At 66.1% G+C, this 84,211-nt stretch carries 75 protein-coding genes, 1 tRNA gene and 2 pseudogenes (1 of these 78 only partly in view); 36 read left to right on the top strand and 42 right to left on the bottom strand.

From position 1 onward, the window contains the following. The 5 genes from CDN38_RS18955 to CDN38_RS18975 all read left to right on the top strand — a co-directional run. On the top strand, positions 1-836 hold the 3' portion of the coding sequence (locus CDN38_RS18955) for a cell division protein PerM (protein WP_075510741.1). The gene continues 505 nt to the left of window position 1, outside the view; 836 of the gene's 1,341 nt are visible here — the last part of the coding sequence; its start codon lies beyond the left edge, outside the window; its stop codon occupies positions 834-836. Positions 837-1,107: 271 nt separating this feature from the next. After that, the gene (gene purN / locus CDN38_RS18960) at positions 1,108-1,737 is read left to right on the top strand and encodes a phosphoribosylglycinamide formyltransferase (RefSeq protein ID WP_075510740.1); all 630 of its coding nucleotides are present in this window, start codon (positions 1,108-1,110) and stop codon (positions 1,735-1,737) included. A 7-nt stretch (positions 1,738-1,744) separates the two neighbouring features. Further along, entirely contained in the window at positions 1,745-3,337 is a 1,593-nt protein-coding gene (gene purH, locus CDN38_RS18965; RefSeq protein ID WP_075510739.1) for a bifunctional phosphoribosylaminoimidazolecarboxamide formyltransferase/IMP cyclohydrolase, read from the top strand. 86 nt (positions 3,338-3,423) lie between these two features. Continuing rightward, positions 3,424-4,809, top strand: coding sequence for a sigma 54-interacting transcriptional regulator (locus CDN38_RS18970; RefSeq protein WP_075510738.1), 1,386 nt, complete (start codon positions 3,424-3,426; stop codon positions 4,807-4,809). Next, complete coding sequence (locus CDN38_RS18975; RefSeq protein WP_075510737.1) at positions 4,802-6,790, top strand: VWA domain-containing protein; 1,989 nt, start codon at positions 4,802-4,804, stop codon at positions 6,788-6,790. Before CDN38_RS18970 ends, CDN38_RS18975 begins: the two co-directional genes overlap by 8 nt. Before the next feature lie 550 nt (positions 6,791-7,340). Here CDN38_RS18975 and CDN38_RS18980 read toward each other — a convergent pair. Further along, positions 7,341-9,182 carry a glycoside hydrolase family 15 protein gene (locus CDN38_RS18980; RefSeq protein WP_075510736.1) on the bottom strand — a complete coding sequence of 614 codons (1,842 nt, stop codon included), beginning with the start codon at positions 9,180-9,182 and terminating at the stop codon, positions 7,341-7,343. 306 nt (positions 9,183-9,488) lie between these two features. Between CDN38_RS18980 and CDN38_RS18985 the strand changes: the two genes are divergently transcribed. Next, positions 9,489-10,436 carry a DUF5996 family protein gene (locus tag CDN38_RS18985; RefSeq protein WP_075510735.1) on the top strand — a complete coding sequence of 316 codons (948 nt, stop codon included), beginning with the start codon at positions 9,489-9,491 and terminating at the stop codon, positions 10,434-10,436. Between the two features lie 101 nt (positions 10,437-10,537). On the opposite strand, the gene CDN38_RS18990 is transcribed toward CDN38_RS18985, so the two are convergent. The 11 genes from CDN38_RS18990 to CDN38_RS19040 form a co-directional block, all read right to left on the bottom strand. Further along, entirely contained in the window at positions 10,538-11,215 is a 678-nt protein-coding gene (locus CDN38_RS18990; RefSeq protein ID WP_075510734.1) for an LppA family lipoprotein, read from the bottom strand. A gap of 235 nt (positions 11,216-11,450) precedes the next feature. Next, positions 11,451-12,122 carry an LppA family lipoprotein gene (locus CDN38_RS18995; RefSeq protein WP_075510733.1) on the bottom strand — a complete coding sequence of 224 codons (672 nt, stop codon included), beginning with the start codon at positions 12,120-12,122 and terminating at the stop codon, positions 11,451-11,453. Then, the gene (locus CDN38_RS19000; protein ID WP_099319113.1) at positions 12,119-13,819 is read right to left on the bottom strand and encodes an alpha/beta hydrolase family protein; all 1,701 of its coding nucleotides are present in this window, start codon (positions 13,817-13,819) and stop codon (positions 12,119-12,121) included. Before CDN38_RS19000 ends, CDN38_RS18995 begins: the two co-directional genes overlap by 4 nt. Beyond that, entirely contained in the window at positions 13,800-14,144 is a 345-nt protein-coding gene (locus CDN38_RS19005; RefSeq protein WP_099319114.1) for a hypothetical protein, read from the bottom strand. Before CDN38_RS19005 ends, CDN38_RS19000 begins: the two co-directional genes overlap by 20 nt. A 91-nt stretch (positions 14,145-14,235) precedes the next feature. Beyond that, entirely contained in the window at positions 14,236-14,838 is a 603-nt protein-coding gene (locus CDN38_RS19010; RefSeq protein ID WP_075510650.1) for a DUF1707 SHOCT-like domain-containing protein, read from the bottom strand. 102 nt (positions 14,839-14,940) lie between these two features. Beyond that, complete coding sequence (locus tag CDN38_RS19015) at positions 14,941-15,780, bottom strand: enoyl-CoA hydratase family protein (protein WP_075510605.1); 840 nt, start codon at positions 15,778-15,780, stop codon at positions 14,941-14,943. 10 nt (positions 15,781-15,790) lie between these two features. Then, positions 15,791-16,957 (bottom strand): acyl-CoA dehydrogenase family protein, encoded by a 1,167-nt coding sequence (locus CDN38_RS19020; protein WP_075510606.1) that lies wholly within the window; start codon positions 16,955-16,957, stop codon positions 15,791-15,793. Beyond that, on the bottom strand, positions 16,954-18,939 hold the full coding sequence (locus tag CDN38_RS19025) for an ATP-binding protein (RefSeq protein WP_075510652.1): 1,986 nt from the start codon (positions 18,937-18,939) through the stop codon (positions 16,954-16,956). Before CDN38_RS19025 ends, CDN38_RS19020 begins: the two co-directional genes overlap by 4 nt. Positions 18,940-18,944: 5 nt before the next feature. After that, the gene (locus CDN38_RS19030; protein ID WP_075510651.1) at positions 18,945-20,540 is read right to left on the bottom strand and encodes an acyl-CoA carboxylase subunit beta; all 1,596 of its coding nucleotides are present in this window, start codon (positions 20,538-20,540) and stop codon (positions 18,945-18,947) included. A gap of 79 nt (positions 20,541-20,619) precedes the next feature. After that, positions 20,620-21,768, bottom strand: coding sequence for an acyl-CoA dehydrogenase family protein (locus CDN38_RS19035; protein WP_075510607.1), 1,149 nt, complete (start codon positions 21,766-21,768; stop codon positions 20,620-20,622). After that, positions 21,765-23,456: an acyclic terpene utilization AtuA family protein gene (locus CDN38_RS19040; protein ID WP_099319428.1), complete on the bottom strand. Its 1,692-nt coding sequence runs from the start codon at positions 23,454-23,456 to the stop codon at positions 21,765-21,767. Before CDN38_RS19040 ends, CDN38_RS19035 begins: the two co-directional genes overlap by 4 nt. A 294-nt stretch (positions 23,457-23,750) precedes the next feature. On the opposite strand from CDN38_RS19040, the gene rpmF reads away from it, so the two are divergent. From rpmF to CDN38_RS19070, 5 genes are all read left to right on the top strand, one after another. Then, entirely contained in the window at positions 23,751-23,924 is a 174-nt protein-coding gene (gene rpmF / locus CDN38_RS19045; protein ID WP_075510609.1) for a 50S ribosomal protein L32, read from the top strand. 113 nt (positions 23,925-24,037) lie between these two features. Continuing rightward, a complete protein-coding gene (mprA, locus tag CDN38_RS19050; RefSeq protein WP_036393573.1) occupies positions 24,038-24,724 on the top strand; it encodes a two-component system response regulator MprA in 687 nt (228 codons plus the stop codon). After that, positions 24,724-26,280, top strand: a complete 1,557-nt coding sequence (locus CDN38_RS19055) for a HAMP domain-containing sensor histidine kinase (protein ID WP_075510610.1) — start codon at positions 24,724-24,726, stop codon at positions 26,278-26,280. The genes mprA and CDN38_RS19055 overlap by 1 nt, the downstream gene beginning before the upstream one ends. Before the next feature lie 95 nt (positions 26,281-26,375). Next, positions 26,376-27,815, top strand: a complete 1,440-nt coding sequence (locus tag CDN38_RS19065; RefSeq protein ID WP_075510611.1) for a S1C family serine protease — start codon at positions 26,376-26,378, stop codon at positions 27,813-27,815. After that, positions 27,815-28,360: a MogA/MoaB family molybdenum cofactor biosynthesis protein gene (locus CDN38_RS19070; protein WP_036401978.1), complete on the top strand. Its 546-nt coding sequence runs from the start codon at positions 27,815-27,817 to the stop codon at positions 28,358-28,360. Before CDN38_RS19065 ends, CDN38_RS19070 begins: the two co-directional genes overlap by 1 nt. 6 nt (positions 28,361-28,366) lie before the next feature. Here the strand turns inward: CDN38_RS19070 and mscL are convergent, their stop codons facing one another. From mscL to CDN38_RS19090, 4 genes are all read right to left on the bottom strand, one after another. Further along, positions 28,367-28,819: a large-conductance mechanosensitive channel protein MscL gene (gene mscL / locus CDN38_RS19075; RefSeq protein WP_075510653.1), complete on the bottom strand. Its 453-nt coding sequence runs from the start codon at positions 28,817-28,819 to the stop codon at positions 28,367-28,369. A gap of 136 nt (positions 28,820-28,955) precedes the next feature. Beyond that, positions 28,956-29,621: an SAF domain-containing protein gene (locus tag CDN38_RS19080; protein WP_075510654.1), complete on the bottom strand. Its 666-nt coding sequence runs from the start codon at positions 29,619-29,621 to the stop codon at positions 28,956-28,958. A gap of 65 nt (positions 29,622-29,686) precedes the next feature. Beyond that, positions 29,687-29,998 (bottom strand): FmdB family zinc ribbon protein, encoded by a 312-nt coding sequence (locus CDN38_RS19085; protein WP_075510612.1) that lies wholly within the window; start codon positions 29,996-29,998, stop codon positions 29,687-29,689. A gap of 69 nt (positions 29,999-30,067) precedes the next feature. Beyond that, positions 30,068-30,664, bottom strand: a complete 597-nt coding sequence (locus tag CDN38_RS19090; RefSeq protein WP_075510655.1) for a 5-formyltetrahydrofolate cyclo-ligase — start codon at positions 30,662-30,664, stop codon at positions 30,068-30,070. Positions 30,665-30,740: 76 nt separating this feature from the next. Here CDN38_RS19090 and CDN38_RS19095 point away from each other — a divergent pair, with 76 nt between their 5' ends. From CDN38_RS19095 to CDN38_RS32235, 7 genes are all read left to right on the top strand, one after another. Then, positions 30,741-31,649 carry a UTP--glucose-1-phosphate uridylyltransferase gene (locus CDN38_RS19095; RefSeq protein WP_075510613.1) on the top strand — a complete coding sequence of 303 codons (909 nt, stop codon included), beginning with the start codon at positions 30,741-30,743 and terminating at the stop codon, positions 31,647-31,649. 85 nt (positions 31,650-31,734) lie between these two features. After that, positions 31,735-33,024 carry a molybdotransferase-like divisome protein Glp gene (gene glp / locus CDN38_RS19100; protein WP_075510614.1) on the top strand — a complete coding sequence of 430 codons (1,290 nt, stop codon included), beginning with the start codon at positions 31,735-31,737 and terminating at the stop codon, positions 33,022-33,024. Positions 33,025-33,045: 21 nt separating this feature from the next. Further along, positions 33,046-33,699: a GNAT family N-acetyltransferase gene (locus CDN38_RS19105; protein ID WP_082277113.1), complete on the top strand. Its 654-nt coding sequence runs from the start codon at positions 33,046-33,048 to the stop codon at positions 33,697-33,699. Positions 33,700-33,900: 201 nt separating this feature from the next. Continuing rightward, positions 33,901-35,046, top strand: a complete 1,146-nt coding sequence (gene sepX, locus CDN38_RS19110; protein ID WP_075510616.1) for a divisome protein SepX/GlpR — start codon at positions 33,901-33,903, stop codon at positions 35,044-35,046. 51 nt (positions 35,047-35,097) lie between these two features. Beyond that, a tRNA-Ala gene (locus CDN38_RS19115) sits at positions 35,098-35,173 on the top strand. Between the two features lie 176 nt (positions 35,174-35,349). Then, the gene (locus tag CDN38_RS32230; RefSeq protein ID WP_306316095.1) at positions 35,350-35,745 is read left to right on the top strand and encodes a tyrosine-type recombinase/integrase; all 396 of its coding nucleotides are present in this window, start codon (positions 35,350-35,352) and stop codon (positions 35,743-35,745) included. 129 nt (positions 35,746-35,874) lie between these two features. Further along, complete coding sequence (locus tag CDN38_RS32235) at positions 35,875-36,162, top strand: tyrosine-type recombinase/integrase (protein WP_306316107.1); 288 nt, start codon at positions 35,875-35,877, stop codon at positions 36,160-36,162. Here the strand turns inward: CDN38_RS32235 and CDN38_RS19125 are convergent. The 3 genes from CDN38_RS19125 to CDN38_RS19135 all read right to left on the bottom strand — a co-directional run bounded on the left by CDN38_RS19125 (position 36,146) and on the right by CDN38_RS19135 (position 37,341). Further along, on the bottom strand, positions 36,146-36,583 hold the full coding sequence (locus CDN38_RS19125) for a hypothetical protein (RefSeq protein ID WP_075510656.1): 438 nt from the start codon (positions 36,581-36,583) through the stop codon (positions 36,146-36,148). The two genes, CDN38_RS32235 and CDN38_RS19125, sit on opposite strands and share 17 nt — an antisense overlap. Further along, the gene (locus CDN38_RS19130; RefSeq protein WP_099319115.1) at positions 36,580-36,795 is read right to left on the bottom strand and encodes a hypothetical protein; all 216 of its coding nucleotides are present in this window, start codon (positions 36,793-36,795) and stop codon (positions 36,580-36,582) included. The genes CDN38_RS19125 and CDN38_RS19130 overlap by 4 nt, the downstream gene beginning before the upstream one ends. Before the next feature lie 63 nt (positions 36,796-36,858). Beyond that, positions 36,859-37,341 (bottom strand): hypothetical protein, encoded by a 483-nt coding sequence (locus CDN38_RS19135; RefSeq protein WP_075510618.1) that lies wholly within the window; start codon positions 37,339-37,341, stop codon positions 36,859-36,861. A gap of 388 nt (positions 37,342-37,729) precedes the next feature. Here CDN38_RS19135 and CDN38_RS19140 point away from each other — a divergent pair, with 388 nt between their 5' ends. Further along, positions 37,730-38,440, top strand: coding sequence for an alpha/beta fold hydrolase (locus tag CDN38_RS19140; RefSeq protein WP_233026937.1), 711 nt, complete (start codon positions 37,730-37,732; stop codon positions 38,438-38,440). On the opposite strand, the gene CDN38_RS19145 is transcribed toward CDN38_RS19140, so the two are convergent. Beyond that, positions 38,411-38,965, bottom strand: a complete 555-nt coding sequence (locus CDN38_RS19145) for an MmyB family transcriptional regulator (RefSeq protein ID WP_075510619.1) — start codon at positions 38,963-38,965, stop codon at positions 38,411-38,413. The genes CDN38_RS19140 and CDN38_RS19145 overlap by 30 nt on opposite strands. A gap of 14 nt (positions 38,966-38,979) precedes the next feature. Next, entirely contained in the window at positions 38,980-39,795 is an 816-nt protein-coding gene (locus CDN38_RS19150; protein ID WP_408633034.1) for an FkbM family methyltransferase, read from the bottom strand. 308 nt (positions 39,796-40,103) lie between these two features. Here CDN38_RS19150 and CDN38_RS19155 point away from each other — a divergent pair, with 308 nt between their 5' ends. The 5 genes from CDN38_RS19155 (at position 40,104) to CDN38_RS19175 (ending at position 45,763) form a co-directional block, all read left to right on the top strand. Continuing rightward, the gene (locus tag CDN38_RS19155) at positions 40,104-41,486 is read left to right on the top strand and encodes a tyrosine-protein kinase domain-containing protein (RefSeq protein WP_075510620.1); all 1,383 of its coding nucleotides are present in this window, start codon (positions 40,104-40,106) and stop codon (positions 41,484-41,486) included. A 32-nt stretch (positions 41,487-41,518) separates the two neighbouring features. Further along, positions 41,519-42,955, top strand: a complete 1,437-nt coding sequence (locus CDN38_RS19160; protein ID WP_180276351.1) for an O-antigen ligase family protein — start codon at positions 41,519-41,521, stop codon at positions 42,953-42,955. 107 nt (positions 42,956-43,062) lie between these two features. Next, complete coding sequence (locus tag CDN38_RS19165; protein ID WP_233026938.1) at positions 43,063-44,073, top strand: glycosyltransferase family 4 protein; 1,011 nt, start codon at positions 43,063-43,065, stop codon at positions 44,071-44,073. 76 nt (positions 44,074-44,149) lie between these two features. Beyond that, positions 44,150-44,908, top strand: a complete 759-nt coding sequence (locus tag CDN38_RS19170; protein ID WP_233026939.1) for a class I SAM-dependent methyltransferase — start codon at positions 44,150-44,152, stop codon at positions 44,906-44,908. Positions 44,909-45,076: 168 nt separating this feature from the next. After that, positions 45,077-45,763 (top strand): class I SAM-dependent methyltransferase, encoded by a 687-nt coding sequence (locus tag CDN38_RS19175; RefSeq protein ID WP_099319117.1) that lies wholly within the window; start codon positions 45,077-45,079, stop codon positions 45,761-45,763. Positions 45,764-45,792: 29 nt separating this feature from the next. Here the strand turns inward: CDN38_RS19175 and CDN38_RS19180 are convergent, their stop codons facing one another. Together CDN38_RS19180 and CDN38_RS19185 are read right to left on the bottom strand one after the other, a co-directional pair. Continuing rightward, entirely contained in the window at positions 45,793-46,539 is a 747-nt protein-coding gene (locus CDN38_RS19180) for a class I SAM-dependent methyltransferase (protein ID WP_180276352.1), read from the bottom strand. A gap of 93 nt (positions 46,540-46,632) precedes the next feature. Beyond that, complete coding sequence (locus CDN38_RS19185; protein WP_233026940.1) at positions 46,633-47,655, bottom strand: FkbM family methyltransferase; 1,023 nt, start codon at positions 47,653-47,655, stop codon at positions 46,633-46,635. Positions 47,656-47,955: 300 nt separating this feature from the next. Here CDN38_RS19185 and CDN38_RS19190 point away from each other — a divergent pair, with 300 nt between their 5' ends. Beyond that, positions 47,956-49,023, top strand: coding sequence for a polysaccharide deacetylase family protein (locus tag CDN38_RS19190; RefSeq protein WP_099319118.1), 1,068 nt, complete (start codon positions 47,956-47,958; stop codon positions 49,021-49,023). Here the strand turns inward: CDN38_RS19190 and CDN38_RS19195 are convergent. Next, entirely contained in the window at positions 48,959-50,236 is a 1,278-nt protein-coding gene (locus CDN38_RS19195; protein WP_233026941.1) for a glycosyltransferase family 4 protein, read from the bottom strand. The genes CDN38_RS19190 and CDN38_RS19195 overlap by 65 nt on opposite strands. Before the next feature lie 362 nt (positions 50,237-50,598). Between CDN38_RS19195 and CDN38_RS19200 the strand changes: the two genes are divergently transcribed. Both CDN38_RS19200 and CDN38_RS19205 read left to right on the top strand, forming a co-directional pair. Then, on the top strand, positions 50,599-52,599 hold the full coding sequence (locus tag CDN38_RS19200) for a hypothetical protein (protein WP_075510627.1): 2,001 nt from the start codon (positions 50,599-50,601) through the stop codon (positions 52,597-52,599). Beyond that, on the top strand, positions 52,592-53,569 hold the full coding sequence (locus tag CDN38_RS19205) for a class I SAM-dependent methyltransferase (RefSeq protein WP_233026942.1): 978 nt from the start codon (positions 52,592-52,594) through the stop codon (positions 53,567-53,569). The genes CDN38_RS19200 and CDN38_RS19205 overlap by 8 nt, the downstream gene beginning before the upstream one ends. 18 nt (positions 53,570-53,587) lie before the next feature. Here CDN38_RS19205 and CDN38_RS19210 read toward each other — a convergent pair whose 3' ends face one another. The 10 genes from CDN38_RS19210 to CDN38_RS19255 all read right to left on the bottom strand — a co-directional run bounded on the left by CDN38_RS19210 (position 53,588) and on the right by CDN38_RS19255 (position 65,117). Beyond that, positions 53,588-54,640, bottom strand: a complete 1,053-nt coding sequence (locus CDN38_RS19210; RefSeq protein WP_075510629.1) for a glycosyltransferase — start codon at positions 54,638-54,640, stop codon at positions 53,588-53,590. Then, complete coding sequence (locus CDN38_RS19215; protein WP_075510630.1) at positions 54,637-56,637, bottom strand: glycosyltransferase; 2,001 nt, start codon at positions 56,635-56,637, stop codon at positions 54,637-54,639. Before CDN38_RS19215 ends, CDN38_RS19210 begins: the two co-directional genes overlap by 4 nt. 67 nt (positions 56,638-56,704) lie before the next feature. Beyond that, entirely contained in the window at positions 56,705-57,262 is a 558-nt protein-coding gene (locus CDN38_RS19220; RefSeq protein ID WP_075510661.1) for a serine acetyltransferase, read from the bottom strand. Positions 57,263-57,386: 124 nt separating this feature from the next. Further along, entirely contained in the window at positions 57,387-58,850 is a 1,464-nt protein-coding gene (locus CDN38_RS19225; RefSeq protein WP_075510631.1) for a flippase, read from the bottom strand. 13 nt (positions 58,851-58,863) lie between these two features. Beyond that, complete coding sequence (locus tag CDN38_RS19230) at positions 58,864-60,417, bottom strand: sugar transferase (RefSeq protein WP_099319119.1); 1,554 nt, start codon at positions 60,415-60,417, stop codon at positions 58,864-58,866. Continuing rightward, the gene (locus tag CDN38_RS19235) at positions 60,386-61,252 is read right to left on the bottom strand and encodes a WecB/TagA/CpsF family glycosyltransferase (RefSeq protein WP_233026943.1); all 867 of its coding nucleotides are present in this window, start codon (positions 61,250-61,252) and stop codon (positions 60,386-60,388) included. Before CDN38_RS19235 ends, CDN38_RS19230 begins: the two co-directional genes overlap by 32 nt. Positions 61,253-61,360: 108 nt before the next feature. Beyond that, positions 61,361-62,515: a PPE family protein gene (locus CDN38_RS19240; RefSeq protein WP_099319120.1), complete on the bottom strand. Its 1,155-nt coding sequence runs from the start codon at positions 62,513-62,515 to the stop codon at positions 61,361-61,363. A 544-nt stretch (positions 62,516-63,059) separates the two neighbouring features. Beyond that, positions 63,060-63,884, bottom strand: a complete 825-nt coding sequence (locus tag CDN38_RS19245; RefSeq protein ID WP_075510634.1) for a hypothetical protein — start codon at positions 63,882-63,884, stop codon at positions 63,060-63,062. Continuing rightward, positions 63,881-64,507: a TetR/AcrR family transcriptional regulator gene (locus CDN38_RS19250; RefSeq protein ID WP_075510663.1), complete on the bottom strand. Its 627-nt coding sequence runs from the start codon at positions 64,505-64,507 to the stop codon at positions 63,881-63,883. Before CDN38_RS19250 ends, CDN38_RS19245 begins: the two co-directional genes overlap by 4 nt. Before the next feature lie 97 nt (positions 64,508-64,604). Further along, positions 64,605-65,117, bottom strand: a complete 513-nt coding sequence (locus CDN38_RS19255) for a hypothetical protein (protein ID WP_075510635.1) — start codon at positions 65,115-65,117, stop codon at positions 64,605-64,607. Positions 65,118-65,322: 205 nt separating this feature from the next. Between CDN38_RS19255 and CDN38_RS19260 the strand changes: the two genes are divergently transcribed. Beyond that, positions 65,323-65,574 carry a hypothetical protein gene (locus CDN38_RS19260; protein WP_075510636.1) on the top strand — a complete coding sequence of 84 codons (252 nt, stop codon included), beginning with the start codon at positions 65,323-65,325 and terminating at the stop codon, positions 65,572-65,574. 7 nt (positions 65,575-65,581) lie between these two features. Here CDN38_RS19260 and CDN38_RS19265 read toward each other — a convergent pair whose 3' ends face one another. After that, positions 65,582-67,147, bottom strand: a complete 1,566-nt coding sequence (locus CDN38_RS19265) for a phospholipase C (protein WP_075510664.1) — start codon at positions 67,145-67,147, stop codon at positions 65,582-65,584. 304 nt (positions 67,148-67,451) lie between these two features. Next, positions 67,452-68,198 (bottom strand): class I SAM-dependent methyltransferase, encoded by a 747-nt coding sequence (locus CDN38_RS19270; protein WP_075510637.1) that lies wholly within the window; start codon positions 68,196-68,198, stop codon positions 67,452-67,454. Positions 68,199-68,336: 138 nt separating this feature from the next. Here CDN38_RS19270 and pat point away from each other — a divergent pair, with 138 nt between their 5' ends. The 3 genes from pat to CDN38_RS19285 are packed head-to-tail and all read left to right on the top strand — an operon-like array spanning position 68,337 to position 70,697. Continuing rightward, the gene (gene pat, locus CDN38_RS19275; protein ID WP_099319121.1) at positions 68,337-69,338 is read left to right on the top strand and encodes an acetyltransferase Pat; all 1,002 of its coding nucleotides are present in this window, start codon (positions 68,337-68,339) and stop codon (positions 69,336-69,338) included. 12 nt (positions 69,339-69,350) lie between these two features. Beyond that, a complete protein-coding gene (locus CDN38_RS19280; protein ID WP_075510639.1) occupies positions 69,351-70,016 on the top strand; it encodes a DUF5642 family protein in 666 nt (221 codons plus the stop codon). Positions 70,017-70,043: 27 nt separating this feature from the next. Next, positions 70,044-70,697, top strand: coding sequence for a DUF5642 family protein (locus CDN38_RS19285; RefSeq protein WP_075510665.1), 654 nt, complete (start codon positions 70,044-70,046; stop codon positions 70,695-70,697). Positions 70,698-70,706: 9 nt separating this feature from the next. Here the strand turns inward: CDN38_RS19285 and CDN38_RS19290 are convergent, their stop codons facing one another. Further along, entirely contained in the window at positions 70,707-71,303 is a 597-nt protein-coding gene (locus CDN38_RS19290) for an alpha-ketoglutarate-dependent dioxygenase AlkB (RefSeq protein ID WP_180276353.1), read from the bottom strand. A gap of 79 nt (positions 71,304-71,382) precedes the next feature. Between CDN38_RS19290 and arcA the strand changes: the two genes are divergently transcribed. Then, positions 71,383-72,588, top strand: coding sequence for an arginine deiminase (gene arcA / locus CDN38_RS19295; RefSeq protein WP_075510641.1), 1,206 nt, complete (start codon positions 71,383-71,385; stop codon positions 72,586-72,588). 47 nt (positions 72,589-72,635) lie between these two features. Here the strand turns inward: arcA and CDN38_RS19300 are convergent. Together CDN38_RS19300 and CDN38_RS19305 are read right to left on the bottom strand one after the other, a co-directional pair. Beyond that, a pseudogene (locus tag CDN38_RS19300) lies at positions 72,636-73,502 on the bottom strand (type IV toxin-antitoxin system AbiEi family antitoxin). A 110-nt stretch (positions 73,503-73,612) separates the two neighbouring features. Next, positions 73,613-75,169 carry a dolichyl-phosphate-mannose--protein mannosyltransferase gene (locus CDN38_RS19305; RefSeq protein ID WP_099319122.1) on the bottom strand — a complete coding sequence of 519 codons (1,557 nt, stop codon included), beginning with the start codon at positions 75,167-75,169 and terminating at the stop codon, positions 73,613-73,615. Between the two features lie 24 nt (positions 75,170-75,193). On the opposite strand from CDN38_RS19305, the gene rsmI reads away from it, so the two are divergent. Next, complete coding sequence (gene rsmI / locus CDN38_RS19310; protein WP_099319123.1) at positions 75,194-76,051, top strand: 16S rRNA (cytidine(1402)-2'-O)-methyltransferase; 858 nt, start codon at positions 75,194-75,196, stop codon at positions 76,049-76,051. 32 nt (positions 76,052-76,083) lie between these two features. Here rsmI and CDN38_RS19315 read toward each other — a convergent pair whose 3' ends face one another. The 3 genes and pseudogenes from CDN38_RS19315 to CDN38_RS19325 form a co-directional block, all read right to left on the bottom strand. After that, positions 76,084-77,343 (bottom strand): hypothetical protein, encoded by a 1,260-nt coding sequence (locus CDN38_RS19315; RefSeq protein ID WP_099319124.1) that lies wholly within the window; start codon positions 77,341-77,343, stop codon positions 76,084-76,086. A 128-nt stretch (positions 77,344-77,471) separates the two neighbouring features. Further along, on the bottom strand, positions 77,472-78,755 hold the full coding sequence (locus CDN38_RS19320; RefSeq protein WP_180276355.1) for an aminodeoxychorismate synthase component I: 1,284 nt from the start codon (positions 78,753-78,755) through the stop codon (positions 77,472-77,474). A 48-nt stretch (positions 78,756-78,803) separates the two neighbouring features. Then, positions 78,804-79,013 (bottom strand): annotated as a pseudogene (locus tag CDN38_RS19325) (RNA polymerase subunit sigma-24); the annotation flags it as partial. A gap of 445 nt (positions 79,014-79,458) precedes the next feature. Between CDN38_RS19325 and CDN38_RS19330 the strand changes: the two are divergent. From CDN38_RS19330 to CDN38_RS19340, 3 genes are all read left to right on the top strand, one after another. Beyond that, the gene (locus CDN38_RS19330) at positions 79,459-81,324 is read left to right on the top strand and encodes a putative bifunctional diguanylate cyclase/phosphodiesterase (protein ID WP_075510646.1); all 1,866 of its coding nucleotides are present in this window, start codon (positions 79,459-79,461) and stop codon (positions 81,322-81,324) included. A 13-nt stretch (positions 81,325-81,337) separates the two neighbouring features. Further along, the gene (locus CDN38_RS19335) at positions 81,338-83,044 is read left to right on the top strand and encodes a hypothetical protein (RefSeq protein ID WP_075510647.1); all 1,707 of its coding nucleotides are present in this window, start codon (positions 81,338-81,340) and stop codon (positions 83,042-83,044) included. Positions 83,045-83,382: 338 nt separating this feature from the next. Beyond that, positions 83,383-84,078, top strand: coding sequence for a TetR family transcriptional regulator (locus CDN38_RS19340; protein ID WP_075510648.1), 696 nt, complete (start codon positions 83,383-83,385; stop codon positions 84,076-84,078). Positions 84,079-84,211 lie beyond the last annotated feature (133 nt).

Genomic DNA, 84,211 nt, shown 5'->3' on the forward strand with positions numbered 1-84,211 from the left:
GGGTGGGCAGACGGGCTTTGGCGGCTTCGCCGCTTCCGAATTGGCTGGGCGATTCGCTGCGCGCCGCTGCCGGCGGGGTCTTGGCATTGCTGGGGCTATCCGGCTTGGTGACGGCAGGGTCACTGGTTGTTCACTGGGCCACGATGCAAGAGCTCTACGGGATCACCGATTCGATCTGGGGGCAGTTCAATCTCACCGCGCTCTCGGTGCTGTATGCACCCAACGTCTTCGTCGGCGCCGCGGCGGTCGCGGTGGGGTCCAGTGCCCATATTGGCTTTGCGACGTTCAGCTCGTTCACCGTCTTCGGCGGCGACATTCCGGCCGTGCCGATCCTGGCCGCGGCACCCACACCGCCGCTCGGGCCGGCGTGGGTCGCTTTGCTGATCATCGGAGCAGCATCTGGGGTCGCGCTGGGGCAGCAGTGCGCCCGTCGGCCGCTGCCGTTGCTTCCGGCAATGGCCAAGGTGCTGGTGGCGGCGCTTATCGGGGCATTGGTGATGGCGCTGCTCGGTTACGCCGGCGGCGGCAAGCTGGGCAACTTCGGCGATGTCGGCGTCGACGAGGGGGCCCTGCTGATCGGTGTGTTCTTCTGGTTCACCGTGGTTGGCTGCCTCACGGTGGCGATGGCCGGCGGGATCACCAGGCGTCCACGGCCCGCCCCGCCAGCTGACCAGGACGAGACGCCTGCGGTCGCATTCGACGAGGGCGATCAGCCCCATGATGGCGTCGATGAGCCGCCCCAGCCGCAGGACGTCGGCGTCGACGTTTCCGAAGACGACGGCGTGCCCTTAACAAGTGAAGCCGAGTCGGACTCAGGCTCTCAGCGCGAGGATTAGGTCGTGCAGTGTGCGCCGCCTGCTGCGGCAGCAGGGTGTCCGAGCGCGAGCCTGTACTGACCCTGTACTGACCCTGTACTGACCCTGTACTGACATTGTCGAGTCTGCGTACAGCGCGCCGACACGCGCGTGGCAATAGCTGTGGATGCAGGTTCGTTCGACGCGCCTGCGCGGCCGGCATCGTCGCCAGACGGGGCCTGATTTGTCTGGCTCCTCAGCGGGTCGTGCCGACCCGCTCGGATATGGCGGGTCGCCAGACTAGGCTCGCCGTGTGCAGGAACCGCTCCGGGTACCCCCGAGTGCACCGGCGCGGCTGGTGGTCCTCGCATCGGGCACCGGATCGCTGCTGAACTCGCTGCTCGAAGCGGCGGCGGGCGACTATCCGGCGCGGGTCGTTGCCGTCGGGGTGGATCGCGAGTGCCGGGCCACCGAGATCGCCGCGCGGGCATCGGTGCCGAGCTTCACGGTCCGGGTCGCCGACTACCCCAGCCGCGACGCCTGGGACGCAGCCATCACCGATGCGACCGACGCACATTCCCCGGACCTGGTGGTATCGGCAGGATTTATGAGAATCCTTGGGCCGCAATTCCTTTCAAGATTCAGCGGACGTATCCTCAACACCCATCCAGCCCTGCTGCCGGCATTCCCGGGTGCCCACGGCGTGGCCGACGCGTTGTCCTACGGTGTGAAGGTCACCGGCTGTACGGTGCATCTGGTGGATGCCGGCGTGGACACCGGGCCGATACTGGCGCAGCAGGCCGTTCCGGTGCTCGACAGTGACGACGAAGAGACATTGCACGAGCGCATCAAGGTCATCGAACGGCGACTACTCGTCGACGTGGTGGCCGCGATTGCTACCGGCGGCCTGACCTGCATCGGACGAAAGGCGACCCTGGGATGAGCACAGTATGACCGGCGACAGCGTAAGGAAGCCGATCCGCCGCGCGTTGATCAGCGTGTACGACAAAACCGGGCTGGTGGAGCTGGCTCAGGGCCTGACGGCGGCCGGCGTCGAGATCGTCTCCACCGGATCGACGGCGAAGACCATTGCCAGCAAAGGCATTCCGGTAACCCGCATCGAGGAGCTCACCGGCTTTCCGGAGGTGCTCGACGGCCGGGTCAAGACCTTGCACCCACGGGTGCACGCCGGGCTGCTGGCCGACCTGCGCAAGCCCGAACACCAGGCCGCGCTGGACAAACTCGGGGTCGCGGCGTTCGAACTGCTGGTGGTCAACCTGTACCCGTTCAGCCAGACCGTCGAATCCGGCGCCGGCATCGACGAATGCGTCGAACAGATCGACATCGGCGGGCCCTCGATGGTGCGGGCGGCGGCCAAGAATTTTCCCAGCGTGGCCGTGGTCACCGACCCACTCGGGTACGACGGGGTGCTTGCCGCGCTGCGCAGCGGCGGATTTAGCCTCGGCGAGCGTAAAAAGCTGGCGTCGCTGGCATTTCAGCACACCGCCGACTACGACATCGCCGTCGCGAGCTGGATGCAGTCGACACTGGCGCCCGAGCGCCCCGATCAGTCCGAGCCCGGATTCCCGCATTGGTTCGCCAGGAACTGGCGCCGTCAGGCGATCCTGCGCTACGGCGAGAACCCGCACCAGCAGGCCGCCCTCTACACCGACCCGGGCGCGTGGCCAGGGCTGGCACAAGCCGAGCAGCTGCACGGAAAAGAGATGTCCTACAACAACTTCACCGACGCGGACGCGGCCTGGCGGGCGGCCTTCGATCACGAACAAGTCTGTGTGGCCATCATCAAGCACGCCAACCCCTGCGGCATCGCAATCTCGTCGGTGTCCGTCGCCGACGCACATCGCAAGGCCCATGCCTGCGACCCGCTGAGCGCCTACGGCGGCGTGATCGCGGCCAACACCGAGGTCAGCGTCGAGATGGCGGAGTACGTCAGCACCATCTTCACCGAAGTCATCGTCGCGCCGGCGTATGAGCCGGGTGCCCTAGAGCTTTTGGCGCGCAAGAAGAACGTCCGGGTGCTGCTGGCGCCCGAACCGCAGAACGGCGGCACCGAATTGCGTCCGATCAGCGGAGGGCTGCTGATGCAGCAGCGCGACCAGCTTGACACACCCGGCGATAACCCGGCCAACTGGACGCTGGCAACCGGATCACCGGCCGACCCGGCGACGTTGACCGACCTGGTGTTCGCCTGGCGCGCCTGCCGCGCGGTCAAGTCGAACGCGATCGTGATCGTCGCCGACGGGGCCACCGTGGGGGTCGGCATGGGTCAGGTCAATCGGGTCGACGCCGCGCGGCTGGCCGTTGAACGAGGTAATGCTCGCGGCGGCGAGCGAGTGCGCGGCGCCGTCGCGGCATCAGATGCCTTCTTCCCGTTCCCCGACGGACTGCAGACGCTGGCCGATGCCGGGGTCAAGGCGATCGTTCATCCCGGCGGGTCGGTGCGCGATGACGAGGTAACCGCCGCGGCGGGCGAAGCCGGGGTCGCCTTGTATCTGACCGGAGCGCGTCACTTCGCTCATTAAGGCCCACTGAGGGCAGGAAAGTGGCCGGAAAGTCAGCGTTGACATCCACTCTCGTCGCCAGAAGAAAGATGGCGTCGTAGCGTGGAGTGGTGACTTCACCGAGCAACCTGCCGCGCACCGTCGGCGAGCTACGTGCCTCCGGTCATCGTGAGCGGGGGGTCAAGCAAGAAATCCGGGAAAACCTGCTGACCGCGTTGGCCGAGGGTGACGAGGTCTGGCCGGGCATTCTGGGCTTCGAGGACACGGTGTTGCCGCAAGTGGAGCGGGCCCTGATCGCAGGTCATGACTTCGTCCTGCTCGGCGAACGCGGCCAGGGCAAGACCCGGCTGCTGCGCGCGTTGACCGGACTGCTCGACGAGTGGACGCCGGTGATCGCCGGAGCCGAACTGGGGGAGCACCCGTACCGGCCGATCACGCCGGAATCGATCCGGCGGGCCGCGCAACTGCGTGACGACCTGCCGGTGGCATGGAAGCATCGCAGCGAGCGCTACACGGAGAAGCTGGCTACCCCCGACACCAGCGTGGCCGACCTGGTCGGTGACATCGACCCGATCAAGGTCGCCGAGGGCCGCAGTCTCGGCGACCCCGAGACCATCGCCTACGGCCTGATCCCGCGGGCACATCGTGGCATCGTCGCGGTCAACGAATTGCCCGACCTGGCCGAGCGCATCCAGGTGTCGATGCTCAACGTCATGGAGGAGCGCGACATCCAGGTCCGCGGCTACACGCTGCGGCTGCCGTTGGACGTCCTGGTCGTCGCCAGCGCCAACCCCGAGGACTACACCAACCGCGGTCGGATCATCACGCCGCTCAAGGACCGCTTCGGCGCCGAAATCCGTACCCACTACCCGCAGGAGCTGGACGCGGAAGTGGGTGTGATCGTGCAGGAGGCGCACCTGAGCGCACAGGTGCCCGACTATCTGATGCAGGTGATCGCGCGGTTCGCCCGGTACCTGCGGGAGTCGCACTCGATCGACCAACGGTCCGGGGTGTCGGCCCGGTTCGCTATCGCGGCGGCGGAAACGGTCGCGGCGGCGGCGCGGCACCGCGGCGCGGTGCTGGGGGAGACCGATCCGGTGGCCCGGGTGGTCGATCTGGGCACGATCATCGACGTGTTGCGGGGCAAGCTGGAGTTCGAGTCCGGTGAGGAGGGCCGTGAACAGGCCGTACTCGAGCATCTGTTGCGCCGCTCGACCGCCGACACCGCGTCCCGCGTGCTCGGCGGCATCGACGTCGGGCAATTGGTGACGGCCGTCGAGCGGGGTTCGGCGGTGACGACAGGAGAGCGGGTGTCGGCCAAGGACGTGCTGGCCGCCGTTCCGGGTCTGCCCGTCGTCGACAGGATCGCCAGAAAGCTGGGCGCGGAATCCGAGGGTGAGCGCGCCGCCGCACTGGAACTCGCGTTGGAGGCGTTGTACCTTGCCAAACGCATCGACAAGGTGTCCGGGGAAGGCCAAACCGTCTATGGCTAAGCCTTTTGGGGCGCACTCTTCGCGCTACTCGGCCTACACCGGCGGACCCGACCCGCTGGCGCCGCCGGTCGACTTGCGTGAGGCGCTCGAACAGATCGGCCAGGACGTGATGGCCGGCACTTCGCCGCGCCGGGCATTGTCCGAGCTGCTGCGCCGCGGCACCAAGACGATGCCCGGCGCCGACCGGTTGGCCGCCGAGGCAAACCGGCGCCGACGGGAGCTGTTGCGCCGCAACAATTTAGACGGCACGTTGCAGGAGATCAAAAGACTGCTCGACGAAGCGGTGCTGGCCGAACGCAAGGCATTGGCCCGCGCGCTGGACGATGACGCCCGATTCTCGGAGCTGCAGTTGGATGCGTTACCGCCGTCGCCGGCCAAAGCTGTTCAGGAGCTTTCCGAGTACCGCTGGCGCAGCGGTGAGGCCCGCGAAAAATACGACCAGATCAAGGATTTGCTCGGCCGCGAGCTGCTGGACCAACGCTTTGCCGGGATGAAGCAGGCGCTAGAAGGTGCGACCGACGAGGATCGTCGCCGGGTCAACGAGATGCTGGACGATCTCAACGACCTGTTGGACAAGCACGCCCGCGGCGAGGATACCCCGCAGGACTTCCAAGACTTCATGGACAAGCACGGCGAGTTCTTTCCGGAGAACCCGCGCAATGTCGAGGAGCTGCTGGACTCGCTGGCCAAGCGGGCAGCCGCGGCGCAGCGGTTCCGCAATAGTCTTAGCCAGGAGCAGCGCGATGAGCTTGATGCGTTGGCGCAGCAGGCATTTGGGTCGCCGTCGCTGATGCAGGCGCTGAGCCGGCTCGATAGCCATCTGCAAGCCGCGCGCCCCGGCGAGGACTGGACCGGATCCGAGCAGTTCTCCGGTGACAACCCGTTCGGTATGGGCGAGGGCACCCAGGCGCTGGCCGATATCGCTGAGCTGGAGCAGCTGGCCGAGCAATTGTCGCAGAGCTACCCGGGCGCCACCATGGACGACGTCGACCTGGACGCGCTGGCCCGCCAGCTCGGCGACCAGGCCGCCGTCGACGCCAGGACGCTCGCCGAATTGGAACGCGCACTAGTCAATCAGGGTTTCTTGGATCGTGGTTCCGACGGCCAGTGGCGGCTGTCGCCCAAGGCGATGCGCAGGCTGGGCGAGACCGCGTTACGTGATGTGGTGCAACAGCTTTCCGGACGTCGTGGCGAACGGGACCACCGGCGCGCCGGAGCTGCCGGAGAGTTGACCGGTGCGACCAGGCCCTGGCAGTTCGGTGATACCGAGCCGTGGAACATCTCCCGGACGCTGACCAATGCCGTGCTGCGCCAGGCAGGGACGCACACCCTGGACGGGCCACTGCGGATCACCGTCGACGACGTTGAGGTGTCCGATACCGAAACCCGTACCCAGGCCGCGGTTGCGCTGCTGGTCGACACCTCGTTTTCAATGGTGATGGAAAATCGCTGGCTGCCGATGAAGCGAACGGCACTGGCGCTCAACCACCTGGTGTGTACGCGGTTCCGCTCAGATGCCCTGCAGATCATTGCGTTTGGCCGCTACGCCCGAACCGTGACGGCGGCGGAGCTGACGGGTTTGGAAGGTGTCTATGAGCAGGGCACCAACTTGCATCACGCGCTGGCGCTGGCCGGACGTCACCTGCGCAAACACCCCAACGCACAGCCGGTCGTGCTGGTGGTGACCGACGGTGAGCCGACCGCTCATTTGGAGGATTTCAGCGGGGAGGGGACGGGTTCTGCTGTCTTCTTTGATTATCCGCCGCATCCGCGGACGATTGCCCACACGGTACGGGGTTTCGACGACATGGCCCGGCTGGGTGCGCAGGTAACGATCTTCCGGCTGGGCAGCGACCCGGGTCTGGCCCGGTTCATCGATCAGGTTGCACGACGGGTGGAGGGTCGGGTCGTGGAACCCGATCTCGACGGGCTGGGGGCGGCGGTGGTCGGCGACTACCTCCGGTCGCGGCGACGCAGGTAGGCGGCAACACCGTGGCGCACCGAGGTGCTGACGGATTCCATTGGCATAGCTCGCCTTGGCGTTGCGTAGGTTGTCCTCCTGGTTGGCCGGGTCTAGCGGCTACTGCCACATCAGCCACATTGGTCTCTGTGGGTGAGGGTGTTAGTTGTGCCCACCTCATAGCGACAAAGCCTGTGCGACTTGGCTTGTCGCTGCGAGCGGTCGTGGGGCTGCACTCCGGTGTGCCGAGATGGAAATCGCGTGCTGGTGGGCTTGGGTCGGCGGCGATGGCGTCGAGTGCGCGCTGATGGTGTCGAGTGCGCGCTGATGGCGCCGAGTGTGCCGTCAGGGCCGCCGATGGTGGATGTTCCCGCCCCACATACACTCTCAAAGCCGTCACCGCACACTCGATGCGGCGGCATGACAGCCGACTCGGTGAGCACGTGAGACAACCGTGGCGCTGTGCCGATGTGATTGCGGGCCAATATGGATGGGGACGAGTCGACAACTCAAGACAACGCATCCCGGAGTCGCTGTGGCAGGCGGTTCGCCCCAGCATAAGCTGCTTTGGTCAGCCGCGAGCCTCGGCTTGGGCAATGGCCCAGGCCGCGTTGACCAGCCCGATGTGACTGAACGCCTGCGGGAAGTTGCCCAACAGCTCACCGGTGGCGGGGTCGACCTCTTCGGAGAGAAGTCCCACGTCGTTGCGGTAACCGATGGCGCGCTCGAACACCTCGCGCGCCCGGTCGAGCTGGCCGGAGGCTGCCAGGGCCTGCGCCAGCCAGAATGTGCACAGCAGGAACGTGCCCTCCTGTCCGGTCAGTCCGTCGGCGTTGGCGTCGACGCTGGTGCGATAGCGATAGACCAAGCCGCGCGAGTCGACGAGCTGATCGGCGATGGCGTCGATGGTGGCCAGCACGCGAGGGTCGTCGGCGGGCAAGAATCCGGCCAGCGGAATCATCAGCGCGGAGGCGTCCAGGTCGTCGCTTTCGAATGCCTGGGTAAACGCGTTGGCCGCGTCGCTCCACCCGCGAGTGAGGATCTGATGCCGGATTTCATCGGCAGCCGCCCGCCAGCCGTCGACCCTGTCCCCGGCGCCGAGTGCATCGACCATGGCGATGGCGCGGTCGAGCGCGACCCAGCACATCAGCTTGGAGTACAGGAAGTGCTGCGGCTCGCCACGCACTTCCCAGATGCCCGAATCACGTTGCTGCCAAAGACGTGCGGCGGCATCGGCGGAGCCGATGAGGAACTCGCGTCCCGCGGCGGCGCAGGAACGGTCCGGTTGCAGCTGTTTGGCCAGGCGGTGCGCCGCACCCAGCAGTTCGCCGTACACGTCGATCTGGCTTTGCCCCCACGCGCCGTTGCCGACCCGCACCGGGCGGCTGTCGCGCCAACCGCGGAGATGACCGAGCTCACGTTCGGACAGATCATGTTCGCCACCTATGCCGAACATGATCTGAAGAGGTTCGTTGGCCCGCAGTTGCCCGGCGGAGCTGACCGCGAGATAGTCGAAAAACTGCTCCGCCTCGTCTGGACATGCGGCTACCCAGAGGGCTTCCAGGGTGAGGCTAGCGTCCCGAACCCACGAATACCGGTAATCCCAGTTACGTTCTCCGCCAACCTCTTCCGGCAGGGACGTCGTCGGGGCGGCGACCACGGCCCACGTGGGTTGGTAGGTCAATGCCTGCAAAACTCTGCCGCTGTGATGCACCAGATCGCGCCACGGTCCGTCATAGCTCTGATGGACCTTCGACCACAATCGCCACGCGTCGATTGTCGCCGCGAGCGCTGCCTCGAGCTCGGCCGGTGACATGGATGCGGGACACACCTCCGAGGTGGTGCGATGTTGCAACCCGAGGGACAGCCGCTCACCCTCTCGCATCCGGAATCGGCCGCTGGCGTCGGAATCGGTAACCCCCAGCGGAATTGGGCAACACAGGAGCAGGACGTCGGCACCGCCGCGTACCAGGATGCAGCCGTCGGCAGTGGACACCAACGGTGTGACCACCCCGTACTCCGGGCGTGTCGAGAATTCGACGGTCACCTCCACCTCGCCCGCGGTACACGTTAGCGACCGCACCAGCAGCCGAGGGGCGGTCGCGCCCAACTGGTGTGGGTCATCCACGTACCCGGTGGCGAGGGCATCGCATAGCACCAGCGTGCCGGTGCCGGTGGTGAACGTCGTCTCGAGCACCATGGTCTGGTCGACGTAACGGCGTTTGACCTCCGCGCCGGGATCGGTGGGGTGCACCGAGAAAAACCCGGCGTCCGCGTCGAGCAGTCTGGCGAACACCGATGGCGAGTCGAACCGGGGCAAGCAAAGCCAGTCGACTGAACCGCTGCGGCTGACCAGCGCTGCAGTATGCCGGTCAGATAGCAGGGCGTAGTCGGCAATTGGTGTGGTGCTCACCGGGTGCCTCCTAGGTGCCGCGTAGTTCCCGCTTGCCTACCACACAGTTGGCCGTGTCGTCGCCATTCTCGCGGCGCGGCTTTCGAACTGGGGTACACCGCCGTTGTGTCGTCGTGGGGGCCGCGATTCGCGGCCCTTCCGCTGCCGCCGGTTTCAGCGCATCGGCCGGCCGGGAACCGTAACTTTGCCGTGCATATCGCGGATGTATACCGAAGAGGAGGGTATCCCGTTTGCAGCAATCAGCATGGCGGGTGCCTGCCGATTGCCGAGCCGATTCACCTGTAGTACTGGACCGAGGAGATCGATATGACTGCGCACCGAAGCACCGATGCCTGGCCCAGCTTGCGCGTCGACGAGTGGACGCCAACCCGGGAAACGCTGCATATGTGGACTCAGATCGTCGGCAAGATCCGGCTCGCTCATGCCCCGATGGTCAACCATTGGTGGCAGGTGACGTTGTACGTTACCCCCCGCGGGTTGACGACGTCCGCAATCCCTTATGGGAGCGAGGTCTTCGATATCGAATTCGACTTCATCGACCATCAGTTGGTGATCCGCAGCAGCACTGGTGCTACCCGTACCGTCCGACTGGAACCAAAATCCGTCGCTGAGTTCTACGCCGAAACCATGCAGGCATTAGTCGAATTGGGCTTCCCCACCCGCATCCAGTCACACCCGAATGAGGTCGACCCGGCTCCTGGGTTCGCTGAGGACGTCGAGCACGCCTCGTACGACCCGGACGCGGCGAATCTGTTCTGGCGCCAACTGATTCAGGCGCACCGTGTGTTGAGCCGGTTCCGGTCCCGGTTCGCCGGAAAGGTGAGTCCGGTACATTTCTTCTGGGGTGCAATGGATATCGCATGTACCAGATTTTCCGGGCGTGGCGCACCCCGCCATCCTGGCGGTGCCCTCAACTTGGGCGATTGGGTTATGGCGGAGGGATATTCGCGGGAACTGAGCAGCTGCGGGTTCTGGCCAGGCGGTGGTGACGAGGGCGCCTTCTATGCCTACGCCTACCCCGAACCCGACGGCTTCGCCGGTCACGCTGTCACTCCCGGGCAGGCCTACTACAGCAAAGACCACGGCGAGTATCTGCTGCCCTACGAGATCGTGCGACAGGCGGCCGACCCGGATCAGGTGCTTCTGGGATTCTTGCAGGACACCTACGAAGCAGTGGCCACCAGAGCTGAGTGGGATCGCGCGCTGCTGGAAGAAGATCCGGATCGTTGGAAGGAGCGTGAAACGCGCTCTTGAGGAAGTCTTTGAAGATCGGCGACATGATGACGGGCTGCGTTCTCGACGTGGTTCGCGACCACGGTGACTGGTGCCGGGCTTACCGGAGCGCCGACCGCGGATCAATACGCGTCGCGGCTTCGGCCCCCGGGCGACCCGTACAGGTATGGGTAGTGGACATCGGGGTCGTTGGGGGGCCGCATGTTTGGTGGTGGTGGGGCGGTGCGCCAGGCGGCCGGGAGATGGCAACCGGTGTCGTAGGAGTAGGCCAGTGGGCTGTGCGCGTCGCCGTTCACCAAATCGATCAACGTGCCGTCGTCGCGGATTTGGGAATCATTGGCCGATCCCAACGGCAGGGGTGGGTCGCCGGGGGCGGAGTTGTTGGGCCGAAAACCCGCCGCCTTGAACACCGGCGCCAGATCAGTGACAATCTGCAGCCACTGCTCCTGGGTCGCCGCCGGACGGCCGAGGAAGTGATCGCTTTCTTCCTGTCGGCCGATTGAGCGCGTGAACGGCTGCTTGCACCCGTTAGTTGGGTTATCGATCTTGAGGTGAGAGAACACAGTTTGTTGCGAATATTTAGCTTTAGCGATCACCGCCCGGATGGTGGCGTCGAGGTTGGCGAGCTGCTGCTGGACCGTCTCTAGGTCGGGGCGTTGGTTGACGATTTGTTGTAGGCGGTCCAACTCCTGGCGGCCGGGATTGGCATAGGGGTCGAAGGTATTGGGTTTGATGCAGCTGGTGAGCAGCAGCGTGATGCACACCAGCTCGGCTGTCAAGGGACGGCGTGCTCGATTCATGAGGTCCTCAGCGGGATTGGAGGCGGCATTTCGTGGGGGCCGGCGCCAGCCGGGAGCGCGTCTACCCGACCGCGCGGGGGCGTGATGAGGTCGTCGGTTTTCCGGCAAGCAGCCGTTGCCATGTTGTAGCCGCGCAGTTGCCCCCTGCGGTGCGGCGCGGAACGCACCGAACTCGGGAATCACTTGGGACACATCACTATTGATTCGGTAGGTATACCCTGGCTGCGATCGCTGGTCAAAAGGCGTCGCGGGTTCGGCCGCCGGGGGATCCGTACAGGTATGGGTAGTGGACGTCGGGATCGTTGGGGGGCCGCATGTTCGGTGGTGGTGGCGCGGTGCGCCACGCGGCCGGGAGGTGACACCCGGCGTCGTAGGAGTAGGACAGTGGGCTGTGCGCGTCGCCGTTCACCAAATCGATCAACACGCCGTCATCGCGGATTTGCGAGTCGTTTGCCGATCCCAAAGGAAGCGGGGGATCGCCCGGTGCGGCGTTGTTAGGCCGAAAACCCGCTGCCTTGAACACGGGCGCCAACTCGGTGACGATCTGCAGCCATTGCTCTGGGGTAGGTGCAGGTTCGCCGAAGAATATGTCGCTTTTGAATTGCCGTCCGATGGTCCGGACGAAAGGGTCGTTGCAACCGCCGGGTGGATGTCCGAGCTTGAGATTCGTGAATCTGGTCTGTGGCGAGTACTTCGTGATTGCTGACCTGATAGTTGCGTCGAGGTTGGCTAGTTGCTGCTGGACCGTCTCCAAGTCGGGGCGTTGGTTGACGATTGTTTGTAGGCGATCCAGCTCGTCGCGGCCGGGATTTGCATAAGGGTCGAAGGTATTGGGTTTGACGCAGCTGGTGAGCATCATAGTGATTGCGAGCAGCCCGGCGGCACCGAATCGATGTGCTCGGTTCATTCGTGGTGAAGGGGGATCGGAGGTGGTACTTCATAAGGGCCAGCACCGCCGGGAAGCCGGTCCACACCGACCGCGCGAGGTGTGATGAGGTCATCGGGGAGTCCGGCCAGCACAGCTGCCATGTTGTAGCCGCTCATCCGAAGTTCGCCGTTGCTTCCCATGCGGGCATACTCCGAATGGCCGTAGGCCCGCTCATGAAGGTTCCCGTCCCCATACTCACCCCCTAGGGCCAGTCCAGTACTGGTCGAAAGTTCAGTCATGCCGGGCACATCTTGCGGTGCGGCGCCAAAGGCACCGAATTCGGGGATTATCTGGGACACATCATCATTGACGCCAATCATGTAGTAGGCATGCCCTGGCTGCACACCCAATTGTGATGCGCTGGTGAGTTCGGTGCCAGGCGAACCGTACAGCACGACGTCGCTTACTGGTGACCCCTGCTGCAACGCCAGACTTGTCACCAGGGACCCGTAGGAGTGCCCGAATGCGGTGATGTGTTGATCCGAAACATTGCTGCCAGCCGCGATGCCCTTGTAGAAGCGGTTCAATGGCCCTGCGGCATCGCGAGCCGACCAGTCATGCGTCACGTCCTTTAGGCTGTCCGGCGCGTCGTAACCTAACCAGGCAATGGATGCCACGGCATCAGGGTTTGGGACGTGAGCGCGTCGACGCAAAAGGCTCGCCTCACGTCGCTGAGCCTGGGCTTCGCCAACCATATCCTTCACGCTGGAGCTGACCCGCGTGTTTAAACCGCCCACGGTCACCCCGACTCGTTCCGCATTGTCAACATCACCAACACCAACCGCCGCCAATACTTTGCGGGAATTGCTGGTGGTGTCCAGCAGGAGCAGGCTGGCCCCCTCATTTGCTGGGTCAGTAAGCGCGTCGCGCAGCGCCTGCAGATCCGCCAACTTCTCGGTGTCCGTATGCCACACGCCATTACCATCCAGCCAACCGCGCTGCAGCCGGTCGAGTTCGCGTTGCAGCACCGGCATATTGAGCTCGTAGCGCACACTGGCCGGGATGCCGTCGAGATTGCGAATGGCGTTGGGGAACCACTGTTTGACCCGATCCTGCTGTCCCGGTGTCAGCGAATGCCACCACTTGCTCACCTCCTTCGGATCGCTACCCGGTGGCGGCATCTGCGGCATCTTGGGTGGCTCATGGCTGAGTTGGGTGTTGACTTGCTGTGGTGACAAGTCCCCGGCGGCGCCCCGAATCGCCGCGGCCAGATCCTCATCGGCGGTCTCGGCGTCAGCCAGCAGACGCTTGATGCTTTCGGTCAGCCTGATCGCGGCACTGAGAATCGACTGCTGATCAGCAGGGGAGTACGACCACAAGTCAGCGGGCGGCAACGCCGTACCGGTCGCGTCGTCAATCGTCAGGTGGTAATCCCGGGCACTATCGCGAATAGCCTGCAGCCGCAACTTGATTGCGGCCACCTCGTCGGCCGATTTCTCCGCGGCCCGTGCGGCCGCCTCGCACGCGTCGGCATGGTCGTCGAGAAGCATTGTCGTGCGGTGCGTTGCCGCCAGCGCCGCATCGGCGGCATCACCACCGAAGTCCAGCAACCGCATGGTGTCAGTGAGCGCCGCCGATGTGGTGCGGGTGCCGTGTGCGCGGTCAATCGCCGCCTGAAACACCGTCCTGATCGCCCCAGGATCCCAGCGCTCAATATCAGCTAACGTCAACGCCATCGAATCGACCGTTGCTGCCAGCCTGCGCACGGACTGCGGCGAGCGCCGCGGCGTTGCTCTGGTCCATCTCAGCGAAGCCGACCGCCGCGAGATGCATGCCGCAGGAATGCTCACCGAATCGGTCGGCGTGGGTGGCGCTGACCGTCTCCCAGCTACCCAGCAACCCCGACAGCGCGCCAGCCGAGGAACCGACCCATCCCGACCGCGCGCCTTCGGCTGCACCGTGGCACGACTGGTGCAAAACCAGCAGTGACTCAACGTGATTGGCCAACGCATATCCCACCCGAGTCAGGACCTCAGGAACGACACGCAACGTCTCCATCATCGACCCTCCCGATCAGCCAGCAAGCAAACCTTCCGGGGAGTATGGCACACACCCGCCAACCGAGCTATTCACCTTCGGCGGCCGTACCGAGCTACTTTCGGGGTTTGCGCGCCTTACGCTTGATGCCCACGCCACCCCAGAACGAGAAGCCGCGGATCTTCACCCTGGGTGCACCCCGGCTGCCCTCGCCCACGACTTCGTGGTCGAAGTTGCCCATCACACCGCGGCCGTGGATTTCGACGTGGACTTCCGGGGGCAGCAGGATGGTCTGCACACCCATGATCGAGTATGCGCGGATCTCGACCTCGGTTGAGGTGAAGTCGGCGTAGCGCAAATCCAGCACGCCGGTTCCCCAGAGCGTGAAGGTGGTCAGCTTCTTCGGCACATTCCACCGGCCGCGCCGCTCGAACCCGCTCAGCAGGGCGAGCAGCAGGGTCGACGGTGCCGGGTTGCAGTTACCGCCGCGACGGGGGCTTACCGAGGCGCCGGGCAGGTCGGCCGCCAGCTGGTCCAGCTCTCGATAGGTGGTTGCCGCGTAAGCCCTGGTAAGCCGATCTTCGTACTCGTTGAGCTGCAGGCGACCCTGTTCCGCCGCGTACGCCAGCAACTGCGCGGTCTGAATGCGATCGGTGTCAGCCGCGAGCGACGAATCGTCACGCGTGTCCTTCGTGTCGCGCTGGGCCGGGTTGCTCATCACCCACGAGCGTACGACGTCCAGGATTTGCTGCAAGCTGGTTGGCTAAACTGCAACCTTCCCCCGGGTAAGTCCGACTCGCCTAGCCGGCAACGGTGCTGCTCAGCCACTCGGCGGATCGGATTTGACCCAACTCGGTGGACGTTTCTGCAGGAATGCCAGCATGCCCTCGCGAGCTTCCTCCGAAACGAACAGCCGCGCCGATTCCCCGGCGAGCCGTTGGGCGTCGCGGTCGAATCCTTCCAGTACCGCGGCGGTCGTCAGCGCCTTCGATGCCGCCAGGCCCTGCGGTGACCCGCGGCCCACCTCGGCGACCAACTTGGCCACCGCAGCATCCACGTCGTCGGCTGCCATGGTGACCAAGCCGATCTCGGCGGCTTCGCTGGCGCCGAACGTCTCGCCGGTCAGGTAGTACCGGGCCGCCGCACGCGGCGATAGCTTGGGCAGCAACGTCAGCGAAATGATCGCCGGGGCCACGCCGATCCGCGCCTCGGTCAGCGCAAAGGTACTGCGCGGGCCGGCGACCACCATGTCGCACGCCCCGACCAGACCGAACCCGCCGGCTCGGACATGCCCGTTGACCGCGCCGATGACCGGCCGTGGGGACTCGACGATGGCGCGCAGCACCGTCGTCATCTCCCGGGCCCGCGCCACCGCCATGTCGTATGCCGATGGTGGCGACCCGCTTGGCCCGGCTGCGCCGCGCTCGCGATCGCCACGCGGGTCACCACCGCCGGCCTCGCTCAAGTCCGCACCCGCGCAGAAGGTGCCGCCGGTGTGGGTGAGCACCACCACCCGTACCGCCGAATCCGCCGCCGCGTCTCGCAGTCCCTGATGCAGCTGGCTGACCAAGACGTTCGACAATGCGTTGCGGTTGTGCGGCGAGTTGAGCGTGAGCCGGGCAGCCACGCCCTCTCTAGTGTATTCGACGAGCCTGTCCATCAGTACGGCTTCAGTAGGATCTGGGCAGGCCCAGCGATGTCTGCGCGACGAAGTTCAGCACCATCTCGCGGCTGATCGGGGCGATCCGGGCCAGCCGGGCTGAGGTCATCATCGCTGCCACGCCGTATTCTTTGGTCAGCCCGTTGCCGCCCATGGACTGCACGGCCTGGTCGACCGCACGGGTCGAGGCTTCGGCCGCAGCGTATTTGGCCATGTTGGCCGCCTCGGCCGCGCCCACGTCGTCGCCGTGGTCGTAGAGCGTGGCGGCCTTCTGCATCATCAGCTTGGCCAGTTCAACCTCAATGTGGCACTGCGCCAACGGATGTGCCAACCCCTGATGAGCGCCGATCGGGGTGGACCACACCTGGCGGGTCTTGACGTAGTCGACGGCCTTGCCCAGCGCGAACCGGCCCATGCCGACCGCGCTGGCCGCGCCCATGATCCGCTCGGGGTTCAGGCCGGCGAAAAGCTGTGCGATAGCGGCGTCTTGGGCTCCGACCAATGCATCGGCGGGCAGCCGGACGTCGTCGAGGAACACCTGGAACTGGCGTTCCGGGCTGATCAGCTCCATCTCGATCGGCGTGTAGGTGAAGCCGGGCGCGTCGGTGGGCACCACGAACAACGCCGGGCGCAGCTTGCCGGTCTTGGCCTCTTCCGTACGACCCACCATCAGTACCGCCTGCGCCTGGTCGATGCCGGAGATAAAGACCTTCTGGCCCTTGAGAATCCAGTCGCTGCCATCGCGGCGGGCGGTGGTGGTGATCTTGTGCGAATTGGACCCGGCGTCCGGCTCGGTGATCGCGAACGCCATCGTCAACGACCCATCGGCGATGCCCGGCAGCCAGCGCTGCTTTTGCTCGTCGGTGCCGAACTTGGCGATGATGGTGCCGTTGATGGCCGGCGACACCACCATCAGCAGCAGTGCCGAGCCCGCTGCCGCCATCTCCTCCATCACCAGCGACAGCTCGTACATGCCGGCGCCGCCACCGCCGTATTCCTCGGGCAGGTTCACTCCAATGAACCCGAGTTTTCCTGCCTCAGCCCATAATTCGGTAGTGTGCTGATGCGCGCGGGCCTTCTTCAGGTAGTACTCGTGGCCGTAGTTGGACACCCATTCAGCCACCGCCTTGCGCAGCGCCTGGCGCTCTTCACTTTCGATGAAGCTGGTGTCTGTCATTGTGAATCTCCTTGTGATTCGGGTCCTTCCACGCGTGCCAGCACGGCACCGACGTCGACCTGCTGGCCGGTGTGGACGTTGAGCTGGGTGAGTACACCGTCAGTCGGCGCGCTGATGGTGTGTTCCATCTTCATCGCCTCCAGCCAAATCAATGGCTGACCCGCTGTGACGGTATCGCCGACCTCGGCGCCCAAGCGGATGACGTTGCCGGGCATCGGCGCCACCAACGATCCCTGCTCGACGGCCGAACCCGGCTCGGGAAAGCGGGGTAGTGCGACCAGATGCACCGGTCCGCTGGCGGAATCGACGTAGACGTCCTGGCCGTAGCGCGCCACTGTGAAGCTGCGGGCCACGCCGTTACCGTCGGCGAGCACCACCTGGTCCGGCGCGGCCGATACCAGTTGCACGGATTCGTCGCCGGGAAGCTCCAATCCCGTTCTGGTGAAGCGGTATTCGATGGGGTTGTCCTTGCCGCCGTCGTCGAGGTACGTCTTGACCTGATAGCCCGATGCCAGGTTGCGCCAGCCACTGGGGATGGAGCCGAACACCGCCGCAATCGCGCGATTGTGCGCGGCGTCGGAAAGGGCGGCGGCGATCACCGACAACCGGATCGTCGTCGCGTCGGCCAGCGGTGCCGACAGCTCCGCCAAGCCGTGGGTGTCGAAAAATGCGGTATCCGTGGCGCCGTCGAGAAATGCCGGGTGGCGCAGCACGTTGACCAACAGCTCGCGGTTGGTGCGCAGGCCGTGCAGGCGGGCGCGGGCCAGCGCGTCGGCGAGCACCAACGCCGACTGCCGGCGCGTCGGAGCGTAGGAGATGACCTTGGCCAGCATCGGGTCGTAGTGGATCGACACCGTGGAGCCGGCAACGATCCCCGAGTCCAGCCGGATCCCGACCCGGTTCCCCAGGGTGGCGAACTGCGCGCGGACCGACGGCACGTCGATGCTGTGCACCAGACCCGCCTGCGGCTGCCAGTCGCGCGCGGGATCCTCTGCGTAAAGGCGAGCTTCGATCGAATACCCTTGGGCCACAGGTGGTTCGGCATCAAGCCGGCCGCCTTCGGCGACCGCGAGCTGCAATTCGACCAGATCCAGGCCGGTGGTCTCCTCGGTGACCGGGTGCTCGACCTGCAGCCGGGTGTTCATTTCCAGGAAATAGAACTCGCCGTCATCATCAGCGAGGAACTCCACCGTCCCCGCACCGGTATAGCCGATGGCGGAGGCGGCCAGGCGGGCGGCGTCGAACAGCTTGGTACGCATGCCGGATATGCGCTCCACCAACGGCGAGGGCGCTTCTTCGATGATCTTCTGGTGTCGGCGCTGAATGGAGCATTCGCGTTCGCCGACGGCCCAGACGGTGCCGTGCATGTCGGCCAGGACCTGTACCTCGACGTGGTGTCCGGTGGGCAGATAACGCTCACAGAACACCGTCGGGTCGCCGAAAGCGGATTGCGCTTCGCGCCTGGCGGCCTCGACTTCGGCTGGCAGGGCGGACAATTCGCGAACGACCCGCATCCCGCGGCCACCACCGCCCGCGGACGCCTTCACCAGCACCGGCAGCTGGGATTGGGTGACGGTGTCGGGATCGAGCTCGTCGAGCACCGGCACTCCGGCAGCCGCCATCAGTTTCTTGGACTCGATCTTGGAGCCCATGGCCCGCACCGCGTCCACCGGTGGGCCGACCCAGGTCAGGCCGGCCTCCTGTACGGCCGCGGCGAAATCGGCGTTCTCCGAGAGGAACCCGTAGCCGGGGTGTACCGCATCGGCGCCCGCGGCCCGGGCGGCCGCGATGATGGCCTCGGTGTTGAGATAGTCGTTGGTCTTGGATAACCGAACCCGGGCGTCGGCCTCGGCGACATGCGGCGCCGCGGCGTCCGGCTCGGTGTAGATGGCGACGGTGCCCAAGCCCAGCCGGCGGCAGGTGGCGAACACCCGTCGCGCGATCTCGCCGCGATTGGCAACCAGTACTCGAGTGATCGGCATTTGCATCACATCCGGAAGACGCCGAAGTTCGACGTTCCCTTGATCGGACCATTAGCGATGGCGGACAAACACATTCCCAGCACGGTGCGGGTGTCGCGCGGGTCGATCACCCCGTCGTCGTAGAGCATTCCGGACAACACCAGCGGCAACGACTCGGCTTCGATCTGGCCTTCGACGGCGGCGCGCATCGCGCTGTCGGCCGCTTCATCGACCTGCTGGCCGCGGGCCTCGGCGGCGGCGCGGGCCACGATGGACAGCACCCCCGCCAGCTGGGCGCCGCCCATCACCGCGGACTTGGCGCTGGGCCAGGCGAACAGAAACCTCGGGTCGTAGGCGCGTCCGCACATCCCGTAGTGGCCCGCGCCGTACGACGCGCCGATCAACAACGAGATGTGCGGAACGGTCGAGTTGGACACGGCATTGATCATCATCGAGCCGTGTTTGATCATGCCGCCCTCTTCGTAGACCTTGCCGACCATGTAGCCGGTGGTGTTGTGCAAGAACAACAGTGGCGTGTCGTAGCGGTTGGCGAGCTCGATGAACTGGGTGACCTTTTGCGACTCTTCGCTGAAGAGTATGCCGCGCGCGTTGGCCAGGATGCCTAGCGGGTAGCCATGCAGCCGGGCCCACCCGGTCACCAGCGACGAGCCGTACAGCGGCTTGAACTCGTCGAATTCGGAGCCGTCGACAATGCGGGCGATAACCTCCCGCGGGTCGAACGGAATGCGCAGGTCCGCCGGGACGATGCCGATCAGCTCCTCGGCATCGAACAACGGCTCCGTGACCGGCCCGGGCGCGGGCCCCTGCTTGACCCAGTTCAGCCGGGCCACGATGCGACGTCCGATCCGGATGGCGTCGAGCTCGTCTTGCGCGAAGTAGTCGGCCAAACCCGAGATGCGGGCATGCATTTCGGCGCCACCCAGCGACTCGTCGTCGGACTCCTCGCCGGTGGCCATCTTCACCAGCGGCGGGCCCGCCAGGAACACCTTGGAGCGTTCCTTGATCATCACCACGTGATCGCACATGCCGGGAATGTAGGCGCCGCCCGCGGTGGAGTTGCCGAATACCAGTGCGATAGTCGGGATCCCGGCAGCGGACAGCCGGGTGAGGTCGCGGAACATCGCTCCGCCGGGAATGAAGATCTCCTTCTGCGTCGGCAGGTCCGCCCCGCCGGATTCCACCAAAGAGATCACCGGAAGCCGGTTCTGGAACGCGATCTGATTGGCCCGCAGGATTTTTCGCAATGTCCACGGGTTGCTGGTGCCGCCTTTGACCGTCGGGTCGTTGGCGACGATCAAGCATTCCACGCCGGACACCGCACCGATGCCGACGACCGTGCTGGCACCGACCGTGAAGGCGCTGCCGTATGCCGCCAGCGGGCTCAGCTCGAGGAACGGCGAGTCCGGGTCGACGAGCAATTCGATGCGTTCCCGGGCCGTGAGCTTGCCGCGGGCGTGATGACGATCGACGTATTTCGGCCCGCCGCCGGCCAGCGCCTTCGCCAGTTCGGCGGCGATTTCGTCGAGCTTTGCCGCCGTCGCCGTTGCCGCTTCGGCGTACCCGCCGGCGTGGGCGTCGAGGGTGGACTGCAAAACGGTCACGACCACCGCCGACGATCCAGTGGAGGTACTCCCCAGCTTCGCGGGGACCCCACCCGCGTGCGGGAGAGAGGCGGTGCAATCATGATTGATACCCCAGCAGTTTGGCGGCAAGTGCGGTCAGGATTTCGGTGGTTCCGCCGCCGATGCCCAGTATCCTCATGTCCCGATACTGGCGTTCGACTTCGGATTCGGCCATGTAGCCCATCCCGCCGAAGAGCTGGACGGCCTGGTTGGCCACCCATTCGCCGGCCTCGACGGCGGTGTTCTTGGCGAAGCACACCTGCGCAATCAGGTTCGTCTCCCCGGCCAGCTGACGCTCCACCACGTGACGGGAGTAGACCCGGGCGACGTCGATGCGCCGGGCCATCTCGGCCAGGGTGTTCTGCACCGCCTGACGCGAGATCAGCGGACGCCCGAACGTCTCCCGGTCGCGACACCACTGCGCGGTGATGTCCAGACATCGCTGCGCGCTCGAATACGCTTGTGCGGCAAGACCGATACGTTCGGAGACGAAGGCCTGGGCGATCTGGGCGAATCCGGTGTTCTCGCCGCCCACGAGATTGGCGGCCGGTACCCGCACGTCGGTGTAAGACAGCTCGGCGGTGTCCGAGGAGCGCCAGCCCATCTTGTCCAGCTTGCGGGTGACCTCGAAACCCGGTGTGCCCTTTTCGACCACCACCAGCGACACCCCGGCTGCCCCGGGTCCGCCGGTGCGCACCGCGGTGACGACGTAGTCGGCGCGCACCCCGGAGGTGATGTAGGTCTTGGCGCCGTTGATCACGTAGTGGTCGCCGTCGCGAACGGCGCTGGTGCGCAGGTGCCCGACGTCCGAACCGCCGCCGGGTTCGGTGATGGCCAGCGCGCCGATTTTTTCACCGGTCAGGGTGGGACGAACGTAGGTGTCGATCAACCGCGCGTCGCCGGAGGCGATCATGTGCGGCACCGCGATGCCGCAGGTGAACAGCGACGCGAAGACCCCGCCGGGCGCCCCGGATTGGTGCATCTCCTCGCAGATGATCACCGAGTCGGCGCCGTCGCCCCCGCCGCCGCCGACGGCTTCGGGAAAACCCGCTCCCAGCAGGCCGGCGGCCCCGGCTCGCCGGTGCAGGTCGCGCGGCAACTCGCCGATTCGCTCCCATTCGTCGATATGCGGCAGGACTTCTCGTTCGGCGAACGAGCGGACGGTCTTTCGTAGCTGCTCGCGCTCCGGTGTGGTCCAGATGTTCACAACAGCGTCTCCGGAATGTCGACGTGGCGGCTGCGCAGCCATTCGCCCAGCCCTTTGGCTTGCGGATCGAAACGCGCCTGGTAGGCGACGCCCTGACCCAGGATCCCCTCGATCACGAAATTCAGCGCCCGCAGATTGGGCAACACATGTCGGGTGACGTCGAGGTCTGCCGTCTCGGGCAACAGTTCCTTGAGAAACTCGACAGTCAGCGTGTTGGCCAGCCAGCGCCACTGCTCGTCGGTGCGCACCCACAGCCCGACGTTGGCGGAACCGCCCTTGTCGCCGCTGCGGGCACCGGCAATCAGGCCCAGCGGCGCACGCCGGGTCGGTCCCGCGGGTAACGGCTCGGGAAGCGGCGGGGGAGCCGCCGGTGCCAGCTCCAAAGTCTCCGAAGCGCAGTCGATTTCGCTGCGGGTGCCGTCGGGATGGACCGCGACGTGCGGCACCTGGGTGGCGTCGACGTAGCCCGGGGTGTAGACGCCGTACACCTGACCGTCGCCGGGCGGCGCGGTCACGGTGAAGCCTGGATAGCTGGCCAACGCCAATTCGACTGCCGCCGAAGAGAATTGCCGCCCGACATTGGCGGGATCGGGATCGCGCACCACACACCGCAGCAAGGCGCTGGCCGCCTCCTCGGTGTCGGCGTCGGGGTGGTCGGTACGCGCCAGGGTCCACTCGAGTTCGGCGGGCTTGACGGTGAGCGCGGCTTCGAGCTGGCGTCGCACCAGATCCGCCTTGGCCTCGATGTCGAGGCCGGTCAGCACGAATGTCATGGAGTTGCGGAAGCCGCCGATGCTGTTCAGCGACACCTTGAGGGTGGGCGGCGGCGGTTCGCCCACCACACCGCTGATGCGCACCCGGTCCGGGCCGTCCGCCGAGAGCGCGATGGTGTCCATCCGGGCCGTCACGTCCGGGTTGGCGTAGCGCGCGCCGGTGATCTCGTAGAGCAGCTGCGCGGTGACGGTGTCGGTGCTGACCAGACCGCCGGTGCCGGGGTGTTTGGTGATCATCGAGGAGCCGTCGGCGTGGACCTCGGCTAGCGGGAAGCCGGCGTGGATAAGGTCCGGCACGTCGGTGAAGAAGGAGTAGTTGCCGCCGGTGGCCTGCACCCCGCATTCGATGACGTGACCGGCGACCACCGCTCCGGCCAGCTGGTCGTAGTCGGTGCGGCCCCAGCCGAAGTGCGCGGCCGCCGACCCGACGACCACCGAGGCGTCGGTGACCCGGCCGGTGATGACGACGTCGGCTCCGGCATTGAGGCAGTCGACGATGCCCCACGCACCCAGATAGGCATTGGCCGTCAGCGGTGTGCCGAGGCCGAGCTCGGCTGCCCGGGACAGCAGGTCATCGCCTTCGACGTGGGCGACCCGGGCCGGCACGCCGAGGCGCTGGGCCAGGGCCCGGATCGCGTCGGCCAATCCGGCCGGGTTCAGGCCGCCGGCGTTGGCCACAATGCGCACCCCCCGGTCGCAGGCCAACCCCAGACATTCTTCGAGTTGGGTGAGGAAGGTCTTGGCGTAGCCGCGCTCGGGGTGCTTCATCTTGTCGCGACCCAGGATCAGCATGGTCAGTTCGGCCAGGTAGTCGCCGGTGACGTAATCGACTGGATCATCCAGGCCGCCGGTGACCATCTCGCGCATGGCCGAGAGGCGGTCGCCGTAGAAACCCGAGCAGTTGGCAATCCGCACGGCTCCGGACGCGCCACCAACAGAGGCCATGCGCGTCCTCCCTTCATTGGGATTACCGATCGGGCCGAACCCGGCCAACCAACCGGTAGGTCAGCATAGCCGTATGCCTCGAACGGTGTGATACCCGCCTCTCTCGCTGACGTCACGCTCCGTTTTGGCGAGCTGAAGCTCACCGACTACCCTTTTAAGGCACCCTTTAACAGGGTAGTGTCGCCGTCCGGCCGACCGGCAGGTTCACGGCCATGCAATGCGACACGCACCGACCCAACCCCGATCGAGGAGTAAGGCCCCACCATGGCGGTACCCAAGCGCAGGACGTCGCGCGCGAATACCCGAAGCCGGCGCTCGCAGTGGAAGGCCACCTCGACCGACCTGGTCGGCGTCACCGTCGCCGGCCGGAAGCACAAAGTGCCCCGTAGGCTGCTCAAGGCGGCGCGGCTGGGCCTCGTCGACCTCGACCGGCGCTAGCTGCTCCCGGCAGGGGCTACTGTGGCGCATGTGACGAGCCCGCCGGCCGAGCCCGTCGCCTCGACGGCGCGCCTCTCAGGCCAGTCTCAGGCGGTCGTACGAGACTAGTGTCCGTGCGAATTCTTGTCGTCGACGACGATCGTGCGGTACGCGAGTCACTGCGCCGGTCGCTTTCCTTCAACGGCTACTCGGTCGAACTGGCCCACGATGGGCTCGAGGCGCTCGACATGATTGCCAGCGATCGGCCCGACGCACTCGTGCTCGACGTCATGATGCCGCGGCTGGACGGCTTGGAGGTGTGCCGTCAGCTCCGCAGCACCGGCGACGACCTGCCGATCTTGGTGCTGACCGCCCGTGACTCGGTTTCGGAGCGGGTGGCCGGCCTCGACGCCGGCGCCGACGACTACCTGCCCAAGCCGTTCGCTCTCGAAGAATTGCTGGCGCGGATGCGGGCCTTGCTGCGCCGCACCAAGCCCGACGACACCGCCGAGTCGGTGGCCATGCGCTTCTCCGACCTCAGCCTGGACCCGGTAACCCGTGAGGTCACCCGCGGGCAGCGCCGCATCAGCCTCACCCGCACCGAGTTCGCCTTGCTGGAGATGCTGATCGCCAATCCGCGACGCGTGCTCACCCGCAGCCGCATCCTCGAAGAGGTGTGGGGCTTCGACTTTCCCACGTCCGGCAATGCGCTGGAGGTCTACGTGGGGTATCTGCGCCGCAAGACCGAGGCCGATGGCGAGCCGCGGCTGATCCACACCGTCCGGGGAGTGGGTTACGTGCTACGCGAAACGCCGCCCTGATGCTCGGGTTCCGCCGCCGAGCACGGGTACCGCTGCGAACGACCAGTTCGTTGTCCCTGCGGTGGCGGGTCATGCTGCTGGCTATGTCGATGGTGGCGATGGTCGTCGTGCTGATGTCGTTCGCGGTGTACGCGGTGATCTCGGCCGCCCTCTACAACGACATCGACAATCAGCTGCAGAGCCGCGCGCAGTTGCTGATCGCCAGCGGGTCGCTCGCCGCCGACCCGGGCAAAGCCATTGAGGGCACGGCGTATTCGGACGTCAACGCGATGCTGGTGAACCCGGGCCACTCGATCTATACCGCCAACCAGCCCGGACAGCACCTGCCCGTCGGAGCGCCGGAAAAGGCCGTCATCCGTGGCGAGTTGTTCATGTCGCGGCGGACGGCGGCCGATCAGCGGGTGCTTGCCATCCATTTGCCCAACGGCAGTTCCCTGCTGATCTCCAAGAGTTTGAAGCCGACCGAGGCGGTCATGACCAAACTGCGCGCGGTACTGCTGATCGTCGGTGGTGTCGGCGTGGCGGTCGCCGCGGTGGCCGGGGGAATGGTCACCAGGGCCGGGCTTCGTCCGGTGGGCCGCCTCACCGAGGCGGCCGAGCGGGTGGCGCGAACCGACGACCTGCGACCCATCCCAGTGTTCGGCAGCGACGAATTGGCCAGGCTTACCGAGGCGTTCAACCTGATGCTGCGGGCGCTGGCCGAATCCCGGGAACGACAGGCCAGGTTGGTCACCGATGCCGGGCACGAGTTGCGCACCCCGTTGACGTCGCTCCGCACCAACGTCGAACTGCTGATGGCGTCGATGGAGCCCGGAGCGCCGCGACTGCCGGAGCAGGAGATGGTCGGCCTGCGTGCCGATGTGCTGGCCCAGATCGAGGAATTGTCCACTCTGGTAGGCGATTTGGTGGACCTGACGCGCGGCGACGCCGGTGAGGTGGTGCACGAGCCGGTCGACATGGCCGACGTCATCGACCGCAGCCTGGAGCGGGTCAGGCGGCGCCGCAACGACATTCACTTCGACGTCGAGGTGATTCCCTGGCAGATCTACGGTGACGCCGCCGGGTTGTCACGCGCGGCGCTCAACCTGATGGACAACGCGGCCAAGTGGAGTCCGCCGGGGGGCCACGTGGGCGTCACGCTGAGACAACTCGACCCGTCACACGCCGAGCTGGTGGTATCCGACCGCGGGCCCGGCATTCCCGCGCAAGAGCGGCGCCTGGTGTTCGAGCGGTTCTACCGGTCCGCGTCGGCGCGGGCGATGCCCGGTTCGGGCCTGGGCCTGGCAATCGTCAAGCAGGTGGTGCTCAACCACGGTGGATCGCTGCGGGTTGATGACACCGTTGCGGGTGGCCAGCCCCCGGGAACGTCGATTCACGTGCTGCTGCCCGGCCGCCCGATGCCGGGTCCGACCTACCCGACGACCCCGACGGCCACGGTCGATACCCGCGGCAAGGCCGAGGCCGGCCGTTCGGATGAGGGCGCCGGAGACTCCGCGAACTCACGGAGTTCGACGAACGTTATCTCAGTGGATTCTCAGTCCGCGCGCGCAAGGTAGTGGTGCAGTTACTGTTGACAGCAAGCCCATGCCCGCAGCGCATGGCCAAGCACCGGGCGCATTAAGCCCCAGTAGAGGAAGAGCGACTTAGCGACATGACGAATCACCCGAGGTATTCGCCACCGCCGCAGCAGCCGGAATATCGTGCCGTGCCCAACCAGCCGGTGCCGCCGGCTTATGTGCAGGGGTCTGCGCAAACATACAATCAGCAGTTCGACTGGCGGCACCAGCGGTCGCAGCCGCAGTACGGTCGGCCCTATGACGCCTTCGCGGGTACCGGGCCGCGGCCGCTGCCGGGTGGTACCGGGGTGGGCCCCATACCCGGGGGTACCGGGCAGGGCCCTGCCGGTGGCGGCACCGGTCCCGGCCCGATCACCGGCATGCTTCCGCCGATGTCACCGCCTCCCGCGGTGATTCAGCAGCGACGTCCCCGCGCGGGCATGCTCGCGATCGGCGCACTCACCATCGCCGTGGTGTCGGCCGGTATCGGTGGCGCGGCCGCATCGGTCGTCGAATTGACCCGGTCACCCGCGAGCACCAACGGTGGCGGAGTGGTCGCCAGCGGCGCTCCCAGCATTCCGGCAGCAAACATGCCGGCGGGTTCGGTCGAGCAGGTGGCCGCCAAGGTGGTGCCCAGCGTCGTGATGCTGGAGACCGATCTCGGGCGCGCGTCGGAGGAGGGCTCGGGCGTCATCCTGTCCAGCGACGGGCTGATCCTGACCAACAACCACGTCGTCGCCGCTGCCGCGAAACCGCCCGCCGGTGCTCCGCCGCCGAAAACCACGGTGACTTTCTCCGACGGCCGGACGGCTCCGTTCACGGTGGTCGGGGCGGATCCGACTAGTGATATCGCCGTGATCAAGGTCCAAGGTGTCAGCGGTCTCACGCCGATATCGCTGGGGTCATCGTCGGATCTGCGGGTCGGTCAGCCGGTCCTGGCGATCGGGTCCCCGCTGGGTCTGGCCGGCACGGTGACCACCGGCATCGTCAGCGCTCTCAACCGGCCGGTGTCGACCACCGGCGAGTCCGGTAACCAGAACACCGTTTTGGACGCAATCCAGACCGACGCCGCCATCAACCCCGGCAACTCCGGTGGTGCGCTGGTCAACATGAACGGTCAACTGGTCGGCATCAATTCGGCGATTGCCACGTTGGGCGCGGATTCCGGCGATGCGCAGAGCGGTTCGATCGGCCTGGGCTTCGCGATCCCGGTCGACCAGGCCAAGCGGATTGCCGACGAGCTGATCAGCACCGGCAAGGCGACACACGCCTCACTGGGCGTGCAGGTGACTACTGACAAGGGCATTCCCGGCGCCAAGGTGGTCGAGGTGGTCCAAGGCGGCGCGGCCGCCACTGCCGGAGTGCCCAAGGGAGTCATCGTCACCAAGGTGGACGAGCGCCCCATCAACAGCGCCGACGCGCTGGTCGCCGCGGTGCGGTCCAAGGCGCCGGGCGACAAAGTGGCGCTGACCTTCCAAGACCCCTCGGGCGGCAGCCGTACCGTGCAGGTCACGCTAGGCAAGGCGGAACAGTGATGAAGGCAGGTCCTCCGTTGTCAGAGCTCGGATATACGGTTGCACCCATGGAACAGGGTGCGGAGTTGGTGGTGGGCCGGGCACTTGTCGTCGTCGTCGACGATCGCACTGCCCACGGCGACGAAGACCACAGCGGCCCGCTGGTCACCGAACTGCTCACCGAGGCGGGTTTCGTTGTCGACGGTGTGGTCGCGGTGTCGGCCGACGAAGTCGAGATCCGCAACGCGCTGAACACCGCGGTGATCGGCGGAGTGGACCTGGTGGTGTCGGTGGGTGGGACCGGGGTCACGCCCCGCGACGTCACGCCGGAGGCCACCCGCGACATCCTGGACCGGGAAATCCTTGGTATCGCCGAAGCCATCCGCGCTTCGGGGCTGTCGGCAGGGATCATCGACGCGGGTCTGTCGCGCGGCTTGGCGGGAGTGTCGGGGAGCACGCTGGTGGTTAACCTCGCCGGTTCGCGCTACGCCGTGCGAGACGGCATGGCGACGCTGAATCCGCTGGCCGCTCAAATCATCGGGCAGCTGTCGAGTTTGGAGATCTGAAGCCAGTTACTGAGCTTCGGCGTCGGCGCGGGGTCCGTGGCTTGGTGTTGGTGTCCCGCCATGCTTGCCCGACGGGCTCTCGCCATTGGTTTGGGCCAGCAAGTCCCGGATCTCGGTGAGCAGGACCACCTGCGCGTCGTCCGCCTGCTCGACCTCACCTTTTTGGCGCAGCCTGTTGTACGGCAGCACGATCAGGAAGTACACCACGGCGGCGATCAGCACAAAGTTGATGGCCGCCGACACGAGGATGTTCAAGTCGATGGCCTGCCCGCCGCCGATGTCCAATCGCAAGATGCCGAAGCTGGTCTGCTGGTTGACACCGACCCGGGTTATCAACGGCGTGATGATGCTGTCGGTGAATTTGGTGACCAACGCCGTGAACGCGGTGCCGATGACCACCGCGACGGCCAGGTCGACGATATTGCCCCGCGCGAGGAACTCCTTGAACCGTTTGAGCATGGGTAGCGCCTTTCCACAGTCGAAGTCGTCTGATCGTGCCTGCATGCCGGGCCGTTGTCTCGGCACGTCGAAGGCAGACGGTATCTCAGACGGGTGGCGCTCGGGGTGATGTGAGTACTTGTGGTTGGGCCCCGGCTCAATGCAAAGTCAGCGTCACCGTCTGCCCCAGCACCGCGCCTGCGACCGTATTCGCCAGGCGTGCTGGCAGGACGACCAACACCACGCGGTCATCGTGTGACTGAAGCTCCTGTTTGGCCGATACCAGCACGACGACGGCGTCGGTGGCCACCACCTTGCTGACCGACGGAGTAGCCGCCGGTAAGTCGGTAGCGGGCGCGGCAAGTACGTCCACCACGTCGCCGACCCGGACAAGGTCGATCAGTGCGCTATCGGCCAGATGGAGCGGCACGATGCGGGCGCCGGGGCCCGCCGTCGACTCGGCCAGTCGGCTGCCCAGGATCCGCACATCGGTGAGCACCTCGCCGCGTCGCGCCGGGCCAGCCAGCGTCGAGCCGACGACTGCGCCCAGGTCGGCCTGTGATCCATCGGGAAGCGTTGCCGCCGAACGCGTTTCCAGCCGGATGTCGTCGTAGGTCAGGGAACTGCCCGGGCGCAGGTCCCGGGCGGCAACCACCACCTGCGAACCGTCGGCCTCGGTATTCGACCGCAGCGCTGCTACGCCGGCCAGCACGACGAGTCCAGCGGCGGCGATGCGCCGCGCCAGGATGGTCCGGGTCCAGTCCGGGCGCAGCAGCATCGATAGACGGCTGAACAGGGATGCGTTGAGCGATGGTTCGGCCACCGGCACACCGTATGCGCGAAGCAGCGCCGGCGATGCCGGTCAGGACGAGACCTGTGGATAACCGGTCAGCTCGCGGCGCCGGCGGTAACCGGGGCGGCGGTGCTGGTGGACTTCTCCGCCGGGCTCGACGACTTGGTCTCGCTCGACGTGGACTCGGTGGATGACGACCCGTTGGTCGAGCTCTTGGACTTCTTGTCGGTCTCGCGGCTGTCGGTGCGGTAGAAACCGCTGCCCTTGAAGACGACGCCAACCGAGTTGAACAGCTTGCGCAGCCGACCGGAGCACTTCCCGCAGGTGGTCAGCGCATCGTCGGTGAAGGCTTGCACAACGTCGAAGCGGTCGGCGCACTCGGTGCACGCGTAGCTGTAAGTCGGCACAAGAACCTCCGGAAAATTCGGCTTGGGCTAGCACTCTACCTTCTCAAGTGCTAGAACCGCCACGTGACATCAGTCATTCCCATGCGGGAGTGCGATCAATCCGCGTGTGGGTGTGACGACGTGGGTCATTCGCACGTCATGTGCTTCCTGCGGCAACTCGTCGACCAATTCCTCGTCGCGGACCAGCGCAATCAGCCATGTGTGCGGGTTCCTGCCCGCCAGTGAGCGGTCGTAGAAGCCACGCCCCTTGCCCAGCCGCACGCCGCGGCGGTCCACGGCCAGCGCCGGCACGATTACCAGGCCGGCCTCGGCCACCGCCGATTCCGGGAGCCAGGGCTCGGGCGGCTCCAGCAGTCCCCACCGGCCCCGCACCAGCTCGCCGGGGCGGTATTCGCCCCACAACAGCGGCAACGGAACCTCGTCCGCGGCGACCCGGGCCACCGGCAACAGCACTCGTCCCGCGCGGCGCCGCAATGCCGTGAGCATGTCCATCGACCCGGGCTCGCCGCCCACCGGCACATAGGCGCAGACCGTGGTGTGGCCGGTCACCAACGGCTCCAGGTGCCGGGTGAACAGCCCAGCCTCGGTGGCGCGGACGTCGTCGGCAACCAGGCGACGCGCGGCCAGCACCCGTCGCCGCAACGCCGCCTTGCCAGCGCTTGTCACGCCCACAACGATGACAGGCGGGATTTCGCTACTCCGAAGCCACCCGGCAAATCCGGTGAGAGTTATCGTGTGAACGATGTCATCCGATGTTCCGGTCCCTTTCACGGCGATCGTCCCCGCAGCCGGCCTGGGTACGCGGTTTCTGCCCGCGACTAAGACGGTGCCCAAGGAGCTGCTGCCGGTGGTCGACACGCCCGGAATCGAGCTGGTGGCCGCCGAGGCGGCTGCCGCCGGTGCCGAGCGCCTGGTGATCGTCACCTCCGAGGGCAAGGACGGGGTGGTCGCCCATTTCGTCGAGGACCTGGTGCTCGAGGGCACGCTCGAGGCCCGCGGCAAGACGGCCATGCTGGCCAAGGTGCGCCGCGCTCCGGAGCTGATCAAGGTGGAGTCCGTGGTGCAGTCGGAGCCGCTGGGACTCGGACATGCCATCGGCTGCGTAGAGCCCGCGCTGGCTGCTGACGAGGACGCCGTCGCGGTGCTGCTGCCCGATGACCTGGTGCTGCCGACCGGGGTGCTGAAGACCATGTCGAAGGTACGGGCCCGGCTGGGCGGCACGGTGTTGTGCGCCATCGAGGTGACACCCGAGGAGATCAGCGCCTACGGGGTCTTCGACGTCGAACCGGCCCCGGATGCCGAGATGGCCGACGTGCTGAGGGTCAAGGGGATGGTCGAAAAGCCCAAGACGCAGGACGCCCCCTCGATGTACGCGGCAGCCGGTCGCTATGTGCTCGACCGGGCGATCTTTGATGCGTTGCGCCGCATCGACCGGGGAGCGGGCGGGGAAGTTCAGCTCACCGACGCCATTGCGCTGCTGATTGCCGAGGGCCATCCGGTGCACGTGGTCGTGCACCGGGGATCCCGACACGACTTGGGAAATCCCGGCGGCTACCTCAAGGCTGCGGTTGACTTTGCATTGGATCGTGACGATTACGGCCCGGAGTTGCGGCGATGGTTGGTGGCGCGATTGGGTCTGACCGAGCAGTAGCCGGGCGGAGCGGGGCGACCCGCCCTCGGGGCGAGCCGGGTGATCGGGCCCAGCTCGCCCACCTGGCTCGACGGAAAGGCGCGCTGTGCGTTCTGTGGAGGAACAGCAGGCCCGGATATCGGCCGCCGCGGTAGCCCCGAGGCCGATCCGGGTTGCCATTGCCGAGGCGCAGGGTCTGATGTGCGCCGAAGAAGTGGTGACCGAGCGCCCGCTGCCCGGTTTCGACCAGGCCGCGATCGACGGCTACGCGGTGCGCAGCGTCGACGTGATGGGTGTCGGCCAAAACCTCGGGGCCGCGGGTACCGAGCTGTTCGCCGACGACGCCGTTCTTGACGATCGCGACGTGCTGACCCTGCCGGTGATGGGCACCATCGAAGCGGGTGCGCGCACCCCGACGAGGCTGCAGCCGCGCCAGGCGGCACGGGTACAGACCGGGGCTCCGCTGCCCACCTTGGCCGACACCGTGCTGCCGTTGCGGTGGACCGACGGTGGGATGTCGCGGGTGCGGGTGCTGCGCGGCGCGCCGTCGGGCGCCTATGTGCGCCATGCCGGTGACGATGTGCAGCCCGGTGACGTCGCGGTGCGGGCCGGCACCATCATCGGCCCGGCGCAGGTCGGGCTGCTGGCCGCGGTCGGCCGGGAACGGGTGCTGGTGCACCCGCGTCCGCGGCTGTCGGTCATGGCCGTCGGTGGCGAGCTGGTCGACATCTGTCGGACCCCGGGCAACGGGCAGGTGTACGACGTCAACTCCTATGCCCTGGCCGCCGCCGGCCGGGATGCCGGGGCCGAGGTGAACCGGGTCGGCATCGTCAGCAACAACCCCAAGGAACTCGGCGAGATCGTGGAGGGTCAGCTCAACCGCGCGGAGCTGGTGGTGATCGCCGGCGGGGTCGGCGGCGCGGCCGCCGAAGCGGTGCGCTCGGTGCTGTCCGAACTCGGCGAGATGGAAGTCGTCCGGGTCGCGATGCATCCCGGATCTGTCCAGGGGTTCGGGCAGCTGGGGCGGGATCGGGTTCCGACGTTTCTGCTGCCGGCCAATCCGGTCAGCGCGCTGGTGGTTTTCGAGGTGATGGTCCGGCCGCTGATCCGGCTGTCGCTGGGCAAGCGACAGCCGATGCGCCGGATCGTGCAGGCCCGCACCTTGTCGCCGATCACCTCGGTGGCCGGGCGCAAGGGTTACCTGCGCGGTCAGCTGATGCGCGATCAGGACAGTGGCGAGTACCTGGTGCAGGCGCTGGGCGGGGCCGCGGGCGGATCGTCGCACCTGCTGGCCACCTTGGCCGAGGCCAACTGCCTGGTTGTGGTTCCCACCGGAGCAGAGCAGATTCGCACCGGCGAGATCGTCGACGTCGCCTTCCTGGCTCAGCACGGCTAGGCGCAACCGCGGCACCTTCTTGTGAACCTGTTGCGCTCGAGTTACCGGCATCCCGGGTGGCCGATGAACGTCGGGCCGCTGCGGGTCCGGGCGGGAGTGATCCGGTTGCGACCGGTCCGGATGCGCGACGGTGCGCAGTGGAGCCGGATCCGGATGGCCGATCGTGCCCACCTGGAGCCCTGGGAGCCCAGCGCGGAAGGTGACTGGACGATCCGGCATTCGGTCGCCGCGTGGCCGGCAGTGTGTTCGGGTCTGCGTTCGGAGGCCCGCAAGGGCCGCATGCTGCCCTACGTCATCGAGCTCGACGGGAAGTTCTGCGGTCAATTGACCATTGGCAACGTCACTCACGGAGCGCTGCGATCGGCCTGGATCGGCTACTGGGTACCGAGCACGCATACCGGTGGCGGCGTGGCCACCGGAGCCTTGGCGCTGGGCCTCGACCACTGCTTCGGCCGGGTGGGACTGCATCGGGTGGAGGCCACCGTGCGTCCGGAGAATGCCGCCAGCCGTGCCGTTTTGGCAAAAGTCGGTTTTCGGGAGGAGGGGCTGCTGCGCCGCTACCTCCAGGTCGACTCGGCGTGGCGCGACCACCTGCTGGTGGCGATCACCATCGAAGAGGTCGACGGGTCGGTGGTGTCGAGGCTGATCCGCGCCGGCCTGGCGAGCTTGCCCTGACCGGGAGCCGCGGGGTGCGGTTCAGCAAGACCCGGGGCGGCCGCCGTTGATCGGGAAAATTGTGGCTGACGCGACACGTGTGACTTGTGGTGCTTGTGAGAGGCAAATTACAGGTGTGTAATTGCCTCAGGGCGCATGACCCGGCCGTGTTGGCCAACGATGGGGCCGCGCGGGGATCGGAACCGAAGAGAGCAGGTCACCATGCCAAGCATCCCGCAGTCGCTCTTGTGGATATCGCTCGTGGTGCTCTGGCTGTTCGTGCTGGTACCCATGCTCGTCAGCAAACGCGACGCGGTGCGGCGCACCAGCGACGTCGCCTTGGCGACCCGGGTGCTCAACGGCGGTGCCAGTGCGCGGCTGCTCAAGCGCACGGGTCCCGCCGCCGGTCATCGCAGCGATCCCCACTGGAAGCCCGAGGAAGACTGGGGCACCGAGCCCGTCGGCCAGGCCGAAGACGACGTCGATCAGGACACCGCTCCGGTCCATGACGTGGCGAAGGAGACCGAAGTTGCCGACGACGCCAGCGGCCCGGGGGCGGTCGTCATGAAGGTCGGCGCCGCTCGCGCGGCTCGCGAAACCGAGGTCGACAGTCCGGACTACCTGGACGTCGAGGTGGTGGAGGAGAACGCGGGAGCGCTTCCGGTCGGCGCCAGCGCCCGAATGGCCGAGCCCACGGCGCTGGCAGTCGATGGCGGATCCGCTGCGGACGAACCCGCCGGTGCGGACGACGCCGCTGACGAGTCCGAGCTCGACACCGCGGAACTGTTCGCAGTGCGGGCCGACGACCGGGAGCGTGCCGCCCGTGCTGATGACGAATACGAATACGTCGAGGACTCGTCCGGTTTGGAACCGGCGGAGGATCCCCAGGACGACCATGACGCGCCGGCCAGTTTCACCCCGGGTGCCTCACGGCGGCGCCGGTTCGACACCAAGACCGCCGCCGCGGTGAGCGCGCGCAAGTACGTGTTCCGCAAGCGCATGCTGATGACGATGGCGTTGGTCCTGGTGGGCTCGGCGGTTGCGGCCTTCGAGGTGACGCCGTTGGCATGGTGGTTGTGCGGTACCGCCACCGCGGTCACGGTCCTGTACCTGGCCTATTTGCGCCGGCAGACCCGGATCGAGGAGAAGGTCCGTCGTCGCCGGATGCATCGGATGGCGCGGGCACGGGTTGGCGTGGAGAACACCCATGACCGCGACTACGACGTGGTGCCGTCCCGGCTGCGGCGTCCCGGCGCGGTGGTGCTGGAAATCGACGACGAGGACCCGATCTTCGAGCACCTGGATGGCGCGGTCCCGATGCGACACTACGGGTGGTCGCGCGATCTACCGCGCGCCGTCGGGCAGTAGCCCCGGCAGTTCGGTCATCGGCTGCCGCGGCTGGTAGCCTGCTAGCGATCAGGGGCTATGGCGCAGTTGGTAGCGCGACTCGTTCGCATCGAGTAGGTCAGGGGTTCGAATCCCCTTAGCTCCACCAAGAAACACTATCTGACCTGCATGTATAGTAGGCATCCTGAAACATGCCAAGTGATCTGCCAAGCAAAGACAGCAGATGGGCGTCCATCCGGCGGCGCCAACGGCGCAATGGCACCACTGCCCACTGTGTGCTGTTCTGGGTCGACGGCCGGCATCGACCACCACCCCCGCGGGTCCATGACCGTCGCGCAGTGGGTGCGCCACCACATCGACCACCTCACCGGCGTCGAGCAGTACACCCTGGACGTCTATGAGCGATACCTGGCCAACGACATCGCGCCCTTCCTCGGCGATATTCCCCTGAAGTCATTGACCGCCGCCGACATCGCCCGTTGGGTCAAACCCATGGAGTCCACGCCCAGCGCGAAAACCAAACGGCTGCCCGCGCCTAAGACCATCCGCGACGGCGATGACATGCGCATGCTGTCACGTGACGAATTCGACCGGTTACTGGCCCCGGCCACCGCCGAACCGTGGCGTCCGCTGCTGCATTTCCTGGTGGCCTCCGGCTGCCGCTGGGGGGAGGCCACCGCCCTCAACCCGCCGATGTCGACCGCGACGCCGGCACCGTGAAAATCCGGCGCGCCTGGAAGTACAGCAGCAAGGGCTACCACATCGGGCCGCCCAAGACCAAGCGGTCGCGGCGCCACCATCAACCTGCCCGCCGACATCCTGGAACAACTCGACTACACCGGCGAGTGGCTGTTCACCAACCGGACCGGACGCCCGGTCCGGTATCACTCGTTCCGGCCGAACGTGTGGGACAAGGCCGTGGCCAAGGCGAAGCTCGACCCGGCTCCCACTCCTCACGATCTGCGGCATACCTGCGCCTCGTGGCTGCTGGCGGCCGGGGTGCCGATCCTCACTGTGTCACGTCAGCTTGGGCATGAGTTGGTGAAGATGACCGGCGATATCTACGGTGATGTCGACCGCGCCAGCCACGCCGCGGCCGCCGAGGTTATGGGGCGGCTTCTTAGTGGTGGAACATAGTGACCTGAGTGCCCGACTCGGCGGTTTGATGATCGGAGACCAGTTGGTGCACTCGTTGATGCGAGACGCCGAGCGCGGCACCGATGTCACGCACAGTTAGGCCCGTGTTCTTGAGTTCAAGGGCCGCGCGGCGGTATTCCTGGGCGGCGGCGGCCTGTGCGTCCGCTGCTTCTTTTCGTAGTTTGGCCGCCAGGTCCAGGTGATAGCGAACAGAGTCGGGCAGCTCGACCTTGACCTCCACGTCAAAGGAATCTGCCGGGATGTCGAGATAGGTGGCGATCAGATCATGCGCCCATGGTTCGACGTCGCTCAGCGTGCGGGCTTGGGTGGGCAACCCTTCGTCTGGGTAGGCGCCTAGTCCAAGTACGCGCACAAGCCAGTATTTTTCGCCGCGGCTGGCAATTGCGGTGTAGGTGGTCATCGCCACCACCCCCTTCCGAGTTTGCCCTGACATTGCTTGTAGACCATCTCGGCGTAGCCGGGGTCCAGATTGCGGTGGCGCTCTATGGGGATCATGGTGCCGTCCAGGTCGTAGATGTCATGGTTGCCGCCGTGGCGATTGAAGGTGAAGGTGATGCCGTTGTTCTTGGCGGCGTCTTCGATTTTCTTGATGACCTCTGTCCGCTTCGGCACACCATTAGTCTAGTCTAAACTAGACATTTATGGCAAGTGCGAGGTAGACAAATGGCCGTGTGATCAACAGCTGTCGACGTCCATGCCATCTATGTTGAGTACCGATGACCACGACCATTGATCGCCCAATTCGACAAGCGCCTGATGCGGCATATACAGCACGACCTTTCCCGGAATCCGGTCGTTGACCAGCCAGCTCATGTTGTGCTGCATCCCTTCGCCCCAGACGTACCAGAAGTGGGCTATCTTCTCACCGTTCAGCGTCTTGTAGCCAAGTTGCACCGTCTTGTGGGATGCGTTGCTCGCGAGCAATGACCAAAGCACGGTCTCGTCAGACGGTGGCTGTCCGCTGTACGCCATGGTGACCCGCGCGGTCGTTCCGGGATAGCTGGGTATTTGTCCAACCTCGACACGGGTGGACTGTAGGTCGATCGGGGAGCTGGCCGTAATCGATTCGCAGGATGAGTCCGCTTCCGCCCATGTCTGGGTGCCTCGACCAACAATCTTGGCGGGCGGGGTGGCCCGGGGTGGCGTCGGAATGATCACGGGTAATGGCGGGATTGTGTACGAGGCCACGACCGAACTTGTAGTGGACTTTGTTGATCGACCTGCATGATTTCTCATTGCCGAGACGGCACATGCCCCGCCGAAGGCAAGCACAACAACACCAACGAGACCGAGAGTCAGAATCAGCTGGCGATTTGATTGAGGCTTGGATTGCCAGCGGCGCCCGTCCCAATACGCGCGGCCTACGCCACGCTGGTCCGGGTGCCAGCCGGGCCCGGGTAGTGGCGCACCCATGGATGGAGTTATGACTGCAAAGCGGGGATTGTTACAGTTTCCGCCCGTGCCGACAGCCGCCATCAACAACCAGTAGATCCACTACACCGACACCGGCGCGGGTCCAGCGATCATCGCGACCCACGCCACGCTCATGGACCTTGCATCGCTTGAACCGCTCACATCAAAGCTGATCGAGGCGGGCTATCGGGTAGTGGCGTTTGATCTGCGTGGTCACGGCCAAACCGTGTACGACCAGCAGCCCTGCACGTACGAGGATGCGGCCCGCGACGTGCTCGGCCTGGCCGACCATCTCGGTATCGGCCGATTCGTTTTCGTGGGAGAGGGCCAGGGCGCGGTGGTGGCGCTGCGCACCGCGCTGCTGGCGCCTGACCGGGTGCGCGTGCTGGCATTGATCGGCCCGACCGCCGACGCCGCGCTTGACGGCGAGAACGACGCTCTCGTCGCGGCGATGGACATCTGGTGCACACAGGGGCCGACCCCGGAGATTTTCGAGCCGGCCGCCCAGAGAGCCACCGCCAGCGCGCAGGCGGCGACCGAGCTGATGGCCCGCTGGCGGGCCAGCGCATGGCGTGACTACCGTGCCGCCGCCAATGCGCTGGCGACGCGCCCCCGCTTCGTTGAGCAGCCGCCGAAAATCACCTGCCCCACCTTGGTTGTGCACTCGACGCGGGGCATCTTCGTGCCGATGTTCCTCGGCAAGGAGGTCGCCGACAACGTGAGCGGCCCCAGCCGATTCGTGCCCATCGAGACTGGTCAGCATGCGATCACGTTCGCGTTCGACCCGCGCGTGGCCGCCGAGATCCTAGCGTGGCTACCGGGTATCGAGGATCGCACCGAGTAGCAGAGCGCCAGGCATTGGCGATGCCCGCCATACCTGCATGTCGATCGTCGACTCGCACCCGTTGTCGCGGTCGTGCACGATCCACGGCTGCGTCGCCGGGTCGACGGGGATCACCTGAGCCTGCCATTCCCGGCGAAACACCGTGATCGACATGAGCATGCGAACCACCGGCGCAACCGTGTCAGGATCGACCGCCATCCCATAACGCATCCACCCGACGCACCACTGCGAAACCTCATCCCAGTTACGCACGATCGACCGCGACGTCGTGGACACGTACAGCCACTGGTGCATGCTCGGGGTCAGCCACACGCCTTTAAACAGGCGCTGCCACTCACGGTTGTATGCCGCGATCCGCCATGACACGTCAAGGACCAGCGCCGGATTGGGTTGTAGCAGCGCATCGATATATGTCCGCATCGCTTCGGCGTCGTCGAGCATCGGATCGGGGAGCATCACACCGGACGCGGCGAACAAATAGTGGGTCTCCCAATCCGACAGCTTCAGCGCATCCGCTAGCCCCACCAACGATGACCGCCTTACCCCTCCGCAGGCACGAACACGAAGTTGTTGACGTAGACGCCGTGAATCGCCCACTGTTCATCCGGGCCGCCGATGTTTGCCGGGTTCTGATGTTGCGTCGGGTCGAACTCCCCGACCGGCAGCCGAGCGTCACCGGATTCGAAGTAGCCCGCATAGCCGAAGCTCTCCAACAACGCGGTGATCTCGGCAACGGCGTTGGGGCGATGGCGTTCCTCGGCTTCCACCAGAATCGTCGGCCGGTTGCGCCTGAGCGTTTCCGCGGCGCCGCGCAACACGGCCAGTTCGTGGCCCTCGACGTCGATCTTGATCAGGCCGACGTCATCCAGCTGCAGATCGTCGAGGCGCTTGACCGGCACGTCGATGCACCGGATGCTGCTGCCATCTACGTCGCCGAGGACATTGTCGGTGTCGATCGTGCTCCGGCCCGGTTCCGACTCGACCACCCGCATGGCGGTCACGCCGGGCTTATCCGACAGCGCCACGGCTTCGACCCGCACCGCGGCGCCGACCGCAGCGAACATGGCCGCCAGATCGCGGGCCTGGGCCGGCCGGGGCTCGAACGCAATGACCGACCGCGACGATGCCAACATCGCGGTCGTGAACTCGCCGACGTCGGCTCCGATGTCCAGCGAAACGCGGTCCGGATCGCATAACGACGCCGCCAGCCGCACGTCCGGGCGGGATTGGCCCAGACGTTGTAGCAAACGGTATTTCCGCCGCCAGAACAAGCGTGGCGCGACAGCTTTCGCTGCCGGGGCGAGCCATCGTTTGACCGCACGTGCTACGGGCACTTGTGTTGTCTTCAGCAGCATTTCCTCCCGATCACCGGCAGGGCGTTCATCGGCATCCGCCACGGTTACGCGGTTGCGGGGCGTGAACATCCGCCGCGGCTTGGATCCCAGGCTATGCTCACCGACTCCCTACCTGTCCTTACAAGCAGGCGAGCCGCGGCGCGGCATACCGGGCGTCAGCAAAATTTTCGATTGTTCGGCCGGAAGCAGCGATCTTGACGATACGTTGCACGACGATGCTGCATAATGTGCTCGCGGTTGGCGCGGCGGGTGCGCAGTGAACCGTATCGGCCCTATTCGGATGGCATCGGGTCAAGAAAGGGCAGTGGATGGATTTCCGCACCTTCGTTCAGACCCTCCTCACACGCTGGAAACTCGTCGCGGCCGCGTTGCTGGCGTGTCTGGCCGGCGCGGCAGCCGTCACCCTCTTCCAAAACAAGGCTTACCAGTCGTCGGCCACCGTTCTCATCTCGATTGCCGGTGCGACCGACGTCACCGAGGTGTACTGGGGCGGGCAGGCTGCACAAGACCGGTTGTCGTCGTACGCCGAGATCGCCGGTGGGCGTGCCGTAGCAGAGCGCGCGGTCAGTCGGCTCCAACTCCCGATCAGCGGCGACATCCTGGTGAGCAATACCCAGGTGAGATACACCCCGAAATCGATGCTGTTCACGATCACCGTCACCGATACCGATCCCAGGCGGGCCGCGCTGCTCGCCGGAGCGATGGCCGATTCGTTTGCCACGCTGGTCCCGACCCTCGATGTGAACGCGCGTCCGCAGGGCCGGGACGCACCCCAGCCGCCGAAGCCGCTGCCGATGGCCACAGCGATCGTTATCAAGCAGCCCGAGATACCTAGTCGTCCGAGCAGGCCACTGCCGCTGCGCAACATGGCGATGGGACTCACCGCCGGGGTGCTGCTTGGCATCGCGGTGGCACTGACCCGGGAAGCCAGCGATCGCACCGTCCGCAGCCGCGGGAAGTTGGAACAACTTTCCGGTCTGCCGACGTTGGCCGAGCTGCCCGGAAAGCACGGCACCACAACGCGATTCGGCACCGACGTCACGGCTGACGACGCGGTGCGCGGCTTGCGCGCCCGACTGCTCAGGGCCATCGGACCTGAGGCCAGTCGCGTGTTGGTGGCGGCGCCGTTCGGCGGCGAAGGAACCACGACGACAGCGCTCAACTTGTCGCTGGCGCTTGCCGAACTCGGCGAAGACGTTCTGTTGGTCGAAGGCGATACCCGCCGACCCGTGATCGCCGGTTTGCTCAGAGTCGAATCGGGGGAGGGACTCACCAACGCGCTGGCCAACCCCGCTATTGCCGCCGAAACCGTGAAGCCCACGCCGATTTCGAACCTGTTCATCCTCGCATCCCGATTCGTCCGCCGCGAGACCTCGCCCTGCAGTGCGTATCTGCCGGAAGTGATCGACACCGTACTGGCCGACCTGTCGTCGCGTTTCGACCGAATGGTGGTCGACGGGCCGCCGGTGCTGGCGACGGCCGACACCGGCCTACTGGCCGGCGGCGTTCAGGCCACGGTGTTGGTGGTGCGGGCGGGGCGCACCACCGTCGAGGAACTCAACGACGCGCTGACCGCGCTGCGCTCGGCCGGCGCGGAGCTCGCCGGCACCGTGCTGACCGACGCCCGAGTGCCCCGGCACACCAGAGCCGCGGCTCGGATCTATCGGGCAAAGGTCAGCGGGTCGCCGTGATTCTCTACCTGCGGGATCGCCATCGCTTGGTGATGACCGGAGCAGTGTTCGCCGCTTTTCTGTTCGGGTGCTTTCTGGTCGGTGTGTTCGCGGTACGCCAGACCGGCCAGGGACTGATGTTGATCGCCGCGATCTTCAGCCTGGTCGTGTACTGGGCAAAGCCCGAAGCGATGGTCTGGGTCGCGCTTTTCTGGGCGTTCGCGGCACTGCCGGCCGGCTTGCATGTCGGCAAGGTCGTCGGCCCGGCGGTGATCTACGCCTACCAGGCGGCGCTGGTGCTGGCGATCTGTTACCTGATCCCAGTCGTGAAACCGCGATTCTCCGACTTCGCCCTGCCGGGGATGTTCGCGTTGATCGTGGTGTTGTCGACCGCCGCCGGATTGGCCGCCGGAAATGCCGCCTGGGTGGTGGTTCGTGAATCGACGACGCTGCTCGAAATGGTCGCCGGGTTCATCCTTGCGTTGCTGATCGTGAAGGGCAATTACGTCACCGGGTCGATCCGCGCGATGGCCGTGATTCTGTGGTTTTCGGCGGCCATGGCGATCGTGGGTTCGTTTCATGCCATCCGGCTCGCCGGCCGGGCGGAAACCGTGCAGGGTACCGGTGCCGGCGAGGCCCTCCGGATCATCCTGTCGGCCCAGACACCGGCCACCGCCGTGCTGACCGCACTGATCGCCGCCGCGATCGTCGGGGGAGCCAGGCCCGCAATGTATCTGGCGCTGGGCCCACCCGCGTTGATCATCACGCTGCTGTCATTCAGCCGAAACCCGTTGATCTCTTTCGCGGTGGCCGCCGTCGTCGCCTTGCTTGCCGGCTTCAGCTGGTCAACCCTGCGCCGATCGGTCACCCTTACCATGATCGGTGCGGTCGTCATTGCGGCGACGCTGGCGTGGTCGCTGTTCTTGCTGAAGGGTTCGTCGACCGGGGCGTGGGTCGCCGAACAGTTCAGCGCATTCAATCGCCGGGTGCTCGGCGGGGTTTCGACGGGGGCGCTGGCGGTGGACCCATCGACGTTGGACAGGCTACGCGAAGTCGACAACCTCGACCGCGCGATCGCGCAGGCGCCGCTGTTCGGCCACGGTCTGGGCTACGCCTACCAGCTGCCGTACGGGAACGACCCGGACGAGTTCACCATGAAGTTCTATCCGACCTACTCTCACCTCTTCTACCTGTGGTGGCTTGCCAAGGCCGGGGTGGTGGGCATGGCGGCGTTTGCCGTGTTTGCGCTGACGCCGCTGTTTCGGGCGCTGCGCCGGACCTCGGCGCCGGCGAAGATCAGTGCGGCGGTCAGCGCCGGCCTCCTCGCGATGTCCACCGTGTGGCCGTTGCCGGAGATGCCGACGGACGCCGTTTCGCTGGGTCTGGCCCTGGGAGCGACGATGGGGTACGCCGGCGTGCGGCCCACGGGCCCGGAAACGGACGACACGGCCGTTGACCGGGCGCCGGTGCTCACCGGTGGACTCAGGTGAATTCGGTCGGGGAGACTTCGGTGCCGGACAGGCTGCGGGTGCTTGTGGTGGGCCCGGCGCCGGCCGCGGCGGACAGCCGGGGCGGCATGGCGGCGGTGATCGCGCTCATGGCAGCACATCCGGACGAGCGAATCCGCGTCACGGTGGTGCCGACGTTCGTCGACGAACCCCGGTGGCGGCGGCTGTGGGTCGGTGTCCACGGAATGGTGCGCGCCACCTGGCTGGTGCTGCGCGGGCACACCGATGTTCTGCACCTTCACCTGGCGCACGGCGGTAGCGTGATCCGCAAAGCATTGCCGCTGTGCGCCGCGCGGCTGACCGGCATACCGACGGTGGTGCACGCCCACAGCTACGACTTCGGCGGCTGGTTCGATCGACTACCGCCGCTGTTCCAGGCAGCGGTGCGGCGCATGCTGGTCGCCGATCGCTGGCTGGTGCTGGGCGACGGTCACGTCGCGGATTACGCGAACCGGCTGCGGTTGACGGACAGTCGAATCAGCGTGCTGCACAACGCAGTCCGGATTCCGGACACACCGGTGACCCAGTTCGGTGCGGAGCCGGTCCACGCCGTGTCGATGGGTCGGCTGGGGGCACGCAAGGGCAGCTATGACGTGATCGCCGCCATCGACTCACTCGACGCGACGGTACGCAGTCGGCTGCGGGTGACGCTGGCCGGCGACGGCGACGTCGACGAGGTTCGCGCGGCGGTCAGCAGGGCCGGGCTCGGTGCGACGATCCGGGTGGCGGGCTGGCTGGAACCCGTGGCACGCGACGAATTGCTCTGCAGCGCACACGTTTTCGTATTGCCCAGCTACAACGAAGGTCTGCCGGTGGCGCTGCTGGAGGCAATGGCGCACGGGCTGGCGCCGGTGACCACGATGGTGGGCAGCATGGGGGAGGTGGTCAGTGACCGCGTCGACGCGCTCATCGTCAACCCCGGCCGCCCCAGTGAGATTGCGGAAGCGCTGAGCGCACTGGTGACCGACGAACAACTACGGGCCCGCCTGGGCAGCGCCGCGCGCGACCGGGCTAGCGACTTCGGACTCGACCTCTGGTATCAGCGGCTGACGCAACTGTGGACCTGTCTGGCGAGCAAGCCGCCGGCACTTTCTCGATAAGTGGAGTCGTGTCGACGGTATTGGTGAACCGGCTAGATTCAGTTGCCACAACATCGCACAGACGGGAAGCGCCGCGTTGACGCAAAGCGAAGAGTACGCCGAGCAGTTCTTCGAATTGCAGACGGAGTCCAACAAAGAGTATTGGCGCCGGCTGGGAGTCGCGGCCCCCGACTGGGCCGGCAAACGCGTGCTCGATGTCGGCTGCGGCCTCGGAGCGCTGTCCATAGAACTGGCTCAAGCGGGGGCCAATGTGCTGGGTGTCGATCTGGACGAGAACCTCATCGCATTCGCCAACCGCAAGGTGGCGCAGCAATTTCCCCAGGTGCAAAGCCGCGTGACATTTCGAGCAGCCGATGCGATGTCTCTCCCGGTAGCCGAACCGTTCGACGTGATCGTTTCCAAGGACACCTTCGAGCATGCCCCGGACGTCGCGTCGTTGCTGAAGGCGCTCGACAAGCAGTTGGCCCGGCCGCAGGGAATTCTCTACGCAGGTTTCAGTCCGCTGTATTACAGCCCCTACGGCGACCATGGTCGTACCGGGCTGAAAGTGCCGTGGGCGCACGCGGTTTTGCCCAAGCGCGTGGTGTATGCGGCAGCCGCCCGGCACAACGGACATCCGGTGGGCTCGCTGTTGGACATCGGCCTCAACGGCAATACTCCCGACCAGTTCCGGGCCGCGTTCGATGACAGCGGGCTGCGGATGATTCGCCTGGCCTACAACTGCGGCGACAAACGGTTACTGCCGGTACTCGAGAAGGCTCGCAAGCGGTTCCGGCGGCTCGACCGATTTACCACGGTCAGTATTTATGCCGTCTTCGGCGTCCGATCGTCATAAGTCGATTCCGGCCGGAATTGCCCAGTCTCGCTTTATGTCTGAATACATTGCGCTCTTGCGGACGGCGGCGCGACAGATTACTCTCGCTACGCGGTACTTGCCGGCTGCAGGTGTTTGGAACGCCGCAATGTAGATTCATGGAGGGGCGACCTCAAAGAGTCGGGGCGAATGTCAACCTGGTTGCGGGATGCCGCTACGGGCGTCAATTCCAGACGATCGTTGTCCGGGCGCGCTCGGGCGCGACGGTGGCGGCACCTCATCGAGACCTTCCCGTCGTTGCGGGAAATGCGAGTGCTGGACCTCGGCGGAACACCCGAGTCGTGGCGATTGGCGCCGGTGCTGCCGACATCGGTCACGGTGGTGAACCTGCTGCCGCAGGAGTCGCCGGTCAAGGGTCCGGTCAAGGGTCCGGTCAAGGGTATCGTCGCGATCCAGGCGGACGCGTGCGACCTGCCCGCCGCGATCGCAAGCGACCACTTCGATCTGGTGTATTCCAATTCGCTGCTCGAACATGTGGGCGGCCACGTGCGGCGCCAACGATTGGCTGACAACGTCCGCTCGCTGGCCGACCGCCATTGGGTGCAGACGCCGTATCGCTATTTTCCGATCGAACCGCACTGGCTTTTTCCCGGCATGCAATGGTTGCCCTACGAGGCGCGCGTGCAGATATCGATGCACTGGAACCGCGGCCACATTCGAACGCACACTCGTGCGGAGGCGCAGGAACAGGTCGATGAGATTGATTTGATTGGTATTTCGCAGATGCGTCGATACTTCCCGTCGTCGACCATCTGGTACGAACGGTTTGCTGGATTGATCAAGTCGCTGGTCGCCATTCAAACCGGACCGGCGTAGGTTTTTCGGTCGCCGGGGATGAAGCTTGGTCAACCCTCGGTCGGGGCAGGCGGCGACTTGCGTATCACGTAGGTGAGATTGTTGTGCCGCCACGCTAGAGCACCAAACGACAAGGCCGACAAGGCTTTCGCGTATGCCCGAGTCACCCGGACCCGAGCACCGGTGCCGCGCACATAGTAGGTGTGGCCGCGCTCTTCCAAGATGGAGCATCCGTTTCTGTCGCAAAAGTCGCGTATCCCGTCACGGGAAATGAGGGACGAATAGTAGGTGGGAAACGGCGAGTGGCCCGGCTTCCCAGCGCCCGGGTAACGAACGAAGTACCGGTAATAAGCGACATGAACCCCGAAGGGCATGCGCCTGGCGGTCCAGCCGTATACCGAGTCCCGGTCCGGGATCCGCAGCACCAGCAGCCCTTCCGGCTTGAGCCCGTAGACCATGTTCACCAGGGCGCGCTCGGCGTCAGGTATGTGTTCGAGCACGAACGAGTTGTAGATGACGTCGTAGCGGCCGGGCGGAATTGTCGCCGGCTCCGTCAGGTCGCCGATGATGGCCTCGTCCAGGTCTCCCATCTTGTCGATACGGCTTTGGAGCGCATCGGCATCGAGGTCGATACCGGTCAGCCGATAGTCGACGCCTTCGAGATCGAGTGGCCAGTCGAGCCCGCAACCGGCTTCGAGGATTTCCAGTGGGCCGCCAAGACCTTTGATGATCGACGAAACGAGCGTCACTTCTTCGTTGTAGGTGTCGACGGTCTTCAACTCCGTCCGAGTACGCACTTGGTCCTCCGCAAGTTTCGTTGACGACCGGCTTCCCGTCCGTGACCCAAACCGTAGCGGCGGCTGCGGACGTCACCTGTGGGCCGCACCACTTCAGCTAAGACCATCGGCGCTGGTGGCCGGATTGGCCCGTTTCCTCAATCGATATTTCAGCCGGGCCGCACTGTACTGCGCCCACCAGATCGCTCGCTTGTAACCAACGGTCCGCCTGCAAAGCTGCAGATACCGGGGTGAACTCCCCGCCTCCACCGCGCGCCTGTCCTCCAGCAACCGCACACACCGCAACGCGAGGTCGAACGACCCATAGCAGTAATGCGCGATCATCGCCAGATGCTTCAGCTGCTCGTCGGTCATCCCGTCCGGATGGACGAAGTCGCGCACATAGACGATATCGGTCTCCAAGATCTGATTCAGCGGCCGGAAGGGGTCACCGACCGCGAAGTCGCCGATCACCCATTTCTGCACGTCGCCGGGGATGCAGTGCGGAACAAAACCCTGACGCCGCAGCTCCAAATCGACCTCTCCGAATGGGGGCTGGTGTTGGTACAGGGTAATAAATGACACCTCGGTCTGAATTGCCACCGCGTCGGCGAGCTTGCTGCGCCCATTTTGAAAGACGGCCAGCTCACCTCCCTGGATGTCAATCTTCAGCAAATCGAGATGCTCGATTTCGCGGATGTCGTCGAGGCGGCGGGTGTCCAGTGGGACGCGCTCGATGACCCGGCCGAACCGATCGAAGAGACTGAACAGCCCCTGCGTCAGCGCGTCGGGTTCGAGCAGGCTGGTCATCGCCCCCGGTGCCGGACAGACCTTGAGGGTCTGGGAGCTGCCGTCGCCCAGCGCGAACGGCAGGTAGCGCTCGTTGGGGCCGCATCTGGTTTGCAACTCGAGCAACGCCTCCCGACCCGGCTCGAACCCGGTCACAAGACACAGGCCGGTGTTGAGCATCGACGCATACGGCCAGTCGCCGCAACGCCGGCTGGCTCCGACGTCCACGATGTGAGTGAGCCGCGACGGTGAGATGATGTCCCATAGTGTGCTGCTCAATCGATCACCACCGGTTGCTGTGGTGATCTGGGTAAACAGCAGATTCCACTCCGCGACGGCGCCAGTCATCACGCGTTTCAGTCGCGCCGAAACAATGGCGCATCACCGCCGGCCATCTGTACGGCGAACCGGGGTGGCCCAACGCGGGCAGATAAGGACGTCCTCGTCGACCACCGTGTCGAAGGCGGGCACCGACACACAATACCGGGCGCCTTTGTGGAAGATGGCCATTGCAGCAAATTCAATTGACACCGGTCCATTCCCGGCCCGGTCCTCGACCGGCCCGCGCAACACCGTGCCACCTGGCGAACAATCCGAACACAAAGTTGCAGCCCGACCCAGGGAGCGGTCGTTAGAGTTCGATGGGTGATGGCACGACTTAGGGACCTCGCGCCGCCCGCGACCCGCGCCTCCCTCAAGAACTTTGCGGCTGGAATGCTGTGTGCCGCCGGTGTTCCGACATTCGCCCGGCGGCGACACCGCAACCTGCTCGCCATCGTGATGTTCCACGGTGTGGAAAGCGAACCGCTGTCGCCGGCGTGTTGGCATGTGCTCGGCTCGGTGCTGTACCGACGTCAACTCGAGTACATCCGCAAGCACTTCAACGTCCTTCCGCTCCACGAGGCCCTCGATCGCCTTGCGGCTGGGACGTTGCCGCCGCGCGCCATGGCGATAACGTTCGACGACGGAACCCGTAACCTCGCCACGCATGCGGTCCCCGTGTTGCGCGATCTGAAACTGCCCGCGGCGGTGTTCCTGGCGACGGGCTTGATTGGCAGTGACGAAGCCCTGTGGCCCGACCGGCTTTGGCTGGCGATCGCCCGCACCAATGCGACTCAGGTCGATCTGACCGTCCTGGGGCTGGGCACTCGATCGCTTGCCGGTACCGCCAACCGCGGTGCGGTCTACGCGACCACGGTCGAGCGATTGAAAAACCTTGCCGACCCGCAACGGATTGCCGTGCTGGACCAGGTTCTCCGGGTGCTGGGGTACCGCGACGGCGGCGACAGCGGTCCGTTCCGGATGCTCTCCTGGGACGAAGCGCGTGAGATTGCCAGCGACGGCTTGGTGACGCTGTATCCGCATACGGTGACCCATCCGATCCTCGCCCGCTGCAGCGATGACAAGGTCGAGCGGGAGATCGCGGATTCCTGCGCGGCTATCGAGCGTGAGACGGGTTGGACACCAACAATTTTCGCTTATCCTAATGGTCGGCAACAGGATTTCGACGCCCGCGCCAAGGACGTTTTGCGCCGTCGTGGCGTGCGCTGGGCGTTGACGACCACGGCGGGATTCGCCCATCGACGCTGTGACCCGCTGGCATTGCCGCGGTTGGCGGTCGGCAGCGATTCGTCGTTCGACTACTTTCGGCTCACGGTCTCTGGCGGGCTGCCGCGCCGCTATGGCGGCAGCCGCGGGATGGCCAGCGCAGGCTGAAAGCCTGGCGTCGCCGCGATGCGGCGGCGAGCCACACGTCGTGCAGTGCTTCCCGCCAGCGCTCGACGTCGAACATGCCGGCGCGCGCGTAAGCGGCCCCGGCCAGACGATTGCGTAACTCGTCATCGACGATGAGCTCCTGCAGCGCCGCCGCCAGCTGTCCGGGGTTGCCGGGCTTGACCAGCACACCGTTCACTCCGTCGGTCACCACTTCCGGTATTGCGCCCACTGGCGTGGTCACCGGTACCACCCCGTTGGCCATCGCCTCCAGCAACGCCATCGGAAGGCCCTCGCTGTAGCTGGGCAACACGAAGATCACCGATTTGGCCAACAGCCGGTCCCGGTCTGCGGGGCCGACCCACCCGGCGACGTCGATGGTGTCGTCGAGCCCATTGGCGCGGACGAACTCACGTACCTGCTCCACCTCGCCGTCACCGGCGAGCGTCACCCGCAGGTTGGCCCGAATGTCCTTGGGCAGCAAACCGATTGCCCGGACGAGGTCGTAGCTTCCCTTGTTGGTGCCCAATCTGCCCAAAGACACCGCCGACAATGGCCGGCGGGTGCGCGGCGACGGCGCATCGGGAGGCATGACCACGGGGTTGTAGAGGAGTCGGGCTTTGGACACCTCGAATCCGAGTCTCCCGGAGGACGCCACCATATGAGATTCGCCGAGCAGCACCACATAGTCGGCGCGCAGCGCGGCGCGTACGGCGCGGCGCAGCGGCGACGGCAGCCTGTCGAACCAGGTGAAGAAGTGAGAGCTGTGGCAATGGACGATCGTCGGGATGCCCCGCATTCGCGCTACGAATAGCGGTAAGGATTTGCGGACGACGCTGCCGCGCAACGAAAAGTGGACATGCAGTACGTCGACCGCGCCGGCCAACAGCAGCGCCGAAGCCTTGAGCATGCCCGAGATCCCCGTCCATAGCCAAGCGGGCAGGCAGTCATCGACGTAGGTGGGCACGGAGCGGACGTGAAACCGCGGGTCGTTGTCCTCGATCAGCAATTTCGTTACCGCCGCCATGCCGCCGCGGCTGTTGGGTCCAGTCGGCGCGGTCCCGACCGTAAGTACCCGGATCGGGTAGCGGACCGGCCCTGTTGCTATCGATTGGTTGGCACCTGGGTTGTTCTCGCGGAGCCGTAGTCTAGGCAACGACGGGGCCTCCTGGTTCTGGCTGCGTCCCCGGGCGGGCACTTCATGCCCGGCTGCCACCGCGACACCTTGATCAGCCGGAACTCTAGCAAGCATCATGGGGGACTTTGCCGTTTCGGCCCAAGCCGCACGGACTTCGTGCGAGCGGGCAATGCATACGGGCGCCTTGCCACCGCCGACCCGCAACCACTTGGGCTAAATATCAGCTTGTCCGCCCCGACGGCGAGTGATCGCGCGTCTCGGGCTCGTCGAAAAACCGGCTAATCCGGCTCAGCCGTACATCATTCGGCCTGGCCACTGACGACACCCTGGCTACCTCGGCCCGGCCTTACAAATGGCTCAGTGGGTACGCGGTGAGCGGTACCCGCGAATCATGTCTATTTGCTCTCGACGCGGCTTCAACACTGCATACTGTTCCGGTGATGGGTCGGAAATATATGGGCAGAGTCATTGCACTGGCCGCTGTCATCGGATTGTTGACCGTCGGCGCCCCCGCATCATGGGCCGAGCCCACCGAACCGGGCACCACGACCGAGCCCGGCGAACCGGCCCGAACGACGGCCTCGTTGACGCTGGCGTTGTCCGACATCGGCTCCAGCTCCACCATGACCTTCTACGGCTTGGACGGCACCGTGCAGCTGAGCGTGCCGGTCCCGCGCGGGCTGACACCGGCAGCTCTGAACGCGATCGTCGAACCGCCTATCAACCTGCGCTCCGGGATCATCACCGTCACGCAGGACGAGCGCCAGATCGCGAAGGTGAACGTGCCCGCCACCGACCAAGCGCCGATCGTTATCCCGCTGGCCGGAGCCCAAGTGATCAACGATTCGGCGACGGTGTTGCTGCGCGCACATCTGGTGCCGCAAGAGGGATTCTGCGTCTACCCGTGGAGCCCGTTGCGGCTGATCAACGGAACTGTCGGCTACACCGGGGTCGAACAGCCACCCACCACGGTGGCCCATTTCCTGCCGCCGGTGCTGCGGAAGCTGACGATATTTGTGCCGGAATCACCGTCGGCGGCCGAGTCCGACACGGCAATTCGAGTGGCCACCTCCGCCGCCGCGCATTACGGCAAGCAGAACCCGGAGATCGCCCTGGTGCCGTTGAAAGAAGGGCAGGCCGCGCCGCCGACGCCGCCGCTACCCCAGGAACGCCAGATCGTGGTCAAAGAGGGATCCGACAACGGGCTTTCGCTTCAAGGCGCCACCGGCGTGCCGTGGTTGTTGATCTCCGGACCGCTGGGGCCGAGCAACACATCCGACACAGCTTTGCTGTTCAGCGACCTGTCCGGGTTGGCCCTGGCTTCCAAGGCTGTCGCCACATCGCTGCAGACCGGCATCCAACTGCCCGGCGACACCACCACGCTGCGGGAGCTGGGGCAGCCCGTGGTCAACTCCACGGGGCTGCAACCCCGGGTGGTGATCGGGCTGGACCAGACCCGGTTTGGCAGATCCATCCACTCGGTGCGAGTGCATCTGCGGGGGTCCTACTCTCCGACGCCGACCACTATGGGCGGTCAGATAGCGGTAACGGTCGGCCCGGAGATCATCGACCACTGGCCGACCGACGGCCACGGCGTCATTGACCGCTGGATCGACGTCCCGGATCGGCTCTTGCAGCGGTGGACCGGTCTTACTGTGACGCTGGACATTTCGGGCAACGTTGGACGTTGCGGAGACTTCTACGTCGCCGGCGCCGGAGACCAGCTGCTCTCGTTGACCATCAACGGCGACACCACCGTGCAGAGCAGCCCCGCCAGGCCGCCGGTGCCGGACGGCCTGTCATCGGTGCCGCAGGCACTCATGCCCAAGGTCCTGGTGGGCATCGAGCCCCACTCGTTCAGTGACACCGCGCGCGCCGTCGACATCATGGTTGGGCTGCAGCGAACCAGCTCGATCCCCATCGACACCGCCGTGACGAGCCCGCGACAAGCGATCGAGTCGTCGAATCCGGCGATCGTGATCGCCGCTGACGGGTGGAACCACCCCGACATCGTGCTTCCGGTGTCCGCGGGGCCCACCGGGCCAATCACCATCAACGCCTTCGGGTCCGACGGCAAGCCCGCCAAGCTGACACTGGACCCGACACTGCGGTTCGCATCTCTCCAGACGGTCTTCAACCGCGGCCGGTCGCTGCTGATCGCAACCTCCAACGGCGCGTCCGCGCAGCTCGACGAGCTCCTCAGATGGCTCGACGCCGACAGCAGTCGGTGGCCGAGCGTCAAAGGTGTGGCGCTGGTGGCGGTACCCGGACAAGACCCGGTAACCGTCGACCGCCTGGGCACGCCCGGCCCGGTTGCCGCATCCGAGAGTCACTCGGACTGGGGATGGCTGTGGTGGTTCGGCGGAGCCTGGGCAGCGGTGGCCGTCGTCGGTGCAGCGGTGATCGTGCTGCGCAGCCGCCGCGGAAGGCTGCGTGGCTGACAGTCAACAGGGAATATCAGTGGAACCCAGGGGAAACAAGTTAATCTCACGCTACAAGAAGACCTACGGCATTCCGGCCGAGGTGCACATCACCGAGCAGATGATATTAGCTCATTGGGATCTGGAAAAAGAATTGACGGCAGAGCTGCGTCAATCGAACCCCGAAGACCGGTGGGATACTTTCGATCACTGCTACACCCGCCTTTACGCGGAATTAGAGTGGCTCAATCAGTTTGCCGGAAAAGCCGATCCGCAAACGCCCCACGAGAAATTCGGGAGATGGCTCGACCTGATCGGGCAGCCACCGAAATCGATCTATGAAATCGGTTCCGGCCAGGGCGGACTCATTTCATACCTGGCGGCCGGTGGTTATGATTGCAGAGGAACCGAGATCACTTGCGAACGGGGACAGCAATTGATACCCGAGTCCTGCGCGAATCTTTCCTGGGGGATATCCGACGGCGTGCACCTCGATGCGTTCGAGCCTCCCGAGAGTTACGATGTCGTGGTCTCCGACCAGGTCATCGAGCATATCCATCCCGACGATCTGGATAATCATCTACGCAGCGTCCGCACGATATTGAAAACGGGCGGTAAGTATATCTTCAACACCCCTCATCGATATACCGGGCCGCACGACATCTCGCGCGTATTCAAATGCGGCGAGGCGGCGGGGATGCACCTGAAAGAATACACCTGCCGCGAACTGGTGGAAGCCGCGGAGCGAGCCGGCTACCGCTCCACACATTTTGGATTCGTACCCAGGCGATTCCGCATGATGCTCACCGCGTTCGGCGTGAAAAGATTCGCCGGGCCGGACGCGACGGAGAGTCTATTTCTGCGGACCGAATTATTGGCTGAAAAATTTCTGCGTGTCTTGCGCGCTGCCGCATTGCGCCATGGGTGCGGAAAAGTGTTTTCCAAGTTCGGCGTTTTCTCCGAAACACTGTCCATCGTCGCCGAGAAATGAAATTCGGCGGTTCCGTGGTCAAGGCCGGCGGGGCATGACTTCTGCGATGACCGTCAGCAAGCGATCGGCGGCATGGCCGACGGCGAAGCGCCGCGCGTAGTGGCGTGCGGCCGCGGCTCCCTGTCGTGCCGCGACGGCCGGGTCGGCCAGCGCGTCGAAGGCGGCGGCCAGGCCGGCCACGTCGTCGATACCGATCGGCGGGCGGTCCGGCGGCTGGTATTCGGGCAGGGCACCGGCGGTGGACACGATCGGCATCACGCCCAGCTGCATCGAGAGCACCTGCACGCCGCTTTGTGAAGCGCGCCGGTAGTGGGCGACCGAACCCTTCGCGGCGGCCAGCGTCGTCACCACGTCGCGGTAGCGATAGCTGCCGGAAAGCCAGCGGGTGTGTTTGGGCAGCGGACCGGCGTCCAGCGGGCCGCCGATGAGCACCAGGTTGTCACCGCGCCAGCCGCTGCCGACGTGTCGCTGCCAGGCGTCCAGCGCTACTTCGACGTTCTTATAGGGGTGCAGCCGGCCGATCATCACGAAGTCATGGCGTCCTTGCGGGCCGACCAGCGGCGGCACCAGGGCCGGGTCCAGGTCGCTGGTGAGCGGCAGGACATGCACCCGGGTGCCGGCGACGTCGCGACGGGTGGCGACGGCCGCGGCGACGTAATCGCTGTAGGTTACAGTGGCCGCCGAGCGGGCGCCCCAGCGGTCAAAGAGGGCATGTTCGTAGGCCGGCCGGTGTTCGACGGGGTCGTGCGGCCTGTCATCGTGCACCAGCTGAATGCGCGGAGCCCGCCCGGCCAGCGCGATCCAGCGGGGATCGCGAACCAGCTCGGCGATCACGACGTGCGGCCGGTAGTCACGGACGCGGCGCCAGGCCGCGAAGCTCGCGGGCCAGGTTGCCGCCGTGCGAAACCGTGGATCGAGCACCACCTCGTAGTCCCGGGCCTCGCCCGACTCCGGATGCTGGTCGGAGGTCACCAGCAGCACCTCGGCCCCGCGCCGGATCAGCGCCTCCGCCTGCACCCGTGCCAGCGGCCGCATCCACGGTGAAAGCCACAGCACCCGAAGCGAATTCATAGTACTGCGGCGATCGCATCGAGATAGGCATCGGTCATTGCCGCAACCGTGTAGTGCCGTTGCATCCGTTCGAAGCCGCGCCGTCCGACCGACGGCAGCGCGGTGGGGTCTGCCAGGATCTTGGCCAGCTGTTCGCGCCATCCCGACACCGATGCGGGTTCGACGACGAACCCCGCCCTACCGAAGTCCAGCATCTCGGGCACCGCACACACCGCCGACGCGGCAACCGGCACCGCCCGGGCCATCGCCTCGAGTATCACCAGCGGGAAGGCCTCGGAACGACTTGGGACGCACAGTAGATCGGCGTCGGCCAGTGCGGGCCCGGGGCCCGCCGACCAGCCGCGCCACTGAACCCGATCGCGCAACTCGGCCGGAGTGCCCGCCTGCAACCGCTCCCGATCGGGGCCGTCACCGAAAATCGAGAGCCTCCATCGCATCTGGGTAAGGCCGCCGAGCGCCTCGATCAATAGGTGCGGGTTCTTGTGCTCGACGATGCGCGAGAGCATCACCAGGTGCGGCGGCTCGCCGACACTGCGCATCGGGGGGGCCGGGTCGCGGGCCGCGGCGACGCCGTTGGGTGCGACGAATCGCGGTCCGCCCAGTCGATGGTGTGCGGTCAGCATCTCCCAATGGCGTTGCGCCAGAACAATAAAGCCGTCGGCACGGCGCATCGCCGCGGTCAGTGGCCGGGAGTAGATGGGCCGGTCGTCTTCCGGCGGAATGTGTGCGGCGACCAACCAGCGCCGGCTTTTGTCGGCTGCGCGCCACAGGGCGGCAAATCCGGTCTCGGTGTTGGTGTCGCCGCTGATGAGGACCGCCGGACCCGCCGGAACGTCGACGATCGGCGCCCACCAGGGCTGGCGGACCACGCTGACACGGTGCGGAATTTCGTTGATCAGCGGGCCGAACCGTTGCACGCAGACAATGGTGACCGGATAGCCCCTTCGGTCCAACTCCGTTGCCAGCAGGGCCTTTTGACGCTCGGCACCGCCGTACACCAGGCGGTTGGTGACGATCACGATCGCCGGCAGGTCGGTTCGGCGGCCAGCCCGAGCGCTGCTGCCGGCGGCGCGTTTCGATCGCTGCAGTCGCTCCACCAGCTTAGTGGCGGCCAGGTAGACGTCCGCGTGGTGAACGCTGTGTTGATGTTCGAGAAGCAGCGCGGCGTTGGTGCGCGCCAGGTCTCGGTTGCGGCGGTGTTCGGCAGCCGCGGCCGCACCCTCGTGGGTCGAGCCGGCGCCGGTCACCGGATGACCCCGGTCGGCGCCCACTTCGTCGGCCAGCAGTATGCGCCAGCCCGCCGCGCGGGCACGGTGTTGCCAGTCGGCCGCCTCGCCGTAGCGAAAGAACTCCTCGTCGAAACCGCCGATAGCGTTCCATGCCGCACGGCTGATCGCCAGACAGGTGGCTCCCAAATAGCCTTCCAGGCCTTGGGATTCGGGCGGCTGGCGGGCATAGCGCGGCGAGATCGGCGTGCTGCGCAGCGAGTCGGAGTAGTCGGCAGCGGCAACCAGCGCCCGGATCAGGGTCTGGCGGCGGGTCGCGATGTCCCACGGTGGCCGACCGGGTGCGGTGTCGTCACACACCATCGGCGACACTGCCGCCACTCGAGGTCGGCGAAGCAGTTCTCTGGTGCGGGTCAACGGTCCCCGCACCCGGGCATCGGCATTGAGCAACAGCAGATCGGTGTCGCTCGGGGTGTTTGTCACCAGCGCGTTGAAGGCCGCGGCGAAGCCACGGTTCGCCGGTCCCGGCACCCAGTGGACCGCCGGGTGGTGGGCGGCCAGTTCCTCGCGACCGGGGCACCCTTCGCCGGGGCTGTCATAGACATAGACCGGCAGCTCAGGCAAATGCTCGGCGACACTGTGCAGGCACATCTCGAGGCCGGCGTGACTCTTGCGGTACACGATCAGCACCGCAAGTGACCGGTTCGACGGCAGCCTGGGCGGGTCGCCGACTGGGCGTGGCAGATATGCCCGGTCCATTTCGCGGGTCATGCCAACACTGCTTCCCGCGCCGGGCCCGCGGGACCGCGGGGGCGCGGAGGGTGTCGCCGCGGCACCGTCAGTCCTCGGTGAGCGCCGTGCCCGAGTGGCGGTCGTTGACGATCCGGGCCGGCGAGCCCGCGACATCGACGTCGTCCGGCACCGATTTGGTGACCACCGCGCCCGGTCGGATGGCGACGCGGTTGCCGACGTCGGCACCCAGCACCATCGCCATCGGCGAGATGAACACGTCGTCGCCGATGGTCGGGAACTGTCCCGGATGCCCTTCTCCTATCGTCACTCCGTGATGAATCCGGCAGTTCGCGCCGACCCGAGCCTTGTAGTGCACGACTATCAGGCCGGCGTGGGCGATCGACAGACCCGGACCAAACACGTTGCGCGGGATGTCGAATCCGAGCCGTTCACCCAAGAACTTGGTTCGTAGCCTCAGATATGCGGCGACGACGTGTGCTGCCGGCGTCCGCGCGGTATTTGTCCAATACTCGGATTTTCGCAGCAGACGCTGAAAATGGGCTGGGCGCTTCAAGATTCGGTGGCGGAGCCGCCAACGCTGCAGGCCGTGTGCTTTCAGGTCCGCCGCCAGGTATGCCCGCAAGTCCTCGCGAGTCCTGATCACGGGCACACCGTACTACACGCATCAATCAGGTGGCCCGCCTTTATTTGTGGTATTGCCAGGCCCGCCGCTAGCGCGTCGGTAGCGCCGACGGGACGCTCCAGATTCGCGCAGTCCGTTCCCACGGTCACGCCGCCAGCTGATCGCGGCGCAACGAGGCTAAAGTCTGCCAGCTTACCGGCCCGAACACCGCGCTGGTGGCCAGGTAAGCGACAGCGGCGGCACCCAGTACCAGGACCATGTGCTGACCCGAAAGCAGCAGCGTCACCGCGACACTCGCCGCGGTCGGTACCAGCAACCGCAGCAAGAACGTCACCGGCGTGCGGTAACCGCACTGACGGTGTAGGCACCAGCCGGCGATCATCATGTTGGCCAGCTCGGTGCACACCAGCGCGATGCCGGCTCCCACCGCACCCAGCCGCCCGCCCAGGGCGAGGTTGAGCACGATGTTGAACGCGAGGGTGGCGACCGACAGCCAGAACCAGAACCGCTGGCGGTGGCTGGCGAACAGACCCTCGCCCAGGGTGGTGGTGACGAAGCGCAATGCCACCGCGACGAAGAGCAGCGCCAGCGTCGGCGTGCCGCGGCCCACGAATGCCTGGTTGCCGAACAACCTGATCAGCGGTCCGGCGAGCAGCGCGCCGACAACCGCGACCGGGACCGCCAGGAAATACATCAGCTCGACACTGCGGCGCATGAAGCCGGCAAATGCCGCGACGTCACGCGAAAACAGTTCGGTGGCCGTCGACAGCGTGGACTTGAGGAAGAACACCGACACCACCAGGGTGTTGAGCGCGACCGAGGACGCCAGGCCGTAGACGCCCACCTCGGAATGGGTGTTCACTAAGGACAAGATCACGCCGTCGGCGCGCCAGTACAGGACGGTGATCATGGTCACGCCCATCGGAAAGAGGCTCTCCCGCAACAGATCCGCGGCCTCGCGCAGCGCGAAGCTGGGACGCAACGAGACATGGCGCGCGGCAGCGCTGCTCTGGATCAGCACCTGCATGGTCGTCGGAATGAGCTGTACTACCGCGAACCAGATGACGTCGGCTCGTTCCGCTACCAGAAACGCGATCACCGCCAGCGTGGCCAACCGCCCGACGACGTCGGAGACCGCCACCGCGAAGAACCGCACGGTGGTCTGAAATACCGGCTCGAGCCGTGTCGTCATCGTCACGATGAGCAGTTGCGTCGACAACACCACGAGCATCACCCGCACTTGGTGGTCGCGGTACAGCAGCAAGCCGGTTCCCGCCGCCAACGCCGCAAGTGGAACGCAATACAGCAGGGACAGCCCGTTGTAGATCCGGACCAGGCGCTCCAGATCGTCGCGGCCTGAGGTCACCCGACGCACGATCACCCGCCCGACACCAAGATCGACCAGGCTTGCCCACATTCCGATGAATGCGACCGCGATGGTGAGCTGGCCGTAGCGGTCGGGACCCAGATAACGAGCCGTCATTGCCACCGAGACCACCGAGGCCAGCATCCCCAGCATCCGGCAGATCAGCTGGATCGAGAACGCCTGAGCCAACCGCGCGACCGGCACCGATGGTGCGATCGCACCGGGTGCCGTCGGCTCAGTCATGGCTCACGGCCACCTAGTATGCTCCGTGACCCGTCAAGACGGCTTTCACCGTCTTGGCGATGATCATGAGATCACCTGCCATCGACCAATTGTCGACGTACGACAGATCCAGCCGCACCGACTCTTCCCAGGTGAGTTCTGAGCGGCCGCTTACCTGCCATATTCCGGTAACGCCCGGCTTAACCAGGAGCCGCCGCTTCACATCGCCGTTGTAGTTGTCGACTTCGCGGCTCAATGGAGGCCGCGGCCCGACCACGCTCATGTCCTGCTTGATGACATTGACGAATTGGGGGAGCTCATCGATGCTGAATCTGCGGAGTAATCTGCCGACGGGCGTGACCCGGGGATCTTGACGCATCTTGAACAATATTCCACCGGCGCCCTGATTCATCGACAACAGTCGGTCGACTTGGGTGTCGGCGTCTGCTTCCATTGTTCGGAGTTTAAGCATCATGAAGGGCTCGCCATTAATACCTATACGTTCTGAACGGTAGAAGACCGGTCCTTTGCTGGTCAGCTTGATCGCGATAGCAGACGCAATGAGAAGTGGCGATACCAGGATCAGCGCCGCCAGCGCGAAACAGAAGTCGAATGTCCGCTTTTGAAAGCGCTGGGCGCCGGTGTAAAGCGGCTTTTCGACATGCAGCAGCGGGAATCCGGCGACCGGCCGCACGGTCAATCGCGCTTCCGCGATGTCCATCACCCCCGGCGACAACACCAGGTCGACGTCCATCGTCTCCAACTGCCACATCAAGTTTCTGATCGCGTGCTCGCCGAAATGCTCGGTCTGGGTCACCACCACGGTGTTCGCGCCGCAGGCGTCAAGCGCTGCCACCGCATAGGATTCGTCTCCCAGAATCGGGACTTTGCGGCCTTCGACCGTCAGGATTTCGCCGCGGGGCGGGCCATACCCGGGAATGCAGACCCCGACGACAACGTAGCCGTCGAGTGGGTTACGGTCCAGTTCATGTGCCAGGCGTGAAAGTCCTTGGCGGTCTCCGATAGCCAGCGACATCGTCTGGTATTCGCCCTGGGCTCGCTTCCGGCGGATATACCTGCGCCAGCTGTTGCGGCTCGTCAGCAATCCCAGGGTGCCGACGGGAAGCGCCACCGCCAGATAGCCCCGGGCCAAATCAATCTTGGCGAGAAGCGTCACCATTGCGATGATCCCGAATGTCCAAAATGATGCGCTGCTGATTCGCCGGTACTCGTCGATTCCCACTCCGATAACGTGCGGTGATCGCGTGTGGAATATCGCCAGCGACGAAAGCCACAGCGCCGCGAAGAGGAAGGAGAACAGCGTCATCACCGGGCCCGGGTAGCCCGACTTGTTCGGCGAATCGCCGAAGCGGACGTATTGGGCGAGCATGACCGATCCGAAGACGATCACCGAGTCGGCGATCAGCAGCCGCTGTGAATAGCGGTGCTGCCAGCGCCCGATTGTATTGCGGTCGGGCGTGAGCACCGGAGCCAGAGTTGCCGGCGAATTGTCGGTTCGGCGGTGAAGTGACGGGATCACGCTGGCTCGCTTTCCCTTATACGGTTGCTGGCTCGGGCGGCGCGGCATCGCGGACTGCGCCGCTGATATCGGGGCGATCACTTGCCGGCGTGCCCACGCAGTACGTGCTGGGATAGCAGATCAGCTGCGCGCGCGCGGTACGGAGCAAGGCGATAGGGCCCTGCAGCAAGTAACGGCGGGCCAACCGCCGCGGCTCGCTGATCAAGCGGTGCAACCATTCCAGCCCGAATTTCTGCATCCACCCCGGAGCCCGTTTGGTCTTGCCGGCCAGGAAGTCGATGGCACCGCCACAGGGCAGCAAAACCCGGGCACCCGTCGCGCAGCCATACCGGTCAACCCATTGCTCTTGACGCGGCTTGCCGAGGCTGACGATCAGGATGTCGGTGCGCGCGGCGCGGATGGCCGCCGCCAACTGCCCAGAAAGCGATTCGAGGGTATCTGCGTCCGGTGCCCACATCCCCGAAATGGCAAGCGCCGGATGACGTTTCGGTAAGAAGCGGGCAAGCAGGCGGTGGGTTTCGGCGCTACCGCCAAAAAAGCCGACCCGCTGCCCGGTCTTTTCGGCCAGCGTCAACACGCTGGGCAGCAGGTCGGCCCCGGTCACCCGGGGCCACGGCTTGCCGGTGAGCAGTTGGCCCCGCCAGGCGATCGGCGTTCCGTCGGCCAGTAACAGCCAGTCCAGCGGGCCCGTGGGCGCCGGCATGACCTTGCGGAAGTGGTACAGGTGGTCGAGGTTCACCGAGCCCACGGCCAGGCTCGCTGTCGGTGAGGATTGCAGTCGCGACGCGATGATCGACAGCACGTCGTCGAACTCCCAGCGATCGACTATGGTGCCGCCGATGATCATCCGCACACCGGTTTCGGGCAGCGTGTCCACGCTCATGAGCTGATGCCTTGCTCGATGCCGTTCTCGACGGCTTGGCGGAGCACCGGATCCAGCCGCGCCGGAGAGATTCCGAGAACCTAGCCATAGACCGGCCATGTCAAAGGCCTACGTGTATCCGGCAGCCGGTGGGCGGGTCATTACCGTGGGGACAATCCCGTATCGGGGACCGACAGATCTGCCCGGGCCGGTCAAACCGGATCGCGGCGCCGCGCCCAATAGGCTTGGCGCCGCGTTGGCAGCATCAAGGCCGCTCGGCAATGCGGCGGCGGCGCCCATGTTCGCCGTCGGGATCACGCTGGTCCAGCTCGCCGGCACTGACAGCGGGCCCAATGCGGCCGCATTGCCCATGCTGCCCGCTACGCCCGGTCCCACGGACGCGATCAGGCCTACCCCCGAGCTGACCGCACCCGCTGCTCCTTCTGCTGCCGCTTGCGCCGCGGCGGCTGCTCCACTCGCCAAACCCTGTGCGGTTTGGGCTATTCCGAGGATGGACGACATCGAATAGAGCGGGGTCGCCGCGGCCATGAAATAGCTGGGAAGCGCGTAGACCGGGACGGTTGCGAGGGTGGGCATCAGTGACGACGAGGAGCCTAGAAGGCCGGAAAGGGGTGATGCCAGCCCGTCCAGCATGGCCGGAACCGAGGACACCAGGCCGGCCAGCGATAGTTGCTCTGTTCCCGAGGCCGCTGCGGCTTGGGCGACTGCGGTGCTCTGCCCGGCCAAACCAACCGGGTTGATGACCTCCGGCGGCGAGATCAACAGGGTCAGTTCACAAGCGGTCGCCGAGTTCGCGGCATACTCATACATCGCCGCCGCATCCTGCGCCCACATCTCGCCGTAATGGGCTTCGGTGGCCGCGATCGCCGTCGAGTTCTGACCGAAGAAGTTGGTGGCGACCAGCGCCGCGAGTAGAGCCCGGTTGGCCGCGACCACCGGCGGCGGCACCGTCATCGCGAAGGCCGCCTCATAGCCCTCGACGGCAAGCACGGCCTGACTGGCCGTTTCCGCCGCGCGGGCGGCGACCCCGGCCGTCCACGCCACATAGGGTCCGAGTGCCGACGCCATGGACAGCGATGCGGGGCCCAGCCAGCGTCCGCTGGTCAATCCCGCGATCACCGACCGGTAATGACCTGCGGTCGCGTGCAGTTCGGCGGCCAAGCTGTCCCACATCGCCGCGGCCGCCGCCAGCGATCCCGGGCCGGGGCCGGCATACATCCGCGCGGAGTTGATTTCCGGCGGTAAGCCACCGAAATCCATCACGTCAAACCCCGGCCGTGGCTAGGCTCCCCAGATGCGGCGAAGCGCAACCACCTCGCGGCGGAGTCGGCGTGCGGCACCTCAGCTGCCGGAGCTGCTGAAGCCGGCTTTCCGCCCGTCATCGCGGAGCCCCTGTGGCGAAAGACATTCACTTCTCCCCTAACGCGTGCAGGCTGACGGAAACGGAGCCGAGTGACACGCCTCGTGTCCGACCGTCAGTATCGGGACCCGTTCCCTACCCTCATTGACGTCAAGATTTCAGCCCAGGTCAGTAAACTGACAGTTGTATGATAGCGGTTCTAACATCCCATCCGTATCGTTTTCGCCGCTGAGCCACGCGGCAGTCCGCTTCCGGGTCGGCGCCAACGCAGGCACCGCGACTACCCTCAGGAAGTGCCGGTCGGCTCCGGCGGCGACGGCGGCACTATGGGCGCGACGGGATCCAATTTCGCGGCAGGTACCCCCGCCGCGAGCAGCGTCCTCAGAAAAAGGGATTGCAGCATGAACCGGCGGACCGCGGACAATCGCACATTGTGCGGGCGACCGGTCACGGATATGCGGCGAGATACGTTTCGTTGCTCAGATCAGCGGTCAGTTCCTCGACGTCGAACGGCCGGCGCAGCCGGGCGCGGAGCTTCCGCGGGTCGAGAAGTAGCCGGACTTCGGCGGTTTGCTCGGCAAACAGCCGCCCGATGAAGGGGTAGATGCGGCGCATGATTGCGCGCTCGGCGGATGTGCAGCGCGACGCGCAATAGCCGACATGGCCGATCTCGTCGGTAAGGATTTCGCTGTAGAGCAGTTCGATTCGTCCGGCGACGTCGGGTTCGTCGGCAAACAGTTCGATGCCGACGCGGCGCAGTTCGTCGAACACGATGCAGCCCGCCATCTCTGCAGCCCCGACGAACACGAAGGCGAACCTCTCGGGAAGGAACACTCCAGCCTTGACGAGCTGTCGCATCACGAACGGCGGAGCGGCCACCTGGAATGGCAGGTCGAAAATGTCCAAGGCGTATGCCAGCAACCGGGTGTGGTAGTGCTCTTCGAGTTCTACGTACACCCGCTCGGGCGCCACATCCTCAGCGCTGTTGCGCCCGTAGGTTTCGCCAAGCCCCACGCCGAAGCGTTCGGCCTGATTGAGCTTCGCCGTCGCGAGCAGGAACAGCATTTTGGGGTCCAACCCCGGTTCGGGTCGCCGCCGGCGCAGGTTACGAAGAAACGTCGATCGGTCTGCCGGACGGGCCGACCGCACCGGGTGAGCCTCGAGGTCTTTGATGAACTCTTCTCGATTCGTGAGGCGCCGGTTGAGCAGGTCCGCTTCGCCGTCGCGCCGCGCCAGGAACTCCCTGTAGCCCTCGATGCCGGTTGTCTTCATCGTGTCTCCATCCCTTTGACAATCGTTGTTACGTACCGGCTCAACACGGCATCCGGTGTCGGAGAATGGTGCGCACCGGTGGCAAGAAGGGCGTAGAGCCCGGTCAAGAAGAACATCGCGAGATCGCGCGCGTCCGCATCCGGCGTGACCTGCCCCGCGTCCTGCGCCCGGCTGATCGCGCCAATCAAGAACTCCGCCAGCGGGTGCCGGCTTAACTCGTCCTCGCCCGGGCGCGTCGACGAGAAGTGCAAACCCAGCATGTCCCGGAAAACCACTGTCCCCAAACGACGTTCAGCATCTAGCACCTGACGCACCAACCGGGAAAGCACCGATATCAGATCGCCGGCCTCGGCCCGGGCGCCGACGAGCGCGGCGACGATCCGGGTCTCCTCGTTTCGCTCCAGCTCGACCAGCACCTGTTCCTTGGTGGGGAAGTGGAAGTAGAACGTCCCCCTTACCACCCCTGCCGCCGCGGCGATGGAGCTGACGTCGGCGCCGGATATTCCGTTCCGCGCGATCTCCGCCAACGCGGCGTCGAACAGACGTGCCCGTGTTTCGAGCCGTCGAGCCTCCCGGATACCGGCCGGTGATTCCGCTGCGGTGCTGTCCTGTGGTGACCGCACCGACACACCGTACGTCCATTCACTGGCACCCGTCAATGACGGTCGTCAGCGAATGTGCAGAGTCGTCACCGCCAAGGGTCATAGCCTCGGCGCGAGGCTATGACGACCCGAGCGACAACAATCCGGGCGCCACGGCCCCGGTCACATGGGTCCGTCCGCGCGACAAAACGGTGAGCACGATTCGGGGCGGTTGCGCCGTGGCGGCCGCGAACGCCGTCACATGGTGCAACTCGGTGAGAAAGAGCGCCGTCTGGCCCGGCGGTATGTCGTACGGCACCGGGGTGCCCAATGCCAGGGTCGGCTCCAGTGACGTGCCGTCGGGATCGGAGCGGACCGCCCAGCCCGCCACGGGTAACGGGGCCCGCCCCGTGTTGACCACCCTGACGCCGATGACGTACCGGCCGTCGGGCAGTTGCTCCGCGGCGTTTTCCAGCGACGCCCGAGCCTGGCTGCTGGCGTCGGTGGTCACCAGCCCGTCGGGCGTCAACAGACCCACGACCGGCGAAAGTTTGGGTGCCGAGCCCGTTCGCAGCCGCAATAGCTGCCAGGTCAGCAAGGCCACCGAGAGCACGGTGCCCACCAGGCCGAGCACGAATCCGGCGACGCTCACCGTGGCACGCTGCAGCGGTCGATCATGAGCGTGAAGGCTACTCTGATGCCAGCCGGGTTGTCGCGGTGCCTTCCATAACGGTAATGCGTTGCGGCGGAGGCGATCCGGCGGCAAGTCTGATGAAGTTCCAAACTTCGACTGAACATTTGCTAAGACCGCGTTTCGCGAGCGGTGCCGCCCACTGCCGCGGCCCTACAGTCGGGATATGAGTACGAAGTACTACCTGCAGAAAGTGCCCGTCGAATCGGTGGAACCAGGCTTTTCGTTGGCCGTCGAGCGCGACGGCGGTTATCACCTGTTCCAGGTCGACTGCACGCAAATGTCCCGGCGCAGCGGCCAACCGGTGATGATCAGGCTCGCCTCTGAGCCAGTCGAGGGCGGCGATCCGTGGATCGTGGAGTACCAAGCGGGTACGCCGGTGGTCCGGCTCCTCGGCGTCTGCGAGGCCGCCTCGTAGCTCGGCTTCAGCAGGGCCCGCTGGGGATTCCGCGTGCGGGTGTCGTCTCCTGAGTGGGCATTACCTGAGGGAAGGGCACCCGATAGGGAGGAGTGACCTTCGCGAAAGTCGCGACGGTGTCTGGAACGCATTGCACCTGCGGCGGAATGGCCTGCAGCGCGGGGTGGTCCAAGTTCGGTGGCGACGGGTTGGGCGGGACGGCAAAGTTGAACGTCGACGTCATATCGCCGGTCACGCTTCGTCGCCAGGCACTCAGGTTGGGAACCGGCACACCGAACCGTTTCTCGAGCAACCGCAGCTGCGAGGTGTGGTCGAAGGTGTCATGCACCATCAGCGGGCCACGGCTGTAGGGAGAGATGACGAAGCAGGGCACGCGATAGCCCAGACCGATCGGCCCGCGGATACCGCCCGAACCCGTGACCGCGTCGATATCGGGCACCGTGACGTACTCGCCGGGAGTTCCCGGCGGCGCAGTCGTCGGGATGACGTGGTCAAAGAAGCCCCCGTTCTCGTCGAAGCTGACGATCAGCGCGGTCTTTTCCCACACCTGGGGATTGGACAGCAAGATGCGGAGGATATTCACGATCGCGGTGCCACCGACGGCCGGTGTTACCGGTAGTCCGGGATGCTCGGACACCTGAAACCCGGGCAGCACCCACGAAACCTGGGGCAGCCTGTTGGCGGCGACATCGGCGACGAAGTCCAAGGGATAGGTCGGGGCGATGCCGTAGCGGGCGATGTTGGAGCGCGGATCCTGGGCCTGCTTGAAGTCGACGAGCATCCCGTTGTAACCGATGACCGTGTTGTTGAGCGCTCCCAGAAGCTTGTTTTGGTACACCTTCCAACTGATGCCGGCATCGCTGAGGTTGTCCGGCATGGTGCGCCAACTGAACTGGGCCTGGGGTTGGATGGTGGGGTCTACCAGAAGCGGACCGCCCGCAACGCCGTCGGGATCGATCCAGGCGCTCATCCAGTACAGCCGGTTGGGCGAAGTTCCGCCTATCAGCGAACAGTGATAGCCGTCGCAGATGGTGAAGGTATCAGCCAGCAGATAATGGATCGGTTGGTCTTGGCGGGTGTAATAGCCCATCGTCACCGGGACGTTGCCCTGCAGCGTTTGTGCTTGGGCCTGCGCGGGCAACCAATTGTCGTTGGCGCCATTGTTAAATGCCCGGTGCATGTCGATCCATTGGTGGCCGGGGTCGTTGACGCACGCGCCGTTGAGGACCGGGCCCCTGGTGGTGTCGAAACGGTACGGGATGGTGATGCCGGCGGGGTCAATCGACTGGGTCTGCGGGTTCCAGCCCTTTTGCTGGAACAATGGCGAGGGCGTGTCGAATCCATTGACGCCCGACAGCGTGCCGAAGAAGTGATCGAATGACCGGTTCTCCTGCATCAACAACACGAAGTGCTCGATATCGGTCAAATGGCCCGAGCAGGGGCCGGCGCCGTAAGCCCTTTCGATCACCGGGCCGGCCAACGACATCAACGCGCCGGCGCTGCCTGCGGCGGCGATTCTAGCCATGAACTCTCGCCGCGACATCCCGTCGACCGGATGCTTACTCACCACCATGTCCTTCCCGCATACATTGGGGTTCAGGGTAGATTTGCGGCGACGATTCACCACGACGCGAATCCGGTGTGTCGTGCCCCGTTTTTTGGCGTTGTCCGCCAAACTCAGTGCGTCGTTTTCGAAACGGGCGGGCCTTCCTGGAATTCCGGGCCCACACTGGCCCCGGATTTCGGGGTTGCGGCGCCGGTTGGATTGACCGACGATGTTGCGCCGCAGGGCTTTCCATCTGACTCGTCAAACGTCAGAAGGCATTTTCCGCTGATTGCGCGCCGGTCAAATCACCCGAGCATGCACGGATCGGTGCTCACCGGGGCTTGGTGGCCGCGACAAACTGCAGTGCCCGCTGTGTCTGCTGCTCGATGTCGACCAGACCGGCGGAGCAGAACAGGTCGACGAAGCTGCGTCGGTCGAACATGGTGAGCCCGATCAGATCGGCGGTTGCGGTCAGCGCCTTACGGACCGGCGGCGCTTGCCCGGAATAGCTGGTGAGGATCGCGATCCGGCCGCCGGGCCGCAAAACCCGCAGCATTTCACCGGTCACCAAGAACGGTTCGGGCATCAGGTACAGCGCGCCGAAACAGCAGACCGCATCGAATGTTTCGTCGTCGAACGGCAACACGCGGGCGTCGCCGCGGACGTAACAGGTCTGCGGCCCGTCGTTGTCCACCACGGCACGAGTCAGCATCGGTGCGGAAATGTCGAACCCCACCGCGAGAGCCCCGGCCGGCAGACAGCGGGCCAACGGTGCGGTGAAATTCCCCGGGCCGCACGCTACATCGAGCAACCGGTGAGCAGTCGAAAGTCGCAACGCCGCGGCGGCACGCCGCTGCTCGGCCCGGGCGGTGATACCGCTGGCGAGGTAGAAGGACGTCGGACGCCACAACCGCTCGTACACGGTCGCGACGAACCGGCTGTTCATCGCCCGCTGCGCAAACGTCGGAACCGGCGAACTCGTCGATTCACCCAACACGTCGAGGAAGCCATGCCGCAGCACGGCGGCCGTATTGAGCAGACCACGGGTCGACTCACGCGGATCCTGGCTGGTGTTCATCGCAGGTCTGGTCCAAGAGGCCGGGGTCGAGTTGTCTGCTGTCAGGCTAATCTGCGCCGTGCGGTGTTGCTGCAGCGGCAGCCGACGCCATAGCCTGGGGCGGATCGGACCGCGAGCCGGGCTTGGCGCCGTGGCGGATTGGACGGGATGGCCGAATTGACCGCCGCTAGGACAGCAGAGCTCGCCGGAATGGACATCTTCGCGGGGTGTCCGGCCGACGACCTGCTGCCTCTGGCTGCCCGCCTGGCTCCGCTGCGTGCCCCGGCTGGCCAGGTCCTGATGCGGCAGGGTGAACAGGCGGTGTCCTTCCTGCTCATCTCGTCGGGTAGTGCCGAGGTCATCCATGTCGGCGACGACGGCGCGGTGATCGTCGAGCAGGCGCTGCCGGGCATGATCGTCGGGGAAATCGCCTTGTTGCGTGACATCCCGCGGACCGCGACGGTCACCACCGTCGAGCCGCTGACCGGTTGGATCGGTGGCAGCGACGCACTGGACCGGATGGTCAACATTCCCGGGATCATGGAGCGGCTCGTGCGCACGGTCCGCCAGCGCCTGGCCGCGTTCATCACCCCCGTCCCGGTACGGATCCGCGACGGAAGCCACCTGCTGCTGCGCCCGGTGCTGCCCGGTGACAGCGAACGCACCGTACACGGGCACATCCACTTCTCCAGCGAGACGATCTATCGGCGGTTCATGTCGGCCCGTGTTCCCGACGCGGCGATGCTGCACTACCTGTCCGAGGTGGACTACGTCGACCACTTCGTGTGGGTGATGATCGACGGCATCGACCCCGTGGCCGACGCGCGTTTCATCCGTGACGGACATGATCCGACGGTCGCCGAAATCGCGTTTACCGTCGCCGACGCCTATCAGGGCAGGGGGATCGGCAGCTTTCTGATCGGCGCACTGTCCGTCGCCGCCCGCGTCGGCGGCGTCGAGAGGTTCTCCGCGCGGATGCTTTCGGACAATGTGCCGATGCGCACCATCATGGACCGCCACGGCGCGATCTGGCAGCGCGAGGACATCGGGGTCATCACCACGGTCATCGACGTGCCCGGCCCGCGTGATCTGGGCTTCGGGCGCGAGATGGCCGAGCAGATCAGGCGAGTGGCCCGCCAGGTGATCGAGGCCGTGAGCTGAGGGCCGGCGACCATGCGGCCGTTGTGGATTGGCGTGCTGGCGACGGCACTGGCGGCAGCATGTGCGCATTCGCCGGCGCCGGTGACCGAGGCGACCCACACCTCGCCGTCGGCTCATCCCACGACTGTCAACCCGGCCAACATCAAAAGACTCAGTCGTGAGCTGCCGCCAGGTTACGAGGTGACCGCGGCGGCGTCGCCGCGACTGATCTTCGGCCTTGGCGCCACCGCGACCGCCCAGCCCGCACCATGCGCGGTCCTCGCCGACCCCGGCGACGGCCGCCACCAGTCCGCGCAGGGCGTGTCCGGGTCGGGGGAGGGCGGCATTGTCGACGCCGTCGTGGTGGCCGTACGGCCAGGGCCGGTGGTGCCGGGAAGCGACGTGGTTGCCGGCTGTGCGCAGTGGACGATGTCGGACGGACACACCACCGCCGGCATCCGGCTCATCGAGGCGCCGCGCATCGACGGCGCGCAAACCCTCGGCATGGTGGCCGACGTCCGCACCTCCGTGGAGTCCGGCACCGAAATCGATTCGCGCACCTATACTTTCGTCGCCTACCTGGGCGACTACTACGCATTCACCACGCTGACCACCGACCCGGGGTCCATGCTTCCGCCGCTGCCGCCGCGGTTCGCCGCCGATCTGCTGGTCAAAACGGTGTCGACGTTACGCGGCTGAGCATCCGCGTTGGGTAGGGTGGCCACGATGTCGAAGGTGGTGCTGGCACTGGCAGCGGTGTGCCTGCTCGTCGGTTGTTCGCCGGGCGCCTCCCAGTCGCCGAAGGCCGATATCGCCAAGGTCATCGACGTGAAGTCCAGCTTCGGACCGGGGTTCACGGTCACCGACGTCCCGCCCAGGGCCATCGATCCTCAGTTCTTCGCGGCCCGCAAGCTGCCCGACGGCCTGAGTTTCGATCCGGCGAACTGCGCCAAAGCGGCCCTGGGGCCACAGATGCCGTCCGGTGTGCAAGGCAATATGGCCGCCGTCACCGCCGAGGGCAACGGGAACCGGTTCGTGGTGATCGCGGTGGAAACCTCACAGCAGCTGCCGTTCAACGACCCGGGTAAAGAATGCGGCCGGATCGCCTTCTCCGGCGCACAGGTGCGAGGCGGCATCGAGGTGGTTGCCGCGCCGCACGTCGACGGCACTCAGACGCTGGGCGTGCACCGGGTGCTGCAGGCGCTGGTCGACGGGTCGGCTCGCACCGGCGAACTTTACGACTACTCCGCGCAGTTCGGTTACTACCAGGTCAACGTGATCGCCAACCCGTTGGTGATTCCGAATCAGCCGGTTACGCCGGTCGATGTCCAGCGTGCCCGCGACCTGCTGGTCAAGGCGGTGGCCGCGATCCGGGGTTGACGGCGGCCGCTAGCGCACGTCGCGGGGCCGGAACTGGATGCTGACCCGCGGACCGGTCGGCGCCGACGTCTTGGGCACCGAATGCTCCCAGGTGCGTTGACACGATCCGCCCATCACCAACAGGTCCCCGTGCGCCAGCGGGAAGCGCAACGAGCTTCCGCCGCCGCGCGGGCGCAGCGCGAAGACCCGGGTCGCGCCGAGGCTGACGATCGCCACCATGGTGTCCTCGGTGCTGCTGCGGCCGATGGTGTCGCCGTGCCAGGCGACGCTGTCGGAGCCGTCCCGGTAGTAGCACAGCCCGACGGTGGTGAACGGCTCGCCCAGTTCGCCGCCGTAGATGTCGTTGAGGCGCCGGCGGATCCGCGCGAGTTGCGGATGCGGCGGGTTCTCGACGGTCAGGTCATGAAAACTCACCAGCCGCGGCACGTCGACCACCCGGTCGTACATCTGGCGCCGTTCGGAGCGCCACGGCACGGTGGACAACAACGCCTCGAACAGCTCCTCGCCACCGTGGAGCCAGGCCGCGCGGATGTCGATATAGGCGCCGTTGCCGAGTTGTCTTCGCTCGTTGTGCTCGAACAGCGAGCCCTGAACCGCGAACGCCACGACCGCAAGTTTATCGCACACCAGTTCGAGGATTGGGTATGCGACGCCTGCGGGCTGGCCACGGCTACGGTTTGATGCTGTGGGCGTCGAGTTGGGATCCAATTCCGAGGTGGGCACGCTACGGGTCGCAATCCTGCACCGCCCCGGCACCGAACTGCGCCGGCTCACCCCGCGTAACAGCGACCAGCTGCTGTTCGACGGGCTGCCCTGGGTGTCGCGCGCGCAGCAGGAGCATGACGAGTTCGCCGAACTACTGCGCTCGCGCGGGGTGGAGGTGTTGCTGCTGTCGCAGCTGCTGACCGAGGCGCTGGACAGCGGGGCCGCCAGGATGCAGGGTGTCGGCGCCGCGGTTGACGCGCGGCGGCTCGGATTGCCACTGGCGCAACAGCTTTCGGCATATTTGCGTAGTCTGGACCCGGTTCGGCTGGCGCATGTGCTGACCGCCGGGATGACGTTCAACGAGCTGCCGTCCGATATCCAGACCGACGTGTCGCTGGTGGTCCGCATGCACCATGGCGGGGATTTCGTCATCGAGCCACTACCGAACCTGGTGTTCACCCGCGACTCGTCGATTTGGATCGGTCCGCGGGTCGTCATCCCGTCGCTGGCGTTGCGGGCGCGGGTTCGTGAGGCATCGTTGACCGACATCATCTATGCCCATCACCCGCGGTTCACCGGGGTGCGGCGGGCCTACGAATCACGCACCGCCCCCGTCGAGGGGGGCGACGTGCTGTTGCTGGCCCCCGGTGTGGTCGCCGTCGGGGTCGGCGAGCGCACCAGCCCGGCCGGCGCGGAAGCCTTGGCGCGCAGCCTGTTCGACGACGACCTTGCGCACACCGTGCTCGCGGTGCCGATCGCGCAGAAGCGTGCGCAAATGCATCTGGACACCGTATGCACCATGGTGGACGTCGACACCGTGGTGATGTATGCCGCCGTCGTCGACAACCTGTCGGCGTTCACCATCCAGCGTTCGCCCAATGGCGTGGTGATCAGCGATGCGGCCCCCTTTGTGCGGGCTGCTTCCGACGCGATGGGCATCGACAAGCTGCGGGTCATCGACACCGGCCTGGACCCCGTCGTCGCCGAACGCGAACAATGGGACGACGGCAACAACACCTTGGCGCTGGCGCCCGGTGTCGTCGTCGCCTACGAGCGCAACGCGCAGACCAACGCCAGGTTGGAGGCGGCCGGTATTGAGGTGCTGACCATCGCGGGCTCGGAGCTGGGCACCGGCCGGGGCGGGCCGCGTTGCATGTCCTGCCCGGCCGCCCGCGACCCGCTTTAGCGCATGTGTCGAGATTGCCGTCTGGGGGTGGTCGGTGTGCTTTAGGCTCACAGCCGTTGCGGCAATCTCGACGCTCGGCGAGCCAACGCGTCACGAACGCGCTTGACGACGAGTTCGGCTCTGTCCTCATTGATCACCTGATCACCTGCCAGCCAAGACCATTGAGCACCTCAGCTCGGTGAATGTCGTTCACGTACTGTCGGCGTTCGCGTCGGTGTTGGTCGCCGTTGTATTCGAGGGCCACCATCGGCTCTTCCCAGCCCATGTCGAGATAGCACCCGAGCTGGCCATCGGTACTCGGATCTGGGTGGCAGGCTTGGGCAGTCCGGCGTCGACGAGCATGAGTCGCAGCCAGGTTTCTTTCGGCGACTGCGCGCCGCTATCCATCAGAGACAATGCTTTTCGGCAGTCGCGGATACCCGGGGCTCCTCGACATCGGTCAAACAACGGCGTGACAACGGCCGCCTTGAGGCGGTCACCGCGGCGAGTTCGTCGAGATGGGCAACGGCCATGCCACGCGGCAAGTGCCGGCCCAGATCGAACGCCGTACGTGCCGGATTCGTTACGCGCAGGCCGGCTACTTCGACGACGTCGTCCGCGCTGGAGCGTTCCCGGCGAACGATGACGCCCGGTGGTGGATGGCTGAACGGGCCTAACAACTCGACGGGGGTGAAGTCATCGACTCATCGCGCTCCGTGCACTGCGGCGGCCGCGCGGCCGGCGATCACGCCACGGCGCCCGGACCACAACCGAGCCGCGCAGATGTCGTCACGCAACGTTCGAGGTGCGTCCTTCGGCACTGCGTCCTTCGGCACATGGACGCCGCGGTGGATTCGACGGTAGTTCCATCGCAATTGGCCCCAGGTGATTGCGCCGTCGGCTATCGCTTCGCGTCCGAGAAAGACCTTTGCCACGCGCCCAATGATGCGCTCCGCGACCGACAGCGTCGCCGAGATTGCCGCCTGGGTCGTGCTCCGTTGCCCAACCACAGCCGTAGCGGCAATTTCCACGCAATCCGAAGCCGTCACCGCCAGCTGGGCAGCCAGATCTCCATGTTCCAGGTCTGCTGTGAGATCGGCAGGCCGGTGAGTATCGGGAACAGCCAGGCGAAGTTGGTCACCACTAGAGCCACATAACAGCTCACCACGATCAGCCCCAGGGTGCGCCGCTCTCGGCCCTGACCGGGTTGGTAGAGGATGTCGCCGAGAATCAGCGCGATGGCCATCACCAGAAACGGCGCCATGGTCGCCGCATAGAAGAAGTACATCTGCCGGTCGATGTCGGCGAACCACGGCAGCCAGCCGGCGCAGTAGCCGACCAACACCACCGCGTAGCGCCAGTCGCGCCGGACGAACATCCGCCAGCCGGCATACAACAGGACCGGCACCGCCAGCCACCACATGGCCGGAGTGCCGACCAGCATCTCGGCTTTGACGCACGACTGGCCACCGCAGCCCGACACGTTTTGTTGGTCGATGGCATACAGCACCGGCCGCAACGACATCGGCCAGCTCCATGGCTTGGACTCCCACGGGTGGTGGTTGCCGGCCGAATTCGTCAGCGTCGCATGGAAGTGGAATGCCTTGGCGGTGTAGTACCACAGTGAGCGAACCGCGTCGGGCAGCGGGAGGACGCTGTCCGGGCCGATCGTCTGACCTACCTGGTGGCGGTCGATCGCGGTCTCGGATGCGAACCAGCCGGCATAGCTGGCCAGGTAGACCGCGAACGGAATGAGCGCCAGCGCGTATCCGGTGGGCAACAGATCCCGCCGCAACGTCCCCAACCACGGCCGCGGCACCTGGTACTGGCGGCGTGCCGCCACGTCGAACGCCAACGACATCGCGCCGAAGAACGCGATGAAGTACAGACCGGACCACTTCGTCGCGAAGGCCAATCCGAGCAGCACCCCGGCGCCGAACCGCCACCAGCGCACCCCCAGCCGTGGCCCCCACACCGTCTCGGCGACCCGGTTCTCTGTCAGAGCAACGTGCATGCGTTGACGAACCTGATCACGGTCGACGATGAGGGCGCCGAAAGCCGCGACCACGAAGAAGGTCAGGAAGCCGTCCAGCAGCGCGGTGCGCGCGGCGACAAAGCTGACCCCGTCACAGATCAGCAGCACGCCGGCGATGCCGCCGACCAGAGTCGAGCGGGTGATCCGCCGGACGATCCGGGTCACCAGCGCCACCAGGATGATGCCCAGCACCGCGCCGCTGAACCGCCAGCCGAACCCGGTGTAACCGAACAGGGCCTCGCCGATCGCGATCATCTGCTTGCCGACCGGGGGATGGACGACCAAACCGAAGCCGGGATTGTCTTCGACGCCGTGGTTGTGCAGCACCTGCCAGGCCTGGGGGGCGTAGTGCTTCTCGTCGAAGATCGGAGTGCCGGCATCGGTCGGCGAGCCGAGGTTCAAAAACCGGGTGACCGCGGCGAGCAGCGTGATCACGGCGGTGACAATCCAGCCGCGCATCCGGTCCACCGGTCCGAAATCGGCGATCGGTACCAGCGGCCCGGGGCTGATGACGGGTGCCGCACACTCCTCGGCCAGGCCGGAAGTTTGTTGGGGCGGGGCGGTCATCAGCTCGATCGTAGGCTGTCCGTCATGAGTTCCGGCCGCCTGTTGCTCGGCGCCACTCCGTTGGGCCAGCCCGCGGATGCGTCGCCACGCCTGATCGACGCGTTGGCCGGCGCCGACGTGGTGGCGGCCGAGGACACCCGACGGCTGAAAACGTTGGCCAGGGCGCTTGACGTCGAGATCAGCGGTCGGGTGGTGAGCCTGTTCGACCGGGTCGAGGCGTTGCGGGTGACGGCGCTGGTTGACGCGATGCAAGCCGGCGCCACGGTGCTGGTGGTCAGCGACGCCGGATTGCCGGTGATCAATGATCCGGGATATCGGCTGGTCGCGGCCTGTATCGATGCCGGGATCACGGTGACCTGCTTGCCCGGGCCGTCGGCGGTGACCACCGCGCTGGTGGTGTCCGGTCTGCCGTCGGACAAGTTCTGCTTCGAGGGGTTCGCCCCGCGCAAGGGCGCGGCGCGCCGGGCGTGGCTGGCCTCGCTGGCCGACGAGCAGCGCACCTGCGTGTTCTTCGAGTCCCCGAGACGGCTGGCCGCATGTCTGCGCGATGCCGTCGAACAGCTCGGCGGGGCACGTCCGGCCGCGGTCTGCCGGGAGCTGACCAAGGTGCATGAGGAAGTGGTGCGTGGATCTCTCGGCGAGTTGGCGGACTGGGCGACCGGCGGCGTGCTCGGCGAGATCACCGTGGTACTCGCCGGCGCCGGCGCGACCCCGAGCGCCGACCTGCAGTCGCTGGTCCAGGAGGTCGAGACCCTGGTCGCGGCCGGTATCCGCGTCAAGGACGCGTGCAGCGAGGTAGCCGCGGCGCATCAGGGCGTGCGCTCACGTCAGCTCTACGATGCGGTCCTGCTGGCCCGCCGCGACACCGACGCGCCGTCCTAGAAAAACCTTGCTACCGGTAAGTCCCGGTCCGGTCAGGGTGTGCAGGAACTCCCGATGGGGCCGATTGTCGGGGTGCACAACTGCGGGTGCGGGGGAATGGGGGGCCCCTGGATGGTCGGCAGCTGTGGCGGCGGAGGCAGCGCCGGAGCCGGCAGCGCCGGCAGACCACCCGGCAGCGCCGGCAGCCCAACCGGCAGCGCCGGCAAACCGCCTGCGGTCAGTGCGGGCAGTGCCGCGGCCAGCATCGCCGGGTCAACCGCCGGAAGGCCTGCCGGCAGACCTGCCGTCAGCGCCGGCAACGCCGCGGCCAGCATCGCCGGATCCACTCCCGGCAGTGCCGGCAGACCGGCCTGCAGCCCGGGCAGAGCGTTGGCCAGCTGCGGCAAACCACCGGCTGCCAGTGCGACCACGTCCGTGGGCGACACTCCGGGCAGACCGGGCAGTCCGGCGGCCGCCAGCCCCAGCAGATTCGTCGGCGACACTCCCGGCAGACTCGGCAAGCTCACATTCGGCAGACCGCCCACCCCCGCCAGCGCGATCAGGCCCGCCGGCGACACCCCCGACAGCGCCGGCAGGCCCGGCAGACTCAACGTCGGCAAACTGACCGAGGGTCGCCCCCCGGGGAACAGCATGGAGCCGATGGTGTTGGCGGCTGAGTTGAGTTGCGGCAGGATGCCCGAGGACTGCAAGGAGTTGTAGGCAAGCACCACATAGGTGACCGCCAGCGCGCTGGACGTCGTGACGCCCGCGATGGTGCCTCCGATCCCCAGGATGCCGTTCACGACCGAGGTGGCCGTACCGACCGCGGCAGGTCCGTTGGCCAGGTTCGGTACGCCGGGCAGGCCGATGCCGGGGATTCCCAGGTACGGCGTGCCGATGTACGGCGTACCGATGTCAGGCAGGCCGGCGCCCGGCGGAAGGGCCGCGTTCGGCAGGGGAGGGGCGGCCGGCAGGGCGGCCGGACCCAAGTCGGTGACACCAGGCAGTCCGGGGCCCAGCGGCGAGGCGACTCCGGGCACCGCGCGGACTGCGTCCGGCGCGGCTCGCGGCGCCAATACGGGAGTCAGCGCATCCGTCGGTAACTGCGCCGGCGCCGGCGCCGCCTGCGCGGGTTTGCCCGGTTGCGCGCTGGTCCCGGGCATCAGCACAGAGGCCAGGCGGTCGCATTGCTGGCCGGCGGCACACGTCCCTTGGTTCGGACTGCCCATCGGCCCGGTCATCGTCAGCGGCGTAACCGCCAGCGTCCCCCCCACCATGGCCGCGGCCGCAACGCCGACGACACCGACTCTCATGACGGACCCCTCTCCCATTCGACCACGCGATACACGCGGGTCGTCGGTTAGGAGCTTAGGCGTACCAGGCGTGCCATGTGGGCGTTACGCGAAATTCCGCCGAGCTACACCTCGCCGCGGTTTGCTGACTAGCCGACCCGAGTGGCCGTCGGAGGGACTGCCATCCCAACAATGGGTGCGGCCTTGTGCAGGCATTCCTGCCACTCGGCGTCGGGGTCGGAGTCCGCGGTGATCCCGCCGCCAACGCCCAGGACGACGTTGCCCGCGGTGTCGAATTCCACGGTGCGGATCGCGACGTTGAGTTCGGAACCGGCTACTGGTGATGCGAAACCAACTGTACCGCAATATATTCCGCGACGGCGCTGCTCCCATTGCGAAATCAGTTGGCGGGCCCGCAGTTTGGGTGTTCCGGTAACCGACGCCGGCGGGAAGGCGGCGTCCAGCAGCGCCGACATCGGCAACTCGGCCGGAACCTGGGCCGCCACGGTGGAAACCAGGTGCCAGACGCCCGGCGCGCGGCGCACCACCAGTAGCTCGGGCACGGTGACCGTGCCGGTAATGGCCACTCGGCCAAGGTCGTTGCGGACCAAGTCCACGATCATGATGTTCTCGGCCACTTCCTTGGGTGACGCCCGCAGCGCCGACGGCCAGGCCTCCAGCGGCAGCGTGCCCTTGATCGGGCTGGAGGCCACGACGGTGCCATGCCGCCGCAGGAAAAGCTCCGGGGATAGCGATGCCACCGCGCCCCACGGGCCGCCGACATAGGCTGCGCGGGACGGGGAGGTGCGGGCAGCGTCGACGAAGTCGATGAAGAAGTCCAGCGCGGACCCGCTGACGGTCCCGGTGAACTGCGTGCACACGCAGGCCTGGTAGACCTCGCCGGCGGTGATCGCCGCCAGGCAGGCCAGCACCCCGCCGCGGTGAGCTTCCCGGTCGGCCGCTGCCCAGTCGATCCGGCACGACCCCGGCGCCGGCCGGCCGGCCGGCGCCGGGGTCGTGGCCAGGGCGCTGGCCAGCCAGTCCGGCATGGGTGCGCCCGACAGGCTCTCGTACCACCAGTGGCCGTCGCGGTCGCGGCGCAGTACGCAATCGGTCCAGCCGCCGGCGGCTTCGGGGATTCGGCTTCCCCGCCCGTCCGCGCCGGGATCGGGGTAGGACAAGTAGCCGACCCAGCCGCCGCCCACCGCGCCCGAGACGGGCGCTATCTGTTCCCCGGCGGCTTCCCGGATCGGAAACGCGTCGCCGCGGTGCACCGGCTGGACCGACACACTCGGTGCGATCACCGCCAGCGCGCCGAACCATTCGCCGGTCAACGCGGCCGGCGGCGCCAAGCCCAGTCGGACGGTGGCACGAGCGACGGCGCGCAGCACTTGGGGTGCCCCGCCAAGGTCGCCGAGCCGATCGGTTCGCACCGCCCTAGCTTGACAGAGTGGCGGATATTCGCACGCCAGGAGTTCCGATCAGCCGCGGCTGATCTCACGAGCGGTGGCCAGCGCCATGAGCTTGTCGGGGTTGCGCATCACGTAGAAGTTGGTGATCTTGTCGTCGACGATCTCCAGGGTGATCACCCCCTCCAGGTGTCCGTCCAGGTAGAACAGGACCGCCGGCGCGCTGTTGCAGGTCGCGATTTCCACCTGCAAGTGCGTCGCTGCCTTGCGGATGAGTCCGGTGGAGTCTCCTGTTCTTCGTTGTGTCGGGATCATCCGGGATCACCGACGACTTCTGCACTGGAGACACCACAGACCGGCTTGCCGTGACAGCCGCGACGGAGATCGTGAGCCGGTTCACTTTTACCGACTTTTCCAGGATCGGGCGGCGGCCGCTGAATTTTCGGCCCCGACAAATCGAGACATGTCGAGGCGCTGGAATCGAGGTCAGCGCTTGCACATTGGCGCGCTGTGTGTGCTGAATTCCGAGCGGGAGAAATGGCGCGCCATGCTAGGCTGTCGCAACGAAAATGGACCTGAATTCCCAGGTGAACCCAGTAGACAACCAGGCAGACCAGGGCCCCTTCAATGCGCAGCGGCGAGCATTCGACAGGAGCGACCCCTAATACCGTCCGTCAACCGAGTAGTCGCCCACATTTGGACACATGCACACATCGGAGGGGATCCCTTGCCGCGCAGCTTGGACCTCGTCGTCACCTCCGTAGCCACCCAGCTGATGGAGGCGACCGCATCCACCGCAACGCAGGTGAGCCAGCGGGTGCTCGCTCAACTGGTCGAGCAGTTCGATGTGGACGCCAGCTTCCTGCGGCACCACGACCACGAGATTCGCGCCTCGGTCCTGGTGGCGGAGTGGCCGCCGCGGCGTGACGTTGCGGACCCGGACCCGCAGGCCGTCGTCCACTTCACCAGCGCCGACCCGGTGCTCACCGAGTGCGAGCACGGCAGGAAGCCGGTTGTCATCCAGCCGCACCGCAGCAACCGGTTCTTCCGGCGCTGGGGGGGCGGCTCCACCCAGGCGGCGTCGCCATCGGTGGCTGCGGCCCCGCTGGTCTCGGGCGAGACGACTACCGGTGTGCTCGGCTTCGTGAAGTTCGGCGCCCGGAAGTGGCGGCATGAAGAGATCAACACGCTCGAGGCCGTCGCGGCGTTGTTCGCACAGCTGCAGGCGCGGATCGCCGCCGAGGAGAAATTGCGCTACCTGGCCGAGCACGACGATCTGACCGGCCTGCACAACCGGCGTGCGCTGCTGGCCCATCTGTCCGAACGGCTGGCGGCGGGTAAGCCCGGGCCCGTCGCCGTGCTGTACCTGGACCTCGACCGGCTGAAGTCGATCAACGACTATCTGGGCCACAACGCCGGCGACTGGTTCATCCGCGTCTTTGCGCAGCGCCTTCGCGGGTGCGTCGGCGGCCAAAGCATGATCGCCCGACTCGGCGGCGACGAGTTCGTCGTGATCCCTGACCAGGCGATGTCCAAAGGAGCCGCCGAATCGTTCGCCCGCGGGCTTTCGGCAATGCTGCGGGAGCGGCTGGCAATTGGTGGCCATCAGATCACCCGGACGGTGAGCATCGGTCTAGCCGTGGGCATGCCGGCCCGCGACGACGGCACCGATCTGCTGCGCCGGGCCGATGAGGCGGTGCTGACCGCCAAACGCGCCGGCGGCAACCAGGTGGCGCTATCTACCGACGACATGTCGCTCAAGAGCGCGTTCCGCAACGACATCGAGTTGCATCTGCAAGGCGATATCGATAGCGATGCGTTGCTGCTGCACTATCTGCCCGAGGTCGACCTGTGGACCGGCGCGGTGGTGGCGGCCGAGGCGTTGGTTCGCTGGCGTCACCCCATTTGGGGGTTGCTGCTGCCGGATTCGTTCATCGGGGTGGCCGAGTCCACCAACCTCGCCGGCGAACTCGGCCGATGTGTAATGCGCAGCGCGTGCGCCGAATTCAGCCGGTGGCGCAAGAACGGCGTCGGGCAGAGCGCGGTGTTGCGCATCAATGTGTCGCCCGTCCAGCTGATTACCCGCGGCTTTGTCCGCAGTGTCGCCGACACCATCGAGGAGTTCGGCATCGACGGCGGATCGGTGTGCCTGGAAATCACCGAACGCGCTGTCGTACACGACATCGAGGCGACGCGAAAGACGTTGTCAGAGCTCAAGGACGTCGGTGTCCAGGTGGCCATCGACGACTTCGGCACCGGTTACGCGGTGTTGTCGCATCTGAAGTCACTTCCCGTCGACATGCTCAAGATCGACACCGGCTTCGTCCGCGACCTGGGTACCAACGCCGGCGACCTGGCGATCGTCCGGGCCATCATCGGCCTCGCCGAGGCGTTCGGACTGCAAGTGGTCGCCGAGGGAGTCGAAACACCGGCTGCCGCGCTGACTTTGATGCAGCACGGTTGCCACCGGGCGCAGGGATTCCTGTTGTCGCGCCCCGTCCCCGGCAACGCCATGGAGGCGTTGCTGTCCGCTCGCTGGATGCCGATGCCGTTCCTCGCCGACCGCGAGGCACTGACGCTCGGCGCAATCTAGCTCAAATGTGAAAATGGTTCGAGCAATTAGAAAATCATCGATCGTTGCCGCGTGCGCCGTCCTGCTGCCTGCTGGGGTGCTCACCGGATGCAGCAGCCACCAACCCGCCAACAGCCCGCTGACCGCGATGGTCAGTCCGGCCATACCGTCGACGGTCCAGGAGATACCCAACCCGCTGCGTGGCCAATACGAAGACCTCTTGGAACCGCTTTTCCCGCAACGCGATCCGGCCCAGCAGCGATACCCGGCGTGGCCCGCGTCCTACGATGCCAGCCTGCGGGTCTCGTGGCGTCAGCTGCAACCCGCCGACCCGGCCACGCTGCCGCCGGACGCTCCCGACGAGCGCAGGTACGACTTCAGCGTGATCGACGACACGCTGAACCGGCTCGCCGAGCGGCGCATGCGGCTGACGCTGCGGGTGTACGCCTACAACTCCTGCTGCAACGCGACGTATCCCAACAACACCAACATCGCGATTCCCGACTGGGAGCGCGCCCGGCCGGGCACCAACACGACCTATCCCGGGCCGGCCAACGGTGCCGCGGCGGGGGTGGCGCAGGTGGTGCCGAACTTCAACGATCCGACCTATCTCAACGACTTCACACAGCTGCTGGCGGCACTGGGTCGCCGCTACGACGGCGACGAACGACTCAGCGTTTTCGAATTCTCCGGGTACGGGGATTTCAGTGAAAACCACATCGCCTATCTGCGCGACTCGCTGGGCGCCGCCGGTCCGGCACCCGGCGACAGCGTTGCGGCATTGGGGTATTACAGCCAGTTCCGGGATCAGAACATCACCAAGGCGTCCATTCAGCGCCTGGTGGAGGCGAATGTCAGCGCCTTTCCCCGCACCCAACTGGTGACCAGCGCCGCCAACCCCGAGATCGTCCGGGAACTGCTCGCCGACGACGTCACCAACAAGCTCGCCGCGCCGGTGGGAATCCGCTCGGACTGCCTGGGCGTCTATGCGCCCATGCCGGCATGGGCCGACGGAAGCGCTGCCCACTACGTGCAGACCAACGATCCGGTTGTCGCCGCGCTGCGCAAGCGGCTGTCGACGGCCCCGGTGATCACCGAATGGTGCCAGCTGCCCAGCGGAACCACGCGGCAGGCCTACTACGAGAAGGGACTGCGCGACGTCATGAGATATCACGTCTCGATGACCGCAAGTGTCAACTTTCCGGACGGGAATGCGACCTCGCCGATGGACCCCAAGCTGTATGTGCTGTGGGCGCAGGCCAATGCGACCGCGGGCTACCGGTACTCGGTGGAGGCCAAGCCCGGGTCGCAGGGGCTCAGCAACGACGGCAAAGTCGCGACGATCTCGGTTGTCTGGACCAATTACGGCTCCGCGGCCGCGACCGAGAAATGGGCCCCGGGTTACCGATTGGTGGATTTCACCGGGAAGACGGTTCGGACGTTGCCCGCAAGCGTGGATCTGAAGTCGCTGGTCCCGGAGGCGCCCGGGGACCGCAGCGCCCAGCAGCCCGTGCCGGCGTCGGTCTCCGAGACGGTTCGCGTCGCGCTGGCCGGCTTGCCGGCGGGGCATTACACGCTGCGGGCTTCGGTTGATTGGCAACAGCACAAGCCGAACGGTTCGCATGTGGTCAATTACCCTCCGATGCAGTTGGCCCGCGACGGCCGCGACGATTCCGGCTTTTATCCCGTCGCGACGCTCGACATCCCGCGCGACGTGCAGACCGCAACGAACGGTGCGTGAGGCGGCCTGGCTACCAGGCCGAAGTCCGGCCGTGGGCATACCGCGCGCATGGAAATGTCCGTTAAACGTACCAGCAATATTTCGTTTAGCGGATAGTGCTGCCCCGCGTGAAGCGGCGCGGCGAGAAACCGGACTGATACCCTCGAAATCGGCGTCAATGCAACCTGGGGCATAGCCGGTAAGCCGTCACCAGATGACCATCTGGCTTCCCCGCTCGAGGAGGGCACCGCGAAGGTGACGGCGATCGTCCCGGCTGGTGGTTCCGGTTTCGGAACCGCTCGAGACAGCCTGGAACCAGCCGCCACTCATGCGCAGCGCTACCGTCAGCGGCGGCCGGCATGAATTCTTCGGTGCAGACCACGACCGACTCGACGGGCGGGCGAGCGGATACCACGCGCCAGCAGATTCTGCAGGCCGCCGCGCATCAGTTCGCCCGGCGCGCGTACCACGACGTCGGGCTCGACGACATCCTCGCGGCGGCCCAGCTGACCAAGGGTGCGATGTATTTCCACTTCCGGTCCAAGCACGCGCTGGCGGTGGCCATCATCGAGCAACATTGCGCCGGCGGCCGGGTTGCCGTCGAGGAGCTGCTGGCCAGGCAGCTTTCCGGCCTGGAGACGCTGGTCGACTCCGTTTACCTGATCGCCGTCCGCGACATCAGCCAGGACATGGCCAGGGCGGCCCTACACCTGCTCGACTCGGTCGGTCGTACCGAAGGCCTGCAGGCGAAATTGCTGGATGGGTGGATCGAAGCTCTGGCCGCTGTGGTACGGCGCGCGATCGTCGAAGGCGACGTGGCCGAAGGCTGCGACCCGCAAGACGTTGCCCGTCTGATCGTGTCGATGTACCTGGGTTTGCGGCAGGCCAGCGACCTGGATGCACCGGAGCGGTTTCTCCGCGATCTCGAGAAGAGCTGGTTGCTGGTGCTGAGCGGAATAGTGCAGCCGGACAGAATCGACTACTTCACGCAGTTTGTCACCCGGCGGACCGCGCTGGCCATCCGCTCGGCAACGGACCAGGTTGCGCCGGGTTGACAAAGATGGAAGCCATGGCGGCGGCTGTGAGGCTAGGAGGCTTCTGAACAACGAACGCGGCAGGGGCGGGAAGAACGCCGACAAGGCCGTCTCTTCGGCGGTAGGTCAGACTTGATTGGTCGACAACGTGGTC

The sequence above is a fragment of the Mycobacterium ostraviense genome (assembly GCF_002705925.1).
GTDB classification, from domain to species: Bacteria; Actinomycetota; Actinomycetes; order Mycobacteriales; family Mycobacteriaceae; genus Mycobacterium; species Mycobacterium ostraviense.

Coding starts and splice junctions, on each gene's coding strand:
- purH (WP_075510739.1), top strand. CDS start 1,745: ATGACCGGCGACAGCGTAAGGAAGCCGATCCGCCGCGCGTTGATCAGC.
- CDN38_RS18975 (WP_075510737.1), top strand. CDS start 4,802: ATGGCTAAGCCTTTTGGGGCGCACTCTTCGCGCTACTCGGCCTACACC.
- CDN38_RS18985 (WP_075510735.1), top strand. CDS start 9,489: ATGACTGCGCACCGAAGCACCGATGCCTGGCCCAGCTTGCGCGTCGAC.
- CDN38_RS18990 (WP_075510734.1), bottom strand. CDS start 11,215: ATGAATCGAGCACGCCGTCCCTTGACAGCCGAGCTGGTGTGCATCACG.
- CDN38_RS18995 (WP_075510733.1), bottom strand. CDS start 12,122: ATGAACCGAGCACATCGATTCGGTGCCGCCGGGCTGCTCGCAATCACT.
- CDN38_RS19000 (WP_099319113.1), bottom strand. CDS start 13,819: ATGGCGTTGACGTTAGCTGATATTGAGCGCTGGGATCCTGGGGCGATC.
- CDN38_RS19005 (WP_099319114.1), bottom strand. CDS start 14,144: ATGATGGAGACGTTGCGTGTCGTTCCTGAGGTCCTGACTCGGGTGGGA.
- CDN38_RS19010 (WP_075510650.1), bottom strand. CDS start 14,838: ATGAGCAACCCGGCCCAGCGCGACACGAAGGACACGCGTGACGATTCG.
- CDN38_RS19015 (WP_075510605.1), bottom strand. CDS start 15,780: ATGGACAGGCTCGTCGAATACACTAGAGAGGGCGTGGCTGCCCGGCTC.
- CDN38_RS19020 (WP_075510606.1), bottom strand. CDS start 16,957: ATGACAGACACCAGCTTCATCGAAAGTGAAGAGCGCCAGGCGCTGCGC.
- CDN38_RS19025 (WP_075510652.1), bottom strand. CDS start 18,939: ATGCCGATCACTCGAGTACTGGTTGCCAATCGCGGCGAGATCGCGCGA.
- rpmF (WP_075510609.1), top strand. CDS start 23,751: ATGGCGGTACCCAAGCGCAGGACGTCGCGCGCGAATACCCGAAGCCGG.
- CDN38_RS19055 (WP_075510610.1), top strand. CDS start 24,724: ATGCTCGGGTTCCGCCGCCGAGCACGGGTACCGCTGCGAACGACCAGT.
- CDN38_RS19065 (WP_075510611.1), top strand. CDS start 26,376: ATGACGAATCACCCGAGGTATTCGCCACCGCCGCAGCAGCCGGAATAT.
- CDN38_RS19070 (WP_036401978.1), top strand. CDS start 27,815: ATGAAGGCAGGTCCTCCGTTGTCAGAGCTCGGATATACGGTTGCACCC.
- mscL (WP_075510653.1), bottom strand. CDS start 28,819: ATGCTCAAACGGTTCAAGGAGTTCCTCGCGCGGGGCAATATCGTCGAC.
- CDN38_RS19095 (WP_075510613.1), top strand. CDS start 30,741: ATGTCATCCGATGTTCCGGTCCCTTTCACGGCGATCGTCCCCGCAGCC.
- sepX (WP_075510616.1), top strand. CDS start 33,901: ATGCCAAGCATCCCGCAGTCGCTCTTGTGGATATCGCTCGTGGTGCTC.
- CDN38_RS32230 (WP_306316095.1), top strand. CDS start 35,350: ATGACCGTCGCGCAGTGGGTGCGCCACCACATCGACCACCTCACCGGC.
- CDN38_RS19125 (WP_075510656.1), bottom strand. CDS start 36,583: ATGACCACCTACACCGCAATTGCCAGCCGCGGCGAAAAATACTGGCTT.
- CDN38_RS19140 (WP_233026937.1), top strand. CDS start 37,730: ATGGACCTTGCATCGCTTGAACCGCTCACATCAAAGCTGATCGAGGCG.
- CDN38_RS19150 (WP_408633034.1), bottom strand. CDS start 39,795: ATGCTGCTGAAGACAACACAAGTGCCCGTAGCACGTGCGGTCAAACGA.
- CDN38_RS19155 (WP_075510620.1), top strand. CDS start 40,104: ATGGATTTCCGCACCTTCGTTCAGACCCTCCTCACACGCTGGAAACTC.
- CDN38_RS19160 (WP_180276351.1), top strand. CDS start 41,519: ATGACCGGAGCAGTGTTCGCCGCTTTTCTGTTCGGGTGCTTTCTGGTC.
- CDN38_RS19165 (WP_233026938.1), top strand. CDS start 43,063: ATGGCAGCACATCCGGACGAGCGAATCCGCGTCACGGTGGTGCCGACG.
- CDN38_RS19175 (WP_099319117.1), top strand. CDS start 45,077: ATGTCAACCTGGTTGCGGGATGCCGCTACGGGCGTCAATTCCAGACGA.
- CDN38_RS19185 (WP_233026940.1), bottom strand. CDS start 47,655: ATGACTGGCGCCGTCGCGGAGTGGAATCTGCTGTTTACCCAGATCACC.
- CDN38_RS19190 (WP_099319118.1), top strand. CDS start 47,956: ATGGCACGACTTAGGGACCTCGCGCCGCCCGCGACCCGCGCCTCCCTC.
- CDN38_RS19200 (WP_075510627.1), top strand. CDS start 50,599: ATGGGTCGGAAATATATGGGCAGAGTCATTGCACTGGCCGCTGTCATC.
- CDN38_RS19210 (WP_075510629.1), bottom strand. CDS start 54,640: ATGAATTCGCTTCGGGTGCTGTGGCTTTCACCGTGGATGCGGCCGCTG.
- CDN38_RS19215 (WP_075510630.1), bottom strand. CDS start 56,637: ATGACCCGCGAAATGGACCGGGCATATCTGCCACGCCCAGTCGGCGAC.
- CDN38_RS19225 (WP_075510631.1), bottom strand. CDS start 58,850: ATGACTGAGCCGACGGCACCCGGTGCGATCGCACCATCGGTGCCGGTC.
- CDN38_RS19230 (WP_099319119.1), bottom strand. CDS start 60,417: ATGCCGCGCCGCCCGAGCCAGCAACCGTATAAGGGAAAGCGAGCCAGC.
- CDN38_RS19235 (WP_233026943.1), bottom strand. CDS start 61,252: ATGAGCGTGGACACGCTGCCCGAAACCGGTGTGCGGATGATCATCGGC.
- CDN38_RS19245 (WP_075510634.1), bottom strand. CDS start 63,884: ATGAAGACAACCGGCATCGAGGGCTACAGGGAGTTCCTGGCGCGGCGC.
- CDN38_RS19260 (WP_075510636.1), top strand. CDS start 65,323: ATGAGTACGAAGTACTACCTGCAGAAAGTGCCCGTCGAATCGGTGGAA.
- CDN38_RS19265 (WP_075510664.1), bottom strand. CDS start 67,147: ATGGTGGTGAGTAAGCATCCGGTCGACGGGATGTCGCGGCGAGAGTTC.
- CDN38_RS19270 (WP_075510637.1), bottom strand. CDS start 68,198: ATGAACACCAGCCAGGATCCGCGTGAGTCGACCCGTGGTCTGCTCAAT.
- CDN38_RS19280 (WP_075510639.1), top strand. CDS start 69,351: ATGCGGCCGTTGTGGATTGGCGTGCTGGCGACGGCACTGGCGGCAGCA.
- CDN38_RS19285 (WP_075510665.1), top strand. CDS start 70,044: ATGTCGAAGGTGGTGCTGGCACTGGCAGCGGTGTGCCTGCTCGTCGGT.
- CDN38_RS19305 (WP_099319122.1), bottom strand. CDS start 75,169: ATGACCGCCCCGCCCCAACAAACTTCCGGCCTGGCCGAGGAGTGTGCG.
- rsmI (WP_099319123.1), top strand. CDS start 75,194: ATGAGTTCCGGCCGCCTGTTGCTCGGCGCCACTCCGTTGGGCCAGCCC.
- CDN38_RS19315 (WP_099319124.1), bottom strand. CDS start 77,343: ATGAGAGTCGGTGTCGTCGGCGTTGCGGCCGCGGCCATGGTGGGGGGG.
- CDN38_RS19335 (WP_075510647.1), top strand. CDS start 81,338: ATGGTTCGAGCAATTAGAAAATCATCGATCGTTGCCGCGTGCGCCGTC.
- CDN38_RS19340 (WP_075510648.1), top strand. CDS start 83,383: ATGAATTCTTCGGTGCAGACCACGACCGACTCGACGGGCGGGCGAGCG.